The sequence below is a fragment of the Winogradskya humida genome (assembly GCF_016862215.1).
Classification (GTDB): domain Bacteria; phylum Actinomycetota; class Actinomycetes; order Mycobacteriales; family Micromonosporaceae; genus Actinoplanes; species Actinoplanes humidus.
This window is the reverse complement of record NZ_BOMN01000115.1, coordinates 1-115343: the sequence shown is the minus strand read 5'-3', so window position 1 is coordinate 115343 and position 115343 is coordinate 1. Positions and strand designations below refer to the sequence as shown.

General features: G+C 71.2%; 97 protein-coding genes and 4 pseudogenes (1 of these 101 running past the window's edge). 54 read left to right on the top strand and 47 right to left on the bottom strand.

Going from position 1 to position 115343, the window contains the following annotated elements:
- The 5 genes from Ahu01nite_RS40445 to larC form a co-directional block, all read left to right on the top strand.
- Positions 1–486, top strand: the 3' portion of a protein-coding gene (locus Ahu01nite_RS40445) for an endo alpha-1,4 polygalactosaminidase (protein WP_203842052.1). 342 nt of this gene lie to the left of the window's left edge; only the last 486 of its 828 coding nucleotides appear in the window; the start codon falls outside the window, past its left edge; its stop codon occupies positions 484–486.
- Between the two features lie 69 nt (positions 487–555).
- Positions 556–1596: a LacI family DNA-binding transcriptional regulator gene (locus Ahu01nite_RS40440; RefSeq protein WP_203842051.1), complete on the top strand. Its 1041-nt coding sequence runs from the start codon at positions 556–558 to the stop codon at positions 1594–1596.
- Between the two features lie 4 nt (positions 1597–1600).
- Positions 1601–2455, top strand: coding sequence for an ATP-dependent sacrificial sulfur transferase LarE (larE, locus tag Ahu01nite_RS40435; RefSeq protein WP_203842050.1), 855 nt, complete (start codon positions 1601–1603; stop codon positions 2453–2455).
- Positions 2448–3116 carry a nickel pincer cofactor biosynthesis protein LarB gene (gene larB, locus Ahu01nite_RS40430; RefSeq protein WP_203842049.1) on the top strand — a complete coding sequence of 223 codons (669 nt, stop codon included), beginning with the start codon at positions 2448–2450 and terminating at the stop codon, positions 3114–3116. The genes larE and larB overlap by 8 nt, the downstream gene beginning before the upstream one ends.
- A gap of 52 nt (positions 3117–3168) precedes the next feature.
- On the top strand, positions 3169–4374 hold the full coding sequence (larC, locus tag Ahu01nite_RS40425) for a nickel pincer cofactor biosynthesis protein LarC (protein WP_203842048.1): 1206 nt from the start codon (positions 3169–3171) through the stop codon (positions 4372–4374).
- Here larC and Ahu01nite_RS40420 read toward each other — a convergent pair.
- Positions 4343–4660 (bottom strand): hypothetical protein, encoded by a 318-nt coding sequence (locus Ahu01nite_RS40420; protein ID WP_203842047.1) that lies wholly within the window; start codon positions 4658–4660, stop codon positions 4343–4345. The genes larC and Ahu01nite_RS40420 overlap by 32 nt on opposite strands.
- 49 nt (positions 4661–4709) lie before the next feature.
- Here Ahu01nite_RS40420 and Ahu01nite_RS40415 point away from each other — a divergent pair, with 49 nt between their 5' ends.
- Positions 4710–5570 (top strand): MmyB family transcriptional regulator, encoded by an 861-nt coding sequence (locus tag Ahu01nite_RS40415; RefSeq protein WP_203842046.1) that lies wholly within the window; start codon positions 4710–4712, stop codon positions 5568–5570.
- On the opposite strand, the gene Ahu01nite_RS40410 is transcribed toward Ahu01nite_RS40415, so the two are convergent.
- The 5 genes from Ahu01nite_RS40410 to uxaC all read right to left on the bottom strand — a co-directional run bounded on the left by Ahu01nite_RS40410 (position 5548) and on the right by uxaC (position 10208).
- On the bottom strand, positions 5548–6297 hold the full coding sequence (locus tag Ahu01nite_RS40410; protein ID WP_203842045.1) for an SDR family oxidoreductase: 750 nt from the start codon (positions 6295–6297) through the stop codon (positions 5548–5550). The genes Ahu01nite_RS40415 and Ahu01nite_RS40410 overlap by 23 nt on opposite strands.
- 86 nt (positions 6298–6383) lie before the next feature.
- On the bottom strand, positions 6384–7022 hold the full coding sequence (locus Ahu01nite_RS40405; protein WP_239159520.1) for a uridine kinase family protein: 639 nt from the start codon (positions 7020–7022) through the stop codon (positions 6384–6386).
- Between the two features lie 159 nt (positions 7023–7181).
- Positions 7182–7547 carry a hypothetical protein gene (locus Ahu01nite_RS40400; RefSeq protein WP_203842044.1) on the bottom strand — a complete coding sequence of 122 codons (366 nt, stop codon included), beginning with the start codon at positions 7545–7547 and terminating at the stop codon, positions 7182–7184.
- 136 nt (positions 7548–7683) lie between these two features.
- Entirely contained in the window at positions 7684–8826 is a 1143-nt protein-coding gene (locus Ahu01nite_RS40395) for a mannitol dehydrogenase family protein (RefSeq protein ID WP_203842043.1), read from the bottom strand.
- Positions 8823–10208 (bottom strand): glucuronate isomerase, encoded by a 1386-nt coding sequence (gene uxaC, locus Ahu01nite_RS40390; RefSeq protein WP_203842042.1) that lies wholly within the window; start codon positions 10206–10208, stop codon positions 8823–8825. The genes Ahu01nite_RS40395 and uxaC overlap by 4 nt, the downstream gene beginning before the upstream one ends.
- A 189-nt stretch (positions 10209–10397) precedes the next feature.
- Here uxaC and Ahu01nite_RS40385 point away from each other — a divergent pair, with 189 nt between their 5' ends.
- The 8 genes from Ahu01nite_RS40385 to Ahu01nite_RS40350 are packed head-to-tail and all read left to right on the top strand — an operon-like array spanning position 10398 to position 18268.
- A complete protein-coding gene (locus tag Ahu01nite_RS40385) occupies positions 10398–11717 on the top strand; it encodes an ABC transporter substrate-binding protein (RefSeq protein ID WP_203842041.1) in 1320 nt (439 codons plus the stop codon).
- Complete coding sequence (locus Ahu01nite_RS40380) at positions 11717–12583, top strand: carbohydrate ABC transporter permease (protein ID WP_203842040.1); 867 nt, start codon at positions 11717–11719, stop codon at positions 12581–12583. The genes Ahu01nite_RS40385 and Ahu01nite_RS40380 overlap by 1 nt, the downstream gene beginning before the upstream one ends.
- Positions 12580–13443 (top strand): carbohydrate ABC transporter permease, encoded by an 864-nt coding sequence (locus Ahu01nite_RS40375; RefSeq protein ID WP_203842039.1) that lies wholly within the window; start codon positions 12580–12582, stop codon positions 13441–13443. The genes Ahu01nite_RS40380 and Ahu01nite_RS40375 overlap by 4 nt, the downstream gene beginning before the upstream one ends.
- 5 nt (positions 13444–13448) lie before the next feature.
- Entirely contained in the window at positions 13449–14318 is an 870-nt protein-coding gene (locus Ahu01nite_RS40370) for a Gfo/Idh/MocA family protein (protein ID WP_203842038.1), read from the top strand.
- Positions 14318–15145 (top strand): sugar phosphate isomerase/epimerase family protein, encoded by an 828-nt coding sequence (locus tag Ahu01nite_RS40365; RefSeq protein ID WP_203842037.1) that lies wholly within the window; start codon positions 14318–14320, stop codon positions 15143–15145. The genes Ahu01nite_RS40370 and Ahu01nite_RS40365 overlap by 1 nt, the downstream gene beginning before the upstream one ends.
- Positions 15142–16182, top strand: coding sequence for a Gfo/Idh/MocA family protein (locus tag Ahu01nite_RS40360; RefSeq protein WP_203842036.1), 1041 nt, complete (start codon positions 15142–15144; stop codon positions 16180–16182). The genes Ahu01nite_RS40365 and Ahu01nite_RS40360 overlap by 4 nt, the downstream gene beginning before the upstream one ends.
- Positions 16179–17030: a sugar phosphate isomerase/epimerase family protein gene (locus Ahu01nite_RS40355; RefSeq protein ID WP_203842035.1), complete on the top strand. Its 852-nt coding sequence runs from the start codon at positions 16179–16181 to the stop codon at positions 17028–17030. Before Ahu01nite_RS40360 ends, Ahu01nite_RS40355 begins: the two co-directional genes overlap by 4 nt.
- The gene (locus Ahu01nite_RS40350) at positions 17027–18268 is read left to right on the top strand and encodes a lactate racemase domain-containing protein (RefSeq protein ID WP_203842034.1); all 1242 of its coding nucleotides are present in this window, start codon (positions 17027–17029) and stop codon (positions 18266–18268) included. The genes Ahu01nite_RS40355 and Ahu01nite_RS40350 overlap by 4 nt, the downstream gene beginning before the upstream one ends.
- Before the next feature lie 36 nt (positions 18269–18304).
- Here Ahu01nite_RS40350 and Ahu01nite_RS40345 read toward each other — a convergent pair whose 3' ends face one another.
- On the bottom strand, positions 18305–19114 hold the full coding sequence (locus Ahu01nite_RS40345; protein WP_203842033.1) for an SDR family NAD(P)-dependent oxidoreductase: 810 nt from the start codon (positions 19112–19114) through the stop codon (positions 18305–18307).
- A gap of 188 nt (positions 19115–19302) precedes the next feature.
- Between Ahu01nite_RS40345 and Ahu01nite_RS40340 the strand changes: the two genes are divergently transcribed.
- The 4 genes from Ahu01nite_RS40340 (at position 19303) to Ahu01nite_RS40325 (ending at position 22067) form a co-directional block, all read left to right on the top strand.
- Positions 19303–19482 (top strand): hypothetical protein, encoded by a 180-nt coding sequence (locus tag Ahu01nite_RS40340; RefSeq protein ID WP_203842032.1) that lies wholly within the window; start codon positions 19303–19305, stop codon positions 19480–19482.
- Positions 19483–19593: 111 nt separating this feature from the next.
- Positions 19594–20763, top strand: a complete 1170-nt coding sequence (locus Ahu01nite_RS40335; protein ID WP_203842031.1) for an alpha/beta hydrolase family protein — start codon at positions 19594–19596, stop codon at positions 20761–20763.
- Positions 20764–20860: 97 nt separating this feature from the next.
- A complete protein-coding gene (locus Ahu01nite_RS40330; RefSeq protein ID WP_203842030.1) occupies positions 20861–21274 on the top strand; it encodes a DUF6188 family protein in 414 nt (137 codons plus the stop codon).
- A gap of 73 nt (positions 21275–21347) precedes the next feature.
- Positions 21348–22067, top strand: a complete 720-nt coding sequence (locus tag Ahu01nite_RS40325; RefSeq protein WP_203842029.1) for a hypothetical protein — start codon at positions 21348–21350, stop codon at positions 22065–22067.
- A gap of 3 nt (positions 22068–22070) precedes the next feature.
- On the opposite strand, the gene Ahu01nite_RS40320 is transcribed toward Ahu01nite_RS40325, so the two are convergent.
- Together Ahu01nite_RS40320 and Ahu01nite_RS40315 are read right to left on the bottom strand one after the other, a co-directional pair.
- On the bottom strand, positions 22071–22661 hold the full coding sequence (locus tag Ahu01nite_RS40320; RefSeq protein WP_203842028.1) for a GyrI-like domain-containing protein: 591 nt from the start codon (positions 22659–22661) through the stop codon (positions 22071–22073).
- Positions 22662–22706: 45 nt separating this feature from the next.
- Positions 22707–23933, bottom strand: a complete 1227-nt coding sequence (locus Ahu01nite_RS40315) for an IS110 family RNA-guided transposase (RefSeq protein WP_203842027.1) — start codon at positions 23931–23933, stop codon at positions 22707–22709.
- 273 nt (positions 23934–24206) lie between these two features.
- Here Ahu01nite_RS40315 and Ahu01nite_RS40310 point away from each other — a divergent pair, with 273 nt between their 5' ends.
- The 3 genes from Ahu01nite_RS40310 (at position 24207) to Ahu01nite_RS40300 (ending at position 26082) form a co-directional block, all read left to right on the top strand.
- Positions 24207–24599 (top strand): MerR family transcriptional regulator, encoded by a 393-nt coding sequence (locus tag Ahu01nite_RS40310; protein WP_203842026.1) that lies wholly within the window; start codon positions 24207–24209, stop codon positions 24597–24599.
- 84 nt (positions 24600–24683) lie between these two features.
- Entirely contained in the window at positions 24684–25514 is an 831-nt protein-coding gene (locus Ahu01nite_RS40305; protein WP_203842025.1) for an alpha/beta fold hydrolase, read from the top strand.
- A complete protein-coding gene (locus Ahu01nite_RS40300; protein WP_203842024.1) occupies positions 25507–26082 on the top strand; it encodes a TetR/AcrR family transcriptional regulator in 576 nt (191 codons plus the stop codon). The genes Ahu01nite_RS40305 and Ahu01nite_RS40300 overlap by 8 nt, the downstream gene beginning before the upstream one ends.
- Here Ahu01nite_RS40300 and Ahu01nite_RS40295 read toward each other — a convergent pair.
- Entirely contained in the window at positions 26052–26717 is a 666-nt protein-coding gene (locus Ahu01nite_RS40295; protein ID WP_203842023.1) for a hypothetical protein, read from the bottom strand. The two genes, Ahu01nite_RS40300 and Ahu01nite_RS40295, sit on opposite strands and share 31 nt — an antisense overlap.
- A 55-nt stretch (positions 26718–26772) precedes the next feature.
- Here Ahu01nite_RS40295 and Ahu01nite_RS40290 point away from each other — a divergent pair, with 55 nt between their 5' ends.
- The gene (locus tag Ahu01nite_RS40290; protein WP_203842022.1) at positions 26773–27384 is read left to right on the top strand and encodes a glycosyltransferase; all 612 of its coding nucleotides are present in this window, start codon (positions 26773–26775) and stop codon (positions 27382–27384) included.
- Here the strand turns inward: Ahu01nite_RS40290 and Ahu01nite_RS40285 are convergent.
- Complete coding sequence (locus tag Ahu01nite_RS40285) at positions 27377–30655, bottom strand: TIM-barrel domain-containing protein (RefSeq protein ID WP_239159519.1); 3279 nt, start codon at positions 30653–30655, stop codon at positions 27377–27379. The two genes, Ahu01nite_RS40290 and Ahu01nite_RS40285, sit on opposite strands and share 8 nt — an antisense overlap.
- A 167-nt stretch (positions 30656–30822) precedes the next feature.
- On the opposite strand from Ahu01nite_RS40285, the pseudogene Ahu01nite_RS51730 reads away from it, so the two are divergent.
- A pseudogene (locus Ahu01nite_RS51730) lies at positions 30823–32079 on the top strand (GGDEF domain-containing protein); the annotation flags it as partial.
- Between the two features lie 684 nt (positions 32080–32763).
- Here Ahu01nite_RS51730 and Ahu01nite_RS51725 read toward each other — a convergent pair.
- A complete protein-coding gene (locus Ahu01nite_RS51725) occupies positions 32764–33078 on the bottom strand; it encodes an SDR family NAD(P)-dependent oxidoreductase (protein WP_307794707.1) in 315 nt (104 codons plus the stop codon).
- Positions 33079–33430: 352 nt separating this feature from the next.
- Between Ahu01nite_RS51725 and Ahu01nite_RS40270 the strand changes: the two genes are divergently transcribed.
- On the top strand, positions 33431–36124 hold the full coding sequence (locus Ahu01nite_RS40270; RefSeq protein WP_239159517.1) for a transglycosylase domain-containing protein: 2694 nt from the start codon (positions 33431–33433) through the stop codon (positions 36122–36124).
- Here the strand turns inward: Ahu01nite_RS40270 and Ahu01nite_RS40265 are convergent.
- Positions 36109–36567: a YybH family protein gene (locus Ahu01nite_RS40265; RefSeq protein WP_203842020.1), complete on the bottom strand. Its 459-nt coding sequence runs from the start codon at positions 36565–36567 to the stop codon at positions 36109–36111. The genes Ahu01nite_RS40270 and Ahu01nite_RS40265 overlap by 16 nt on opposite strands.
- A 75-nt stretch (positions 36568–36642) precedes the next feature.
- Between Ahu01nite_RS40265 and Ahu01nite_RS40260 the strand changes: the two genes are divergently transcribed.
- On the top strand, positions 36643–37287 hold the full coding sequence (locus tag Ahu01nite_RS40260; RefSeq protein ID WP_203842019.1) for a TetR/AcrR family transcriptional regulator: 645 nt from the start codon (positions 36643–36645) through the stop codon (positions 37285–37287).
- On the opposite strand, the gene Ahu01nite_RS40255 is transcribed toward Ahu01nite_RS40260, so the two are convergent.
- On the bottom strand, positions 37284–38462 hold the full coding sequence (locus Ahu01nite_RS40255) for a DUF4132 domain-containing protein (protein WP_203842018.1): 1179 nt from the start codon (positions 38460–38462) through the stop codon (positions 37284–37286). The two genes, Ahu01nite_RS40260 and Ahu01nite_RS40255, sit on opposite strands and share 4 nt — an antisense overlap.
- A 138-nt stretch (positions 38463–38600) precedes the next feature.
- On the opposite strand from Ahu01nite_RS40255, the gene Ahu01nite_RS40250 reads away from it, so the two are divergent.
- The 5 genes and pseudogenes from Ahu01nite_RS40250 to Ahu01nite_RS51915 form a co-directional block, all read left to right on the top strand.
- Positions 38601–38894, top strand: a complete 294-nt coding sequence (locus tag Ahu01nite_RS40250; RefSeq protein WP_203842017.1) for a transposase — start codon at positions 38601–38603, stop codon at positions 38892–38894.
- A 33-nt stretch (positions 38895–38927) separates the two neighbouring features.
- Positions 38928–39380: pseudogene (locus Ahu01nite_RS50905) on the top strand (ISAzo13-like element transposase-related protein); the annotation flags it as partial.
- A complete protein-coding gene (locus tag Ahu01nite_RS52090) occupies positions 39378–39569 on the top strand; it encodes an IS3 family transposase (RefSeq protein WP_438874858.1) in 192 nt (63 codons plus the stop codon). The pseudogene Ahu01nite_RS50905 and the gene Ahu01nite_RS52090, both read left to right, overlap by 3 nt.
- Positions 39570–39604: 35 nt before the next feature.
- Positions 39605–39922, top strand: coding sequence for a hypothetical protein (locus tag Ahu01nite_RS52085; RefSeq protein WP_203842015.1), 318 nt, complete (start codon positions 39605–39607; stop codon positions 39920–39922).
- Positions 39923–41205: 1283 nt separating this feature from the next.
- A pseudogene (locus Ahu01nite_RS51915) lies at positions 41206–41466 on the top strand (transposase family protein); the annotation flags it as partial.
- A 185-nt stretch (positions 41467–41651) separates the two neighbouring features.
- On the opposite strand, the gene Ahu01nite_RS40235 reads toward Ahu01nite_RS51915, so the two are convergent.
- The gene (locus tag Ahu01nite_RS40235) at positions 41652–43235 is read right to left on the bottom strand and encodes a M1 family metallopeptidase (RefSeq protein WP_239159516.1); all 1584 of its coding nucleotides are present in this window, start codon (positions 43233–43235) and stop codon (positions 41652–41654) included.
- A 57-nt stretch (positions 43236–43292) separates the two neighbouring features.
- Between Ahu01nite_RS40235 and Ahu01nite_RS40230 the strand changes: the two genes are divergently transcribed.
- Positions 43293–44771 (top strand): glycoside hydrolase family 130 protein, encoded by a 1479-nt coding sequence (locus Ahu01nite_RS40230; protein WP_203842013.1) that lies wholly within the window; start codon positions 43293–43295, stop codon positions 44769–44771.
- Positions 44772–44793: 22 nt separating this feature from the next.
- Here the strand turns inward: Ahu01nite_RS40230 and Ahu01nite_RS40225 are convergent, their stop codons facing one another.
- Positions 44794–46011, bottom strand: a complete 1218-nt coding sequence (locus tag Ahu01nite_RS40225; protein ID WP_203842012.1) for an NAD(P)-binding domain-containing protein — start codon at positions 46009–46011, stop codon at positions 44794–44796.
- A 31-nt stretch (positions 46012–46042) separates the two neighbouring features.
- Positions 46043–46591 (bottom strand): OsmC family protein, encoded by a 549-nt coding sequence (locus Ahu01nite_RS40220; RefSeq protein ID WP_203842011.1) that lies wholly within the window; start codon positions 46589–46591, stop codon positions 46043–46045.
- A gap of 111 nt (positions 46592–46702) precedes the next feature.
- Between Ahu01nite_RS40220 and metX the strand changes: the two genes are divergently transcribed.
- From metX to Ahu01nite_RS40200, 4 genes are read left to right on the top strand one after another with little or no spacing between them, the layout of a single operon-like run.
- Complete coding sequence (metX, locus tag Ahu01nite_RS40215; protein WP_203842010.1) at positions 46703–47908, top strand: homoserine O-acetyltransferase MetX; 1206 nt, start codon at positions 46703–46705, stop codon at positions 47906–47908.
- Positions 47905–49209 (top strand): O-acetylhomoserine aminocarboxypropyltransferase/cysteine synthase family protein, encoded by a 1305-nt coding sequence (locus Ahu01nite_RS40210; protein WP_203842009.1) that lies wholly within the window; start codon positions 47905–47907, stop codon positions 49207–49209. The genes metX and Ahu01nite_RS40210 overlap by 4 nt, the downstream gene beginning before the upstream one ends.
- Positions 49206–49688: a CoA-binding protein gene (locus Ahu01nite_RS40205; protein ID WP_203842008.1), complete on the top strand. Its 483-nt coding sequence runs from the start codon at positions 49206–49208 to the stop codon at positions 49686–49688. The genes Ahu01nite_RS40210 and Ahu01nite_RS40205 overlap by 4 nt, the downstream gene beginning before the upstream one ends.
- 8 nt (positions 49689–49696) lie before the next feature.
- Positions 49697–50494 carry an alpha/beta fold hydrolase gene (locus Ahu01nite_RS40200; RefSeq protein ID WP_203842007.1) on the top strand — a complete coding sequence of 266 codons (798 nt, stop codon included), beginning with the start codon at positions 49697–49699 and terminating at the stop codon, positions 50492–50494.
- Here the strand turns inward: Ahu01nite_RS40200 and cpt are convergent.
- The 5 genes from cpt to Ahu01nite_RS40175 all read right to left on the bottom strand — a co-directional run bounded on the left by cpt (position 50453) and on the right by Ahu01nite_RS40175 (position 54742).
- Positions 50453–50986 carry a chloramphenicol phosphotransferase CPT gene (cpt, locus tag Ahu01nite_RS40195; protein ID WP_203842006.1) on the bottom strand — a complete coding sequence of 178 codons (534 nt, stop codon included), beginning with the start codon at positions 50984–50986 and terminating at the stop codon, positions 50453–50455. The genes Ahu01nite_RS40200 and cpt overlap by 42 nt on opposite strands.
- A gap of 17 nt (positions 50987–51003) precedes the next feature.
- Positions 51004–51987, bottom strand: a complete 984-nt coding sequence (locus Ahu01nite_RS40190) for a hypothetical protein (RefSeq protein WP_203842005.1) — start codon at positions 51985–51987, stop codon at positions 51004–51006.
- Positions 51984–52457, bottom strand: coding sequence for an RNA polymerase sigma factor (locus tag Ahu01nite_RS40185; RefSeq protein WP_203842004.1), 474 nt, complete (start codon positions 52455–52457; stop codon positions 51984–51986). The genes Ahu01nite_RS40190 and Ahu01nite_RS40185 overlap by 4 nt, the downstream gene beginning before the upstream one ends.
- A 477-nt stretch (positions 52458–52934) precedes the next feature.
- Positions 52935–54188 (bottom strand): L,D-transpeptidase, encoded by a 1254-nt coding sequence (locus tag Ahu01nite_RS40180; protein ID WP_203842003.1) that lies wholly within the window; start codon positions 54186–54188, stop codon positions 52935–52937.
- A gap of 95 nt (positions 54189–54283) precedes the next feature.
- Positions 54284–54742 carry a hypothetical protein gene (locus Ahu01nite_RS40175; RefSeq protein WP_203842002.1) on the bottom strand — a complete coding sequence of 153 codons (459 nt, stop codon included), beginning with the start codon at positions 54740–54742 and terminating at the stop codon, positions 54284–54286.
- A 171-nt stretch (positions 54743–54913) separates the two neighbouring features.
- Between Ahu01nite_RS40175 and Ahu01nite_RS40170 the strand changes: the two genes are divergently transcribed.
- The 4 genes from Ahu01nite_RS40170 (at position 54914) to Ahu01nite_RS40155 (ending at position 58444) form a co-directional block, all read left to right on the top strand.
- Positions 54914–55945, top strand: a complete 1032-nt coding sequence (locus Ahu01nite_RS40170) for an endo alpha-1,4 polygalactosaminidase (protein WP_239159515.1) — start codon at positions 54914–54916, stop codon at positions 55943–55945.
- Positions 55942–56496 carry a SigE family RNA polymerase sigma factor gene (locus Ahu01nite_RS40165; protein ID WP_239159514.1) on the top strand — a complete coding sequence of 185 codons (555 nt, stop codon included), beginning with the start codon at positions 55942–55944 and terminating at the stop codon, positions 56494–56496. Before Ahu01nite_RS40170 ends, Ahu01nite_RS40165 begins: the two co-directional genes overlap by 4 nt.
- Positions 56489–57535 carry a hypothetical protein gene (locus Ahu01nite_RS40160; protein WP_203842001.1) on the top strand — a complete coding sequence of 349 codons (1047 nt, stop codon included), beginning with the start codon at positions 56489–56491 and terminating at the stop codon, positions 57533–57535. Before Ahu01nite_RS40165 ends, Ahu01nite_RS40160 begins: the two co-directional genes overlap by 8 nt.
- 231 nt (positions 57536–57766) lie before the next feature.
- The gene (locus tag Ahu01nite_RS40155; protein WP_203842000.1) at positions 57767–58444 is read left to right on the top strand and encodes a response regulator transcription factor; all 678 of its coding nucleotides are present in this window, start codon (positions 57767–57769) and stop codon (positions 58442–58444) included.
- A gap of 54 nt (positions 58445–58498) precedes the next feature.
- Here Ahu01nite_RS40155 and Ahu01nite_RS40150 read toward each other — a convergent pair whose 3' ends face one another.
- Positions 58499–61099, bottom strand: a complete 2601-nt coding sequence (locus Ahu01nite_RS40150; protein WP_203841999.1) for a penicillin acylase family protein — start codon at positions 61097–61099, stop codon at positions 58499–58501.
- A gap of 122 nt (positions 61100–61221) precedes the next feature.
- Here Ahu01nite_RS40150 and Ahu01nite_RS40145 point away from each other — a divergent pair, with 122 nt between their 5' ends.
- Positions 61222–61938 carry a sulfotransferase-like domain-containing protein gene (locus Ahu01nite_RS40145; protein ID WP_203841998.1) on the top strand — a complete coding sequence of 239 codons (717 nt, stop codon included), beginning with the start codon at positions 61222–61224 and terminating at the stop codon, positions 61936–61938.
- A 68-nt stretch (positions 61939–62006) separates the two neighbouring features.
- On the opposite strand, the gene Ahu01nite_RS40140 is transcribed toward Ahu01nite_RS40145, so the two are convergent.
- Positions 62007–63752 (bottom strand): condensation domain-containing protein, encoded by a 1746-nt coding sequence (locus tag Ahu01nite_RS40140; protein ID WP_203841997.1) that lies wholly within the window; start codon positions 63750–63752, stop codon positions 62007–62009.
- Positions 63753–63905: 153 nt separating this feature from the next.
- On the opposite strand from Ahu01nite_RS40140, the gene Ahu01nite_RS40135 reads away from it, so the two are divergent.
- The 6 genes from Ahu01nite_RS40135 to Ahu01nite_RS40110 all read left to right on the top strand — a co-directional run bounded on the left by Ahu01nite_RS40135 (position 63906) and on the right by Ahu01nite_RS40110 (position 79970).
- The gene (locus Ahu01nite_RS40135; protein ID WP_203841996.1) at positions 63906–65180 is read left to right on the top strand and encodes an MFS transporter; all 1275 of its coding nucleotides are present in this window, start codon (positions 63906–63908) and stop codon (positions 65178–65180) included.
- A gap of 87 nt (positions 65181–65267) precedes the next feature.
- Complete coding sequence (locus Ahu01nite_RS40130; RefSeq protein WP_203841995.1) at positions 65268–66590, top strand: aspartate/glutamate racemase family protein; 1323 nt, start codon at positions 65268–65270, stop codon at positions 66588–66590.
- Between the two features lie 39 nt (positions 66591–66629).
- Entirely contained in the window at positions 66630–69941 is a 3312-nt protein-coding gene (locus Ahu01nite_RS40125; protein ID WP_203841994.1) for a non-ribosomal peptide synthetase, read from the top strand.
- Positions 69938–71608, top strand: coding sequence for a condensation domain-containing protein (locus Ahu01nite_RS40120; RefSeq protein WP_203841993.1), 1671 nt, complete (start codon positions 69938–69940; stop codon positions 71606–71608). Before Ahu01nite_RS40125 ends, Ahu01nite_RS40120 begins: the two co-directional genes overlap by 4 nt.
- Positions 71608–76746, top strand: coding sequence for a non-ribosomal peptide synthetase (locus tag Ahu01nite_RS40115; protein WP_203841992.1), 5139 nt, complete (start codon positions 71608–71610; stop codon positions 76744–76746). Before Ahu01nite_RS40120 ends, Ahu01nite_RS40115 begins: the two co-directional genes overlap by 1 nt.
- 20 nt (positions 76747–76766) lie before the next feature.
- Complete coding sequence (locus tag Ahu01nite_RS40110) at positions 76767–79970, top strand: non-ribosomal peptide synthetase (RefSeq protein WP_203841991.1); 3204 nt, start codon at positions 76767–76769, stop codon at positions 79968–79970.
- A 121-nt stretch (positions 79971–80091) separates the two neighbouring features.
- Here Ahu01nite_RS40110 and Ahu01nite_RS40105 read toward each other — a convergent pair whose 3' ends face one another.
- From Ahu01nite_RS40105 to Ahu01nite_RS40065, 9 genes are all read right to left on the bottom strand, one after another.
- Positions 80092–81468, bottom strand: a complete 1377-nt coding sequence (locus Ahu01nite_RS40105; protein WP_203841990.1) for a M20/M25/M40 family metallo-hydrolase — start codon at positions 81466–81468, stop codon at positions 80092–80094.
- A gap of 22 nt (positions 81469–81490) precedes the next feature.
- Complete coding sequence (locus Ahu01nite_RS40100) at positions 81491–82591, bottom strand: acyl-CoA dehydrogenase family protein (protein ID WP_203841989.1); 1101 nt, start codon at positions 82589–82591, stop codon at positions 81491–81493.
- The gene (locus tag Ahu01nite_RS40095; RefSeq protein ID WP_203841988.1) at positions 82588–83721 is read right to left on the bottom strand and encodes an acyl-CoA dehydrogenase family protein; all 1134 of its coding nucleotides are present in this window, start codon (positions 83719–83721) and stop codon (positions 82588–82590) included. The genes Ahu01nite_RS40100 and Ahu01nite_RS40095 overlap by 4 nt, the downstream gene beginning before the upstream one ends.
- The gene (locus Ahu01nite_RS40090) at positions 83718–86978 is read right to left on the bottom strand and encodes a non-ribosomal peptide synthetase (protein WP_203841987.1); all 3261 of its coding nucleotides are present in this window, start codon (positions 86976–86978) and stop codon (positions 83718–83720) included. Before Ahu01nite_RS40090 ends, Ahu01nite_RS40095 begins: the two co-directional genes overlap by 4 nt.
- Before the next feature lies 1 nt (position 86979).
- The gene (locus Ahu01nite_RS40085) at positions 86980–87819 is read right to left on the bottom strand and encodes a [LysW]-aminoadipate kinase (RefSeq protein ID WP_203841986.1); all 840 of its coding nucleotides are present in this window, start codon (positions 87817–87819) and stop codon (positions 86980–86982) included.
- 15 nt (positions 87820–87834) lie between these two features.
- Entirely contained in the window at positions 87835–88860 is a 1026-nt protein-coding gene (argC, locus tag Ahu01nite_RS40080) for an N-acetyl-gamma-glutamyl-phosphate reductase (RefSeq protein WP_203841985.1), read from the bottom strand.
- Positions 88861–88890: 30 nt separating this feature from the next.
- Positions 88891–89061 (bottom strand): lysine biosynthesis protein LysW, encoded by a 171-nt coding sequence (lysW, locus tag Ahu01nite_RS40075; RefSeq protein ID WP_203841984.1) that lies wholly within the window; start codon positions 89059–89061, stop codon positions 88891–88893.
- A 96-nt stretch (positions 89062–89157) separates the two neighbouring features.
- The gene (locus Ahu01nite_RS40070; RefSeq protein ID WP_203841983.1) at positions 89158–90168 is read right to left on the bottom strand and encodes a BtrH N-terminal domain-containing protein; all 1011 of its coding nucleotides are present in this window, start codon (positions 90166–90168) and stop codon (positions 89158–89160) included.
- Positions 90158–90730, bottom strand: coding sequence for a beta-sandwich domain-containing protein (locus Ahu01nite_RS40065; protein WP_203841982.1), 573 nt, complete (start codon positions 90728–90730; stop codon positions 90158–90160). The genes Ahu01nite_RS40070 and Ahu01nite_RS40065 overlap by 11 nt, the downstream gene beginning before the upstream one ends.
- Before the next feature lie 31 nt (positions 90731–90761).
- Here Ahu01nite_RS40065 and Ahu01nite_RS40060 point away from each other — a divergent pair, with 31 nt between their 5' ends.
- The gene (locus tag Ahu01nite_RS40060; RefSeq protein WP_203841981.1) at positions 90762–91595 is read left to right on the top strand and encodes a GNAT family N-acetyltransferase; all 834 of its coding nucleotides are present in this window, start codon (positions 90762–90764) and stop codon (positions 91593–91595) included.
- On the opposite strand, the gene Ahu01nite_RS40055 is transcribed toward Ahu01nite_RS40060, so the two are convergent.
- The 7 genes from Ahu01nite_RS40055 to Ahu01nite_RS40025 are packed head-to-tail and all read right to left on the bottom strand — an operon-like array spanning position 91526 to position 97786.
- Entirely contained in the window at positions 91526–92578 is a 1053-nt protein-coding gene (locus Ahu01nite_RS40055; RefSeq protein WP_203841980.1) for a transketolase family protein, read from the bottom strand. The genes Ahu01nite_RS40060 and Ahu01nite_RS40055 overlap by 70 nt on opposite strands.
- On the bottom strand, positions 92575–93390 hold the full coding sequence (locus Ahu01nite_RS40050) for a transketolase (RefSeq protein ID WP_239159513.1): 816 nt from the start codon (positions 93388–93390) through the stop codon (positions 92575–92577). The genes Ahu01nite_RS40055 and Ahu01nite_RS40050 overlap by 4 nt, the downstream gene beginning before the upstream one ends.
- Positions 93387–94703 carry a DegT/DnrJ/EryC1/StrS family aminotransferase gene (locus Ahu01nite_RS40045; protein ID WP_203841979.1) on the bottom strand — a complete coding sequence of 439 codons (1317 nt, stop codon included), beginning with the start codon at positions 94701–94703 and terminating at the stop codon, positions 93387–93389. Before Ahu01nite_RS40045 ends, Ahu01nite_RS40050 begins: the two co-directional genes overlap by 4 nt.
- Complete coding sequence (locus tag Ahu01nite_RS40040; RefSeq protein ID WP_203841978.1) at positions 94700–95065, bottom strand: hypothetical protein; 366 nt, start codon at positions 95063–95065, stop codon at positions 94700–94702. Before Ahu01nite_RS40040 ends, Ahu01nite_RS40045 begins: the two co-directional genes overlap by 4 nt.
- The gene (lysX, locus tag Ahu01nite_RS40035; RefSeq protein ID WP_203841977.1) at positions 95062–95943 is read right to left on the bottom strand and encodes a lysine biosynthesis protein LysX; all 882 of its coding nucleotides are present in this window, start codon (positions 95941–95943) and stop codon (positions 95062–95064) included. Before lysX ends, Ahu01nite_RS40040 begins: the two co-directional genes overlap by 4 nt.
- Positions 95940–97034: a M20/M25/M40 family metallo-hydrolase gene (locus Ahu01nite_RS40030; RefSeq protein ID WP_203841976.1), complete on the bottom strand. Its 1095-nt coding sequence runs from the start codon at positions 97032–97034 to the stop codon at positions 95940–95942. Before Ahu01nite_RS40030 ends, lysX begins: the two co-directional genes overlap by 4 nt.
- A gap of 5 nt (positions 97035–97039) precedes the next feature.
- On the bottom strand, positions 97040–97786 hold the full coding sequence (locus Ahu01nite_RS40025; RefSeq protein WP_203841975.1) for a 2OG-Fe dioxygenase family protein: 747 nt from the start codon (positions 97784–97786) through the stop codon (positions 97040–97042).
- A gap of 186 nt (positions 97787–97972) precedes the next feature.
- Between Ahu01nite_RS40025 and Ahu01nite_RS40020 the strand changes: the two genes are divergently transcribed.
- Together Ahu01nite_RS40020 and Ahu01nite_RS40015 are read left to right on the top strand one after the other, a co-directional pair.
- The gene (locus tag Ahu01nite_RS40020; RefSeq protein ID WP_203841974.1) at positions 97973–102043 is read left to right on the top strand and encodes a non-ribosomal peptide synthetase; all 4071 of its coding nucleotides are present in this window, start codon (positions 97973–97975) and stop codon (positions 102041–102043) included.
- 88 nt (positions 102044–102131) lie between these two features.
- Positions 102132–103169 carry a helix-turn-helix transcriptional regulator gene (locus tag Ahu01nite_RS40015; protein ID WP_203841973.1) on the top strand — a complete coding sequence of 346 codons (1038 nt, stop codon included), beginning with the start codon at positions 102132–102134 and terminating at the stop codon, positions 103167–103169.
- A gap of 79 nt (positions 103170–103248) precedes the next feature.
- On the opposite strand, the gene Ahu01nite_RS40010 is transcribed toward Ahu01nite_RS40015, so the two are convergent.
- Positions 103249–103680 (bottom strand): VOC family protein, encoded by a 432-nt coding sequence (locus tag Ahu01nite_RS40010; protein WP_203841972.1) that lies wholly within the window; start codon positions 103678–103680, stop codon positions 103249–103251.
- Between the two features lie 338 nt (positions 103681–104018).
- Between Ahu01nite_RS40010 and Ahu01nite_RS40005 the strand changes: the two genes are divergently transcribed.
- The 4 genes from Ahu01nite_RS40005 (at position 104019) to Ahu01nite_RS39990 (ending at position 108394) form a co-directional block, all read left to right on the top strand.
- Positions 104019–104303: a hypothetical protein gene (locus tag Ahu01nite_RS40005; protein WP_203841971.1), complete on the top strand. Its 285-nt coding sequence runs from the start codon at positions 104019–104021 to the stop codon at positions 104301–104303.
- A 72-nt stretch (positions 104304–104375) separates the two neighbouring features.
- Positions 104376–105485, top strand: a complete 1110-nt coding sequence (locus Ahu01nite_RS40000; RefSeq protein ID WP_203841970.1) for a hypothetical protein — start codon at positions 104376–104378, stop codon at positions 105483–105485.
- Positions 105486–105516: 31 nt separating this feature from the next.
- Entirely contained in the window at positions 105517–105714 is a 198-nt protein-coding gene (locus Ahu01nite_RS39995; RefSeq protein WP_203841969.1) for an MbtH family protein, read from the top strand.
- A gap of 28 nt (positions 105715–105742) precedes the next feature.
- Entirely contained in the window at positions 105743–108394 is a 2652-nt protein-coding gene (locus Ahu01nite_RS39990; protein WP_203841968.1) for an ATP-binding protein, read from the top strand.
- 3 nt (positions 108395–108397) lie between these two features.
- Here the strand turns inward: Ahu01nite_RS39990 and Ahu01nite_RS39985 are convergent, their stop codons facing one another.
- Genes Ahu01nite_RS39985 through Ahu01nite_RS39975 form a run of 3 tightly spaced genes read right to left on the bottom strand, consistent with a single transcriptional unit; the run spans position 108398 to position 111304 of the window.
- Entirely contained in the window at positions 108398–108832 is a 435-nt protein-coding gene (locus Ahu01nite_RS39985; RefSeq protein ID WP_203841967.1) for a VOC family protein, read from the bottom strand.
- A gap of 23 nt (positions 108833–108855) precedes the next feature.
- Positions 108856–109965, bottom strand: coding sequence for a DNA alkylation repair protein (locus tag Ahu01nite_RS39980; RefSeq protein ID WP_203841966.1), 1110 nt, complete (start codon positions 109963–109965; stop codon positions 108856–108858).
- Positions 109966–109981: 16 nt separating this feature from the next.
- Entirely contained in the window at positions 109982–111304 is a 1323-nt protein-coding gene (locus tag Ahu01nite_RS39975; protein WP_203841965.1) for an aldehyde dehydrogenase family protein, read from the bottom strand.
- A 102-nt stretch (positions 111305–111406) separates the two neighbouring features.
- On the opposite strand from Ahu01nite_RS39975, the gene Ahu01nite_RS39970 reads away from it, so the two are divergent.
- Complete coding sequence (locus tag Ahu01nite_RS39970) at positions 111407–112225, top strand: helix-turn-helix domain-containing protein (protein ID WP_203841964.1); 819 nt, start codon at positions 111407–111409, stop codon at positions 112223–112225.
- A gap of 22 nt (positions 112226–112247) precedes the next feature.
- Here Ahu01nite_RS39970 and Ahu01nite_RS39965 read toward each other — a convergent pair whose 3' ends face one another.
- The 3 genes and pseudogenes from Ahu01nite_RS39965 to Ahu01nite_RS39955 all read right to left on the bottom strand — a co-directional run bounded on the left by Ahu01nite_RS39965 (position 112248) and on the right by Ahu01nite_RS39955 (position 115089).
- Positions 112248–112814 (bottom strand): maleylpyruvate isomerase N-terminal domain-containing protein, encoded by a 567-nt coding sequence (locus Ahu01nite_RS39965; protein ID WP_203841963.1) that lies wholly within the window; start codon positions 112812–112814, stop codon positions 112248–112250.
- Positions 112815–112996: 182 nt separating this feature from the next.
- Complete coding sequence (locus Ahu01nite_RS39960; RefSeq protein WP_203841962.1) at positions 112997–113182, bottom strand: hypothetical protein; 186 nt, start codon at positions 113180–113182, stop codon at positions 112997–112999.
- 1129 nt (positions 113183–114311) lie between these two features.
- Positions 114312–115089 (bottom strand): annotated as a pseudogene (locus Ahu01nite_RS39955) (IS5 family transposase).
- Positions 115090–115343: the final 254 nt, after the last annotated feature.

Sequence of the window (115343 nt, the reverse complement as noted above, 5' to 3'; positions counted from 1 at the left end):
GGCGACTGGAACGAGATCCTGCTCGACACGTCCACCGCCGCCAAGCGGACCGCGCTGACCGGGGTCGTCGGCGGCTGGATCGACGGCTGCGCGACCGCCGGGTTCAAGGCGATCGAGCCCGACAACATCGACTCGTACGACCGCTCCGAGGGCCTGCTGACCAAGGCCGGCGCCGTCTCCTACCTGCAGCTGCTCGCGACCCGGGCGCACGCCAAGAGCCTGGCGATCGGGCAGAAGAACACCACCGATCTGGGTACGGCGGGCAAGTCCGCCGGGCTCGACTTCGCCATCGCCGAGGAGTGCGGCCGCTACACCGAATGTGACGGCTACACCGACGTGTACGGCACCCACGTCATCGACATCGAATACACCAAGTCGGCCTTCACCAAGGCCTGCAGTGCGGTCGGGGCGACAATCTCGGTCGTACGCCGGGACGTGGCGGTCACCGCCCCCGGCAGCAGCACGTACGTGTACGACGCCTGCTGACGCTGTGGCCCGCCGGACCTTCCCGCCCCCACCGCGGACAGGCCCGGCGGGCCCGATCGGAGATCCGCCATGACGACTCCCCCGCGGCCCACCATCTACGACGTCGCGCGGGAGGCGAGCGTCGCCGCGTCCACCGTCTCGCGGGCCTACGCGCGCCCCGGCCGGGTCAACGCCGAGACCGCCCAGCGCATCTTCCGGGCCGCGGAGCTGATCGGTTACCGCCCGAGCCGCGCCGGCGACACCCAGCCCGCGGGCCGCATCGCCCACAGGGCCGTCGGCCTGGTGATCGCGGACGTCACCAACCCGTTCTACGGCGACATCATCAAGGGCGCTTACCAGGCCGCCCGCGAAGCCGATTACCACCTGATCCTCACCCACACCAACGAGTCGCCCGAGGTCGAACGCTCCTCGATCGAACGCGAGCTGGGCCATGTGGACGGGCTCGTCATCGCCAGCTCCCGGATGACGGACTCCGCGCTGCGCATGGTGGCGAAACAGAAGCCGGTCGTCCTGCTCAACCGGATCATCCCCGAGGCCAGCTGCGTCGTGACCGACATCCACCGCGGCGTACGCCTCGCCACGGAACACCTCGCCGCCCTGGGCCACCGCCGCATCCTCTACGTGGCAGGCCCCGAGACCAGCTGGTCCGACGGCATGCGCTGGCGAGCGTTACAGGAGACCACAGCCGGCCTCGAGCTGGACGTCCGGCGCATCGGCCCGTACGAGCCGACGGTCCTCGCCGGTCTCAGCGCGGCCCGCCGGGTCACCCGCACCGGGGCGACGGCGCTGCTCGCGTACAACGATCCCCTGGCCATCGGTGTCATGAAAGGCCTCGGCAAACTGGGCCTGAGCGTCCCCGCCCAGATCAGCGTCGTCGGCTTCGACAACATCATGTTCGACGAACTCGTCGAACCGGCGCTGACCACGATCGCCTCCCCGCTCTACCGGATGGGCTTCACCGGCGTGCAGAACTGCATCGCGATCGCCCAGGGTGCCCACACCAGCGGCGCCCCCCTGGTCCTCCCGGTCCGCCTCGTCCCCCGCCGGTCCACCGCCCGCGCAACATCTGGCAACCACTTGCCATCCGCCGGGGCCCGCGGCGTGCAATGACGTGATGAACCCCTTCGAGCAGGACGAGGCAGGGCGGGCCATCGCCGACATCGAACGCCGGCTGGCCGGCGTCACCCGGCTCGGCGTGGCGTTCTCCGGCGGCGTCGACTCCTCGGTGCTGCTCGCCCTGGCCGCCCGCGCCCTCGGCCCCGACCGTGTCATCGCGATCCTGGGCGTCTCCCCGAGCCTCGCCGCCGACGAACGAGCAGCGGCCCACGCGGTCGCCCGGCACATCGGGGTCGCCGTCACCGAAATCCGGACCTACGAGGGTGACCGTCCCGCGTACCAGGCGAACGGCCCGGACCGCTGCTTCCACTGCAAGGACGAGCTGTTCACCAGGATCGGCGACAAGGTGGTGGTCGCGCACGGACTGGACGCGATCGCCTACGGCGAGAACACCGATGACGTACGCCGGAACGACCGCCCGGGGGCCCGGGCCGCGGTCGCCCACCGGGTGCTGACCCCGCTGGTCGCCGCCGGGCTCGACAAGGCCGCCGTGCGCCGGATCGCGCGCGTATTCGCCCTGCCCTGCGCCGACAAGCCCGCGGCACCCTGCCTCGCCTCCCGGATCCCGCACTTCTCCATCGTCAGCCCGCTCAAGCTCAGCCAGGTGGAGGAGGCCGAGGCTGCCCTGCGCCGGCTCGGATTCCAGGACCTACGGGTACGCCACCACGGCGACATCGCCCGCCTCGAGTTACCCGCCGCCGACGTGGTGCGGGCGGTCGCCGATCCGCTGCGCTCGCAGATCCACGCGGCGGTGACGGGGGCGGGTTTCCGGTTCGTCACGCTCGACCTGGGCGGCATCCAGTCCGGCGCCTTCACCCACGCGGCGATCTCGGGCCCGGTCGTCGGTGAGTGAGCTGGGGGCGTACGCAAAGCTGGATTTTGATCGTGTGCAGCGGCGAGGCTATCCGGAGGCCGTCTACTGCGCCGGGAAGACGCCGGAGCAGGTGGCGGGGATCGCCGAGGCTCTGCGGGACCGGGCTGACGCCGTGGCCCTGTTCACTCGGGCGGGGCCGGAGCATGCCGCGGCGGTGCTGGGGGTGCTGCCGGACGCTTTCCACGACTCGATGGCGGGAATCCTCGCGTGGCCGGCCGACGAACCGAAGCCGACCGGCGGGACGGTCATGGTCGTCGCTGCGGGCACCTCCGACCTGCCGGTGGCGTGGGAGGCGGCGCTGACCGCCCGGTACCTCGGCCGCGCCACCGACCTCGTGGTGGATGTCGGTGTGGCGGGGCTGCACCGGGTGCTGTCGTACGTGGAACCCATGCGCCGCGCCCGGGTCGTCGTCGTGGTCGCCGGCATGGACGGCGCGCTGCCGGGGGTGGTGGCCGGGTTGATCGCCGCTCCCGTGGTCGCCGTGCCGACGTCGGTGGGGTACGGCGCCGCGTTCGAGGGGCTCGCACCGCTGCTGACCATGCTCAACGCGTGCGCACCCGGCGTAGCCGTGGTCAACATCGACAACGGCTACGGCGCGGGCCACCTCGCCGCCCAGATCGCCGCCCCGATGCCGGCATGAGACGCGCACTCTCGCTCCGCGGCCGCGGATCTTCTCGCGTCATGGGGGCGGCATGAGTCGGCACGCCTGGATCGACGCGTCGGCGGGGGTCGCTGGGGACATGCTGCTCGGGGCGTTGCTCGACGCGGGTGCCCGGTTGAGCGTGGTGCAGGAGGCGGTCGACGCGGTGGCCGGCGGGGCTGTGCGGATCAGCGAGCGGGAGGTCCGGCGTGGCGGGCTGCGCGCTTGGAAGGCCGACGTCTCCGCTCTTGACGACCAGCCACCGGCGCGGACCTGGCGGGAGATCCGCACTCTGGTGACGGGGACGGCGCACGCGGTGTTCGAGCGGCTGGCCGAGGCGGAAGCGCGCGTGCACGGCGTCGACGTTGCGGAGGTGCACTTTCATGAGGTCGGGGCGCTGGACGCGATCGCGGACGTGGTCGGGTGCTGTGCGGCGCTGGAGGACCTGGGGATCACGAGCGTGTCGGCAGGGCCTGTGGCGGTCGGGTCGGGCAGTGTGCGTACCCGTCATGGGGTGTTGCCCGTTCCCGCGCCCGCGGTCACGGAACTCGCCAAGGGCTGGCAGGTCCTGGCTGGTGGTGATGGAGAGCTCGCGACGCCGACAGGGATGGCGCTGCTGCGAACATGGGCCGGCGTGTGCGAACCTCTGCCGCCGCTGACGCTGGATCTTGTCGGGGTCGGCGCGGGCGGCCGGGACCCTGCCGGGCGGGCGAACGTCGTCCGCGTCCTGATCGGCACCCGCTCTTCACCGATCGCTTCATCGCTCGCAGAACCGGCGATGCTCCTCGAAGCCAACATCGACGACCTGGATCCACGACTGTGGCCGGGGGTGCTGGCCGGGCTGCTCGACCTCGGCGCGTCGGACGCCTGGCTGGTCCCGATCCTGATGAAAAAGGGCCGCCCGGCCCACACCCTCAGCGTCCTCTGCCCACCCACGCTCGCCGACCCGCTGACCGACCGCATCTTCCGCGACACGAGCACCCTCGGCGTCCGGCGCAGCCCGCGCGACAAGACCGCACTGGACCGAGCGTTCGTACCGGTCAAGGTCGGCACCGGCCAGATCACCGTGAAGATCGGCCACCGCGACGGAGTGCTGGTCCAGGTCATGCCGGAGTTCGAGGACGTCGCCGCCCTCGCCCGGTCGCAGGGCCGGCCGGAACGCGTCGTGCTGCAGGAAGCCGTCACCGCGGCGCGGGAAACGGGACTCGTGGTGGGTGCGCCGATGGTCAGCGTGTGGGCCGGCCGAGCAGAGCGCTGAACTCACCGTCCAGGGCGTGCAGGGAGGGTCGCGTCCGGCCGAAGGTGGTCTCCGCGTCGAGGAGTTGCCCTTCGGCGTCGACGTCCGCGTCCGTCAGCGGAGTCTCGATGTAGGTCCCGGCCGGCGTCATGTGCAGGCCCTGCAGGACCTGGCGGAACTGAGCGGCGCCTCGTGCCCCGCCGGTGATGCTCCACGTCAGAAGGCTCGCAGCTCGGGCCCAGTGGGCGACGTCGAGGCTGATGCGGGCCGGGCGGGTGCTGCCGACGACGACGGCGACGCGGTGCATGGCGTTATCTCCTGGTTCGAAGGGGTCGGTGGTGTGGCACGATGCGGTCATGCACCGCGAGGCACTCGGACAATTTCTGCGGTCGCGGCGGGAGCGCACCAGCCCCGCCGAGCTGGGCCTGCCGCTCAGGAACCGGCGGACACCGGGGCTGCGCCGATCGGAAGTCGCCGAGCTCGCGAACATCTCCGAGATCCACTACACCCAGATCGAGCAGGCCCGCGGTTCCCAGCCCTCACCCGACGTGCTGGGCGCGGTCGCCCGGGTGCTGCGGCTCACCGCGGGCGAGACGCAGCACCTCTTCGACCTCGCCGAGCAGGCACCGCCCCGTCCCGCAGCGCCGGCCATGGAGCTCAGCGGGCGTACGCGTCAGCTGATCGAGAGCCTGCCGGTCCCCGTCCTGGCGTGCAGCGCCCGCCTCGACGTCATCGGCCAGAACAGCGCTTCCATCGACCTTCTCGAGGACTTCGCCGCGGGCCACCCGGCCGATCGCAACCTGGCCCGCCGGCACTTCCTGCCCGCGGACGACGACGACGTCTGGGGTTCACCGGGCCTGAGCGCCCTGTCACGATTCGCGGCGGCCCGGCTGCGCAGCGCCCGCGCCCGCTACCCGGACGACGCCATCACCCGCGACCTCGTCGATGAGCTGCGCGAGCGCAGTGAACGGTTCGAGCAGGTGTGGCAGGAAGCGCCGGTCGGCTTTCTCCGGGACACCGCCGTCGACGTGACCGAGGTACGGATCGGCCGGGCGACACTCGCCTGCGAGGTGACCGATATCCCCGAACGGGACCAGTACCTGGTCTTCCTGCCCGCCGCCCCCGATGCCTCCGCCGCCCCCGATGCCTCCGCCGTCCCCGATGCCTCCGTCGTCCCGGGCGGGCGGGATCCGGTCAGCTCGTCGGGTGAACGATGAGCTCGCGGATGTGCACGTTGCGCCCGCGCGCTACGGCATCGGCGATAGCGTCGGCGATGTCCTCGGCCGCGAGCGTGTTCATCTTTGCCTTGCGCGCGTTGAGCATCTCCCGCCACTCGTCGTGCAGGATCTTCGAGCCGAGTTCGCTGTCGGTGACGCCGGGCTCGACGTTGGTGACCCGCAGCCCCCGCTCGGCGAACTCCGCGCGCAGGCTGGCTGCCAGGGCACTGACCCCGGCTTTCGTCACGGAGTAGACGCCGAACCCCGGGGAGAACTGGCGCGCCCCCAGCGACGAAACGATCACCAGGTCGGCAGCACGGCCGGCGTCGGCGTTCTCGAGCAGGCCGGGCAGGAACGCGCGTACGGTGTCCAGCACCCCCATCACGTTCAGCGACAGCATCTGCTGCCACTCGTCCCGGCGCCCCTCCGCGAACGGCGCGATCAGCATGACCCCGGCGTTGGCAACAACAAGATCCACCGCCCCGAACACCGACGCCACGGTTCGCGCGGCGGCATCCAGCTCCGCGGGATCGGTGACATCGACCGTCAGGGCCAGCGCATTCTCACCGATGGTCGCCGCCAGCGCCTCGATCCGCTCGGTCCGGCGGGCCAGCAGCACCACGCGAGCCCCGTCAGCGGCCAGGCGCACCGCCGTGGCGGCACCGATCCCCGAGGACGCCCCGGTGACAACGGCGACCCGGCCGTCCAGCGGCTTCACTGCATTCATGATCTCAAATACCTTTCTCCGGCAAACCGTCGAGAACCAGTGAATACGGCTCAACGCCGGGCAGGCAGATACAGCCTGTATGCCCTTCAGCGCGCGACCACCAGCTCGGTGCCGGGATCATGGGCGAGCTGCGCGGGGCCTGCGACGATCAGGGTCGCGTGAGCCCAGGGTTGTTCGCGGAGCAGGAACGGCAGCTCTTCTTTCAACCAGTTCGCCACATGCTCACGCTGCTCGGGAGAGTCACCATCGCGGGCGGCCAGCAGGCGCTCCTGCTCGTCGAGGTCACCCTGGATCCACACCGAGGCGTCCAGCCAGGGGGCAAGCTCTTCGCGGATGACCCCGGTGCCCTCGACCCAGACGGTGTCAGCGCCTGCGAGGACGGTGATGGAGCCCGGGCGGTCGTGGGCGGCCCACGCGGGCGGGCGGAAGTCGACGGCCTCGCCGCGGTGCAGGGGCTGCAGGATGTACTCGGCAAGCAGGCCACCCCAGTCGAAGTACGCCTGGTTCCAAGCAACATCATCGGTGTGTACGACAGCCGAGCCCGGTACGGCCTCCCGCAACCGCTCAGCCAGCGTCGTCTTGCCAGCGCCGCCCCGCCCGTCGATGGCGATCACCCGCGGCCGCCCGGTGACGCCGGGTGACGCCTCACGCAGCCGCCGGACAACCTCGGTCACCGGCACCACCCGCCAGTCGGCAACCTCGGGCTCACCGGGATGAAGTCTCATAACGCAGACCCTAAAGCGGTCAGTAGCGAGACGGCTACCAGAGCGGCGGCGGGCAATCAACTGTTGCGCTGGGAGCCTGGATGTCGCAACTTTTCGCGGCGGAGGCTGTCAAGCGCGTGCCAGACATGTCTGGGCACAACACATATGGCCTGCCGCAGGTCACCCTTTGTCACGACGGATCGGGCCGTAGGAGTAGGAGTTGAAGACCGCTACCGAGCGGGCGTTCGTCCGGCGGGAGCAACTCACCACTCGGTGGACCGTCGGGGAGTCCGAGGTCAGGCGGAGGTCCTGGTAGTCGGCCTGGTGATGGCCGCCGCCGCCCTGCACGGTGTCGCCGATCGTGAGTGTGGCACCGTCCGGGAGCGTGATCTTGTTGCCCGTCACGTGCGTGCCATGGGGCCAGATGATGACCTCGCGGTTGGGGCTTTCGCCGAGCAGGAAGCAGCCGTCGACGAGCTGCACCGTGCCCCTGACCAGTGCCTGCAGGCCCTCGTGGCCGCCGGTGACGCCAAGGCGGGTGAACACCGACGATGCAGGCCCGGGCTGTGTAGGCGCGGGAGAGCCCGGTGGGGACAGCATGGCGCTGGCGGCGGCCGCCAGGAGGGAGCCTGTTATTACGCCGCGCACCGGGATCATGCGGCAATTGTCGCATTTGGGGACGCTACGGGAGGGCTTTGAGGAGGTCCTCGTCGTGGGCGAGGTCGGGGGCCAGGAGGGTGAGGATGGCGCGGGAGGAGGAGGCGCGGTCGAGGTAGGGGGCTGCGGCTGTGTCGTTGAGGGGGGCGCCCGTGCCGCGGAGGTGGTTGATCCAGGACGCCAGGATGCGGATGGCTCCGGTGGGGAGGCGGCCGGCGGAGCGTTCGGCACGGAGGACGGGGAGGACTCGGATGGGGAGTTTTTGGGAGCCGTCGGTGGCTATCTGGGCGAGGGTGTGGCGGATGCGGGGGTTGGCGAAGCGGGTGAGCAGGGCTGCGCGGTAGGCCAGGAGTTCGGGGGCGGGGAGGGGGACGTGGCGGGAGGCTTCGTCCCACCATTCGTTGAGCCAGGTTCGGCAGGTGGGGTCGGCCACCGCGGACGCCACTGTGGTGTGGCCGAGGGCGCTTCCGGCGTATGCCAAGAGGGTGTGGGCGCCGTTGAGGAGGAGGAGTTTGCGGGTTTCGTGCGGGACCACGTCGGTCACGAAGCGGGCTCCGGCGGCCTCCCAGGTGGGGCGGCCGGCGGGGAAGTCGCCGCTGAGGATCCATTCGGTGAAGGATTCGGTGATCACGTCGACGCCGGGGGCGGGGTTGCGGGGGGTGATCCGGTCGACCATCGTGGTCACGAACGTGACGTTGTCGGTGATCCAGCGGGCGAGGGCGGGGTCTGCGAGGGCCGTCACTGCGCGCGCGGTTGTGGAGCCGTTGGCGGGGATGTTGTCGCAGGGGACGATGGCGATCGGGCCTGCTCCGGCGGCGCGGCGGGCCGTCAGGCCGGCGATCAGGCGGCGGGGGACGAAGTCCGCGTAGGCCGCTTCGGTGACCGTCAGGGTGAGGACGGCGACCGAGGGGCGGGACATCCAGGAGCACCACGCTGCCAGGTCGGTGCCGGGGAGCGCCGTTTTGATCGCGGTCTGTGGCTCGATGCGGTCTTCCGAGGGGCCGCGGACCACCAGGTTGTAGCGGCAGTTCTGGCGGGTCAGCGCGGCTGCCAGGTCGGGTGAGCGGCCGGTGAAGGCGGTGATGTCCCAGGTGGGGTCCGCGCCGGTGTACCAGGCCTGGTGGGCTCGGAAGAAGTTGCCGAGGCCGAGGTGGAGATGGTGTTTCACAGTTTGAACACCTTCCGGGGCTGGTGGCGGACGAGCGCGGTCAGGGTGTCCAGGGCTTCGTCCTCGTCCAGGCGGTGTGTGGCGACCAGGTTCGCCAGGAAGGCGGCGTCGAGGCGGCGGGACATGTCGTGGCGGGCGGGGATGGAGCAGAAGGCGCGGGTGTCGTCGATGAAGCCGGAGAGGCGGGTGAAGCCGGCGATCTCGGTGATCGCGTGCTGGAAGTGGGCGATCGAGGCGGGGTTGTCGAGGAACCACCAGGGGGCGCCGGCGTAGACGGAGGGGTAGAAGCCGGCGAGCGGGGCGATCTCGCGGGTGTAGACGTCCGGGTCCACGGTGAACAGGACCAGGTGGAAGCCGGGGTGGGTGCCGAAGCGGTCGAGCAGCGGCTGCAGGGACCGGGTGTATTCGACGGCTACGGGGATGTCGTGGCCGGTGTCGGGGCCGAAGCGGTGCAGGGTCGGTGGGTGGTGGCCGCGGTGGACGCCCGGGTGCAGCGTCATGACCAGGCCGTCGTCGCAGGACATCCGGGCCATCTCGAAGGTCATGTGGCGGCGGAACGCGGTGGCCTCGGCGGGGGTGACCGTGCCGGCGAGCGCGGACCGGTAGATGCGCGAGGCCTCGTTCGCGGAGAGCGGTTCGGTGCCGGCGTCCAGGTGGCCGTGGTCGGCGGAGACCGCGCCGTGGTCGGCGAAGTAGCGCCTGCGGTCCTCGAGCCACGCGATGTAATCGGCGTAGTCGCCGAGGTCGCGCACCAGATCGGGCCATCCGGGGCGGCCCACTTCCAGGTAGCGGTCCGGGCGGAACGTCGGCGCCACCGTCACGGTGATCGCGGGGTCGGCGCGCAGGGCGCGGTGGGCGTCGAGGTTGTCGGCCGGGTCGTCGGTGGTGGCCAGGAACTCGATATTGAAGCGGTCCAGCAGGGCCCGGGGGCGGTGGGTGTCCATCGCCAACTGTCCGGCGATCACGTCGTACAGATCATCGGCGTTGGACGCGGACGGCCGTGAGGTGATGCCGAAGATCTCGGCGAGCTCGCTGTCGAACCAGTACCTGACGGGCGTACCTCTCAGCAGGTCCCAGTGTGCACAGAGCAGGCGCCACGCCTCGCGGGCCCGGGCCTCCGGCAGCGGCGGCTCCCCCACCCCCAGAGCGTCCAGTGGTACGCCACCCGCGTGCAACAACCGCGTCACGTAATGGTCGGGCTGGATGAACAGGCTGGCCGGGTTCGCGAACGGCGTGTCGTCGAGCAGCAGGCGCGGGTCGACGTGGCCGTGCGGGCTGATGATCGGCAGGTCGCGTACGCCCTGGTAGAGGCGGCGGGCGAGGGAGCGGACGCCCGGGTCGGCGGGCAGCAGCCGGTCGGGGTGCAGCGTCAGGGCAGCCATCGCCCGAGCGTTCGCGGGTGGCCGGCGCGGCGGCAAGTGGTTGCCACCTGTTGCAGCGACGCCGCTGGCAACAAACGGCAGCTCAGCCCCCGGCAACAAACGGCAACTCAGCCCCCGGCAACAAACGGCAACTCATTGTGCCGCCGGACGCCGTGAGGAAACCATCGCGTAACAAACGAAGGAGACCACATGCGCTCCAGTAAAACTTTGGCCGGCACGGCGATCCTGACCCTCACGCTCGCGATGGCGGCGTGCGGCGGCGGGGACGACAGCGGCGGCGGTAAATCGATCAACGTGCTCATCGCGGCGAACACGCAGTATCCCCAGGAGCAGCAGGCCTGGCAGAAGTCCATCGCCGAGCAGTTCAGGACGCAGACCGGCGCCGACGTGAAGTGGGAGACGTTCGCGAGCGCCAACGACGAGCTCACGAAGATCCAGACGTCGGTGGTGTCCGGCTCCGGCCCCGACGTGTACGCGGTCGGCACGACGTTCACGCCCACGGCGTACTCCACCAAGGCCTTTGTGACCCTGGGCGACGAACAGTGGAAGCAGGTCGGCGGCAAGGAGAAGTTCATCCCGTCGGCGCTGGGCATTTCGGGGCCGGACGAGCAGAACCAGATCGGCATCCCGTGGGTGGGGCGGCCTTTCGTGATGGTCTACAACACCGAGCTGCTCAAGGCCGCGGGCATCGACAAGCCCGCGACGACCTGGGACGAGCTGACCGAGCAGGCGAAGAAGCTGACGACCGGCGACCAGCACGGGCTGGCGGTGGCGTACAAGGACAACTTCGACCCGTGGAAGTTCATCTGGGGCATGTCCGCGCAGGCCGGTAACCCGATTGTGGACGGGAAGACGGCGCGTATCCAGGATCCGGCGGTGCAGAAGGCGTACCAGACGTATTTCGGCTGGCTGGCCACCGACAAGGTGGTCGATCCCGCGGCGGTGGGCTGGACCAACTCGCAGGCGATCGCCGCGTTCGCCGAGGGTAAGACCGGCTACATGGCGCTGACGTCGGCGCTGGCGACCAAGGCGCTCGACGCGGGCGCGGTCAAGGGCAAGTGGCAGTTCGCGCTGCTCCCGACAGTGCCGCCCGGTGCGACGAGCCGCCCGGCGAACGGGGTCGAGGCGGCGAGCATCCTCTCCGGCGACAACCTGCTGGTCGCGGACTACTCCAAGAACAAGGACCTGGCGTTCCAGTTCGTCAGGCTGATCACCGACGAGCCGGCCCAGCTGGAGATCTACAAGCAGCTCGGCCAGTTGCCGTCGAACGCGGCGGCGGCGCAGAGCCTGCAGTCCGACCCGAAGCTCAAAGTCGTCGTCGAGGCGCAGCAGAAGTCGGTGGCGACGCCGTTCTCCGGCGCCTGGGCCGACGTGCAGCTCGCCCTGACCAACGCCGTCGTGCAGTCCATCCCGGACCTGTCGAAGGGCTCGATCAGCACCGCGACGATCGACGGCCGGCTCGCCGACGCGCAGAAGAAGGCGCAATCGGCTCTCGACCGGGCCAAGTAATGCGGCAGCGGCCGCTGTGGCTCCTCGCGCCGGGCGGGGCGCTGATGATCCTGGTCATCCTGCTCCCGCTCGGCCTGGCGGGGTGGATCTCGACGATCGACCTGGACCAGTACACGCTGCGCCGGTGGGTGCAGGCGCCGTTCATCGGGCTCGGCAACTACACGGAGTCGCTGGGGTCGGGGCTGCTGCACTCCATCTGGATCAGCGTGTCGTTCGCGGTGCTGTCCACGCTCGCCACGATCCCGATCGGCATAGCGGCCGCCCTGGTCACCCAGAACGCGTACCGTGGCCGCGCTCTGGTCCGTGCGGTCTTCCTGATCCCGTATGTCCTGCCGTCGTTCGTGGTCGCCACCGTCTGGCGGACCATGTTGCAGCCCGACGGGGTGGTGAACAACTGGCTCGGCGCGGACGGTTCGCTGTGGCTGAGCGGGCCACGGTCGTACTGGGCGCTGATCCTGGTGGAGATCTGGGCGGCGTGGCCGTTCATCTACCTGATGGCGCTCGCCGCGCTGCAGTCGGTCGACCACGAGGTGCACGAGGCGTCGGCGGTCGACGGCGCGACGTGGTGGCCGAAGCTGACCCGGGTGGTGCTGCCGTATCTGCGCGGCCCGGTGCTGCTGGCCTGCCTGCTCGCCACGCTCAACCACATCAACAATTTCACGCTGCCGTTCGTGCTGTTCGGGGCACCCGCGCCGGACGACGTCAACGTGATGCCGATGCTGGTCTACGTCACCAGTTTCCAGAGTCTGCGGTTCGGGCTGAGCGCGGCGATGGCCGTCGTGTCACTGATCATCATCGCGATTCCGCTCTTCGCCTATCTGCGCGCCGTACGCCTGGACGTCCACGAGGAAGGAGGCCGCCGATGAGCGCCTCGGCGGAAGCCACCCGGCTGCTCCCCCGGCCGTTGATCGTCACGCTGACCGCGGTGCTGTGCGCGATCGTGCTGGCGCCGATCCTCTACATCGTGCTGGCCTCGCTCAACAGCGATGTCGGTGTGGCGTCCGGGGAGTTCTGGCCGAGCTCGTTCAGCCTGGACAGCTACACCAGGGTCTGGACGACGGCCGATCTGCTCACCGGCATCGTCAACAGCCTGATCGTGTGCGCGCTGACCGCGGTCGCGTCGGCGCTGCTCGGGACGACCACGGCGTACGTCCTGGTCCGCTACACGTTCACGGGCCGGCTGACGATCCTGCGGGGCCTGGTCGGGTTGCAGAGCATCCCGGGCACGCTGATGCTGCTGCCGGTGTTCGTGATGTTCTCGTCGGCCGGCAACTATCTGGGGCTGACCGTGATCGGCACCCGGTGGGGGCTGTTCGTGGCGTACCTGACGTTCGCGTTGCCGTTCTCCACCTGGGTGATGGTGACCTATCTGCGCGGGCTGCCCCGCGAGCTGGAGGAGGCGGCCCGCACCGACGGCGCGTCCACGCTGGTCATCCTGCGCCGCATCATCTTCCCGCTGAGCCTGCCGGCGATCGTGGTCGCCGGGATCTTCGCGTTCCTGCTCGGCTGGAACGACGTGCTGTTCGCGTCGGTGCTGACCCGGCCCGACACGCACACCGCGGCCGTGGCGCTGCAGGTCTTCGGTTCCTCGCAGGAGGGCGGAGCGGTCCCGGTGTACTCGCAGATGATGGCCGCCGCACTGATCTGCGCGGTCCCGGTGGTCGTGCTCTACCTGGTGTTCCAGCGCTATCTGGTGGGCGGGCTGACCACGGGCGGCGTGAAGTGACCCGGGTGGCGGTGATCGGCCGCGGCGACGTGTCGGTGGTGCATCTCGCGGCGATCTCCCAGTTGGGCGTCGAGCTGGTCGACGCCGGCGACCAACCGGACGTGGTGCATGTGTGTACGCCGCACGACCAGCACGTACCCGTCGCTCTCAAAGCTCTTCGCAGTGGCGCGCACGTTCTGCTCGAAAAGCCGGTCGCGCACACCGTCGCGGAGGCGGAGCAGCTGGTCGGCGCGTACCCCGGCAGGAAGATCGGGGTGTGCCTGCAGAACCGCTACAACCCGACCTCGATGGCGGCTCATGACCTGATCGCCTCGGGGAAGGTCGGCGCGGTCCGGGGTGCGTCGGCGTCCGTGCTGTGGCACCGCGACGAGGCGTACTACCGGGCCCGTCCGTGGCGTGGGCAGCGTAGACGCAGCGGCGGCGGAGTGCTGATCAACCAGGCGATCCACACCCTGGACCTGCTGCTCTGGCTGGTCGGCGACGTCACCCGGGCACGCGGGCGGACCGCCGGCTACCTCGCCATCCCCGGCGTCGACGTGGAGGACACCGCGCACCTGATCCTCGACCACGCCGGCGGCGCCCGCAGCACGTTCTTCGCGACGCTCGCCAACGCCACCGACGCCCCGGTCACGATCGAGATCGTCGCCGAGCGGGCCACCCTGCTGATCCGCGGCGACCTGACCGTCACGTGGGCGGACGGGCGGACCGAGGTCATCGCCGAGCAGGCGGCGAGCGGCGGCGGGCGTAGCTATTGGGGCGCCTCCCACCAGCTGCTCATCGCCGACTTCTACCGCCGCCTGAGCGATCCGGAGCCGTTCTGGATCGGCCCGCAGGAGGCGTTGAAAGCACAACGGCTCATCGAAGGGCTCTACTGATGTGGACGCTGTCCGGTTTCATCGACGAGATCTCCCCCGACTTCACCGAGCAGTGCGAGGTCGCCGCGGGGCTCGGCCTCACGTTCGCCGAGGTGCGCAGCGCCTGGGACATCAACATCCTCGACCTCTCCCCCGAGCAACTCGACACCGTCAAGAAAACCCTCGCACGGTACGGGCTCCAGGTGTCCAGCATCGGCTCGCCGATCGGGAAGATAGGCGTACGCAAGGACTTCGCGCCGCACCTCGACCGCATGCGCCACGCCGCCGAGGTGGCCCACCTGCTCGGCGCGCCGTACATCCGGATCTTCTCGTTCTTCCTGCCACCCGGCGCCGACCCCGCCGAGCACCGCGGTGAGGTGATCGACCGGATGCGCGCCCTGACCCGCGTAGCCGAGGAGTCCGACCTGATCCTGCTGCACGAGAACGAGAAGGAGATCTACGGCGACGTGCCGGAACGCTGCCTCGACCTGGTCCGCTCGGTGGACTCGCCGTACCTGCGGCTGGCCTGGGACCCGGCGAACTTCGTCCAGGTCGGGGTCCGGCCCTACACCGACGGGTACGCGATGCTGCGGCCGCACGTGGAGTACGTACAGATCAAGGACGCCTTCGCCGTCGACGGCACGGTGGTGCCGGCCGGGCAGGGCGACGGTGAGGTGGCCGCGACGATGCGGGCGCTTCACCACGACGGGTTCGACGGATTCTTCTCCCTCGAACCGCACCTGGCCGCCGGCCACACCACCGGCGGTTTCTCCGGACCGGACCTGTTCCGCACCGCCTGGCAGTCGTTCACCGACCTGCTGACAGCCGAGGAGATCGAGTTCCAGTGACCCCGAAGACGAAGTTCGCCCTGGTCGGCGCGGGGGTGATCGGCAAACACCACGGGTCGGTCATTCAGGCGCTCAGCGATCGCATCGAGCTGGTCGCGGTCGCCGACGTCGACTCAGTACGCGCGGAGCGGCTGACCGCCGACCACGGCGGCCGCCCGTACCCGTCCCTGGGCGCGGCCCTGTCCGCCGAGGACGTCGACGTCGTGGTGGTCTGCACGCCGACCGGCAGGCACGGCGAGGTCGCGATCGAGGCGCTGAACGCGGGCAAGCACGTGATCCTGGAGAAGCCGGCGGAGATCACGGTCGCGCGTACCGACGAGATCATCGCGGCCCGGCAGCGGGCCGGCACCCTCGTCACGGTGATCTCGCAGCACCGCTTCGACCCGGCGACGGAGCAGACCCTGGCGGCGATCGAGCGCGGCGAGTTCGGGCGGCTCACGTCGGGCATCGCGGCGATCGACTGGTGGCGCGGGCAGAGCTACTACGACTCCGGGGACTGGCGTGGGACGTGGGACCTCGACGGCGGCGGCGCGCTGATGAACCAGGGGGTGCACACCGTCGACCTGCTCATCGCCGCGCTCGGGCGACCCGTGGAGGTGTTCGCGTACACCGGGACCCTGGCCCACGAACGCATCGAGGTGGAGGACGTCGCGGTCGGGGTGGTGCGGTTCGCGTCGGGGGCGCTCGGGGTGCTGCACGCGACCACGTCGGCGTACCCGGGGCTGAGCGCCCGCCTGCAGGTCCACGGCGATCGAGGCTCCGCGGTGATCGACAACGATCAGATGGCGTTCTTTCACTCGACGCCTGCCGGAACTGTCCCCTCGGAGGTGCTGATGGGCGGCACGCGCATGACCTCATCTGTTTCTGGCAGCGTGGGGCTCGGTGACACCCATCAGCGCCAGTATCTCAACTTCCTCGGGGCGCTGGCGGGCACCGAGAAGCTACGCGTCGACCTGGAGACCAACCGGCAGTCGATCGGGGTCATCGCGGGGGCCTACGAGTCGGCGCGCACCGGCCGCCCGGTGACCCTGTCATGAGACGCATCGCCGCGAACCCCATCCCCTACTGGGCTTCGGCGGGCAAGACCCGCGAGGTCCTCGCCGAGGCGTTCGCCGACTTCCAGGAGATCGGCTTCACGGCGGTCAAGGCGGACGTGCCCGAGGACATGACCGCAGATCAATACCAGAACTGGATCGCAGGGTACGGCCTGAGCCCGGCCCTGAGCCTGTTCAACTCCCCGTTCGACGAGACCGTGGTGCTCGCCGACGAGATCGAGCGGGCCAGACGGTTCGCCGCCGTCCAGGTCGCGCTGGGTCTCGACCGCACGATGGTCTCCTCGATGGGCCGCCCGGAACGCCTCGCCGCACCGGCCGTGGGCACCGGCTTCGACGCGGGCCGGCTCGATCGGGCGATCGACGCCTGCGGGCAGGTCAGCCGGGTGCTCGCCGCCGAGGGGCTGCGACCGCTGCACCACTCGCACGTCGGCGGCGTCTTCGAGACCGAGCACGAGATCACGAAGCTGCTCGACGACCTCGGCCCGGACGTGATCGGCGTCGGACCGGACACCGGGCATCTGCGCTGGGCGGGCATCGACCCGGCGGCGTTCATCACGCGGTACGCCGACCGGCTCGGCGGGATCCACCTCAAGGACTGCTTCGCCGACCTGCTCGATCGGCGCGACCTGTCGTACCGTGAAGCGACCGACAGCAAACGACTCTGGGCCGAACCGGGTCTCGGCGTGGTCGACTTCGACGCCGTGCTGGCCGCGATCCCGGCGGGCTACGACGGCGACTACATGATCGAGGTCGACGAGCCCAGCGTCGCGTCGAAGAAGGAGTCCCACCGCATGTCGTTCGCCTGGGCCCAGCAGTGGACAGCGTCATGAGGCCGGCTTCATCCAAGCGACTGGGCGGCCCTGACCGCATCCTCACCGACGACGAGGTCACCGGCTTCGTCGTCGAGCAGCTGGGCGGGCTGGATCTTGACGGGCGGAGCGTGTGCGTGCTCGTGCCGGACGCCACGCGTACCTGTCCGCTCCCGCTCCTGATCCGGGCCGTGCACCGGGCCCTGCACGGCCGGGTGTCGCGGCTGACGATCCTGATCGCGCTCGGCACCCATCGCCCGATGACCGGCGCAGAGCTCGATGCCCACCTGGGGACACCGCTCCCCGGCACCGAGGTGATCAACCACGAGTGGTGGAAACCGTCGACGTTCGCCAACCTCGGAACCATCCCCGGCGCGCGGATCGAGGAGCTCTCCGAGGGCCGGATGAGCGGCGACGTCGAGGTGCTGCTCAACCGCGCGGTCCTCGACCACGACATCGCCCTGGTCGTCGGCCCGGTCCTGCCGCACGAGGTGGTCGGCATGTCCGGCGGCAACAAGTACTTCTTCCCCGGCGTCGGCGGTCAGACGATCATCGACGTATCGCACTGGCTCGGCGCGCTGATCACCTCCGCCGAGATCATCGGCACGACCGGCCTCACCCCGGTCCGCGCCCTCATCAACGACGGCGCCGCCCTCATCCCCGCCGAGAAGTACGCCCTCAGCGTGGTCACCGCCACCGGAGGAGGCCTGCACTCCGTCTCGTTCGGCGGCTGCCTGTCCTCCTGGGCGAGCGCCGCCGAGGTCAGCGCCGCCACCCACGTCACCTATCTCGACGCCCCCGTACGCCGCGTGCTGTCCCTGATCCCCGCGATGTACGACGAGATCTGGACCGGCGCGAAGGGCTTCTACAAGGTCGAACCGATCGTGGCGGACGGTGGCGAGGTCATCCTCTACGCCCCGCACATCCGCGAGATCGCCACCAGCCACCCCCAGATCCACGAGATCGGCTACCACTGCCGCGACTACTTCGTGAAACAGTGGGACACGTTCAAGCACGTCCACTGGGGAGTGCTCGCCCACTCCACCCACCTGCGCGGCGCCGGCACGTACGACCCGGCCACCGGCGAGGAACACCTCCGAGTCCAGGTCACCCTCGCCACCGCCATCCCTTCAGCGGTCTGCCGAGCAGCCAACCTCGGCTACCGCGACCCCGCCACCATCGACATCGCCGCGTTCACCGCCGACCCGGACACCCTCGTCGTCCCCGACGCCGGCGAAGTCCTCTTCCGCCTGCGCTGATCATCCCGCCTGCCCTTTCTCACCCCGCCTGCCCTTTCACCCCGCCTGTTCGGCCAGCCATCGCCAGTCGTTCCAGGTGGCCAGCCGGTCGCGGTACAACTTCTCCGCGACCGCGTACGGGTACGGGCCGACGAACAACCGCAGCGGCGGCTCCTCGGCGTCGACGAGCTGAAGAATCACCTTCGCGGTCACCTCCGGGCCGGCCGGCGTACGGGCAGCGGCACCGGCCCGGCGTGCCTCACGCACCGGCTCGTAGGCCGCGATCGGCTCGCCGTGCACGGCCGATCCGCCGGACCAGTCGGTGCCGAACGGGCCCGGTTCGACGATCGTCACCTTCGGGCCCAGCGGGGCAAGCTCCGCGGCCACCGCCTCGCTGAGCCCCTCCAGCGCCCACTTCGACGCGTTGTAGAGCCCGAGCGTCGGGAAGGCGCCGATGCCACCGATGCTCGACACCTGCAGGATGTGCCCGCGGCCCTGCCCGCGCAGCACCGGCAGCACGGCCTGGGTCACCCAGAGAGCACCGAAGAAGTTGGTCTCCATCTGCGCGCGGGCCTGCTCCTCGGTCACCTCCTCGACCATGCCGAACAACCCGTAACCCGCGTTGTTGACCACGACGTCCAGCCCGCCGAACGCCGCCACGGCCGACGCCACCGCCGCGAACACCGCCGGGCGGTCCGTCACGTCCAGGGTCAGGGGCAGGACGCGGTCGCCGTACCCATCGCTCAGGTCCTGAAGGTCCCGGGGGTTTCGTGCCGTTGCGGCGACCCGGTCGCCGCGATCGAGGGCCGCCCGGGCCCAGACGTGCCCGAAGCCGCGGGAAGCACCCGTGATGAACCATGTTTTCATGCCCTGACGGTGCCCGGCCGCACCCCGGCCAGCCAGCACCCCGACAGGGCTACGCTGGGCCGTATGAGCGGCGCCGCGCAGACGGCCGCCGCGCTGCGTGCCGAGGCCGATCCGCGGGATCCCGCGACGGCCGCCCTCGTGCGACTCCTCTGAGGTTTACCGATGATCACTCCGGGAACGTCGCAGTGATGTCCATCTGGAGCAAGCTACGCAGCAAGCGACAGGCACGACTCGACGAGGTCCGGCGTGATGCCACGCTGAAGGCCGCGGCCGGCGGCGCGACCCCGGAGCAGGCCCGCCGGGCGGGCGACCGGGCGGTGAGCCGCGGCAACACCAACGCCGCCATCACCAGCGCGATCAGCAGCTGACCCGGCGTATCCACCCCCGGAGAGCTACAGGTCTACCCCCGGAGAGCTACGGGAAAGATGGCTCTCCGGGGGTACGCACCGGGCGGCACCTGACTCTTAGCGTCGCCCGTTATGAGATATCGGAAAACGCTTGCCGCCGTGGTCGTAGCGGCGATGCTGGCCGTGGGCATTCCCGCACAGGCCGAGGCCCTGGTGTCACTGCCGGCACCCACCGGGCCCTATCGCGTGGGTGAGACGACGCTGCACCTGATCGATCGCGGGCGGCAGGACCGCGAGCTCATGGTGAGTCTCTTCTATCCCGCCGCCGTGACGCGGCCCGGACCTGCGGCGCCCTACATGCTCGACGCCGCTGCCGCGCATTTTGATGCCGTGACGGTCAACGACTACCTGGGTCTCGGACTGCCGGTGGGGAAAGTGGACTGGGCGTCGATCGGCACTCACGCGACGCTGAACGCGCCGGTTGACAGGCGGGCCGGGAAGCTGCCCGTGGTGCTCTACTCGCCGGGGCTGGGCGAGCCTCGCACCTGGTCGACGACGCTGGTCGAGCAGCTGGCCGCCGCGGGCTACCTGGTGGTGACCATCGACAACACCGGCGAGTCACCCGAGGTGGAGTTTCCCGACGGGCGGCTGGTGCTGCTCAGTGGTGCCGAGCCGACCGTCGCCTGGGTCAGCGGGATGATGGCGACCCGGGTCGCCGACACGTCGTTCGTGCTCGACCAGCTCGGCGGCGTGACCGCGGCCGGTCTGCGCGGGCGGATCGACCTGGACGCGGTGGGGATGTTCGGGCATTCGGCGGGCGGGTTCGCCACGGCCGCGGCGATGGCGGCCGACCCGCGGATCAGGGCCGGTATCAACCTCGACGGCACGATGGGCCTCGACCCGCTCGACCCGGAGGTCCTGTCGCCGGTGGCGCAGCGCGGGCTGGACCGGCCGTTTCTCCTCGTGGGCAGCGACGGGACGGGCGAGACGATCACCAACGATCCGTCGTGGACGTCGTTCTGGGCGCACAGCACCGGCTGGAAGGCAGCCCTGACGCTGACCGGTTCCCGGCACGCGTCGTTCACGGACGCCGAGGTGGTGCTTCCGCAGGTGGCGGGTCCGCTGCGGCTCGACCCGGCGACCGTACGCGACGACATCGGCACCCTCGATCCGCGGCTGGCCCTGCGCACCCTGGACCGCTACCTGAGCGGCTTCTTCGACCGGTTCCTGCGCCACCGCGGCGGCGGGTTCCTCGACGACCCGGAGCCCGTGTACCCGATCGCCCGGCAGCAGGCCCGCTGACGGAAATTCAACCTGCTTCGAACCTTTAAGGCTCTCTTATGAAAGTCCCGGCTAACGTCCAGCGTGTCAGTGGCCCGACTCGCCGATCGAGGTATTCATGTTGTCAGTCCTGGACGCCGACACGGACGCCGGGCGCCGCCCGCGGCAGGCACAGCGGGTCGAGCTGCTGGACGGGCGCAAGCTGGAGTACGTGCAGCTGGGGCATGCCGTCGAGCTGGGTCTTTCGGGCGGGTTCCGGGTGCTGATCGAGAGCCTCGCCCACCTGAACACGCCTCGCGGCAGGGTTGATGTCGAGCCGGGTGCCGATGCGTCGGACGTCGTGGCGACGCTGCTCGGGGATGTTGTCCGGTCGGCGCGTACGGGGGCGGGCAACGAACTGCGGATCTGCTTCGTCAGCGGCTCAGAGCTGGTGGTCGATGCCGACGCCGACGTCGAGTCGTGGGCGATCACCGGCCCGGACGGGTCGCTGACCGTATGCCTGGCCCGGGGCGAGCTTGCCTGCTGGGGTTGACCACACCATCTCTGAGCAGGTAAAACGCGGGCCGGGGCAGCCCGCCTGGTGGCCGGGGACTAACTTGTCTGGCATGCATCCAGCGGAACCGATGCCGGTCACGCCGCCGGCAACAGTGCGTCTCTCCAGCGCGCTGTTGTTCGGCGTCGCCGGTCTGACCCTGCTCGGGGCCGTCCTCGACCTGGTCTTCACCAACACGGGCCTCAGCGTCTACCGCGACTCCTACACCGGCAAGACCGGCTCCGGGTTCGCGAGCGTGGCCGGTGCGACGTTCGACCTGCTCGTCGCCGCGGGTGTCTGCATCCTCGCCATCCTGAACCGCCACGGCCGCAAGAACGCCCGCATCACCACGCTGGTGCTCGGCGGCATCTTCCTGTTCTGCGGCGGCTTCGCCACGATGACCAACGGGCTGCACCGGCCGGCCGGCTACTTCGTCGAGACCGGCAGCGCCACGCTCGCCCGGACCCTGCCCGCCGCGTACGGCATCAGCGCCGGCGTCCTCGACATCCTGGTCGTCCTCGCGGGGCTGGCGGCCCTGGTCCTGCTCGTGGTGCCACCGTCGAACCGCTACTTCCATGCCCGGCTGCTGATGCGCGCCCAGCAGATCCTCGGACCGGCCTACCCACCGATGCAGCACCAGCAGACCGGCTACAACCCTTACATCACCCCGACCCCGCCGCCGTACGGCACCCCGGCCCCGCCGCCGTTCAGCTTCCCGCCGCAGCCCGAGCCGTCCCCGCACACGGGCAGCATGCCGGCGATCGACCCCTGGGCCGAGCAGAGCGACAAGTAGCCCTCAGACCGGTTCGACCGGCTGCCTGAGGATCGTCCGAAGCTTCTCCGGCGCCACCTTGCGAGCATCGCTGAGGTAGATCTCGTGGTGCTTCCCGGTCATCCGCAGCCCGTTGCCCGGGATGAACTCGTCGTGCATCCGCGCCAGCACGCCGGCCTCGTCGTCGTACGACCCGATGTGCAGGGTCTGCACGCACCGCCCCTCACTCAGCGAGCCCAGCCGGACCGCGCCCCAGTCCCCCGCCCCGGCCAGCAGCTCGTCGCCGATCCACTCCGGGACCAGGATCATCAGCGTCCAGTCCCATCGGGACTTGTCCCGCGCCGCGGTGAACGTCTCCATGTCATCCGCCCACCACAGTCCCTCCAAGGGCATGACGACATAGTCGCGCCCCAGGATCTTCTTACTGGCGAACTTCAGTTTGTACGCCAGGGGGTAGAGCGCCGCCGTCGCGTCCGCGAACGCCGTGCCGGTGTTCGGGTCGCCGTGCCCGTCGATCATGAGGTACCGCAGCTCGGGCACGTCCACGAGCTCGAACCGGCCGCGTGGTGCCCGGTAGGTGCTGATCTCGCGTTTGAGGTCGGCCTTGTCGGTCATCGGCCCACGCTACCCAGTGGTTAGACACCCCAGGTGCTGGGAGTGTCAAGCTGCCGCGGGTTGGGTGTGGTGTGACCAGGCGGTTGTCTGGCTGTAGTGGCTAGTGGTTTTGAGGCAGCCGTGGAGGATGCCGACGAGTCGGTTACCGACCTGGCGCAGGGCGGCGTTGTGGCCGATTTCGCGGCGGCGTAGTTCGTCGTAGTAGGCGCGGACGCCGGGGTCGTGCAGGATCGCGGCGCCGGCTTGCATGTGTAATGCGTCGACGAGGCGGTCGTTGTGGATGAATCGGGCGTGCACGGTCTTGGATTTGCCGGACTGGCGGGTGATCGGTGCGGTGCCGGCGTAGTTCTTGCGGGACTTCGCGTCGGCGTAGCGGCCCGCTGCGTCGCCGAACTCTGCGAGCACCCGGGCGCCGAGAATCACGCCGATGCCGGGCTGGCTGAGGTAGACCTCAGCGTCCGGGTGCTGGCCAAAATAGGCCTCGACCTGCCCTTCAAGGGTGCGGATCTCGGTGTTGAGGGTCTGCAAGACCGCGACGGTGACGCGGACGGTAGCGGCGTAGGCGCCGGCGACGACGTCGGCCTGGCCCAGGTGCTCGGTGCGCAGGGCCTGCTGGATCGCCGTGGCCTTGGCCGCGATATCACGTCGTCGGGCCTTCTTCAACGCAGCGCTGATCTGCGTGACGGTCAGCTTCGCCGCCGCAGCCGGGGTGGGCGCCTTCGCCAGCAGTTCCAGGGCGTCGGCACCAGTGAGCGTCAACACCTGACAGGCCACCAGCGCCGCCGGGAAGTAGTCGCGTAGCGCTGCCCGCAGCCGCAGGGTGTGGCGGGTGCGTTCCCAGATCAGCGTCTGGTGTGCCCGGGCCACGACCTTGACGGCCTCGGCCAGGTCGGAATCCGCGGCGACCTGACGCAGCTGGTGACGGCCAGTCCGGACCATGTCAGCCAGGCTGTACACGTCGGCCTTGTCGCTCTTGGCCCCCGGCAGAGACAACAACTCACGATGCCGGGCGGCCTGCTTCGGGTTCACCCCGTAAACCTGGTAACCGGCCGCGACCAGCGCCCGAACCCACGACCCACGGCCAGTTTCGATACACACCAGCACGTCTGAAGGCTTGGCGTCAACGGGCAGGAACCCGGCGACGAGTTCGTGGAACCGGGTCATCCCGTCCACGCCCTCCAGCAGCCGGGCCGCCCGTATCGCCCGGCCGTGCGCGTCCTGCACCTCCACGTCGTGATGGTCTTCCGCCCAGTCATCACCGACGAACAGCACTACCGTCTCCGCTCTGCCACGCTCTAGGTCAGCAGCCCGCGGAAGACTCCAGCACCCTAATGGACCAGTGCTCTCGCCAACACCCGGCGGGCACGACACCCCCTCAGCCGTTCATCTCCCGACCACAGACAGGGACACGTTCTAACCTCAGGACTCAACATCGGTCCAAGCGGCGGGAGTGCTCACCTGCCTGCGGCTACCAGGCACTGAGTCTGCCAGCGGCTGACCCAGCAGCTCCCATTAGGCTGGTATCGAGGCACCCGGGAGGCGGAAATGCGCATTGGTGAACTCGCCGCGGCGGCCGGCGTGAGCGTGCGGGCCCTGCGGTACTACGAGGAGCAGGGGCTGCTCGCGTCGCAGCGCAGCGCCGGCGGCACCCGGCACTACGCGGACGACGCGGTGGACCAGGTGTGGGTGATCCAGCAGCTCTATGCCGCGGGGCTGCCCAGCAAGTCGATCGTCGCCATCCTGCCGCACATCGAGACCGGTGGGGTGACCCCGGAGATGCTCGATCTGCTGTCGGCCGAGCGGGAGCGCATCGACCGGATGCTCACCGACCTGGCGAGCGTCCGGGACAGGCTCGACACCGGCATCGCCGCGGCCACGCTCGCGCTGGGCTCGGGCCGGTCCTGCCGTCCCGCCCGCGAGGCGTGTGAGGCCTCGTAGGGCGTACCGAAAACGTGATGTTGACAGGTCTGGCTAATGGGCTTAGCTTATAGCTAACGCAATTAGCCGTACCTGGAGGTAGTCATGACCGAGTTCCTGAACGTTGACGGCGGGCGCATCGCTTACGAGGTGTCCGGCGAGGGTCCGCTCGTCGTCCTCGCACCCGGCATGGGCGAGAGCCGCGACGCCTACCGGTTCGTCGTCCCGCAGCTGGTGAGCGCCGGCTACCGGGTCGCGGTGACCGATCTGCGCGGTGCCGGGGAGTCCGACGTGACCTTCACGGGCTTTACGCGTACGGATATCGCCGGTGATCTTGTCGCCCTGATCCGCCACCTGGGCGGGCCGGCCGTGCTGGTCGGGCATTCGATCTCCGGTGGCGCGGTCACCATCGCCGCGGCCACCGCACCCGAGCTGGTCAGCGCGATCGTCGAGCTCGCCCCGTTCACCCGCGCCCAGGCCTTCAGCGTCGCCGCCCTGCGGGTCAAGCGGGTCCGGCAGGGTTCGGTGCACCTCGCCGGCGCCATGTTCGGCAGCGTCAAGCAGTGGCTCGCGTACCTCGAGGTCTCCTACCCCGGTCAGCGGCCCGCCGACTGGACCGGCCAGCTCGCCCGGATCGAGGCCAACCTGCGCGAGCCCGGCCGGATGAAGACCCTGCAGAAGATGACCCAGTCCACCCCGGCCGACGCGGGCGCCCAGCTCGGCTCGGTGCGCTGCCCCGCGCTGATCATCGAGGGCACCCTCGACCCCGACTGGGCCGACCCGAAGGCCGAGGGCGAGGCGATCGTCGCCGCGATGCCCGCCGGCGTGGCCACCCTGGCGCTCGTCGAAGGCGCCGGGCACTACCCGCACACCCAGTTCCCCGACCAGGTGGTGACCCACATGCTCCCGTTCCTGGCCGCGGCCGTCCGTGCCTAGGGCCGGGCTCGACCGGGCCACCGTCGTCGCCGCCGCAGCCGAGCTCGCCGACGAGCGCGGCTTCGGCCAGGTGACGATGCGCCTGGTCGCCGAGCGGCTCGGCGTACGCACCCCCTCGCTCTACAAACACATCGACAGCCTCGCCGAGCTCCACCAGAACCTCGCCACCCTGGCGGCGACCGAGCTCGGCGACGCCCTGCGCGACGCCACCCAGGGGTACGCCGGCCGCGACGCCCTGGCCGCAGCTGCCCGCGCCATGCGCTCCTACCTGACGGGCCACCCCGGCCGCTACGCCGCCACGATCGGCATCTTCACCGGCCCCGAACTCGGCGCCGCGAGTGCCCGGGTGATCGAGTCGCTCGGCGCGGTGCTGCGCGGTTACCGGATCGCGCCGGCCGACCGGACCCACGCCCTGCGGACCCTGCGCAGCACCCTGCACGGCTTCGCCACCATCCAGAACGCCGCGGGCTTCCAATGGAACGCCGACACCGACCAGAGCTTCGAATGGCTGATCGATTTCCTCGACCGCGGCCTGTCTCAGAAATCCCTCTCGCCGAAGCCGATATAGCCCGGCGGAAACAATTTCAAAGCCACCACGACACCGGCGATCAACCCCGCCGGCACCAGCATCCACAGCACGACGTCGCTGGTCACCGTCACCCACAACACGATCGCCACACCGATCAGAGCGGCCGCCCAGCCGGCGTAGAAGGTCCGGGAATGCGACCGCGGAGCCGGGTCACCGCCGGCCACCACCCCGGGATTGCGCTGCACCCACTGCTCTGCGACCTCCACCGGGACATGCCGGATGCGCAGGTCACCGTCCCGGCTGCGGGACAGCGTCTGCGGAGGCAACGCCCCGCCGACGATCGGCAGGGTCCACACGAGGAAAGCGATCCACACGGCGAAGTGCGCCACCACCCCGAGCCGGCCGGGCGGATCGACGACGAGGCCAGCCAGCAAGGCAAGCCAGAGGCCAATCCCGATCACCAGATACCAGGGCCTGCGCCTCACGTAGCGCCGGGCAAGCCTTGCACTACGCGGATCCAGCGGAAGCCGCTGTGCGGGCTGCTTTCTCGAGAACCAGCCCTGCGCCGGCACGTCCACCCATTCGATGTCGGCCACCCCGGTGGTCACCGCCAGCGGTGGAATCTCCAGGCCGGAGATCAGATGCCCAGGCACGATGACATCGGTACGCCGCATGGGCGGAAGTGTAGCGACACTGTCATAGGCGGCTGAGGGTACGGAGTTTGGTGTCGTGGCCGGTGCCGGAGCGGGCGGTGACGAGGAAGAGTTTCTGGTCGCGGCGATCGCCGAATCTCGGGGCTGCGGGCGCGCAGTGCCGGACCGGACCGCGATCCTGACGGTTCCCGGGTTCGAGTGCGGCGACCTGCCGGAGAACGTCCACCTCATCGGGGTCCTGCCCGCCGAGGCGCACGCGGACTGGCAGCCGCCCGCCTGGTGGGCGGAGCTCGACGGTTCACGGCCCGTTGTCGTGGTCACCCAGGGCACGGTGGCCAACCATGACCTCTCCCAGCTGGTCGAGCCCACGCTCGCCGGGCTCGCCGACCTGGACGTCACCGTCGTCGCGGCCCTCGGCGGACAGGATCCCGGCCGCATCTCGATCCCTGTCCCCGGCAACGCCCGGGTGGCCGGCTTCATCCCGTTCCATGCCCTGTTGCCGAAGGCCGCGGTGCTCGTGACCAACGGCGGCGCGAGCGGCACCCAGCAGGCCCTGGCGGCGGGCGTACCCGTCGTGGTCGCCGGCGCCACCGAGGACAAGCCGATCAGGGCGAACGTGGACCGGCTCGCGCGGGTGTACGCCGGGCACGACCCGGTTCTCGAGATCGAGCGCCTGGTTCTCAGCTGACCGTGAACGTGGTGGTGTAGGGCTTCTGGATCGGGACGCCGGCGGCGCCCGTGCTGCTCACGCCGGTCACGGTGAGTGTGTAGGAGCCCGGTGGGAGCGGCGTCGCGGGTGTCCAGACCAGCGTTCCCGGGCCGGTCTCCGCGACCGTGACCGGGACCGCGCCGCCGGGGCCGGTGACCGTTACCGTGCCGGTGTAGTCCGCGCCCGTGGGCTGGATGTCGCGCTGGAAGGTGATGGTCGTCCCCGTGGTCGTGACGACGAGGGGGTCGCGCCAGTAGTGGACGGCGAGGTGGGTGTCCGGGATGCCGGGGGTGTCCCAGGTGGTGGCGGTGTCGTCGACCAGCATGGTGTGGGTGATGCCGCCGTCGATGGTGACGCTGCGGTTGTTGGTGCCGGTGATCGTGCCCCATTCCTCGACGGTCTCCCAGGTGCCGCGGGTGTACTTGTATTGAATATCCGTGCCGTCGAGGACCGTGATCGTGGCTTCCCAGATGCCGTCGCCGCGGTTGGTCATCGCGAGTTTGGCGGGGTCCCACGGGCCAAGTTCGGCGATGTTGCCGGGGACGTAGAGGGTCGCGTCGGCCGGGGTGCCCGGCGGCGCGAGCACGCGGAACGTGACAGCAACCGGACGGGCGGGGACGGTCAGGGCCGCGGGCAGGCTCACGCTGCTGCCATCAGGATTCCGGTACGCGAGCCGCGCCGTCACATTCGCTGTGCGCGGCGATGCCCCGGCGGGCGTGACGTCGTACGTGACCGTGAAGGTGGCTCCGGGCGCGAGGGAAGCCGCCGTCGTCGGCGTGCGCGGGGTGATGACCCAGCCCTCCGGCGTGGCCACGCTCACCGACAACGCGCTGATGGCCCCCGGCCCGTCGTTCCGTGCCTCCGCCACGAGGCTGCTGGTGGCCCCGGACTGCAGCCCGTCCGGCGCCGTGAACGTGAAGTCCACGGCCGGCTTCTGCGTCACCGTCAGCGGAGCACCGTCGTGGGTGACGGCGACTGCCCGCGAGCGCGCCACCGCCGGCACCTCGACCGTGAGCAGATGCTTCACCGCGTCGTACGTGAACGCCGCGGGACGCCCGCCGACAGTGACGACGTGCGGCCGGGAGACACCGGCGAACTCCACTGTGTACCGGCGAGCGTTGGGCGCACCGGGATACGTCCCGGCGACCGGGCCGACGGTCAGCGTGGAACGGCGGCCGGCGTCGTAGCGTACGGGGATCCGGGCGTACTGGCCGTTGCGGTAGCCGAGCCCGTCACCGGCGTCGTCGTACACCGAGGTGCTGCCGGAGGCATGCGGGTAGACCGTGAGCCTGAGCCGATCGCGTTCCTGCTTGGCGACGTTGGCGGCCGGGTGCGATCCGGCGATGATCGCGCCGCTCCGGGCGTACACGGGAATGTGATCGGGGGTGGCAGCGACCGTTCGTGTCGCGGGGCCCTGGAACGTCTCGCCCGTGAAGAAATCCGTCCAGGTGCCCGGCGGGAACCAGACCGGGGTGGTCGTGCTCAGCCCCGGCTTGGTCACCGGAGCGACGAGCAGCGAATCGCCGAGCAGGTACTGGGTGTCGTGCTCGTAGGCCTCGTCGAGCTCCGGCCACTGCAGATAGAGCGCCCGCGCCATCGGCATGCCGGTGTCGTAGGTCTGCCGCGCGGCCGTGTAGAGGTACGGCACGAGCGACTCCCGCAGGCGCAGGAAGTCCGCGGCCGGACCGCCGACCGTGTCCGAGTATTCCCACGGCAGCCGGTCGCCGTGGTCGGAGTGCAGCCGCAGGATCGGCTGGAATGCTCCGAGCTGCACCCAGCGCAGGTAGAGGTCGTCGCTGAGGTGGGTGCCCGCGAAGCTGCCGATGTCGTGGCTGACATAGGACTGGCCGATGCTCGCCTCGGCCGGCGTCATGGCGGCCGCGAACTTCAACGTCTCCCAGTCCGGGCGGGTGTCACCCGTGAAGTGGACCGTGCTGCGATGTTCGGCCCAGGGTCCCGAAGAGCCGATCTCGTTGTACGCCGGGAAGCTCGCGCCGATCCTGGCCAGCGAGAAACCGCGCAGTCCGCGCTGCTCGCCGTCACGCTTGTAGAGCTCGTTGACCCAGCTGTCCGCAGTGACGCCGGGCGTGCTGACGCCGCTGTCATCGCAGCAGTAGTCCAGCCACCACTGGCGTACACCCTGGTCCTCGAACGGTTTGTGCAGTTGCTCGTAGGCCGCGGCCTGGTCCGGATCGCTCCAGTCGAAGCGGTACGGGTTTGGCGCGAAACTGCTCGCCGCCGGGGTCAGCTTGCCCTTCGCGGTCGCCTGTGCGGCGGCGAACTGCGGATCGTCACCGGAGATCGCGGCGTGCACGTTGAGCGTCGGGTTGATGCCCTGGGCGTTGAGGCGGCTCAGGAAGCCCTGCGGGTCGGGGAACAGCTCGTTGTTCCAGTTCCAGCCCGCCCACTGGTTCGGCGCCTTCCAGTCGGTGTCCATCACCAGCGAGTCGAGCGGCACGTTGTGCTCCCGGAACGCGGGCAGCAGCTCGTTCTCGTAGTCCGCGACGCTGTACGCCTGGTACTTCGAGAACCAGGTGCCGAACGTCCACTTTGCCGGGAGCAGGGACGGGCCGGTCAGCGTCCGCAGATCCGCGAGCCCGCGCCGGTAGTCGTGGCCGTAGCCGAACAGATAGCCGTCCTGGTAGGCGCCGGTGCGTTGCGGGCGGGCGGTGACCCAGTCATCGCCGGTGCGCAGCGCGGTGGCGGTGTCGTCGAGCAGGTACCAGCCGCCGCGGTTGAGCATGCCGGGGTGCAGCGTGATCTGGTCGACCGGCCCGGCCTGTCCCGCGTAGTAGTCCAGGCCGCGGTACCAGCCGCCGAGCGTGTCGTCCCGGGCCGGCGAGCCGAATGCCGGGTGCACGCTGGTCGTCCGGCCGCCGACGCGCAGCTCGAGGGTGGTGTTGGCGGGGGTCACCGGGCCGCTGCCGAGCTGGTAGCGCAGGGTGGCCGCGCTCGTGCGTACGCTCAGCTCCCCGCCGCGGGTCGAGGCGGTGAACCAGGTACGCCCCGGAGCCCGGTCGACCGCGGTGAACGTGGGCCTGTTCTCGAACGAGTCGTCGGCGGCGTACTCCAGGCGCAGCAGCGTCGGGCTGAGCACCTGCACCCGCAGATGACCCGCGCGCACGCTCTGCCCGCGCACGTCCGGCGGGCGCGGGGCGGCGATCGCCGAACCCGGCGTGCCCAGCAGAAGCAGCAGGAAGGCGAGCAGCCCTGCCATCCGCGCTACGGCTCTGCGGCGATCCCCCGACATGACGCCCCCTGACGCACGCAACACAGGCGTAACACAACGTCGTGAGCCTCGCCGCCCGCAGTCAGGATTGTCAATAGCCGATCATCTATCTCTATGCCGGCGCCCCACCCCGCCGCGGGTGAGTTGCAACCAAGCTGCACCGTAGTTTCCCGCCCTTGTCACCACAGATGCGGTGTGATCGGTACGTGGCGGGACGCGGCTGGCGAATATACGCGATCGCGCTGGTCGCTGCGGTGGCGATTTTCGTTCCCGGGCCCCGGAGCCCGTGGTGGGAGATACTGTTCCAGGTCCCCATCGGGCTCTCGTGCGCGGCGGCCATCCTGGTCGGCATCCGCGGGCTGCCCCGCGCCGAGCGGGTGCCGTGGTGGTTCCTGACGGCCGCCGTCCTCTGCACGTGCACCGCTCCCCTGCCCGACCAGCTCGGCACCGACTGGTTCGCCGGCGACGGCCCCGACATCGCCGACTACCTCTTCCTCGCGTTCTATCCCGCGATGGCCATAGGTCTGACGTTGATGCTGCGGACACTGCACCGACGCACCGACTGGGCCGCGCTCGTCGACGCACTCACCGTGACCGTCGGGATCGGGTTGCTGGCCTGGGTGTACGCGATCGAGCCCGCGTGGCGCGACTCCGCGGGCGGGTCCCCGCTGTCCCGGCTGGTCACCGTGGCGTACCCGATCGCGGATCTCGCCCTGCTGGCGCTGACCATCCTCCTGCTGCGCAGCAGCAGCGGCCGGCGGGCGCCGTTCTGGATCGGGGTCTCCATCGGCGGATACCTGGCCGGCGACTGCGCCTGGGTGCTGCTGTTCAATCTGAACAGCGACTGGGGTCAGCTCTGGTGGACCGGCCGGCTGATCAACGCGCTGTACATGCTGTCCCTGCTCGTGATGGCGCTCGCCGCCGGACGACCGGACTTCCGCGACCACGGCACGGGAGCGGCCGCCGTGTCCCGGCTGAGCCTTCCCCAACTGGCCCTGCTCACGGGCGCGGTGCTGATCTCACCGGTGCTGCTGGTCGCCCAGGACATCGCGGGCCGGGTCGAGAACGGCATCGCCATCGCCATCGGCTCCGCCATCATGTTCCTGCTGGTGGTAACGCGCATGGCCCAGCTGCTGAAACAGGCCGAACGGCAGTCCCGGGCGGTGCACGAGCTGTCCCGCCGCGACGAGCTGACCGGCCTGCCGAACCGCCGCGCCTGGACGGACGAGCTCCCCCGGGTCCTGGAACAGGCCCGGGCCGAGCACACCCCCGTCGCCATCGCCATGATCGACCTCGACCGCTTCAAACTCTTCAACGACCGGTACGGCCACCCCGCCGGCGACCGCCTGCTCAAGGAGGCCACCGCCGCCTGGCACAGCGCACTACGCCGCTCGGACGTCCTGGCCCGCTACGGCGGCGAGGAGTTCATCGCGGTCCTGCCCGGCGTGGACATCTCCCAGGCCATCGTCGTGCTGGAACGCCTGCGCCTGGTCACCCCGCAGGACCAGACCTTCTCCGCCGGCGTCGCCACCTGGGACGGCATCGAGACCTCCGACCAGCTCATCGCCGCGCCGACATCGCGCTCTACGCGGCGAAGAACGCGGGCCGGGACCGCATCTGCGACGCCGCCGCCCTGCCCGCCGCCAGCCTGTAGCCGGTCAGGCTGCGGGCTGCGGAAGCGGATACCGTACGCCGGTGAGCTCCTCGGAGACCACCCACAGGCGGCGGGCGGCTTCCGGGTCGGTCGCGACCGGGGCGGGCCGGATCACGCCGGGGGCGCCCCGCATCCCACCGAGACCGGACGGGCCGATGAACTCGCCGCTGTGCGCGTCCGGGCTGGTCGCCGCGTACACCATCGGGCGGGCACCCTGCTCGGCGCTGACCACGAGCAACGGATTGCCGATTCTGGTCAGCACGGTGCGGTAGAGACCGGGTTGCACGGCGGCTTGCAGGCCCGTACGGGCGTACCCGGGATGGGCGAGCAGGCTGCGGACCGGCGAGGCCGCGGCAGACAACCGGCGGTGCAGCTCCAGGCCGAAGACCGCATTGGCCAGCTTCGACTGGTTGTACGCACCGGTCGCGCTGTAGTGGCGCGCGCCGTCCAGGTCGTCGAAGTCCAGGCGCCCGTTCTAGTGCAGCACCGAACTGACGGTGACCACTCGCAGGTCCGTTCCCGTGGCCAGCCGGTCGAGCAGCAGCCCGGTGAGCGCGAAGTGCGCCAGGTGGTTGACCGCGGACTGCATCTCCTGACCCTGCTCACTGAGCGTGCGGGGCAGGGCCATCACCCCGGTGTTGTTGATCAGTACGTCCACCCGGTCCAGACCGTCCGCGAAGGCCCGCACCGAGTCGAGGTCGGCCAGGTCGACAAGCCGCACCTCGCTCGACCCGCCGCTCAGCTCCGCCTGCGCAGCCCGCCCCCTGCGCTCGTCCCGCACGGCGAGCACCACGTGCACGCCGGGGCCGCTGAGCGCGCGGGCCGTGGCGAGCCCGAGGCCGCCACACGCATGGCGCTGACCGCCTTCGACACCGCGATGGAGCGCTGGGCCCTCAGCGACGGTGTGGCGGATCCGGTCGAGCTGACCGAGCGTGCTTTCACGATGCTCGAACCATCACTCAACATCTATTTCCGTTAAATTTGGGGTTCGTGCCACCCAAAACGACCCCCGGAACGTCTCTCTGGGGGGCGCACTCCGCGCCGCCACGGAGCGTTAAGGGGCGTACACGATGCCAGCGGTGGCGGATGCGGCAACGACCCGGAATCGTCGGCAATGGAAGGCACCGCGGTGGTGGCTGTGGATGCCGAAGTGGCTACGCAGGGTAGTTGCGGGGCTCGTGGTAGCGGTGCTGATGCTCATCGGGGCCGCAGGCGGTTATGTCGCGAGCGTGGAGCTGCCACCGGATCCGGCGCCGCCGCAGGCTTCGGTGCTGTATTACCGCGATGGGCGTACGGTCCTCACGCGGGTCGGGCTGACCGATCGCACCGACGTGAGCCTGGACAAGGTTCCCGTACCCGTCAGGCAGGCTTTTCTGGCCGCCGAGGACCGCGGGTTCTACGACCACTTCGGCGTCTCGGCGAAGGGGTTGCTGCGTGCGCTGTGGGCCAACATCTTCCACAACGACGGGCAGGGCGCGTCCACGATCACGCAGCAGTACGTCCGCAACGCGTACCTCACGCAGGACCGGACGGTGAGCCGCAAGGCCCGGGAGGCGGCGCTCGCCTTGCAGGTCGAGCATCGGTTCAGCAAGGACGAGATTCTCGAGCGCTATCTCAACACCATCTACTTCGGCCGCGACGCGTACGGCATCGAGGCCGCCTCCCGCGCCTATTTCGGTACGGGTGTCGATCAGCTGACGGCGTTCCAGGGTGCGGTGCTCGCCGCCATGGTCAAGGATCCGACCCAGGGCGACCCGGCGGCGAACCCGGCGTGGGCGCAGGCGCGGTGGAAGTGGATCCTGCGGGCCATGGCCGAGCAGGGCTGGCTGGAGCGGAGCGCGGCCGGCAGTACGCCGTACCCGACGGTCGCCGTGGAGTCCGTCACCTCGAGCACCGTCAGCGGTCCCGCCGGGCTGATCGTGGACCGGGTGGAGGACGAGCTCGTCGGGGCGGGCATCAGCAGGCAGCAGTTCCGCACCGCCGGGTTGCACATCACCACCACGATCGACGCCACCGCCCAGACCGCGGCCACCGGCCGGATCAGCGACGCCCTCGACGGCCAGCCGAAGGAGCTGCGCGCCGCCCTCGTGGCCGTCGACCCGCAGAGCGGCGCGGTGCGCGCCTACTACGGCGGTGACCGGGGCCGCGGCTACTTCGACGACGCGCTGGCCGCCCGGCCGCCCGCGTCGACGTTCAAACCGGTGGTCCTCGCCGCCGCCGAGCAGCGTGGCATCGGCTTCCAGTCGCTGTTCAACGGCACCTCGCCGCGGCTGTTCACCGACCGGGGCGGCGCGCCGCTCTACAACCAGGGCAACCTGCAGTGCCCGATCTGCCCGCTCGACACCGCGATGGTCTACTCGCTGAACACGCCGTACTACGCGCTGGCCGAGCAGATCGGGCCGGACGCCGTCCGCGATCTCGCGCACCGGCTGGGGGTTCCCGAGCGGTACGGCAAGCAGGACACCCTGGTCGACCTCAAGGGCGAGCCGGCACCCGGCCGTACTCGGTCCGACATCGCCCTGGGCCGTTACCCGGTCGCACCGGCCGACATCGCCACCCTCTATGCCACCCTGGCCAGCGGGCGGCGCGCGGAGCGGCACTTCGTCGAGTCGGTGACCGCGGCCAACGGCGACTTCCTGCACCGCCACCTCACGAAGAGCGAGGAGGTCCTCGACCCCGGCGTGGTCGCGGACATCGGAGCCGTCCTGGCGAAGGTCGTGGCGCACGACGGCACCGTCCCCGGCATCCACGCCGCCGCGAAGACCGGCTCGCAGCAATGGAGCGACACCGGCGACTCGTCCGACGCGTGGACCGCCGGCTGGGCACCGGAACTGGCTGCGGCGGTGTGGGTGGGCCGTGACAAGCCGGGGCCTATCAGGGAGAAGGACGGCAAGGCGATCAACGGCGACGGCATGCCGTACGACATCTGGCGCAATTTTCTCGGCGACGCCCTGCAGGGCCGGCAGTCCCCCGCCCTGCCCGAGCCGACGTCGGTGGGCCGCCGGGAGTCGACGGACCTGAAGACCCTCGGATCCGAGTTCAAGAAGCGCGCGGAGGTCGTCTACCCGGGACCGCAGCGGGGTGACCTCGTCGACAAGTCCAAGGCGACCGGCCCCTGGCAGCAGCGAGTCGGCAAGCTGACGGCGGCGCTGGACGAATACGCGGCCACCGTCCCGGACTTCGCCGTCGCGGTCGACGACCGCAGGACCGGGCGGCACTACGACTACCAGGGCGATCGCCCCTACGAGGCTGCCAGCGTCATCAAGGTCGAGCTGATGGCGGCTCTGCTGCTGCGGACCCAGGACCAGGACCGTACGCTCACCGCCGCCGAACGCACCAGGCTCGACAAAATGATCATGGCTAGCGACAACGCCGCGGCCACCCGCGTCTACGACGACATCGGCGGCGCCGAGGGCCTGCGCGAGGCCTGTCACCGCCTCGGCCTCGACGACACCGACCCGGACACCTCGTTCGGTCTCAGCCTGACCACCGCGAAGGACCAGATCCGGATGATGCAGGCCCTCGCCGACCCCGCCGGCCCGTTGACCCAGGGCTCCAGGGACCTGATGACGCAGCTCATGTCGACGGTCAACGCGGACCAGAGCTGGGGGGTCAGCGCCGCCTCGTTCGCCGGCGAGAGCACCGCCCTCAAGAACGGCTGGCTCTCCCGCTCCACCGAGGATGGGCACTGGATCATCAACAGCACCGGCCGGATCACCGGCGACAAGACGGACGTGTCGATCTCGGTGCTGTCCCACGGCCACCCGAGCCAGAAGGACGGCATCGCGGTGGTCGAACAGGTGGCCGCGCTCACCCGCAGCTATCTGGGCTGGTGATTTTTGGCGGCTTCCCACAGCGGCAGGCGGAACGTCGCGTAAGTGAATTTGCCCGAGATGCGCCCGTCGGTGTCGAAGTGGAAGACGTCTAGGCCATGCCACTGCACCCGCCCGCCGTAGCGTGCGCGGGCGAACCAGCGCAGCAGTGGCATGGCGCGCCGCCCGTTGTCGCCGGTGAGGTCCAGCCGGCACGCCCACCGGATCGTGGCCCGGCGGCGGGTCTCGTCGATCACCGTGTCGTAGACGTCGAAGGTCATCGCGCCGAAACGCCCGGCGAACTGCGGCGCGAACTCCGCCCGGATGGCCGCGAGGCCGTGCAGCTCGGGCTTCTTGCCCGGCAGGTAGACGGCGTCCTCGGCGAAGAACGACATGACCTTGTCGAGGTCCGGATTGTTGAACGACCCCACGAAGGCATCGATGGTCTGAGCAAGAGTCTCGTTCACCCGCGAGACGTTAACAGAACAGCGTATCCTTAACAAGGAAACGCTGTTCTCTTACAGGTCGGTTAGATTCTTGCCATGCAGGCGCCATTCCAGCGGGCCCGGCGCCCGGACCAGAAGGACCAGCGGCGCGAGGCGATCCTCGACGCCGCCCGGGAGCTCGCGCTGCGCTCGGGCGTCGCCTGGGTCAGCCTGGGCGACATCGCCACGGCGGTCGGGCTGGCGAAGTCGAACGTGCTGCGCTACTTCGGCACCCGCGAGGAGATCTACCTGCGCCTCACGATGCAGGCGGGCTCGGACTGGGCAGCCGCCGCGACCGCCGCGCTGCGGGACGCGAGCGGGGCCGGCGCGACGGCGGCCGCGCTCGCGGACGCGTACGTCGACCGGCCCCTGTACTGCGACCTCACCACGCACGCGGAGACGATGTTCGAGCACAACGTGACCGCGGAGGTGCTGCGGGACTACAAGCTGTGGGCCATCGACACGTACATGCGGGTCGGCCTGAGCATCGCCGCGGCCTGCCCGCCCATGGCGAACAAGGACGGCGCCGCCCTGGTCATGGCGTCCAGCGCGTTCGTCGCGAAACTGTTCCCGCTGACCCGCCCCCCGCAGGCCCTGCGCGAGCTGTACGAACGCGAACCGGAGATCGCCCAGGTCTTCCCACCCTTCCGCCCCACCCTCACCCGGATGATCGCCGCCACCGCGGCGGGCCTGACCCCCTAGGATGCGTCGAGGTAGCTGGGTGCCGATGCCAGGTCGAGGCAGTCGAACGTGCGGGAGAGCTGCGGGAACGGCTGGATGATCTCGTAGTCGGTGAAGATGCCCGCCCAGATCGCGCTCTTCTTCTCGGCGAACGCCTGATGAAACAGCCGGACCCGGGCGTCGGGCGACAGGGTCACCGTCTCGTCGCGGATGTCGGCATACGAGTGGTCCTCGGCCACCCGGAACGACGGGCCGCCCATCACCTGCCAGACCAGTGCCCGGCCCGCACTACGCACCACCGGGTGATCGAGGACAAGCGCCCGCAGGTCGGTCAGCGTCCAGATGCGACCACCGAGCATCGCGTCCTCCAGCGCCCGCAGCCGCTCGACGGCGAAGACCCGCGCTTCCTTCTTGAACGCGGCGAATTCCTCCCTGGCCACCGCAGCCGCCGCGGCCTCCGCGACCCTGGGCCGGGGCAGGCCGGGCAGCCGCCTCCCGGTGGTGTCGCTGACGACGGGCCGCAGGAACTGGTCGAGGGTGACCACGAACTGCCGCGGGCCGTAGTCGAAGACCCGGCGCCCCCGGGCATCGAGGCCCAGATCGGGAACGAGCCGGTCGGCCAGCTCAGCGTCGCTCAGCTCGCGACGCCGGGCGATCTCGTGCAGCTTCTCCCTGGCCTGCCTGCGAAGGCCCTTGTGCTCCGCCGTCCGCGCGAAGTGCTGCAGGCGGCTCAGGGCCACGTCGGTGCCGATCGCGCCGAGCATCTCAACCTCGGTGCTCACCCGCGCAGCAGTGCCGTAGGACCACTCGGGGAACAACGCCGCCACCGCCGACACCGCCGACTCGTCGCCGAGCAGGGTCAGCGCGAGCATGGCATGCTTGTCATCGGGCGGTGAGCCCGCCGCCCGCCACTGCTCATAGAGCGCCCAGGAGAAAGCCGCCAGGCTCGCCGGATCACACGCGGCACGCGCCGGCGGAAGAGCGGGATGCTGATCGACGAACGTGGACAGCGTCAACAACCCCAGCAGCCGCCGCACGGCGATCTCAGGCAACCCCCGCCCGCCGCCATCATCATCGCCGCCGTGGCCGCCGCCGTCGCCGTCACGCAGCAGGATCGCCGGCAGGGCGGGAAGCACGACCCAGCTGGGCAGCGTCTTCGTCGCCGCCGGGAATTCCAACGCCTCCGGAAGCAGCATCCCCAGACCATAGAACCGGGGTACGACAACTTTGGCTCCCGCCGTGGCGGGCCGACCAGGTTGGGGCGTTGCCCCCTGATCTTGGACACTTGAAACTGGGATCGTGAGGTCCTGGTAGATCAGGAGTCCGGGAACACCATGGCGAACAAGCATTACCCGCAGCAGTTCAAGGCCGACGCGGGCGCGCTGTACCGGTCCCGGCCCGGTGCGGCGATCGCGGATGACCTGAGCGTGAACCGGGAGACGTTACGTAGCTGGGTTCGTGCCGATTACCAGCGGCGCGGGACCACACCCGGTATGACACGGCCACCCGCGGCGGCGGGCTCGGTCGAGGACGAGAACACCGCATTGCGCCGGCGGGTCCGTAAGCTGAAAGAACGCGACATCCTGCGGAAGGCGGCCCGGTATTTCGCCGGGGAGACGCGCTGGTGAGGACGCGTAAGGAATTAACTGCCAGATTCTTCGATGCGCCAGTATCCACTGTGGCATTTGGCGTGGGTGACGATCTCGGAGGCGGTCATAGCGGTTCTCGATGCAAAGATCGCCGCCTTGTTGCCGCACCTGAACGAGCGGCAGCGCCGGTTGTTCCTGGCGGGCGAGGCAGGTGCGCTCGGACACGGCGGGATCGCCGCGGTGGCCCGGCTGGCAGAGGTGTCGGCGCCGACGATCGCGCGGGGACGTGCTGAACTTGCTGGTGGCGCGCCGGTGCTGGGACGGGTGCGCCGCGCCGGTGGCGGACGCAAGCCAGCGACCGAGCGTGATCCTGGCCTGCGGCCGGCGCTGCAGGCGCTGATCGAGCCGCGGGAGGCCGGTTGTCCGGTCTCTGCGCTGCGCTGGACCACGGCGTCGCTGCGGGATCTTGCTCGGGAGTTGAACGCGGCGGGGCATCCGGTCAGTGCTCCGGTCGTAGGAGCACTGTCGGACGACACCTACGGCGCACCACGGGTCACCGCCGAGCTCCACGACGCCGGCCAGCCGGTGAACCACAAGCGAGTCGCCCGGGTCATGCGCCGCTTCGGCGTGCAAGGACTGCGCTTACGCCGCCGGGGTCACGACCACCATTCCGGACCCGGCCGCGAGCAAGGCACCGGATCTGATCGGCCGTGACTTCACCGCCGACGCGGTCAACCAGCGTTACGTCGGTGACATCACCTACCTACCGGTCGGTGAACGCGGATTCCTTCAACCTGGCAACGGTTATCGACCTGCACTCGCGGCGTCTGGCCGGCTGGGCGATCGCCGGCAACATGCCCACCGATCTGATCATCGACGCTCTCACCGCCGCCCGGCGGACGTGTGGCAGCCTCGACGGGGCGATCTTTCATTCCGACCACAACGAGAAGCCCTGCAAGGCCGGCGCGCGTTCACCGACGAACGCGAAGCCCGGCTCACCAGTTTGCGCTGGCTACACCGCTACGACACCATCCGCCGCCACTCCCGGCCCGGACAACGATCACTGATCACTGATCACTGATCACTGATCACCTACGAACGCACCACCACGACGCGAGCTACGCTCGCAGCGGTCGCATAAACCCCGTGTCCAAGATCCGGGGGGCAAGCCCCGATCCCCTGTTGTGAAGTGTTCTGTGGACAGTTTGTTTCCTACCGGGGTTCTGCTCTCTACCGCTACACCACACACGGTTCCGCTGCGTCCACAAAGGACGGTGTGCCCCAGACCCTGAGCACTCGAGTCGCTACTCGGAAGTCTCACACCTCTGGGTGCCCAGGATCGCCGCTCTCACCAGCATAACGGCCATCCGGATACTCACCATCCGCCATTAAAATCGGTGTGATCCCTATCAACCCTGCAATGGCACGCTCAGCCCTTCCGATCATGAAACCGTCTGCGAAGAATGAGGGAATGAGATTTGCTCAGCTGGAGATTTTTACGTCCGTCGAATTGGCGTGGATGCGTGACCCGACGCGACATCGGAACTACTCCGCGGCGACAGAAGGGTTCCGGCGTGGGCACCGGGTCCGGCGGGCTTTCGGGAAAGCTCTCGGCCATACCGCCCGGCTACGGCGTGACTCTCCTGAGGCCCGGACGCCGGATGGCAAGCTCGTGTGGATCGAGGCCGCACGTGCGTTGTTCCAGGAGGCGAACGCCAGGCGGGCGCAGGCTGATGCTGAATACGAACGTGACCGCAGGCGTGCCGCCGGTGAACTTTTCGGCTGGGCTCGGTTCACCGACCGCTGGCGAATGAAGTACGCGGCTGCCTGCTAGCCAGCACCGGACCGCCCTGGCTATGACGCGACACCCGTTCACCTCCGATCCTTTCCTGGAACCTTCCTGGAGCCATTCCTGCACCAGTTCCTTGCCATGGCCACGGAAACGGAACTCGCCGCCGGTTGGGACCTTCTCGCACCAAACGAGCCGCAATCCTCACCGACGGCTACCGGTAGACTCCTACACAACGGACACACCTATAGGAGGGATCAATGGCGTGGTCCTCTGCCGCGAAAAGACGCGCCGGCAGCCGCGCTACGAGCCATGGCTTTGACTCTGCTGCCGGCGACTCGGGACCAGGGTCGGAGCCTGGTCGCTGGGCTGCTACCGGTAGGCCGTCCTGGTCCTGCCCCGGCTGGTCGATGGCACCCGGATCACTGAGCGGGCCGTCGACAATCAGGCCAGCCGCTCTACCGGCTATGCCTACCTGTACGAAGGCCTCACCCTGATCGGTGGTCGGGCTCCCGGCCTCAACTCTGCCGGCGCTACGACTGCGGCTACTCCCACGGCACCATCGACGGCACCCTGATCGACATTGACCGGTGCCGCACGTCGGGCCCGGCACCTGGAGTCGATCTTCAGTGGTCGGGAGAGCACGACAACCACGGCGGGAACGTGCAGGTCGTCACCGCACCGGATGGCTGGCCGCTCGGGATCTCGCCCGTGCGTCCTGGCCGGGGACACGACGCCACCGCCCGGCGCCATCATGGCATCCCGCCGCTGCTCACCGCGTGGACCGGCGACCAGCTGCGCGTCCTCGGCGAGCTGGGCTACGAAGGCGAACAGGGCCACCATCACCGTCGCGTTCAGAAATCCGACGAGCCGATCATGGACCGATGTCCAGTAGCAGCTCAACCGCGCCCACAACACGGTCCACGCCATCGGCCGGGTCGCTGCGGCGCCGGCCCGCCGGCCCGACGACTGCGCGGACCGGCGGACCGGCGGACCCGGAGGATCGGTCAGTGGCCTGCGGGGATGAGTCTGCGCAGGCGGGCGGTGACCGCGTCCTCGGCGGCCTGCGCCTTGGCCGCCGCAGCTGGGGAGGCGGCGGTGGCCGGTGTTACGGTCCAGTCGGGGTGACCGGGCATGGCCGGGGTGGTGGTGCCGTACAGCCAGTCGTTGAGGAAGCCGCGCAGGTTCTGGCCGGACACCTTGGACGCGAGGGCGGCGAAGTCGGCGGTCGAGGCGGATCGGCCGCGGTACTTGCTCACCCAGGCGCGTTCGATTCGCTGGAACGTGGCGTTGCCGACCTTCTGCCGCAGGGCGTAGAGGGCGAGGGCGCCGCCGTCGTACACGTTGGGGTTGAAGACGTCCCAGATGGAGTCGGCCTTCAGCGGGTGGGCAACCGGGCCGTAGCGGGCGCGGTAGCGGTCGCCGGCGGTGTAGACATCCTTGAAGTACGAGTCCAGGTCGGCCGCACCGGTGTACTGCTCGAGGGTGCCGGTCTCGTCGGCGTAGGTGAGTTCGTACCAGGTGGCGTGGCCCTCGTTCTGCCAGACGTCGCTCCAGGCGGAGGGGGCGACGCTGTCTCCGAACCACTGGTGGGCGAGCTCGTGGGTCATGATCGGATTCAGGATGTACGCGGGCAGCCCGAACAGGCCCGTGTCGTACAGCGAAAGGGTCTGGGTCTCGAGCGCGAAGCCGAGGTTGGCGTCGATGACCAGCGAGCCGTAGTTCTCCAGCGGGTACCGGCCGACCTTCGACTCCATCCAGGTCAGCTGGGACCGCTCCGCCTCGATCTTGGGGAGCAGGGAGGCCGCGAGCCGGGTGGGTACGACGTCGCGGATCGGGGTGCCGTTGACCGCGGGCTGGGTGTGGACGGCGAAGTCACCGGCGACGACCTGGACCAGTTCGCTGGCCATCGGCTGCGACTCGCGGAAGCTGGACGAGACGTAACCGCCGCGGGCCCGGTCGCGCAGGTGCCGTCCGTTGGCGACCGCCGTCCAGCCCTTCGGGACGGTGAGGGTGATGGTGTACGTCGCCTTGTCGCGGGGGTGGTCGTTGCCGGGGAACAGCAGGTGGGAGGTGTCCGGTTGACCGGCGAGGACGGTGCCGTCCGCCGTGCTCACGAAGCCGACCGGCGAGTCGGCGTTCGCCGGGATCGGGGTCGCGGCGAACCCGCTGACGGTGACCCGGAACGTGCTGCCCTTGCGCAGCGCGCGGCGGGGCGTGACGACCAGTTCGTCGCCGGAGCGGGAGAATGCGGCCCGGTGTCCGTTGACCGACACCGCCCGCACCGATTCGCCGCCGAAGTCCAGGTCGAACCGGGAGAGCCCCTGGGTCGCGACCGCGGTGAGGGTGACGTCACCCGTCACGGTCTGTTTCGGATCCTTCGCCTTGTATGTCAGGCTCAGGTCATAGTTCTGAACGTCGTAACCCCCGTTGCCGAGCAACGGATAGAGCCGGTCCCCGAGACCGGGCGCTCCGGGTGAGGGAGCGCTGCCTGCCGCGTACGCCGGAGAGACGGACCCGGCGACCGTAACGAGCACGGTGGCGCCGGCCACTAGGGCAACGCGGAGACGTTTACCTATCAACGCTGTCATGGTCGTGGACGTTACGCCCGGCATTCAAATATCGACACCCGTAATCGAAAGGCATTCATGACATTCAGGACGGAAACGGTGAACCGGCAACACGTGGGGCTGAGCCCCGATCCGCAACGCGTCATTGTCAAGCTGTTCGTGCCGGGTGAGGACGCCGCGGTGGTGCGGAGCCGGGCACACGCGCTCATCGACCGGATCGCCGACCTGCCCGCCGATGCTGTCGACCAATTGCTCGAGGAGACGATCGAACGGTTCGAGCACCGGCACCAGGATCTGCGGGGCACCTTTCTACACCATTTCGACCTCGTACGCCACCGCGCGGAACGCGCCGAGCACCTGTCGCGCGCCCAGCGGTTGCTCGTCGGCGCCTATTTCACCCATGAGTACGCCGTGGAGGCGGCCGCGCTGTGCAATCCGTCCGTCGTCGCCCATCCCGACCAGTCCGGGCTCGCCGCAGGCCAATTGCGCGCGGCGATCAGCCTGCGTCAGATCGGCGAGGGACACCTGTCGTCCATCGGCTTCGCCACCGCCGTCCTGGGACCGGGCACCCGGCTCGAGGTCGCCGAGCGGTCCGGGCCCCTGATCACCGGTCTGCGCGCACCCGCGTGGTACCGCCGGGATCTGCTCGCCGCGGGAATGGCGGATGACGGCTGGGACAACGAGGTGTCCGGCACGCTGCTGGAGGCCCTGCCCGCGCAGTTCGACGAGGCCACTTTCGAGCAGGTGCTGGGCAGTCTGCCGGCGGACCTGCACACGCGGGAGAATTCGCAGCGGACACTCGAGCAGTTACGGCGTACCAATGCGGCGAGCTATGCGGCTGAATTCCCGGAGGATTCCGCGCTGCATCAGCGGGTGTTGTGGCCGGCCACGCCGATGGAGAGCAACGGCATGGAGGACGCCCGTTTCGTACGCTTCGTCGATGACAACGGTGTGGCGAGCTACCGGGCGACGTACACAGCCTACGACGGCCATTCCATCGCCGCTCGAACGCTCAGCAGCCCCGATCTGCGGCATTTCGAGATAGACCCGATGCGCGGGCCGGGTGTGCGCAACAAGGGCATCGCGTTGTTCCCGCGGACCGTCGGTGGCCGCCGGCTCGCCCTGTGCCGCACCGACGGCGAGACCACCGGCCTGACCGAGCTCGACGACCGGGCCCGCTGGCAGCCGCCGACCCCGTTGCACGGGCCGGCCCGCAGCTGGGAGCTGATCCAGACCGGCAACTGCGGCTCGCCGTTGGAGACCGACGCGGGCTGGCTGGTCATCACCCACGGTGTCGGGCCGATGCGCCGGTACGTGATCAGCGCGCTGCTGCTGGACCTGGAGCGGCCGGAGCGGGTCATCGCCGAGCTGCCCGACGCCCTCCTCGCCCCCGACGAGAGCGAACGTGAGGGATACGTACCCAACGTCGTGTACTCCTGCGGTTCGCTGATCCACGACGGACTGCTCTGGATGCCCTACGGCGCGAGCGATGCCCGCGTCGGTTTCGCCACCACCCCGGTCGAGGCCCTGCTCGCGGCCATGGTCCCCGCCGGGTAAAGGAAACCCCGGGTGAACGAGGTCAGCGCACGGGTAGCCACCGCGCCAGGTGATCGGTCACGGCGCGGGCGTCGTCCTCGATGCCGTTGAGGAACGACGATCGGCGCCGTCGCAGCAGGGGCAGGCCGAGTGCGTACAGTCCGGGTGGATCGAGAATTCCGCCCTCGTGCCGCAGCCGGCCCTTGTCGTCGAGCACCGGGACGTCCAGCCAGCCGTATTCGGGGCGGAACCCGGTCGCCCAGATGATCGAGCCGATCTCGCCGCCGGTCAGGTCGAGCCGCAGCCGGGTCGCCGCCGGCACCGCGGTCGGCGCGAACTCCTCGGGCGGGCCTGCCTCGCCCTCGCGGCCGGTCGTGCGCGCCCACTCGTCGAACGTCGCGAGCAAGCGTCTCATCTTGAGGTCGGCGAGGGAGCACACGTTGCGCAGGCCGCCGGAGAACAGCGCGTCGCCGTCCCGCACCGCCGCCCACCGGCCGACCAGTTCGACGCCCTGGGCGGTCAGCGCGTTGAGGTCGAGGGTGGCACGCTCCGGGGTGCCGGCCAGCTGCGGCGACGGCAGCCGGCGGGCCCGGGTGAGGTCGTCGACCTCGTCGTAGCGCTGGTCCCACACGCCTGACCCGTGCATCCACCAGAGCACGTCGCGTTTGCGGTAGACGCGGGGCAGCCGGACGTGCTCCCCGACCGCGAGGGTGACCTGCCGGCCGGATCGTTGCAGCTCGGCGGCGAGCTGGACCCCGGTGGCCGACGCGCCGACGACGAGCACCCCACCGGCCGGGAGCTGGGCGGGCCCGCGGTAGTCGAGGGGCGTCAGCTGGGCGACGGAGGCCGGCACGGCGGCGGCGAACGCGGGGACCGTCGCCACGTTGCAGGCACCTCCCGCGAGCACCACCGACCGGCACCGCAGCTCGCCCTGGTTCGTCGTGACCTGGTATCCGTCGCCGGCGAGGCGCACCGACGTGACGTCGGTGCGCGTCCGCACCGGAGCGCGTGCGGCGACGGCGAAGTCCTCGATGAACTCGACGACCTCGCCCATCGTCATGTATCCGTCGGGGTCCGGGCCGGCGTAGTGATGGCCCGGCAGGCTGCTCAGCCAGTTGGGCGTGAGCAGCCGCAGGGAGTCCCACCGCTCGCGCCGCCACGAGTTGGCCACCTCGCCCCGTTCGAGGACGACGTGGTCGATCGACCGGTCGCTGAGGAAGCGGCTCGCGGCCAGGCCGGCGTGGCCCGCACCGACGACCACCGTGGTGACGCGTTCGATGGCTCGGCCCGCCTCAGGCGACCTCGACGGTGACGTTCGTCGGATTGGTGAGCGCGTCGTAGACCGCCGAGCGCTTCTGCGACTGCGCGACCAGGGCCTCGATCTCCTCCTTGGAGGCGTCGGCGTCGATGGTGAACGTCACCTTGATGTCGTTGAAGCCGTTGCGGACGTCGCTGTCGGCGCCGAGGATGCCCCGGATGTCGTGGTTGCCCTCGACCGTGGACTCGACCGAGCGCAGCTGGATGCCCCGGTTCTGCGCGACGGACGCCACCCCTGCGGTCAGGCAGCCGGCCAGGCCGACGAGCAGGAACTCGATGGGGGTGATGCCGTTGTCCGGCGCGGCGAACACTTCCGGGTGATCGGCGGAGAACACCGACTCGCTCTTGTGGGACTGCTCCTGGCCGAGACCGAAGAACTTCTCGACGGTCACGGTGCTGCGGACACCCTCCGCCCACTTCGACGACGCCCGCCAGGTGAACCGGGCCGCCTCGGGCGCGCCCTTCAGCACCTCCCGCGCGTCGAGCAGGGCCTGCACGTTGACTCCGTTGTCCACCGTCGTCATATCCGTTTTCTCCCTTTGATGCCGCGTGGTGATCAAGTTCCTACTATCCCCATGGGTGATCAAGGCAAATATACTGGCCTGCGCAGACGCCGCATAGCTATCATCACCCGCATGGCGTCGTCTTCGACCGTTCCGGCCGGTTCGATCGGCGGTGTCGAGACCCGGTTCCTCGATCTCCCGGCGCCGCTGCGACTCGACTGCGGACGCGAGCTGCGCTCGGTCCGGGTGGCCTACGAGACCTACGGGACGCTGTCCCCCACCCGCGACAACGTCATCCTGGTCTGCCACGCGCTCAGCGGCGACGCCCACGCGGCCGGCCACTCGGCGAGCACTCCGGACACCGGCACCCGCGACGGGTTCGCCGCGGAGCGCCGCGACGGCGCCGGCGGCAGGACCCTCGGCTGGTGGGACGGCATGATCGGGCCCGGCAAGGCGTTCGACACCGACCGCTTCTTCGTCGTCTCCACCAACCTGCTCGGGGGCTGCCGGGGCACGACCGGCCCGTCCTCGGCCGACCCCGGCACCGGCAGGCCCTACGGATCGGACTTCCCGGTCGTCACCGTGGCCGACATGGTGCGGTGCGAGCGGGCCTTCCTCGACGAGCTCGGCATCGAGCGGCTCGCCGCCGTGGCCGGTGGCTCGCTGGGCGGGATGCAGGCACTGCAGTGGGCCGTGCTGTACCCCGATCAGGTGGACACGATCGTGGTGATCGCCTCCACCCACGCCCTGCACCCGCAGGGCATCGCGTGGAACGCCATCGCCCGGGAAGCGATCATGCGGGACCCCGCCTGGCAGGGTGGCGACTACTACGGCACGGGCAGCGCACCGGACGCCGGCATGGGCGTGGCCCGGATGGTCGGCCACATCACCTACCTGTCGGCGCCGGCGCTCACCGACCGGTTCGGGCGGCGGCTCCAGTCCGCCGGCGACCTCCGGTACACGCTCGACGAGCCGGAATTCGAGATCGAGAGCTACCTCGACCACCAGGCGGCATCGTTCGTGCGGCGCTTCGACGCCAACACCTATCTGCGGCTGTCCCGGGCGCTGACCTACTTCGACCTGGCCCGCGAGCACGGCGGCGGCTCCCTGACCCGGGCGCTGGCGGGCGTCCGCGCACGGACGCTGCTGATCGCCTTCAGCTCCGACTGGCTGTACCCGCCATCCGCCTCGGAGGAGATCGAGACGGCACTGCGTGACCTCGGTAAACCGGTCGACTACCACGTGATCGACGCGCCGTACGGACACGACTGTTTCCTGCTGGAGGAGGGCCGGCAGACCCCGCTGGTCCGGACGTTCCTTGACGAGAGCCGAGCATGAGCACACCACGCACCGAGGAATCGCACGATTTCGGGTTCGAGACCCGGCAGCTGCACGCCGGCCAGCGCCCCGAGCCGAACACCGGCGCCCGGGCGGTGCCGATCTTCCAGACCACCAGCTACGTGTTCGAGGACCCGGAGTCGGCTGCGGCCTACTTCAACCTCCAGGAGTACGGCAACACGTACTCGCGCATCATGAACCCGACGGTGGCCGTCTTCGAGGAGCGGGTCGCGAACCTCGAGGGCGGCTCCGGCGCGGTGGCGTTCGCCAGCGGCATCGCCGCGCAGGCCGCCGCGCTGTTCACGCTGCTCGAGCCCGGTGATCACATGGTCGCCTCGTCCGCGCTCTACGGCGGCACGGTCAACCAGTTCAAACACCTGCTGCGCAAGATGAGCGTGGACCTGACCTGGGTCGATCCCGACGACCCGGACGCCTGGCGCGCGGCGGTGCGGCCGGGGACAAAAGCCTTCTTCGCGGAGACGATCGGCAACCCTGCCGGGAACGTGCTGGACATCGAGACCGTGGCGGGCATCGCGCACGAGCACGACGTGCCGCTGATCGTGGACAACACGTTCGCCACGCCGTACCTGTGCCGGCCGATCGAGTGGGGCGCCGACATCGTCGTCCACTCGGCGACGAAGTTCATCGGCGGGCACGGCACCAGCATCGGCGGAGTCGTGGTCGAGGCCGGCACGTTCAACTGGTCCAACGGTCGCTTCCCGGTGATCGCCGACCCCTCCCCCGCGTACCACGGCCTGCAGTTCCACGAGACTTTCGGGGCGTACGGCTATCTGATGAAGTTGCGGGCCGAGACCCTGCGCGACCTCGGCGGCACCCTGGCCCCGCTGAACGCGTTCCTGTTCCTGCAGGGCCTGGAGACGCTGTCGCTGCGGATGGACCGCCACGTCGCGAACGCCCTGCGGGTCGCGGCGTTCCTCGAGTCGCACCCGCTGGCGTCCCGGGTGAGTTATCCCGGCCTGCCGTCCAGCCCCTACCGGCCGCTGGTCGAGAAATACCTGCCGGGTGGAGCGGGTGCGGTGTTCTCCTTCGAGTGCGCAGGCGGCCGAGACGGCGGGCAGGACCTCATCCGCGGCGTCACACTCTGGTCGCACCTCGCGAACGTCGGCGACGCGAAGAGCCTGATCATCCATCCGGCGAGCACCACCCACCGCCAGCTCAGCGACGAGGAGCTGCGGGCCGCGGGGGTCGGGCCCGGCACCGTACGGCTGTCGGTCGGCATCGAGTCCGTCCAGGATCTCATCTGGGACCTGGAGCAGGCGTTCAAGGGAGTGACCGGATGACCGACGTCGCGCACTACCAGAACCCGTCGGACATCCAGCGCATCCTGCACACGGCGAAGACCGTCGCGATCGTCGGGCTGTCCAACAACCCGTTGCGGGCGAGCTACTTCGTCGGCTTCTACCTGAAACGCCACGGCTACCGGGTGATCCCCGTGAACCCACGCGAGCCCGAGATCCTCGGCGAGACCAGCTTTCCGAGCCTTCGCGACGTGCCGGAGCGGGTCGACGTGGTCAACGTCTTCCGGGCACCGGGCGCGCTGCCCCCGATCGCCGAGGAGGCGGTCGCGATCGGAGCCACTTCGCTCTGGACCCAGTTCGGTGTGGTCAACGCCGACGGCGCGAGGATCGCCGAGCAGGGCGGGCTCACGGTGGTCATGGACCGCTGCATCAAGATCGAACACGCACGGTACGCGGGCCGCATGCACTGGCTCGGCTTCAACACCCAGCGCATCACGTCGGTCCGCACCGGCCTGCAATAGTAGAAATCATGATCTACCTGACCGCGACACCCGCCGGCGCATCGGTCGCCGTCCTCGACCTCGGCGCCGGCGACCCGGTGCGCGTCTACGTCGGTGGCCTCGGCTCGTCCACCGGCGTCGGCTTCGGCCAGGTCGCCGGGCACCCGCTGCTCGCGGGCACCGGGCGGCACATCCTGATCGACCTGATCGGCAGCGGCTGGAGCGACCACGACGACACGTTCGGGCACACCATCGACGAGCACGCCGGCACGGTGATCGCCGTGCTGGACGAGCTCGGCCTGAAGGACGTCACGCTGGTCGGCCACTCACTGGGTGGGTCCGTGGTCATCAGCGCCGCGGCCCAACGCCCCGACCTGGTCGGCGAGCTCATCGTGGCCGAACCCAACCTCGACCCCGGCATCGGCTCGTTCTCCGCCGAGGTCGCCGCGTTCGACGAGGACACCTTCGCCGCGACCGAGCACGAACGCATGATCGCCGAGCTCCGCACGGCCACCGACACCGATTCCATCCAGTTCAGCCGCACGCTGCCCCGGTGGTCCGCCCGCGGACTCCACCGCACCTCCGTCTCGCTGATCGCCGACCGGCCCGAGACGTTCCGCGAGCAGTTCTACGCCTTCCCCGGCCCCCGCATCTACATCAGCGGCGAACTCTCCGCCGAGGACCTCGACCCGCTGCGCGCCGCCGGGGCCGACGTCCGCGTCGTCCCGGATTCAGGTCACGCCCTGATGCTCGACAACCTCGACGGCTTCGCCGCCGCGATCGCCTCAGCTCACCTGCCGGGCGATGATGCGGGCACAATCGACTGACTCGGCGTGGGTGGTGTCGACCTCGACGTCATACACCACCCCTTTGTGTACGGACCCGGCCTGCAGGGCCGCCATTCCGGGCACCCGGTCACCCCGGGCCAGCTCGCGGGCCTCGGCCACCTCCGGTGCACAGTGCACGCCCACCCACAGCACCTCCAGGCCTTCAAGGTGACCACGCAGCCGCTCCTGGGAGGTCTGGCCGCTGAGAAAGACGTCGTCGATGATCACCCGCGCGCCGGCCCGGGCCATCGCGGCGACGCCCGTCGTCCAGGCGGTCTCGAGCACGCGCCAGGCCTCGCCGAGGACGACCTCACCGTCCTGGCCGAAGGAGATGCCCGAACCGGAGTCGAGGAGCGCGGGCGGAAGCCGGTCAACCAGATCATCCACCCCCATGTTGATCCACGGCTGCGGCAGGATCGCCTTGAGACAGTGGACGATGCCGGATTTCCCGGAACTCGATCCGCCGTTCAGCACGATGACTTGCGTACCCACCGAAGTGCCTCCATGGGTTATGGGCTTTTCCTGATCGGGCGGAGCCACGGTTCCGGGACGAGCGACGTGAAGCCGATGTCCGCGAACTTGGCGTAGAGCTGGGGAGTGAGGATGACCAGCTCCGGGCGTACGGTATCGCCTGTCGCTGCGGCGTAGATGCCGTTGGTGTGGTCTTCCATCAGGTCTCCGACCGCCTCGCCGACGGTTTCGGTCAGTTTTCGCTGGTCGGCGATGCTAGGACGGCCGGGGGTGGCGACGACGCAGAGGTTGCCGGTGTAGTGCTTCTCCAGCTCGCGCCGGGCCTGGGCGGCGTTGCCCGTAACCACCTCGACGACCAGGACCTCCGCGCCGCCGGGATGGGCGACCCAGAGCGGGCGGAACTGGTCGGGGTGCTGCTCGTCGACGTAGTTGTACAGTTCCGTCCGGTCCCCCGGGTCGGCTTTCCACCCGCCCGCCGGCGCCGGGCACGGCGGTTCGTCCGGTGTCATGGGCACGGCGGGTGTCTCGGGTGTCGACGGGCCCTGCTCGGTGACGGTGAGGGTGCCCGCGCGCCACACGCCGACCAGATGCGCGGAGCCGGGTAACTTGGCTTTCCGGGCGAGTGGCGTATATGTGAGCGCATCGAGGTCGACCCCGGTGACCGGCACGTAGAACGGGCAACCGGCCTCGGGACCCCCACCCCCGCCCAGTGCCACCGGTGCCGGTGCGCAGAAGCGGACGGGTTCGCCCGGGAGGCTGAGCACGGTGCCGGATGCTTCCACGATGTCGCCGTCGTGGACCACAAGAGCATCGGCCACGACCGGACCGGCATTGTCAGGGCGGTTCACCAGCAGCACCACGGAGCCGGCCGCGATCAGGGTCGCCGCTGCCGCGGCCAGGACCGGCAGCCAGCGCCGGTTGTGCTGCGTCCACCGTGCGGTGTCGGGTTCGGGTGGGTCCGGCTGGGCGGCCCGCCACTGCCGGCCCGCATCCGTCAGCAGGTCGTCGATCGGATCGTTCATCCGGCCACCTCCAGCAGGGTACGCAGTTTGGTGCGGGCGTCGGCGAGCGTCGACTTCACGGTCCCCACGGCACAGCCCATGACGGCCGCGGTCTCCACCGTGGTCAGCCCGGCGAAGTAGACACAGTCGACGGCGAGCCGTTGCCGGTCGGTGAGGCGGTCCAGGGCGCGCTGCAGGTCGACGCGTTCGTCCGGGATGCCCGCCGCACCCGCACCATCGGGCACGCCGACCAGCGGGCGGGACCGTCGTGCCGCCTTGCGGGCCTGGTCGGCGGCGATCGCGAGCAGCCATGCTGACGGGGCTCCGCGCGCCGGGTCGTACTGGCCGCGTTTGAGCCAGGCACGGGTCAGCGCTTCCTGCACGACGTCGTCGCGGTCCGCCGCCGGTGCGAGCCTTGCCGCGAGCCGGGCCATCGCACCCAGATGGGGACGCACCCACTCGGCGAACCCCGGCCCCGTTGCGATGCTCACACCTGTACTACCCGCGCCGGGTGCCATCCGGTTGGGTCACCGGACGGCTTTCTTCCAAGAAACCTAGAGCCAGTCTGATGGGTCATTACGGCGGTCATGATTGCTCCTTGGTGTGTCGTGGCTGGTGACCCGACAGGTCTGGAGCGGGAACGCCTCGAGGTGCTGCTGAGCCCGGCCCCTTCGCGGCCAGGTGGCGAGGGCCACAGAATTTCCCGGCGTTCCACCATGGACTGCGGCACCGTCCGCAGGCCGGCCCGGACGTGACTGGTCCACGCTTGACACATGACACCGCAGAAGGTTGCGGCATCGCCTGCTTCAAGGCAACTTCGTGCCCCGCGATTGGAGCGCATCTGACGGATCGTGCAACATCCCCGACGGTGGCGCAGGAAGGCCCTACCGGCCTTCCTGCATCATTACCACCATCACCGGCGGCCTACCACCGATCACCAGGTTGACCAACGTCCCTGGACAGCACACCTAGGCGCCGTACTTGTCGTACGAGACGGTCCAGTCGCCGAGGCCGTTCCAGACGGCGAGGGACTTCGGGGTGTGGCGGACGTCGACGACGTCGCCGAGGATGAAGTTGTCGTAGACCCATTGGGCGTCGGCGACGCTGAGGTTGACGCAGCCGTGGGAGAGGTTGGCGCGGCCGAGGGACTTGTTCCACGGGGCGGCGTGCAGGAACTCACCGGAGTAGCTGATCCGGGTGCACAGCTTGACGATCTCGGGGGCGTAGTAGTTGGGGTCCTTCGGGTCGGTCAGCCCGTAGCTGGCCGAGCTCATGGAGTGCGACTTCTCCTTGGAGAGGACGACGTGCGGGCCCGAGTTGGTCCAGAAGTGCAGCTGCGAGCCGTCGGCGGCCTTGGAGTAGCCGCCGCGGCCGGTGCTGGAGGCCATGTCGCGGACCATCTTGCCGTCGATGTAGACCTTGGTGCGGTGGGTGTTGTTGTCCGTGATCGCCAGCAGCTGACGGCCGATCGTGAAGTCGGTCTTCTTGGCGGCGGCGCCGTACACACCGTTGCCGAGGTTGACGCCGAACGCGTCGACCTTGACCTTGATCGTGGTGCCCTTTTTCCAGTACTTCGCGGGGCGCCAGTGGACGATCGAGTCACTCACCCAGAAGAACTTGCCCTCGACGGCGGGCGAGGTCTCCACGGTGATCGCCTTCTCCGCCGCGGACTTCTTGGAGACGGACTTGCTGAAGGCGACGATGACCGGCTGGCCCATGCCGTACGTGCCGCCGGTGCGCAGGACGTTCAGCCCGTTGGCCTGGAACGTGACGCTCGCGACCTTGCCCGGTTTGAGCGTCGTGAACGTCGACGTCTTCTTCACCTCGGCGCCCAGGCTGTCGACAACGGACGCGTTGACCTTGTACGTCTTGCCGTAGGCGAGGGTCCCCGTCGAGCGCCAGGTCGCGCCGTCGGCCTGCAGTTCGCCGCTGATCTTCTTCGAGCCCGCGACGACGGAGACCGATTTCAGGGTGCCGCCCTCGACGGCGACGCTGATGTTTTCGGTCGGTGACACCTTCGCGGCGCCCGCCTTGGGGCTCACGGTCAGGCTGATCGGCTTCGCGGTGGGCGGGGCGCTCCAGGCGCCGACTTCCGCCGCGTTGCTCGCCGCCTGCGGGGTGCCACCGGCGGCCTTGCCCGAGGAGGAGCACCCGGCGGCCGCAAGACCCGCAGCCGCGCCGACACCGACCGCGCCAAGGATTACTCCACGTCGCCTGACCATGACTCTCTCTCCGCCGAGGGGCACTCCGCCCGGCGCAGTCTAGAGATCTTCGGCGCTCCCGTCGATGGCAGTCTCATAACGGTCGATCGGAGCTTTCAGGCCCGCTTCACCGCAACCGTGACGCGGTGGGTGGTGGCGTAGATCGCGCCGGCCCAGCCCTCGGCGTTGCGGAAGGCCAGGCTCGTGGCGCCGCTCTCGGCGCGGTCCGCGACGACGGTGAACGCGCCGGCGGGGAGCTCGCGGCGGTAGAACGCCATCACGCTCTGCGGATCCAGCTCGGTGAGCGTGAACGAGGCGCCTGACTCCCGGTCGCTCAGTCCGGTCACGCGGCTGCCCGGTGGGATGCGGAAGGCTGCGGGCACGTTGCGTACGCCGGACTGGGCCCGAGTGACAGCGGACACGTCCCGGGCGACCGTCCGGGTGCGGGTAGCCGCCGCCGGGGCGAACGCGGCGGGCTCGGCACGCCGCGACTCGACGGGCGCACCGCCGCAGGCGCCGAGGCCGGTGACGGCCAGCAGGGTGGCTACCACGGTGGCGATCCGCCTGGCGATCATCGCGCTGCCCTCTTTCGTACGTAAATCGGCCTTGACTCCCCATCTTCGCCCATCGGTCAAGGCAGTGAGCGCTCGGTAACGGAAAGAAATCTCGAACCAGCGGCAGCGGGGGCGGCGGCCCACCGCGTTCAAGGGGTGGAGTTGCACCCCGAAACGCAAGGAGTTCCCCCGATGGCAGTTCACCGCAGGCGCAGCCGGCTCAAGGTAGGGATGGCTGTCGCGGCCGTCGCAGTGGTCGCCGCCGGTATCGGTATCGGCACCGCCGACGCGGGTACGCACAAGCCGTGGCAGGGCGGCGGACGGCACACGCCCAAGCCCACGGCCAGCACGACCTCGGCAGCGCCCTCACCCACGGTGAAGCCGTCACCGACGACCGCCTCTCCGACTCCGACAAAAGCCACATCCGCCCCGACGAAGACACCCACGCAAGCACCCACGGCCACGCCTTCGGCGACACCGGCAAAGCCCGCGAGCACGGGTACGTGGACCCCGCCGCCGGCCAACGGAACGTTCGACTACCAGATCGGCGGGGCGTACACGCCGCCCGCGGGCGTCAGCGTCGTGAGCCGTGACCGCACCTCGAACGTGGCCGCCGGGCTCTACAACATCTGCTACGTCAACGCGTTCCAGGCGCAGCCCGACGACAACTCGTGGTGGAAGGCGAACCACCCGGAGCTGCTGCTGAAGGACGCGAGCGGGAACCTGGTCATCGACAAGGACTGGAACGAGATCCTGCTGGACTTCTCGACCGCGGCGAAGCGGGCGGCGCTGACCACGGTCGTCGGCGAGTGGATCGACGGCTGCGCCACGAAGGGCTTCCAGGCCGTGGAGCCGGACAACCTGGACTCGTACACCCGGTCCAAGGGGCTGCTGACCGAGTCGCAGGCGATCGCGTACGCCGCGTCGCTGACCGCCTACGCCCACGGCAAGGGTCTCGCCGTCGGGCAGAAGAACACCGCCGACCTGAGCACGGCGAACGCCAAGCAGGCCGGGTTCGACTTCGCGGTCGCCGAGGAATGCGCCGACTTCGACGAGTGCGAGAACTACACGGCTACGTACGGCAACAATGTGATCGTGATCGAGTACACGCAGAGTGAGTTCACCAAGGCCTGCTCGGCGTTCGGCAGTAAGCTCTCGATCGTGCTGCGCGACGTCGATGTGACGACCCCGGGATCGGGTTCGTACGTGTTCAAGAGCTGTTGAGCCGTCCCACCGAGACGGGCTTCCTCCGTGACACCGGCAGCATGTCCGCCGGCGTCACGGAGGGCTTCGACGACTTCGTGCACGGCCGGGGACGGGCGCTGCTGCGCTTCGCGTACGTCCTGTCCGGGGACGCGCATCTGGCCGAGGACCTCGTCCAGGAGGTCCTCGCCCGGATGCACCGCCGCTGGGACAAGATCACCGCGATGCACCACGCCGAGGCCTATGTCCGGACGGCGATCGTGCGGCAGTACCTGTCCTGGCGCCGGCGCCGCTCGGCGGGTGAGGCGATCCTCGCCGAGGTCCCCGATCGGGCCGGGCCCGACGACCCGCAGCAACGGGTCCTGGCCCGCGACCAGATGTGGCAGCTGATGACCGGGCTGCCCCGCGCGCAACGGGCCGTACTCGTGCTGCGCTTCTACTGCGACCTGCCGGACAACGAGATCGCGGCCCTGCTGGGCTGCGGCGAGTCGACGGTACGGTCGCAGGCTGCCCGGGCACTGGCCCGGATGCGGAAACTCTTGGGTGAGGAGGGGGTGTACGGCGATGGATGACCTGGACCGGTTGCTCGCGGATTCGATGCGGAGCGCCGCCGACCACGCACCCTCCGACGGCGGGCTGCTCAGCTCGGTGCACCAGAAGTCCCGCCGCCACCACCGGCGCCGGGTCGCCACCGGGCTGTCCACGGCCGCCGCCGTGCTGGCCCTCGGCGTACCCTTCGGCGTGGTCCTCGCCACCCGCGACCGGCCGGTGGTCGCACCCACCCAGGCCCCGGCGCCGGCCGCCCCCGCCCCGACGGCCACCTCGCCGTCGGCATCCCCCTCCTCGTCCCCGCGCACCTCCTCACGACCCCCGTCTTCGCCGCCACCCCCGTCCTCAAAAGCGGTCCGCCTGGTCGACGGCTGGACCGCGCCGACGTTCCCCTACACACTCCCGGCCACCGACGGCATGAGCGCTCCCGTCGCATCGATGCGCGACGGCAACCCGATCGCGTTCTTCGAGGCCACCGATCTGCAGGACCACGCCGACATCACGATCACGGTGTCGAGCCGGAAACCGTCGTTCACCACATCCGCCACGGAGTCGGACAAGCAGGTCCGCGGCCACACCGGAACCCTGCGGACGGTCGACGTGCAGCCCGCGAAGCAGCTCACCCTCTCCTGGCAGGAATCCGCCGGCCGGTGGATCCAGCTGGCCACCGACGACACGTACACCCCGAAACAGGTCGTCGCCCTCGCCGATTCGCTGACGGCCGCCTCGATCGCCGTGCTGCCGCCGTTCACGCTCGACCTCACCCCGTCGGGGCTGGCGGCGGACACGGTCACCGCGTCGAGGATGACCTTCCGCAACAGCTCCGGCACGATCGCCGTGGTGCTGCGGAAACGGCAGCAGCTCAGCAACACCACGGGCAAGGTCGGCAAGTACAAGGCCCGGCTCACCCACGACGCGGACGGCGCGACGCTGGCCGTCGACGTCACCGACTGGGACGCCACGCTGGAGATCACGGTCAGCGCCGGGCTCACCGTGTCCGACGCGGAGCTGACCCGGTTCGCTTCGGGCGTACACATCCTGAACCGTTCCGACCCCGAATGAACCTTTCATCGTGACGTCGCCGGTCACGGCAATGACTGAGCCCGGCATCCGTCTGCTTCGTGCCCGTGGCCGGATCCTGCCGCCCTCGCCACCCACTGCCGACGGACCCTGGAGAAGGTCTTCGCCGCGCTTCCTCACGTCGGGGATTTGCCCGACCTGTCAGCGGGGGCGCGCCGGAGTGTGATGGGTCCGGCCGGAGAAGTCGGCCGTTCGGCGTGCGAAGGGGACGGTATGAGGGTTCTGCTCATCGAAGCCAATGACATCCTGGCCGCTCGTCTCGTGGCCGCCCTGCGCGCCGCCGGCCTCGCGGTGGACCGGTCCCACGACGCTGCGGACGGCGAGTTCAAGCAGACCTGCACGCGGTACGACTGCCTGGTCGTCGATCGCCGGCTGCCCGACGGTGACGGCGCCGCGATGACGCGCGCGCTGCGCGGTGCCGGCGTGCGGACCCCGATCCTGCTCCTGAGCCATCGTGACGACCCGGCCGAACGGATCGAGGGTTTCGCGGCCGGCGCGGACGACTGCGTGAGCGCGCCGTTCGCCCTGGCCGAGCTGGCGGTCCGGGTCCGGGCGCTGTGCCGGCGTACCGGTGAGACCCGGCCCGCTTTCGTCCGGTCCGGCGATCTGAGCCTCGACCTGTCGCGCCGGGCCGTCACCCTCTGCGGGGCGCCGGTTTCGTTGTCGGCGAAGGAGTTCGCGGTGCTGGAACTGCTCGCCACCCGCGCCGGCCAGGTCATCACCCGCACCGAACTGATCGAATGCTGCTGGGACGAGATGGCCGACCCGCGCTCCAACGTGGTCGACGCCGTGGTGGCCCGGTTACGCCGGCGACTGGGCCGGCCCGAGCTCGTCCAGTCGGTGCACGGCGTCGGTTTCCGGTTGAGCGTGGCTGAGGAGCAAGCCGCCTGACCGCCGCTCCCCACGGAACAGCCCGAGCCCAGCGGCTCGGGCTGTTCCGTGTGCTCAGCTCTCCGGGGTCAGTGTCAGCTCGTCCTCGGTGGCGGTGTCCACAGCGGAGCGGGTGAAGGCCCACGGCGCGGTGCGGCCGGTGCGCCACAGTTCCTGCTGGTCGTCGTAGTGCTCGTCGGTGGCGTGCCCTGAGACGCCGGTGAGGTTCACCCAGGTGGAGGCGTCGAGGTTGCCGAGGTCGACGATCATGCGCATCGAGGGGACCCAGTTGACCTCATAACCCTCCCGGGCGTCCCAGCCGGTCGCATTGACCGCTGCCGTACCACCCGGGACCTCGAACGGGCCGCTGTTGAGCAGCCACTGCACGGGTGCCGGGCCGCCGGTGCCGAGTGTCTGGTTGCGCAGGGTGAGCTTGTGCAGGTCACCCCAGCGCCACTGCGCCGGGTCGGTGCCGAGCTTTCCGGACAGTGTCGCGGCCGCATCGTCCATGGCGGCGATCAAGACATCGTCACGGGTACGCAACCCGCGCGGATCGGTCGTGTTCTGCCACCACATCGAATCGGGCTGCGCCAGCATCTTGCGGACGATCTCGTACCAGAGGCCGCCGCCGTCGGGGCCCTTGCCGTAGGGCGTACCGGCGAAGCGGGCCTCGAACGTGAGCTCGAGCATCCGGTCCCAGACCGCGTTGAAGTACGCGGCCGCCGCCGAGTCCACCGGCTGGTCGAAGTTCCAGTCGCGCAGCAGTGCCTGTGCCTTGCGGGCCCCCTCGCCCGGGGTCACGGCGAGCAGCCGCGGCACGAGGTCCTCGGCGTTGCCGTTGTGGGTGTCCAGCTGGATGCGCCGCATCGCCGCGGCGTCGAGCTTCCCGGCGTCCTCGATCAGTTTCGTGATCCGGGCGGCGCGGTAGCCGTCCCCCCACACCGACGTGATGTGGTGCGGGTATTCCGGCCCGACGACGGCGTTGTTGGCGCTGACGATGTAGCCCGACGGCGGGTCGAGCTGGGTGGGCATGTCGTCGAAGGGCAGGTAACCGGTCCAGTCGTACTCACCGGTCCAGCCCGGCACCGGGGCGGTGCCGTCGCCCTTCGCGCGGACCGGGATCAGGCCCGGCGCCTGGTATCCGATGTGGCCCGCGGTGTCGGCGTAGACCAGGTTCTGCGACGGCACGGAGAACTTCGCCGCGGCGGCCCTGAACGACGTCCAGTCGGTGGCGGTGTCGAGGGCGAAGACGGCGTCGAGGGTGGGGTGCGGGTCCAGCGCCGTCCACTGCAACGCCACCGCGTAGCCGCCGGGGGCCGGGGCGATACCGGGTTCGCGGCCGGCGTCACCGGCCTGTTTCACCCGGTCGTAGACGTCGGAGATGATCGGGCCGTGCCGGGTGGCGCGGACGGTGACGGTCCGCGGCTCACCGCCGGCGATCTTGATGATCTCGGTACGGGTGGTCAGCGGAACCTGCGCGCCGCGGTACTCGTACGTGCCGCCGGTGATCTTCTCGAGGAACAGGTCGGTGTCGGCGGGCCCCAGGTTGGTGAAGCCCCACGTGACGTTCGCGTTGTGGCCGATGACGATGCCCGGCAGACCGGCGAACCCGAAACCGGCGACGTCGTACGGGCACCCGGCCGTCACCTTCTCGCAGTGCAGCCCCGACTGGTACCAGACGCCGGGCTGCGACGCCGCGAGGTGCGGATCGTTGGCCAGCAGCGGCTTACCGGTCGTCGTGCGCGACCCGGCGACGGCCCACGCGTTGGAGCCGATACTGCGGCCCCGCTCCCCCAGCACCCCGTCGATCGCCGTCGCCCCCTGGGCGGAACTGCCCACGGCGCCCAGCTGCTCGTCGGTGAGGGCCTGCCCGCTGCCCCCGCCGGCGCCCCCGGTGGACGCGCCCGCCGCGATCGTGGTCGGCCAGCGCTGGTAGTCGTAGTCCGGGAACAGCTCGTCGACCTGCTCCTGGGTCAGCGTCGCGGACATCAGCGAGCGGCGGATCTGGTCGGACATGCTGCCGTTGAGGTCCCACGCCATCGCCTTGAGCCACGAGACGGAGTCGGCCGGCGTCCAGGGCTCCGGGGCGGGGACCTCGGTGGTCAGGCCCAGCAGGCCGTACTCGGCGCTGAGGCTCCAGCTGCTGTGGTCCTTCAGGTAGGCGTTGACGCCGGCGGCGTACGCGTCGAGGTGTGCCCTTGACTGCGGTGACAGCAACGTGACCTCCTGCTCGGCCACCCGCCGCCAGCCCATGGTCCGGATCATCGCGTCCGTCTCGACCTGGCCCTCACCGAACAGCTCGGCCAGCCGCCCGGCGGTGATGTGCCGGCGGATGTCCATCTCCCAGAACCGGTCCTGGGCGGCCACGTAGCCCTGGGCGAGGAACAGGTCGTGCGGGGTGCTCGCGTAGATCTGCGGGACGCCGAGCCCGTCGCGGGCCACCCGGACCGGCTCGCTCAGCCCCGGCACGGTCAGGTTGCCCGTGTACTGCGGCAGCGAGCGGCGCACCAGCCAGGTGGCGGTCAGGCCGGCGCCGGCCACCACGACAACGAGGGTGGCGACGGTGAACCAGGCGGCGAGGCGCCAGCGGCGCAGGATGCGGTGACGCCGGGACGGCGCCACGGCCGGGGCGGCGGGTGGTGAGCCCTGGACGGGCTCGGCGATCACGTCGGTCATACCCCCACCGTTCTCGCGCGCGACCGGCACGGACAGCCGGGAACATCCCTGACATGTGCCGCGGGGGCCTCCCGGGGGACGGTGGCGAGGATGGCTGAACCGTCTTTCTAGGGAGCTACGACATGACTGGAATCATCGCGCTGTGGGCGGCGCCGCGGTCCCGATCCACCGCGTTCTTCCGCTCGATGGTGGAGCACGGTGACGTGGTCGCGCTGCACGAGCCGCTGTGCAACCTGGTCGACTTCGGGGAGACGACGGTGCTGGACCGCGTCGTGCGGACCCCCGCCGAGCTGATCGAGGTCGTCACGGGGATCGCGCGGACCCGTACGGTGTTCTTCAAGGACACCACCGACCAGCGTTACCCGGAGATCCTCGCGGACACGGCGTTCCTGCGCGAGGCGCGGCACACGTTCCTGATCCGCACACCCGCGGAGGTCGCGTCGTCGTTCTACGCGTTGAAGCCCGACATGCAGGTCTCCGACATCGGCATCGAGAACCAGCACGAGATCCTCGAGGCGGTCCGCGTGGCCGGGGGTGCTCCGGCGGTCGTGATCGACTCGGCCGACCTGGTCACCGCGCCGGAGGCCACGATGGCGAACTACTGCGCCGAGGTCGGGCTCCCGTTCCGCCCGGAGGCGCTGAACTGGCAGGCCGGTGCCCGCCCCGAGTGGGAGCGCAGCGACCGGTGGCACCAGGACGTGGCCGCCAGCACCGGGTTCAGCGCCCGGACCTCGCAGTACGCCAACACGGTGGAGAACGACCCGCGGCTCGCAGCGTTCAGCGCCCACCACGAGCCGTTCTACCAGCTGCTGCGGGCCCAGCGCCTCGTCACCGCCTGAGCGATGCCGGAAGGGCCGCTCCCCGGTGGGGAGCGGCCCTCGTCGTTCTACAGCGACGTCATCGAGGGTCAGGACGGTGGGTGCGGCCCGGGCGGTAGCCGCCCGATCTGGCGGTCCGCGTCCTCGCAGACCGCGGTGAGCAGGGTGCGGAACTGCCCGGAGAGGCGTTCGGCGGTGGCCGCGTCGAACAGCTCGGCGTCGTACTGGAGCAGCCCGCCCAGCACGCCGCCGACCTCGGCGACGGTGAGCTGCAGGTCGAGCCGGGTCCCACCGTCCGGCAACGGGACCGGCAGCAGGTCGAGCCCGCCGACGTCCAGCCGCGACTCGCGGTGCCCGAGGAGGAAACCGGCGAGGGCGTCGCCCGGCGGCCCGGTGGGGCGCTGCAACGTGAACAGCGCCTGGACCAGCGGGGGCCGGCCCGGGTCACGGGGTACGCGCAGCTCGTCCACCAGCCGGGACAGCGGGAGCAGAGCCTGGTCGAGGGCGCGCGGTACGCGTACCGCGGCGCGCCGGACGAGGTCGGCGAAGCTCTCCCCCGGGTCGATCCGCGCACGCAGCACGGCGGTGGTTGTGAACGGCCCGATCGTGCCGGCGGTCTCGGCGCGGGAGCGGCCGTGCACCGGCGACCCGACCAGCAGGTCCCGCTGCCCGGTGGTGCGTGAGAGCAGCACCTGGAACGCGCAGAGCAGGACCACGTAGAGGGTGGTGCCCAGGGAGTGGGCGAGCGCGGCGAGACGCGCGGAGGTCGTGGCGTCGAGGTGGAACCGGCTCACCCCGCCGGTGAAGCGCTGCCGGGGACCGCGTGGCCGGTCGGTGCGCAGGTCGAGCATGGTGGGCGCGCCGTCGAGCTCGGTGCGCCAGAAGTCCTCGGCACCGGCGACGGTGGCTGCGTCCAGCCGGCTGTCGATCCAAGGCTGCACAGCGGCGAAGCCCGGGACCGCGACGGGTTGCACGGCGGCGAAGCCCGGGACCGCGACGGGTTGGCGGGTGGGTCCGGCGCCGATCTCGTGGCGGTACGCGGCGTCGAGCTCGCGGAGCAGGATCTCCAGGGACCACAGATCGGCGACGAGGTGGTGGACGGCGAGCACGAGGCGGTAATCGGCGGGGCCGCGGTGGAACAGCTCCAGCCGTACCAGGGGCCCCGGGGCAAGCTCGAACGGCCGATGCGCCGTGGCGCGCAGCCGGGCTGCCAGCTCCTCATCGGTCCACGTCGTCGCGTCGTGCCCGGCGTACGCGGGGGCGAGAACGGCGTGGACCCGCTGCACCGGTTCGCCGTCGATGACGGGGAAGCTGGTGCGCAGAGCGGCATGGCGGTGCGCGACCCGGGTCAGCGCGCGACGCAGGGCTTCGGCGTTCAGGTCCCCGGTGACCTCGGCGGCGGTGCTGAGGTGAAAGGCGGAGCTGTCCGGGGCCAGCTGAGCGAGGAACCACGTGGCACGCTGCCCCGCGGTCGGCGGGAAGTCGCCCACGGTCTCACCGGAGTCGGTCATCGGCACGGTCCGGGGCCGCCCGGCGATCTCCGCGGCGAGCGCCGCGATCCCCCGTCCGGAGTTCCGGCCCTCCCCGAGGTCGACGTGCAACCGGCTCTGGACGTGGTGCTGCAGGCGCAGCAGGTCGAGTGAGTCAAGGCCGAGCTCGCTGAACGGCCGGTCGAGCGGGACGGCCCGGGGGTCGCCACCGGTGCGTTCGGCGACGCAGACACTCAGGAACTCCGCGATGCTCTCGGTCCGGTCGCAACCGGCGCCGATCCGGTGCTCCGGGGGCTTGTCCGAGTGCCTCACCGCGGCCCCGGCGAGCACCTCACGCCATCTCATCACGCGCCTCATCCCCATCGGAGTCCGTCGAGTACCCATCGTGCGGCCCCGGTGGCTCCGGGTGTGATCGGGAGAATCCCGGACTCCTGCGCGGCCGGTTCCGATGGGACGGTGCCCGTACCCGGACCGTTCGGCCGACCCGCGGGAGGCACGATGACCAGCACCATCACCAGGACGGCACCGCCGCACGACCCGCCACCACCGCGATCGCCGTGGCGCGGCAACCATGACTTCCGGGCGTTGTGGACCGGCGATGCCGTCTCGCAGGTCGGGTCGCAGATCACCGGCGTGGTGCTGCCGCTGCTCGTGCTCACCACGATGAACGGCAGCGGCACCGACGTCGGGTTGCTGCAGGCCTGCTACACCGCGCCGTTCGTGGTGCTGCCGCTGCTCGCCGGGGTGTGGCTGGAGCGGCGGGCCCGGCTGCCCGTGCTGGTGTCGACCGACCTGATCCGGCTGGTGCTGGTGCTGGCTGTGCCGCTGCTGGCCCTGACCGGGGCGCTCGATCTGTGGCACGTCTTCCTGGTCGCGGCGCTAGGCGGGGCGGCGACGGTGCTGCACGACATCGCCGCGGCGGCGTACCTGCCGCGGGTCGTCGCCGCGGACCAGCTGCCCGCGGCGAACAGCATGCTCGCCACCAACCAGGCGGTCGGTAACACGGCGGGCCCGGGGGTGGCCGGCTGGGCGGCGGGTGCGTTCGGGCCGGCGGGCGCGCTGGTGTTCGACGCACTGTCCTATCTGGTCTCGGCGAGCGCACTGCTGCTGGTCCGGCGGCGCGAGGAGCCACCGGCGCCCGAGCCGCGCGCGTCCCTGCGGCGGCAGATCACCGACGGGCTGGGCGCGGTGCTGGGCCAGCCGGTGATCCGCCGGGTGGTGATCCACGCGGGCATCTACAACGCGGGGTACGCGCTGCTCGGCGTGGCGTTCCTGATCCACTTCGTCCGCGAGCTGGGCCAGGGCAGCACCCGGTACGGCCTGGTGATGGTCGTCGGCGGGCTGGGTGCGGCGACCGGTGCGCTCCTCACGCCGGCGGTGCTGCGCCGCCTCGGTTTCGGGCGGACGTTCACGCTGGTGCTGCCGTTCTCGACGCTGTCCTACCTGCTGCTCCCGGGCGCCGGCGGCGGCACCGCGGGGCTGGTGCGGTGCGCGGTGGCGTTCTTCCTGGGCTCCGCGGGAGCGGCCGGCGGGAGCGTCATCGCCATGACCCTGCGCCAGCGGCTCACCCCCGACCGGCTGCTCGCGCGGATGACCGCCAGCTACCGGCTGATCGCCTTCGGGTCGCTGTCCGTGGGGTCGACGGCCGCGGGTCTGCTCGTCGACCGGTTCGGTGCCCGGGCGGTGCTCTGGTGTGCGCCGGTCGTCCTGGCCGGGTCGGCGGTGCCGGTGCTCACGCGTACGGTGCGCCGCCTTGATCGCCCTTCGCAGTAAGGGGTTTCACCGACTCCATCCCCCACGCGCATTCCCGCACGATCGATGCCGATGGTGCCGGAGCCTCGGCACGAAAGGAGCTGTCAGATGAGCGTGCAAACGCGCGCGGAACGCCCAGCGGACGTCACGTTCGCGGAGAACGCGATTCCTCCCGAGGTCGCCGCCAATCTGGACGTCCTCACCGCCGGCGACGTGTGGCACCTGGTCTCCCGCAATCCCCCGGTGCGCAGCTGCGCGGACGCCGCGAGCCGCCGCAAGCGCCTGGGCGGTGTAGGCATCCCGCTGCGGGACGAGCTCAAGTCCGCGCTCGGTCGCATCGATGCCCCCGGCCCGGCCCGGTACGTCGCGTTCCACATCCGCGGCCATCAGAAGCTGGACGAGGAGAAGGTCGCCGCGATCCTGCGGGCACCGTTCCTGCGGATCGACGAGCAGGAGGTCCGGGAGCGGTTCGGGATGGGCTACGGCACGGTGACACCGTTCGCGCTCGCCCGGCACCCCGAGGTCACCCAGATCTTCGACGCCGGTGTGATCGACCGCAGCTTCCCGCCGTACACGATGATGACAAATCTCGGGCACCTGGAGTGGGCCGTCGAGTTCGTCCCCGAGCAGTTCCTCGCGGTGCAGGCGAACACCCGGGTCGAGGACGTCGCCGCCGGTGCGCGGGTCACTCGGGCGCGCGGTCAGGCGATCGGCATCCTGACCGGCAACTCCCCCGAGGCGGGGATGCTGCTGTGGGAGAAGCTCAACCGCGGAATCCGGGAGAGCCGGCAGATCAAGTTCCGAGGCGACGTCAGCTTTCCCCGGGTGCTGGTCGAGTCCGTGCCCGACATGGGGCTGTCGATGGAGCTGCTCGACCGGGTCGACGAGGTCCGCGCCACCGTGACCAGCGCGATCGAGCGGCTGTGCGCCAACGGCGCCACCGTGGTCAGCGTCGCGTGCAACACCACCCAGTATTTCGAGGCGGAGATCAGGAAGATCTGCGCGCAGCACGGCGTCACGTACGTCTCCACGGCCGAGGAGACCGCCCGCTACCTGCGGCAGGAGGACGTCCGCAGCTTCGACCTCTTCGCGACCGCTTCCGTGGCCGACTTCACGACGTTCCGCGACCTCGCCGCGGAGTTCGAGGTGAACGTGCCGTCACCGCGGCACCTGGACGCCATCCAGCAGCTGGCCTTCTCGGTCAAGATCGAGGGCGTCGCCGGCCCCACCCTCAACAGGATGCGCGACCTGGTCAATCAGGCGGCGCGGACCGACACGGTGGTCCTGGCGCTGACCGAGCTGTCCATCCTGTTCGCCGCGCAGAAGCAGCGGCAGAAGTCGTCGAAACGGTTCATCGACACGCTCGACCTGGTGGCCCGCCGGCTCGCGGCCATCTATGAGGACGACCGCAGCGCCCACGGCGTGAACTGACAGCCAGACCCCAATCCGAGCACCCGGAGGTTGATCCACGTGGGAAGAGCAACACTGACCCCGGAACGCAGGGCGCTGATGCGCCGGCTGCGCGCCGAGAACGACACCGGCTCGCCGCGGGCCGGTGAGATCACCCGGCGTACCGGCGACGGTCCGGTGCCGCTGTCGCCGGGCCAGCGCCGGCTCTGGTTCCTCGACCAGTTCAAGCCGGGCGACCCGGTCTACATCATCGCGGCCGGTGCGTGGCTGCGCGGCCCGCTGGACCACGAGCGGCTCGCGGACGCGCTGGGCCGGGTGGTCGAGCGGCACGAGGCACTGCGTACGGTGCTGCGCTCCGACGGGGACGGCGACGGCATCGGGATCGTCCAGCCGTGGGCGCCCGTGCCGATGCCCGTCATCGACGTCGACGGCGAGCAGGCCGCGCTGGCCCGCGCCGAGCAGATCGTCGCCGAGCCCATCGACGTGGCCAACGGGCCGATGCTGCGGGTCGCCTGCCTGCGCGCCGCCCCGGAGACCCACCTGCTCGTGCTCGCCGTGCACCACGCCGTCGCCGACGGATGGTCGGTGGAGCTGATCCTGGGCGAGGGCATCCAGCTGTACGCGGGCGCGGACCTGCCCCCGCTGGACGTCCAGTACGGCGACTACGCCGTCTGGCAGCGCGAATGGCTCGAGTCCCCGGCCGCCAAGGCCCAGGAGGAATTCTGGCGTACGCAGCTGACCGGCGCGCCCCTGCTCGACCTGCCCACCGACCGCCCGCACCCCGCCCAGGCCGGATTCGCCGGGGCGACCCTCGACTTCGCCGTCCCGGCCGGCACCGCCGCCCGGATCACCCGGCTCGCCGAACGTGAGCACACCACCCCGTTCGCCGTCGGCCTCGCCGCGTTCGGCGCGGTCCTGCACCGGTGGAGCGGCCAGGACGACCTGGTCGTCGGCACCCCCGTGGCCGGTCGCGGCCGGGCCGAGATCGCCGCGCTCGCCGGCTTCTTCGTCAACACGCTCCCCCTGCGCCTCGACCTGACCGGCGACCCCGACCTGCCCGCCCTCGTACGCCGCACCCGGGGCACCGTCCTGGACGCGCAGAGCCACGCCGACCTGCCCTTCGACCGCCTCGTCGAGGTGCTCAAGCCGGACCGTGACGCGACCGGGCGTTCCCCGCTGCTGCGTCACCTCTTCCAGTTCTACGAGAACCCGCGGCCGAGCGTGGCGATGGGCGACGTCGAGTTGACCCCGGTCCGGCTCGGGCGCACCACCGCGAAGTTCGACCTGACCGTGGATCTCGTGCCCCGCGTCGACGGTGGCATCGACGGGTGCGTGGAGTACAACACCGACGTCTACGACGCTGCCTCGGTCCGGCGGCTCGCGGCGGCGCTGGTCGAGGTGCTGGACCAGGTCGAGTCGGGTACGCCGCTCTCCGCGCTGACCGTGCTCGGCGCGGATGACCGTACCCGCCTGGTCGAGCAGTTCAGCGGTGCCGCGGCACCGGCGCTGAACCGCGGACCGGCCACCGTGCACGGCCACATCGAGGAGCAGGTGGCCCGCACTCCCGGCGCGGTGGCCGTGAAGTTCGGCGCGGCCGAGCTGACCTACGCCGAGCTCGACGTGCGCGCCAACCGGCTGGCGAACGTGCTGCGCAAGCGCGGTGCGGGACCGGGCCGGGTCGTCGGTGTCGCGTTGCCGCGCAGCATCGAGCTGATGGTGACGCTGGTGGCCGTGCTCAAGTCAGGTGCGGCCTACCTGCCATTGGAGACCGAGTACCCGTCGGCACGCATCGCCATGATGCTGGAGGACTCGGGCGCGGACGTGGTCGTCACCGACACCACATCGGTCTCCGCCGAGCTGCTGCAGACCATGCGCGCGGCGGGCCCGGCCATCATCTGCCCGCACCGGGACGCCTTCGTCATCGCGGCCTCGCCGGGCACCGCGCCGCAGGTCGAGCTGACCGGGCGGGATCTCGCGTACATGATCTTCACGTCCGGGTCGACCGGGCGGCCCAAGGGCGCGATGAACGAGCACCGGGCCGTCGTCAACCGGCTGCTCTGGCACCACGAGACCCTCGGCCTCGAGGTCGGCGAACGGGTCCTGCAGAAGACCCCGATCGGCTTCGACGTGTCGGTGTGGGAGCTGTTCTGGCCGCTCATGGTCGGTGGCACGGTCACGCTGGTCAACCCCGGCGTGCACCGGGACCCGGACCGGCTGGTGGAGGCGATCGTCGACTCCGGTGCCACGATCCTGCACTTCGTACCGTCGATGCTGGCCCTGTTCCTGGCCTCCCGCGACGTCGCGAAGTGCACGTCCCTGACCCGCATCGTGTGCAGTGGCGAGGAGTTGCCCGCCGCGCTGGTCCGCGAGGCCGAGCGGCTCCTGCCGGGCGTGCCGGTGCACAACCTGTACGGCCCCACCGAGGCGGCCGTGGACGTGTCCTGGTTCCCGAGCACCGAGGGTGTCGGAACCCGGGTGCCGATCGGCCGTCCGATCGCCGGTGCGCGGCTCTACGTCGTCGACCGCACCGGAGCGCTGGCGCCGTACGGGCTCCCGGGCGAACTGCTCATCGGCGGTGTCCCCGTGGCGCGTGGCTACTGGAACCGCCCCGGGCTGACCGCCGACCGGTTCGTGCCCGACCCGTTCGGTTCCGGCGAGCGGCTCTACCGCACCGGCGACCTGGCCCGCTGGCGTGACGACGGCTGCCTGGAATACCTGGGCCGGATCGACAACCAGGTCAAGCTGAACGGCGTCCGGATGGAGCTGGGCGAGATCGAAGCGGTGCTCGCCGGGCATCCCGCGGTGGACTCGGCCGTGGTGGGTGTGCGGACCGGCCCCGCCGGCTCGTCGCTGACCGCGTGGGTGCTCCCCACGTCGGACGCCGGGCAGGCCGACGAGCTGTCCCCGGTGCTGCGCGAGCACCTTCGCGAGCGGCTGCCGGCGCCGATGGTTCCCGGCGTCTTCGTCGCGGTGACCGAGTGGCCGCTGAGCCCCAACGGCAAGCTGGACCGCAAACGGCTGCCCGAACCGGGAACCTCCGGCGCCACGCACGAGGCACCCGCCACCGACCTGGAGATCGCGGTCGCCCGCGTCTGGGGCCAGGTCCTCGAGCGCGAGAACATCGGCGCCACCGACAACTTCTTCGAGCTCGGCGGTCACTCGCTGCTCGCCATCCGGATCCTGACGCGGCTGCGCACGGAGCACGGCGTCGAGCTGTCCCTGAGCGAGCTCTTCGCCGCGCCCACTCCGCGCGGTGTGGCCACGGCGATCACGAAGGCCGCGCGCCGGGCCCCGGCCCCCGCACTGCGCCGCACCGACCGCAGCAGGTACCGCATCACCCCGACCAACCAGGCAGGAGCGGAAGAGAAATGAGCGAGGAGTTGTACCAGCTGCCGGCGTCCTACGGCCAGCAGCGGCTGTGGCTGCTCGAGCAGACGGACACGGACAGCACGATCTACAGCATGAACGTGGCGGTGCGGATGCGCGGACCGATCCGCCCGGAGCTGCTCGCCGAGGCGCTGACCCGGGTCGTCGAGCGCCACGAGGTGCTGCGCACCGTGATCCGGCTGCACGGCGCGGAGGTCGTCCAGGTGGTCCGCGCGCCGGAGCCGGTGCCGCTGCCGGTGATCGACGTGGACGGTGGCCTGACCGGCGCCCGCGCCCGTGCCGACGAGCTGCGCGCCGCGCCGTTCGACCTGGCCCAGGGTCCGCTGCTGCGGTGCTTCCTGCTGCGGCTCGGGCCCGGGGATCACATCCTGCTCACCTCGATGCACCACAGCATCAGCGACGGGTTGTCGCTGACCGTGATGCTCAAGGACATCACCACCAGCTACGCCCAGCTGGTCGAGGGTGGCGACGGCGTCCTGCCCGAGCTGCCGCTGCAGTACGCGGACTACGCCCTGTGGCAGCAGGAACAGCTCTCCTCCGGCGCCCTCGAACCCCAGATCGACTTCTGGGCCGAGCGCCTCGCCGGGCTGCCGCCGCTGCGGTTGCCGCGCGACCACGCCGCCCCGGACCGCCCGACCTTCGACGCGGTGATCGCGCCGGTCGAGCTCAAGGCGCCGCTGCTGGCCGCGTTGCTCGACGCGACCCCCGGCGGCGGGGGCACACCGTTCATGGTGGCGCTGGCCGCGTACTCCGCGGTGCTGTCCCGGTGGAGCCGGCAGCAGGACCTGGTGGTGGCGATCCCCATGGCCGGGCGCTCCGAGGCGGACCTGGAGGAGCTGATCGGCTTCTTCGTCAACTCCCTGCCGATCCGCCTCGAGGTCCGCCCGGAGATGACCTTCAAGGAACTCCTCGGCCACGTACGCGACCGGTGCATCGCCGCGTACTCGAACCCGGACGTGCCGTTCGAGCTGCTGGTGGAGCGGCTGCGCCCCGCCCGCCGGGTCGGCCGCACGCCGCTGGTGCAGGCGTGGATGGCGGTCGTGCCGGCCGAGGTGCGCCTGAGGCTCGGCGAGATTCCCGGTGTCACCCTGGAGCCGGTGCTGCTGGCCCACGCCAAGGCACCGTTCGACCTGGTCGCGGATCTGCTCGAGGACGGCGACGTGGTCCGCGGCAACCTGTTCGGCCGCTCCGACCTGTTCACCGCGGAGACCGTCGAACTGGTGTCCCGCTCGCTGGACGAGGTCGTATCCGCGGCCGCGGCCGACCCGGACGTCGCGATCGCCGGCCTGCCGGTCCTGGTCGCCGACGAGCGACCGCCTTCACCGGACGACGAGGATCCGTACGACGTGGAACCGGTCGCCGCGGTGACGCCGTTGTCCACCGGCACGGTGGCCGAAGGCGCCACCGAGATGCTGCTGCGCACCCTGTGGTGCGAGGTCCTGGGCCGCCCGTCGGTGGGCGTCGACGAGGAGTTCTACGCGCTGGGCGGCACGTCGCTCAGCGCTGTCCGGGTGGTGATGCAGGGCCGCCGGCACGGGCTCGAGCTGCCGCTGGACGTGATGCTCGGCGAGCACACCGTCCGGCAGCTCGCGGCTGCCCTGCCCGCGAAGGCTCTGCCGGCGGCGGAATCAAATCGAGGCGAGGTGTCGTGATGAACTGGCGTGAGGTGCTCTCCACCGCTGCGCAGCAGCAACCCGGGAAGCGGGCGTTCAGCTTCCACACCGAGCGCCCGGGTGAGGCGCCGGCGCTGGACTACGCGGCGCTCGACCGCCGGGCCCGCGCGATCGGCACCGAGCTGCTCCGGCAGGGGCTCCGCGGGCGTACCGCCCTGCTGCTGTTCCCGGCCGGGCTGGACTACGTCGCCACGTTCTTCGGCTGCCTCTACGCCGGGGTGATCGCCGTCCCCGCGTACCCGCCCACCCGCCACCCGCGCAGCGTCGAACGGCTGTTCGCGATCCTGCAGGACTGCGGCGCGGAGGTGGCCCTGACCACGGCGGCGCTGAAGGACCGGATGACCGGGCGGCTCGCCGGCGTACCGGCCGCGGACGCCCTGCGGGTGTGCTCCACCGACGACGTGCCGGACTCCGCCGCCGACGACTTCCGGGAGCCGGGGCTGCGTGGCGACGACATCGCGTTCCTGCAGTACACCTCGGGCTCCACCGCCACCCCGCGCGGCGTCGTGCTCAGCCACGACAACCTGCTCGCGAACACCGCGATGATCCAGCGGGTGTTCGGCCTGGGCCCCGACATGCGCGGCGTGTCCTGGCTGCCCGTCTATCACGACATGGGGCTGATCGGCTCGGTGCTCACGACCGTGCACCGGGGCGGCTCGATGTCGCTGATGGCACCGGCCACGTTCGCCCAGGACCCGTACCGCTGGCTCGACGTGGTCTCCCGCGAGCGGGCCACGGTCACCGGCGGGCCCAACTTCGCGTACGACCTCGCCGTCGAGCGGATCACCGACGAGCAGCTGCGGACGCTGGACCTCAGCTCCTGGGAGGTCGCCTACAACGGCGCCGAGCCGGTGCGGGCCCGCTCCCTGGCGGCGTTCGCCGACCGGTTCGCGGCAACCGGTTTCCGGCCCAGCGCGTTCCTCCCCTGCTACGGCCTCGCCGAGGCGTCCCTGATGGTCACCGCCGGCCCGACCGGCGCGGGCATCCTGACCACGCCCGCCCCGGCCGGCAGCGGCGCCACCGGCGAACTGGTCGGCTCCGGCGAGCTGCCGGACGAGCAGACGCTGCGGATCGTCGACCCGGAGACCGCGGAGCTGTGCGAGCCGGGAGAGGTCGGGGAGATCTGGGTCAACGGGCCCAGCGTCGCGCGCGGCTACTGGAAACGGGCCGACGCGGTCTCCGACACGTTCGGCGCCACGCTCGCCGGAGACGACGGCACGCGCTTCCTGCGTACGGGCGACCTCGGTTTCGTTCGTGAAGGGCAGTTGTTCGTCACCGGGCGCCGCAAGGACCTGATCGTCGTCCGCGGCCGCAACCACTACCCGCAGGACATCGAGCAGTCCGTCGAGACCGTGTCACCGATACTCAAGGGCAACGGCGGCGCCGCCTTCTCCGTCGAGCAGGACGACGAGGAACGGCTCGTGATCGTGCACGAGCTCGTCCGCGGCCACGAGGACGAGGACCTGGTCGCGCTCGCCGAGCAGATCCGGCAGACCGTCGCGCAGCGTCACGAGGTCCGCCCCGCCGCGGTGGTGCTGATCCGCGCCTCGACGCTGCCGCGCACCTCGAGCGGCAAGGTCGCCCGGCACGCCTGCCGCCGCGACTACCTGGACGGCACCCTCACGGTGGTCGGCGCGCGCGCCGCGGCGAAGACAGCCGCAGCGGGCGGGGACGACGTCGCAGGATTTCTGCGGACCGCCGTCGCCAAGCTGCTCGGCGACAAGCCCGCCGAAGTCCCGCTCGACCGGCCGCTCGGTGACCTCGGGCTGGACTCGCTGGACCTGCTGCGCCTGCGCCACAGCGTCCAGACCGAGCTGCACGTCGACCTCGACGAGGACGACGCCGACCTCACCATCACCGCGCTGACCGAGTCGATCGGCAAGCGCCCCCGCTCGGCGGACGGGCAGCCGGATGACGAGGCCACCGGCGACCAGCCGCCGTCTGCCGGGCAGCGGGCGATGTGGTTCATGGCCGAACTCGCCCCGCACAGCACCGCGTACCACATCAGCGTCGCCGCCGCGGTTACCGGCGAGCTGGACGCGGGCGCGCTGCACCGGGCCCTGAACCGGGTGGTGGAGCGGCATGCCGCACTGCGCACCACGTTCCCGGCCGTCGCCGGGGAGCCCGTGCAGCGGATCCACCCCACCCTGCCGCCGCAGTTCGCGACGCACGACGCCACCGGATGGACCGGGGACGAACTCACCGCGCGGATGAACGAGGCCGCGCACCGCCCGTTCGACCTGACCACCGGGCCGCTGGTCCGCGCCGAGTTGTTCGCGACCGGCCCCGGCGAGCACCACCTCGTTCTCGTCCTGCACCACCTGGTCAGCGACATGTGGTCGATGCAGCTCGTCCTCAGCGAGCTGGACACCGGCTACCGCGACGAGCTCGCGGGCCGGCCGGCCGGGGCGACGCCGGTCCCGCCCGGGTTCGCGACCCTCGACCGCCGCATCACCGCGGACCTCGGCACGGCCGAGACCGAGCGGCTGTGGGATTTCTGGCGCGCCGAGCTGGACGGGGCACCGACCGACCTCGAACTGCGTACCGACCGGCCGTCCGGGTCGCATCGGGCGTACCGGGGTGGCGCGCACCGGTTCCACCTCGACGCGGGCACGTCGGAGCGGCTGCGTACGCTCGCCCGCGAGTACGGCACCACGCCGTACGTCGTGCTGCTCAGCGCGTACCAGATCTTCCTGTCCCGGCACTCCGGCAAGCGTGACCTGCTGATCGGCTCCCCCACCCACGGGCGTGGCCGGGCCGAGACGGCCGGCACGGTGGGCCTGTTCGTCAACACCGTCGCGCTGCGCGGCCGGATCGACACCGGGGAGAGCTTCGCGGCGATGGTCCGGCGCAACGCCGGGCTGGTGTCCCGCGCCCTCGACCACGCCGCCCTGCCGCTCGCCGAGGTGGTCGAGCGGCTGCGGGTCCGGCGTGAACCGGGCCGCCCCCCGCTGGTGCAGGCGCTGTTCTCGTGGCAGCAGCCGCACGGCACCCAGGGCGCGGCCACGGCCGGCTTCCTGCTCGGCCATCGCGACGCCCGCCTCGACCTCGGCGGCCTCACCCTGCGGCCGGTGGTGCTCGAGCCGGTCAGCGCGCAGGCCGACATCCAGCTCACCGTCGCCGAGGTGGACGGTGTCCTCGGCGGCATGCTGCAGCACGACGCCGACCTGTTCGACGCCGCGTCGGCCGAGCGGTTCGCGGTGCAGCTGCGCACGCTGCTGACGGCCGCCGCCGACGCCCCGGAGACCCCGGTGGGCCGGCTTCGGCTGCTCACCCCGGAGCAGCGGACGGAGTTGCTGCTGCTGGGCAACGACACGCGGACGGCGTACGACGTGGACCGGCACGCGCACCTGCGGGTCGCCGACCAGGCCGCCGCGACACCGGACGCCCCGGCGGTCGTGTTCGACGACGGCGGGCCGGTGCGGACCATCACGTACGCACAGCTGGACCGGTCGGCGAACCGGCTGGCCCACGAGCTGATCAACCGTGGGGTACGCCCCGGCGACCTGGTCGGGCTGCGCCTGCCCCGGTCCGTGGAGGCCGTCGTCGCGATGCTCGCCGTCCTCAAGGCGGGCGCGGCGTTCCTGCCGCTGGACCCGGACCTGCCCACGGCCCGGCTGGACTACATCGTCGCCGACGCGAACGCCGCGCTGGTCCTGACCCTCGACGACGTCAGCCTCGACGACGCTGAACCGGTCGGCCCGCCCGAGGTGACCGTCAGCCCCGCCCACAGCGTGTACGTGCTCTACACCTCCGGCTCCACCGGGCGGCCCAAGGGCGTACGCATCCCGCACCGCGCCCTCACGAACTTCCTGGTCTCCATGCGAGCCTCCCTCGACCCCGCCCCCGGCGAACGCTGGCTGGCCGTGACCACCTTCTCGTTCGACATCTCCATCCTGGAGATCTTCCTGCCCCTGATCACCGGCGGCATCACCCACATCGCGTCCCGGGCGATCGCGCAGAGCGGCTCGGAGCTGCGGGAACGGCTGGACACCGGCGCGTACGCGACCATGCAGGCCACCCCGGCCACCTGGCAGCTGTTGCTCGACCACGGCTGGACCAACCCGGCCGGAACGACCGTCATCAGCGGCGGTGAGGCGCTCCCCCCGGCGATGGCCCGGCGTCTGCTGGAACACGGCGGAGCGTTGTGGAACTGCTACGGCCCCACCGAGACGACGATCTGGTCGACCGGGACCCGGGTCACCGAGCTGCCCGAGCGCTACACGCCGCTCGGCCCGCCGTTCACCAACACCACGGTGCACGTGCTCGACGAGAACCTCGAGCCGGTGCCGGCCGGGGTGGCCGGCGAGGTGCTCATCGGCGGGGACGGGCTGGCGGACGGCTACCACGGCCGGCCGGCGCTGACCGCTGACCGGTTCGTGCCCGACCCGTACTCCGAGCGGCCCGGCGCCCGGCTCTACCGCACCGGTGACCTCGGGCAGCGCAGCGCGGACGGCGACATCGAGCTGCTCGGCCGGGTCGACGACCAGGTGAAGGTCAACGGCTTCCGGATCGAGCTGGGCGAGATCGACGCGCAGCTCGGCCGGCATCCCCTGCTGAGCCGCGCGGTCACCACCGTGCACACGATCGCCGGTGCCCCCACGCTGGTCGCTCACGTGCAGGCCCGGCACCGGACGGCGAACGCCGCCTTCGACCGCGGCGCCGCGGAGCAGGAACTACGCGAGTCGCTGCGGAAGGTCCTTCCCACGTACATGGTGCCGGCCCGGTTCGTCTGGGTGGCCGACTATCCGCTGAACGCGAACGACAAGGTGGACCGGGCAGCGCTGCGGGCACCGGAGGCCGGGGCTGCAGGCCGGGGCGAGGCTCCGCGTACGCCCACCGAGCACCGCATCGCCGCGATCCTCACCGACCTGCTCGGCCTGCCCGAGCTGGGCCGCGACGACAACCTGTTCGACCTCGGCGCGCATTCGCTGATGCTGTCCCGGTTCCAGGCCCGCGTCAGCGAGACGTTCGGGACGCAGATCGCGCTCGGCGCCGTCTTCGAGGGACCGACGGTGGCCGCGCTGGCCACCCTGATCGACAGCTCCACCACCCCGGCGGCGGCCCCGGCTCCCCTGATCACCCGGATCGACCGCAAGCAGTACGCGCGCCGATGAGCGAGCACGGAGGAGAAGTGATGGAGGAATTGTTCCCGGTCACCAGCTCGCAGGAGCGGCTGGTGGTCACCGAGCGGTTGTTCCCGGGCAGCGCCGCGTACCACCTGCCGTTCGCCCTGCGCCTGCGCGGCCGGCTCGACACCGGCGCCCTGATCGGGGCGGTGCACGAGGTGGTCCGGCGGCACGAGTCGCTGCGCACGGTTATCCGTACCGTCCGCGGTGAGGTCCTGCAGGCCGTCCGGGACGACCACCGGATCGACGTGCCGGTGCGCGACATCCGTGGCCTGGAGGAGGCCGCGGTGCTGCACGACGGTGCCCGCGAGCCGTTCGACCTCGGCGCCGGGCTGCTGCGGGCGAGCCTGCTGCGCACCGGCGACGACGAGTACGTGCTGGCCGTGACCATCCACCACCTGGTCGCCGACATGTGGTCCTGCGGGATCTTCGTGGGCGAGCTCGCCGAGGCCTACCGGGCGCTGACGTCCGGCGAGCAGCCCCGTCTGCCCGAGCTGCCCCTGCAGTACGTCGACTACACCGTGTGGCAGCGCGACCGGCTGACCCCCGAGGTCCTCGACCGGGAGACGGCGTACTGGCGGGAGCGGCTGCTCGGCGCTCCCCCGCTGCTGGAACTGCCGGCCGACCGGCCGCGCCCCGCGACGCAGACGTTCCGCGGCTCGACCGTGCCGATCGTCCTGACCCCGGAGGTGTCACGCCGGGTCAAGGAGCTCAGCCGGCGGCTCGGGGCCACCCCGTTCATGACGCTGCTGGCCGCGTTCCAGGCGGTGCTCGGGCGGTGGAGCGGCGGCGACGACATCGTGGTCTCCAGCGGGCCGGCTTCGCGTACGCCGCAGGTGGAGAACCTGATCGGCTACTTCGCGAGCCTGGTGCTGCTGCGCACCTCGCTGGCCGGCGACCCCACCTTCGCCGAGCTGGTGGGCCGGGTACGCCAGACCGTGCTGGACGTCTTCGAGCATCAGGACCTGCCGTTCGAGCGGCTGGTCGAGGAGCTGGCCCCGCAGCGCGACCTCAGCCACAACCCGCTGACCCAGGTCATGTTCCTGGTGCAGAACGCGCCGATGCCGGTCCCCGCGCTCGACGGGCTCGAGGTCTCCACGGTGCCGGTCGACCGGGGCGCCGCACAGGTCGACGTCAGCATGCAGCTGTGGGAGGCGCCGGACCGCTTCGAGGGCCACATCGAGTACAGCACCGACCTGTTCGACGCCGCCACGATCGAGCGCCTGATCGACGGGTTCGGGACCCTGCTGGCCGCGGCCACGAGCGACCCCGCCGGCCGCCTCTCCGAGCTGCCGGTGCTGAGCGACGACCAGCTCCGTACCGCGGTCGAGGTGTGGAACCGGACCGGGGCGCCGATCGTCGGGGAGACGTTCCCCGAGCTCTTCCGGCGGCAGACGCGGGCCACGCCGGGCGCGGTCGCCGTGGTGCACCCGGGTGGCGAGCTCACCTACGCGGAGCTGGCGGACGCGGTGGACGCGCTGTCCCGGCGGCTGCGCGCGAGTGGCGCGGGGCCGGGAACGGTCGTCGGCAGCTGCCTGGCCCCGTCGGCGGAGCGGCTGGTGTCGTTCCTCGCCGTCATGGACGCCGGGGCCGCGTACCTGCCGCTGGACCCGGACTTCCCCGCCGACCGGCTGGCGTTCATGCTCGACGACGCGGCGCCGGTCCTGGTAGTGGCGCAGCCGGGCACCGAGCTGCCCGGCGGTGTCACGGTGCTGCCACCGGCCGGGCCCGATGTGGCCGACCCCGGCAGGCTCCGGGAACCCACCTCGACGGACCTGGCCTATCTGATGTTCACCTCCGGGTCGACCGGACGGCCCAAGGGCATCTCGATCACGCACCGGGGCGCGGTGAACAACGTGCTCGACACCAACCGGCGGGCGGGTTTCGAGCCGGGCGACCGGGTGCTGTCCGCGTCGGCGGTGACGTTCGACATGTCGGTCTACGAGATGCTCGGCCCGCTGGTCGCCGGTGGTGCCGTGGTGGTGCCCGACGCCGCCCGGGCCAAGGACCCGCGGCACTGGGCCGAGCTGGTCCGCGCGCACCGGGTCACCGTCTGGAACTCGGCGCCCTCGCTGCTCGAGGCGCTCGTCGAGCACGCCGCGCCGGGCGCACTCGCCGGTCTGCGGGTGGCCATGGTCGGCGGTGACTGGGTGTCCGTGACGCTGCCCGAGCGGGCCCGCGCGCAGACGCCCGGCCTGCGGTTCCTCGTCAACAGCGGAGTGACCGAGGTGTCCATCCAGTCGGTCAGCTTCGAGGTGGGCGACGTGGATCCCGGGTGGGCGAGCATCCCGTACGGGCGCCCGATGGACAACCAGACGGTCCTGATCCTGGATCCGCTGGGCCGGGTCGTGCCACCCGGCGTGGTCGGTGAGATCCACTTCGGTGGCATCGGTCTCGCGTGGGGCTATCACCGCCGGCCCGGCCTGACCGCGGCGAGCTTCGTGCCGCACCCGTTCGCCGGGATCACCCCCGGTGTCCCGCCCGGCGACCGGCTCTACCGCACGGGCGACCTCGGCCGGTGCGGGCCGGACGGGCTGATCGAGATCCTCGGCAGGGCCGACAACCAGGTCAAGGTCCGCGGGTTCCGGATCGAGCTCGGCGAGGTCGAGACCGCCCTGCGCGGCTGCCCGGGCGTGGCCGAGGGCGTGGTGACCGTCCACCGCGACGGAACCGATCAGCACCTGGCGGCGTACTTCGTGGCCGCAGGGGAAGCACCGACCGTGACCGAACTGCGGACGCAGCTCAAGCGGACGCTCCCGGAATACATGATTCCCGCGAGCTTCACCCTGCTGCCCGGGCTGCCGCTGTCGGCGGCGGGCAAGGTGGACCGCAAGGCGCTGCCGGCGCCGGGCGCGAAGAACCGGGAGGCCGCGGCGGCCGAGTTCGTGGCGCCGCGTGACCCGGTCGAGTCCGCGCTGGCCGACCTCTGGTCCGAGGTGCTCAAGGTGGACCGGGTCGGCGTGCACGACGACTTCTTCGAGCTCGGCGGCTACTCGCTGGCCGCGACCCGGATCGCCGCGCTGGTCGGCGAGGTGTTCGGGGTGGACATCCCGCTGCGGGCGGTGTTCGACGCGCCGACGGTGGCCGCGCAGACGCAGGTGCTGCGTGAGCAGGGCTGGGCGCAGGGCGTCGATCTCGACGAGGTGCTGACGCTGCTGGCCGAGCTGGACGAGCTCACCGACGACGAGGTGGTCGCCCAGCTGGCCGGCTGACCACGACCCGGGGATGCCGGGATCTCCTGCGGGAGGTCCCGGCATTCTTCTGTGCCCCGGACATACAGCGATGGGCCGCTCGATATCGAACGGCCCATCGCTGTGGGGGAAGGGTGGAACGTCAGCAGCCGGTGAACCCGGTGTTCGGAGCCTTCGCGACCCGCGGCCCGGTCCCCGCCGGGAAGGTGCGCAGTAGCTCCGCCAGGCACTCGGTGCCGAAGTGCAGCGACTCGACGGGGATCCGCTCGTCGGCGCAGTGCAGCAGCCGGCGGTACCCGCTGCCCGCCGGAACCTTCATCGGCAGCCAGCCGTAGCAGCGGATGCCGAGCTGGGCGAAGAGCCGGGCGTCCGTCGAGGCGGGGCTGACCATCGGCACCGGGACGGCGTCGGGGTCGGCCTTGAGCAGGATGGCGGCCATCGTGTCGTAGAACGCGCCGAACTCGGGCTCGGCGATCGTGGCCGGGTCGACGCCGGCGCCCTCGAGCAGCAGCTCGATGACGGGCTCCGGGCCGATCAGCTCGCGGATCTCGGCGACGAAGTCGTCGACCGTGAAGCCGCCCGGCAGGATCCGGCCGTCGAGGTCGACGGTCACCTCGGCCGGGATGACGTTGATCTTCTCGGTGGTCCGCACGATCGTCGGGTTCACCGTGTGCCGCAGCAGCGAGTCCAGGTAGAGACCCTCCTCGAGCGGCAGCGCGGTGGGGATGACGTCGTACGAGCGGCCGACCCGCATCCGGGCGAGGTCCTGCGCCAGCGGCTCGGGCAGGGCGGCGGCCAGCGCGGTGAGCATCCGGTCCACGGCCGGCGTCAGGTGCCGGGGCAGGCGTACCTCGGTGAGCGCGGTGAGCAGCCGGGCGAGCTGGGCGATCGGGGTGCCGGGCGGGCTGAGCCGCGAGCCGTGGCCGCCGGGCCCGCGCAGGGTCACGCGCAGCCAGCCGGCCCGCTTCTCCCCCACGACGATCGGGTGCATGCGGATGCCGCCGAGCTCCATCCCGGCCCCGCCCTCCTCGCCGATCGCGTAGCGGACCCCCTCGAACAGCTCGGGGTGCTCACGGACCAGGTATCCGGCTCCGGCCTTGCTGCCGTCCTCCTCGTCGGCGACGACGGCGAGGATCACGTCGCCGGCCGGGCACTCCCCCGCGGCGTGCAGACCGAGCAGGGCGGCCAGCATCATCGCCAGGCCGCCCTTCATGTCGATGGCACCGCGGCCCCAGAGGTGACCGTCGACGATCCGGCCCTCGAACGGCGGATGCGTCCATCGCTGACCCGTGACGGGTACGACGTCGCTGTGGGCGTGCAGCAGCAACGGCGGTGCCTCGCCCCGGCCGGGGAAACGCGCGACCAGGTTGGGGCGGTTCGGGTCGGAGCCCAACAGCTGGCTCTCCACACCCGCGGCGGCGAGCAGGTCACGCACGTACTCGACGCATGCCTTCTCGTTGCCGGGCGGGTTGGTGGTGTCGAACCTGATCAGGTCCTGGGCCAGGGCCACCGGGTCCATGCAGGGCCGTCCTCTCTGGGGATCATCGTGGGGGGAAACGGGTGTGAGCGAGCAGGCGGCCGGCCTCGCGGCGCAGCGACGGGGTGCGGCCGAGCCAGGCGGCGTCGACCACGGCGCGGCGGTAGAACAGTTGCGCGTCGCCGGCCTCGGTCATGCCGTGGGCGCCGTGCACGTGGACGCACTCGGCGGCGGCCTCCTGGGCCAGCACACCCGCGAGCAGCAGGACCTGGGCGCCGGTGAGCCGGACGTCGGCACCCTCGTCCGCGGCGAGCGCCCCGGCGCGGACCGAGCTCAGGACCGCCGCCGTGCGCGCGGCCAGCGCGGCGAAGCGGTAGGCGAGCGCCTGCATCCGGGCGAGCGGCTGCCCGAACGCGGTGCGCTCCCGCAGTCGCTGGGCGGCGACCTCGATCGCGCCGCGGGCGGAGCCGGCGAGGTATGCGGCGTGCCGGATCCGTGCCCCGGCGAGCGCGGCAGGGTACTGATCGGTGATGTCGTGCACGGCTCCGACGATCTCGCCGTGCGTGACGGTGACCGTGTAGAGGTCACCGCGTGCGATGTCATCGTGGCGCCGCAGCGTGACGCCGGGGCCGGTGGCGGGGACTACGGCCAGTAGCGTCCGGCCCCCGTCCGTGCCGACGAGCAGCAGGTGGCCGGCGTCCGGGGCGAACGCGACGACGCTGCGGGTGGCGTCGACGGTGCCGTCCTCGTGGCGGTGCAGCGGGCCCGGTTCGGTGGGTTCGTCCCCGGGCCGCTCGCGCATGGCGACCGCCAAGGCGGTGGCGCCTCCGGCGAGATCACGCAGGATCGGGGCGTACGCGGGATCACCGGTCGCCGTGAGCAACTCGGCGGCGAACCACGAGTCGGTGAGCGGGCTCTGGTACAGCGCCCACCCGGCGAGCTCGGCCAGGTCGACGAGGTCCCGCTGGCGCTGGTCGCCGAACGCGCCCAGGTCGGCGAGCGCGGCCCACACCCCCTCGCGGGTCGCCGCGTCGTCGGGGTGCAGCACCGCCCCGGCGCCGGCGCCCTTGTCGCGGGCACCGAGGCGGCGCAGCATCGGCGCGAGATCGGCGCAGAAAAGCTCGGCGCAGCGCTCACGGAGGTCGACCGGGAAGGTGGTGGTCACAGCAGCCCCAAACCGTTGGTCGCGATGAGGAAGAGCATGACTTCGGAGGTACCGGAGGCGAGCCGGTGCGACGGGCCCATCCGCAGCGCGGCCTCCCACGTGCCGTCGTCGCCGGTGGTGCCGTCCCACGCGCTCAGCGCCGCGCCGAGACCGGCCAGCTCCGTGCCGGCGGTGAGGATCGGGCGGATCTGCTCGGACGTGTACCACTTGGCCATCGCGGAGGTGACCGGGTCCGGGCGGCCGCCGGCAAGCGCGTGGACCTGCTCCCAGGCGAGGGCGTGCCCGGCCCGCAGCGTCGCGTCGAGCTCGGCGAGCCGGCCGGCCCATTCGGGATCGTCCAGCAGGCCCTGCCCGGCGGCGCGGTCGATGGTCTGGTCGAGCAGCCGGCGCGCCTTGGCGTGGAAGTCGATGCCGGTCCGTTCGAGCTGCAGCATGTCGTTGAGCAGCTGCCAGCCGTTGTCCGGTTCACCCACCACGTCGGCGTCGTCCAGCCGGACGTCGTCGATGACCACGAGGTTGAACCGGTCGTTGGCCATGCCGGGCACCGGTTCGATGTGGACACCCGGGGCACGCAACGGCAGCAGGAACAGGGTGATCCCGTGCATGGCGACCGGGCTGTCGGTCGTGCGGGCGGCGCAGAGGGCGAAGTCGCCGTACTGCGACTTCAGGTTGTAGATCTTGCTTCCGCGCAGCCGCCAGCCGGTGCCGTCCCGGCGTGCGGTGGTGCGCAGCGCGGCCAGGTCGGAGCCGGCTTCGGGCTCACTGAACAGTACGGTGGCCAGGCGCTCGCCGCGGGCCAGCGCGGGCAGGTGCCGGGCCTTCTGCTCCGCGGTGCCGGCATGCAGCAGGAACATCCCGACGAGGTCGACGCAGAGCACGTGGACGTCGTCCGGGATCCCCGCGCGGGTCAGCTCCTCGGTGACGATGGCGTTCTCGACGGCGCCGAGGCCCAGGCCGCCGTACTCGACGGGCCAGCCGGGGGCCAGCCAGCCGCGTTCGCCGAGCCGGCGGTAGACGTCGAGCAGGGCGACCTCGGTACCCGGTGGGTAGGCCGCGATGTCGGCGACGGTGCTGCGTACCGAATCCTCTTCCAGCAGGGTACGCACGTCGTCGCGGAAGCCGGTCGTCATCGCGCGTCCTCCTCCTCGGCGAGCAGGGCGGCCAGCTCGTCGTCGTCGATGGCGGACAGCTCGCGGGTCTCGATCACATCGGCGAGCTGGGCGATCGTCGTGTTGACGAACAGCTCGCGCAGCTCCAGCTCCACGCCGAAGCCCTCCCGGATCCGCGAGCCGAGCTGCGTGATCTTGAGGGAGTTGCCGCCCGCAGCGAAGAAGCTGTCGTGCACGCCCGGGTCAGCGACGCCGAGCAGCTCGGTCCAGATGGCGGCGAGCCGGCGCTGCGTGTCGGTCGCCGGGGGCTCGTGCGCGGCCAGGACCGGGGTGCTGTCCGGCGCGGGGAGACGCTTGCGGTCGAGCTTGCCGCTCGCTGCCCGGGGCAGCTCAGGCAGGACAGAGAGGACGGCGGGCACGAGGTACGCGGGCAGCCGCTCCCCCAGATGCGACCGCAGCCGGACCACGTCGACCTCCCCGGCGGCCACGACGTAGCCGATCAGCCGGGCGTGCACGCCGTGCCCGTGCGCCACGACGACGGCCTCGGTGATGCCGGCGTACGACGTCAGGGCCTGCTCGATCTCGCCCGGTTCGATCCGCAGCCCGCGCAGCGTGAGCTGGTTGTCGACCCGGCCGAGGAAGTCGAGGTCGCCGTTCTCACGCCGGCGGACCAGGTCCCCGGTGCGGTAGAGCCGCCCGTCGTCGCCGAGGTGGTCGGGGATGAACTTGCGTGACGTGGTGTCCGGGTCGTTGAGGTAGCCGCGGGCCAGGTTGCCGCCGATGAGCAGCTCGCCGGGCACGCCGACCGGGGCGAGGTTGCCGAACCGGTCGACCACGTGGGCCCGGTAGTTCGGCAGCGGTTTCCCGATCGGCGGCATGCTGTCGTGGTGGACCGGGGCGCAGCGATGGTCGACGCAGGCGACGGTGGCTTCGGTGGGGCCGTACCCGTTGTGGAACTCGCGGCCACCGGCCATCCAGCGGTTGACCAGCTCACCCGGGAACGCCTCGAGCCCGACGAACAACGCGCGCAGATCGGGCAGCTCCTGCGGGTCGAGCAGGCCGAGGACGGCGGGCGGCAGGTCGGTGACGGTGACCCGCTCGTCGCGGAGCAGGCCCTTGAGCTCGTCGGGGTCCAGCAGCACCCGCCGCGGCGCCTGCACGAGCGTCGCACCGCTGCCGAGGCTCGCGAAGAAGTCGAACAGGCTGACGTCGAAGCACGGGTTGGCGTACTGCAGCACCCGGTCGCCGGGGCCGAGCCCGAAGACGTCGACGATGCCGCTGACGAAGTTCACGATGCTGCGGTGCTCGACGGGTACGCCCTTGGGCTTCCCGGTCGTGCCGGAGGTGAAGACGATGTACGCCAGGTCGCCCGGCCCGGAGACCGGCTCGGGGCGGTGCGACGGCGTGTCCTGCGGGGCATCGTCGAGCAGGATCGCGGTGATGTGGGCGGGCAGACCGGTGGCGAGCTCCGCGGTGGTGACGACCACGGTCGCCGCGGCCTCGCCGAGCACCAGCTCACGACGCGCCGGCGGGTGCTCGGGGTCGAGCGCCAGGTAGGCGCCGCCGGCCTTGAGCACGCCGAGGAACGCCTCGGGCAGCGCGGGTCCCCGCTCGAAGAGCACGCCGACGATGCTGTCCGGACCGACGCCGGCCGCGCGCAGCCGGTGGGCCAGGCGGTTGGCGCGCGTGTCGAGCTCGCCATAGGTGACCGTGCTTCCGGCGAACCGCAACGCCGGGGCGTCCGGGTCGCGGTCCGCGGCGGCCTCGACGACCTGGTGCAGGGTCAGCTCGGCGGTGCCGAAGTCACGGCTCGTGTCGTTCCAGGTGTGCAGCAGCTGCTCACGTTCGGCGTCGCTGATCAGCGGCAGCTCGCTCAGCCGCAGCCCGGGGTCCGCGAGGGCCGCGGTGAGCAGGCGCTGGTAGTGGTCGAGCAGGCGCTCGATGCGGGCCGCGTCGAACAGCTCGGTCGAATACTCGGTCCACAGCCGCAGCCCCTCACCGGGCACGTCGACGATCTCGACGGCGAGGTCGAAGCGGGCCGTCCCGGCGTCGACGGAGTACGGCGTGATGTTCAGGCCGCCGGCCGTGCCCGAGGTCGCACCGCCGTTCTGGTAGGTGAAGCAGACCTGGAACAGCGGGTTACGGCTGGGATCGCGCTCCGGGCTGAGCTCGTCCACGAGGTGCCCGAACGGCAGGTCCTGGTGGAAGTGCGCGCCGACCACCGTGTCCTTCGCGCGATTCAGCAGCTCCCGGAACGTCGGGTCGCCCGCCGTGTCGGTACGCAGCACGACGGTGTTCGCGAAGAAGCCGATCAGCGGCTCGGTCTCGGGACGGGTACGCCCGGACAGCACCGAGCCGAGCACGATGTCGTCCTGCCCGGTGTAGCGCGAGACGAGCACCGTGAACGCGGCCAGCGCAACCGCGAGCGGCGTGACCCGCTCGGCGCGCGCCATCGTGTGCACGTCGCGCTGCAGCTCCGGGGAGAGCATGCGCTCGGTGGTGGCCCCGGCGCGGGTCGGGTCGGCGGGCCGGGAGCGGTCGGCGGGCAGGTCCAGGGTGGGCAGGTCGGCCAGCCGCTCGCGCCAGTAGGCGAGCTGCGTGTCGAGGACCTCGCCGGTGAGGTGGCCACGCTGCCAGACGGCGTAGTCGGCGTACTGGACCGGCAGGGCGGGCAGGGCGGCGGGCGTACCCGCGGCCCTGGCCTGATAGGACCCGACCAGCTCGCGCAGCAGGATCGAGCCGGACCAGCCGTCGGTGACGATGTGGTGCATGGCGAGCACGAGCAGGTGCTCGGCCGGGCCGAGGGCCACGAGGGTCGGCCGCAGACCGGGTTCGGCGGCGAGGTCGAAGGGCCGGCGGACCGCGGCGGCGACAGCCTCGGCAGCCGCGGTCTCGGGGTCGGCCGAGCCGGACACGTCGATGACGGGCAGGTCCACGTCGCCGGCGGGGGCGACGAGCTGATGGGCGACACCGTTGGCGGACGGGAACGTGGTCCGCAGGATCTCGTGCCGCGCGACGACATCGTTCACCGCGTGGCGCAGCACGGCCCGGTCCAGCTCGCCGTCGAGCCGCAGCACGATCGGCGCGTTGTAGACGGGCTGGTCACGCATCCACTCGGCGAGGAACCAGAGCCGCTGCTGGGTGAACGACAGCGGCAGCGGCCGGTCGCGGTCGGCGGGCACGATCGTGTCGCCGGTGCCGCGCGTGGCGGTGCGCTGCCTCTCCCGCAGTGCGAGCAGGGCTTTACGGGTGTCAGCAAGACTACGGGGCTGGGTCATCTCAGATCTCCACCAACTGGTTTTCGACTACGGCGGTTCCCTTGCCGGACAAGGCTCCGGTGAGCGGGGCAGCGGACCGGCCGTCGGCGATGCGGACCTCGCGGACGCCACCGGTCAGGGCGGCGTGCGCGGCGGCGAGCTTCACGGTCATGCCGCCACCGACGCCGGGCACGCCGCTGGTGCCGTCCGCCGCCAGGGCCAGCTCGCCCAGCAGCGACGTCTCGTCGGCGGGGTCGGTCAGCACGCCGGGGGCGCCGGTGAGCAGCACGAGCCGGGTGGCGCCGAGCGCGACCGCGATCGCCGCGGCGGCCCGGTCGGCGTCGACGTTGACCGCCAGGCCGTCGAGGCCGAGTGCCGGCGGGGACACCACCGGCACCATGTCGTGGGCCAGCAGGATCCGCAGCAGACCGGCGTCGACGTTCTCGATCCGGCCGCTGCGGTCGTCGCGGACCACGACCTTGCGCCCGTCGACCACGGCCCGGTGCGCGGCGGGGCGCCGGGCCGTGATCAGCGAGCCGTCGAGCCCGGTCAGCCCGACCGCCCGGACCCCACCGGCGGCGAGCGCGCCGACGAGCTCCGGTTTGATCCGGCCGGCCAGCGCCATCATCAGCACGTCGAGCGTGGCCGGATCGGTGTAGCGGCTGGACGTCCCGCCGGGGGTGGTCAGCCGGCGCTGGGGTACGCCGAGCTGTGCGGCGAGCCCGTCGACTTCGGCGGCACCGCCGTGCACCAGCACCACCCGGCCGCCCGCGCGGGTCAGGCCGGCGATGTCGGCACAGAGCGCCGCGCGGTCGATCAGGGGGCTGCCGCCGCACTTCACGACGGTGATCTCGGAAGTCATGGGGTGTCGCTCCTTCTACATCGGGTGCAGGCCGGTGAAGTTGAGTCCGGTGTCCTCGGCCCAGCCCATGCGGATGTTCAGGCTCTGCACGGCGTTGCCCGCGCCGCCCTTGACGAGGTTGTCGAGGGCACCGACCGCGAGCAGCTGGCCGCTGTCCGGGTCGAACGCGAAGCCGACCTCGCAGTAGTTCGAGCCGAGCAGGATCTTCGGCTCGGGCAGCCGGTAGTTGCCGCGCTTCTGCGCCACCACCCGGACGAACGGCTCATCGGCGTACGCCTTGCGGTACGCCGCCCGGATCGCCGCCTCGGTGGTGCCGGGCTTCGCCGTCGTCCGTGCCACGGCCTGCACGCCGCGGACGGCGTCCACCCCGGTGGCGGTCATCTCGACCTTGAGCCCGGTGAAGGCGGAGATCTCCGCCTGGTGCCGGTGGTTCAGGGGTGCGAACAGCCGCAGGACGCCGCTGCGCTCGGCATGCAGGTTCATCTCGCCCGCCGAGGCGCCGGAGCCGCTGGAGCCGACCCGGCCGTCCACGGTGACCGCGGGCTCGATCAGCCCGGCGCGGGCCAGCGGCATCAGCGCCAGCGTCGCCGCCGTGGCCATGCAGCCGGGCACGCTGACCAGCTCGGCGACGCGCAGCTGCTCGCGGTGCAGCTCCGGCAGGCCCGGCGTCGCGGTGCCGAGCAGCTCCGGCGTGGGGTGCTCGCGGCCGTAGTGGAACCGGAACAGCTCCGGGTCCCCAAGCCGCAGGTCCGAGCTCAGGTCGAAGACGATCTTCGCCCGCTGTCGCAGCTCGGCGCGGCCCTCGACGTCGTCGAGCCCTGAGCCGGTGAAGAACATGACGTCGACCTCGGGCACGGCGCCCGGCTCGACGTAGGTCAGGGGCGTACGGCCCCGCAGGTTGGGGTGGTCACCGTCGACCCGCCGCCCGGCGAGCCGGGTCGAGCTGACGGCGACCACCTCGGCCTCGGGGTGCCCGAGCAGGAGCCGCAGGAGCTCGCCACCGATGTAGCCCGCCCCGCCGATAATCGCGATGCTGATCATGTCAACCTCTCCGCGGTCCGCCGGCTCCGCCTATTCGCCCCAGTCCTCCTCGACCTCGGGGGCCACTGCGATGATCAGCGGCTCGACGGAGACGACCTCCAGCTCTCCCATGCATTCGCCGCACTCGAGGATCGAGTTCATCTCCGGCTCCGCCGCGAACGTCACGTCCGCCGCGCATTCCGGGCACGCCTGAACGCTCATGCCGATGCTCCTTCGTGGGTTGTGCCCCGGGCCGTGCGGCCCGGTCGCTAACGATGATGTTCGGTAGGGCCTGCGGTGCGGAGTCGGTGATAACCCCTACGCGGCGACCAGGCTCATCCGCTGCAGGACGGCCTCCTGGTCGCCCAGCAGGGCCGCCGTGCGCTGCCGCAGCCCCGGCACGGCCGCCACCCGGTCCTCGCGGGCGGTCGCGGCGGCGATCCGCAGCGCCGACCAGTGGTGGGCGACGCGGTCCACGGCCCGGCCCAGCTCGCGCAGCCGCACGTCACCGAAGCGGACACCGGCCCGGTCGAGGAAGTCGGCGTGCAGCCCGGCGACGGCGAGCATCGGGCCGCCGACGACGAACACCTCGTCGACGCTCTCCGGGTGCTCGGCGAACCCCTCGACCGCCGCGTCCAGGAAGTGCCGCAGCCCCGCGAGCCCGGTCAGCACCGGGCCCGTGGTGCCGTCCAGCCAGCCGGCGGCGTTGCTCCCGACGACCCGGGCCACGAACGCCTCGTCGACCTCGGGCACGTCCGCGCCGATGGTCACCTCGAGCCAGCGGTTGCCGATCGGGTTGGCGGTGAAGAACAGGTCGCGGTCGTGGGCGATCGGGTTGCCGGAGTCCCGGGCCGCCATCAGCGCTGTCAGGGGGATCGTGCCCCGGAACGACGGCGGCACCGGGTCGTTGACGAACACCTCGCCCGTCTCGTCGTCGAAGCCCTCGATCGCCATCAGGTGGTTCGTGTGCACGTCGCGATAGGCCGGGCGGAACGGCAGGTGGAAGTTGTCCGCCGCCACGGCGACGCTGACCCCGTTCGCGAGGGCGTCGCGGACCTGCTGCCAGCCCTGGTCGGCGTCGGCCGGGCGGTGCCAGCGCGACGAGACCGGGTGGTACGGCGCGAGCCCCGCGAAGAGGTCCTCGTCGTGACCGGGGAAGTAGTACTCCTCACGGCGTACCTCGCCGGGGACGAACCGGAACCCCCATCCGGCGCCGAGCGTCTCCAGCGGATCCAGGCCGCGGGCGGCGAGCAGCGCGCCCGCCGTCGTGTGCAGGCAGTGGGTGAGGTCGTGCCGCCAGAACGGGGCGGGGGCGGGTTCAACGCGCACAGCGGGCCTCCTCGTCGGCGACCAGGGTCAGGGCGAACACGTGCATGGCGGGGTTGTCGGGCAGGCGTACGGCGGACAGGTTCCCGGGCTCCGCGATGCCGATCCGCTGCTGCCACAGGGCCGGGGCGTGGTTCTGGTGGGTGTGCCGCGGGTAGCGCATCGACCGGGTACGGAAGGCCAGGGGCTCGCCGAACCGCACCGGCGTCTCGGGCCAGAAGTCCGACATCCGCAGCCAGGCCGGGCGTACGCTCCCGTCGCGGTAACGCAGTTCCACCTGGTCCTCGGTCCGCCGCTCCGCCGCGCCGATCAGGTAGATCCAGTCCCAGTCGCCCGCCGGCAGCGCGATCACCTGACCCCGGCAGCGGATGTTGTCCCCGGTAGCCGCATCGGGTGGGAACGAGAACGGCACCCCGGCGACGTCGGCCACCGTCCCCGCCGGCGGCAGCTCCTCGGCGGGGAACGTGTTGCTCCAGATGTTGAAGCCGTAGTCACCGGTCGTCCCCGGCGGCTGCAGCCCCCGGTTGGTGAAGAAACCGGAGAGATCTATCCGGACCTTTCTCACGTTTCAGCCCTTCTTCCATTACCTTCTCGGTGTGCAGACGTTTGGATCCACAACGGACGCGATCCGGGTACGCCGGATCGAGGAACCCGATGCCGGGCTCGCGGACGGGATCGCGCGGGTCATCGCCGCGGCGTACGACGCCGGTGACCTGGTCCCCGGCCTGCCGGTGGCCGACGGTGCCCGCGAGACGCCCGGCGCCGTGGTCGCGTCGGTGGCCGGCGGGCGGCTGTTGTGGGTCGCGGAGGTCGCCGGGCAGGTCGCCGGTTCGGTCCGCGCCCAGGTGCTGCCGGGTGGCGACTGGGAGGTGCAGCGCCTGGCCGTCGATCCGGGCGTACGCCGCGGCGGCATCGGCCGCGCCCTGCTGCTCGCCCTCGTCACCGCCGCGGGCGACGCGGGCGCGGACCGGGTGGTCCTCGACGCGGTGGTGGAGCGGGGCAACCCGTCGTTCTATGCCCGCGTCGGCTTCCGTACCGTGCGCCATTTCCCCGCCGGGGACAAGCTCCTGTCCGAGGTACACATGGAGCGCGACCCCCGCCAACCGGAATCAGCGGTGGCTGATCCGGATCCGGGGGACGTGCCACCGGCGGGTGCGGTGGTGCAGTGGTGGGACGCCGACGGCGGGACGTGCTGCAGGGTCACCGCGACCTTGGATACGCCGGATTCGCTGCTAGGCGTGGACGTGCTGCCCGGCGGCGACCCGGAGGCCCTGTACAAAGTGCTGGCCGCCGATGCCGATGACGACACCGACGGCCTGCTTCGCTTCGACCGGCCCGCGGGACGGGTGACGGCGTTCGCTCAGCCCCGGCTGCTCGACCCCGCCCTGCTCGCGTGGTGGCGCTCCGCCAAGGCACGGTCGTTGCGCTGAGCCTCCGCGAGTGCCAGGCCCTGCGCGACGATCCGCTCGGTGCTGACCCCGGCGGCGACGAGCAGGTCCCGCTCGTCGCCGACCCGGTCGATGAACCGGTCCGGCACGCCGATCCGCCGCACCCGCACCGGCGCGTCCTGGGTCACCACCTCGCACACCGCCGCGCCGAGCCCGCCGACGACGAGGTGGTCCTCGACGGTGACGATGCCGGCGGTCTCCCGGGCCGCGCGCAGCAGCGCCGCGGTGTCCAGCGGCTTGATCGTGTGCATGTTGAGCACCCGGGCGGAGATGCCGAGCGTGGCGAGCTCGTCGTGCGCCCGCAACGCCATCAGCACCGGGTGCGGGCCGGTCGCCACGATGGTCACGTCGTCACCGTCGCGCAGCTGGGCCGCCCGGCCGGGGACGAACTCCGGCACCGTGTCATGGACCAGCGGCGTCGCGGCCCGGCCGAGGCGGATCAGCACCGGCCCGGGCAGGTCGGCGGTGGCGAGCACGGCCTGCTCGGTCTCGGCGGCGTCGGCCGGCACCACGATCGTCAGGTTCGGCATCGTCCGCAGGATCGCGAGGTCGTCGACGGCGTGGTGGGTGGGTCCGTAGTGGCCGGAGGAGAGGCCGCCGTGCGTGACGACCACGCGTACGGGCAGGTTGTTGCCCGCGATGTCGACCTTGAGCTGCTCGCAGGCGCGGGCGGCCGCGAAGCCGGAGAGGGTGTGCGCATACGGGCGCAGACCGGTCGCGGCCAGCCCCGCGGAGACGCCCATCAGATTCGCCTCGGCGATGCCGACGTTGATGTAGCGCCCGGGCAGCTCGGTGCCGAACGTGGTCTCGAGGCCCCCGGTGTCGGTGTCGACGCAGAAGACGAGCGGGTCGCGGCGGGCCAGATCGAGCAGCGTACGCCGGTAGACGTCGCGGGTCGCCCCGGCGTACCGGTCGGCGAAGCTGTCCTCGGTGCCGGGCAGCTGCTCGGCGACGGTGACGGTCACGTGGTCCTCCCCGCGTTGAGCGATGCGAGCGCCCGCTGGTGCAGGCGCGGGGTCAGCTGGACGGCGTGCGACTTCTTCTGGTCCTCGAAGAGCCGCACCCCCTTGCCCTTGACGGTGTTCGCGATGACCACGGTCGGCCTGCCGGGTGTCGCCGGGACGGCCGCGAACGTCGCCCGCAGCGCGTCGATGTCGTGCCCGTCGACCTCGGCCACCGCCCAGCCGAAGCTGCGCCAGCGGTCCGGGAGCGGCTCCAGGCTCACGCACTGCTCGGTGCCGCCGGTGATCTGCAGCCGGTTGCGGTCGACGATCGCGACGAGGTTGTCCAGGCCCTCGTGCCCGGCGCTCATCGCCGCCTCCCACACCGATCCCTCCTGCAGCTCGCCGTCGCCGAGGACCACGAACGCCCGGCTCGTGCCGCCGGTGCGGCGGGCGGCCAGCGCCACGCCGAGTCCCAGCGACAGGCCGTGCCCGAGCGAGCCGGTGGGGAATTCGACCCCGGGCAGCTTGCGCAGGGGGTGACCGGCGAGCCGGCTGCCCGCCTGCGCGTACGTGTCGAGCTCGGCGGGGTCGAGGAAACCGTGTTCGGCGAGGACGGCGTAGAGCGCTGCGCTGGCGTGGCCCTTGCTGAGCACGAACCAGTCGCGGTCCGGCCGGTCGGGCTGCTCGGGCGAGACCCGCAGCACCTCGCCGTAGAGGACGGTGAGGATCTCGGCCAGCGACAGGCTGCCGCCGACGTGTACGCCGTGCGGGTTGGTGCCCATCTTCAGCACCCGCTCGCGCACCCGGCGCGCGCGCTCTTCGAGGCTCGTCACGCGTTCACCTCCGCCCGGCTGCCGGCCGCGATGCCGAGCACCACGTCCAGGTTGTTCCACACCTTGTCGAAGGCGTCGGCGCAGCGCTGCAGCACCGGGCCGGCGGCGGGGTTGAGGTGCCAGCGCTGCAGGGTCAGCGAGTCCTCGATGACCGCCAGGGTCACCGGGTAGTCCTCGACCCGGTAGTCGGCCGGCGACGCGCCGGGGATCCGCCACGGGTAGCCGTGATAGCCGGTGAGCTCCTGGAACGCGGGCTGGCCGGGCAGCGGGAGGACCTGGTACTGCTGCATCGGCACGCCCTCGGCCCGCAACGCCCGGCGCAGCGCCGAACGCAACGCCCCCGGGCTGATGTCGGGGCGGCCCAGCGCCTCCGGGCTGAACCGCAGCCGCAGGATGTGCCAGGCGTGCGTACGGTCCGGCGGGCACTGCGGCACCGTGATGCCGGGCAGCGCCCTGAGCCGCGCCAGGAACGCCGTCACGTTCGCCTCGCGCGCGGCCGTGTACTCGTCGAGCCTGGTCAGCTGCGCGCGGGTGAACGCGGCCTGCACCCCGCTCAGCTTCTCGTTGCCGGCCAGCACGCGGGACAGGTAGTCGCGCTCGGTACCGGCCCGCAGGTCCTCACCGAACTGGCGGCCGAGCACGATCCGCTCGTACAGATCAGGGTCGTCGGTGGTGATCAGGCCGCCCTCGCCGCAGGTCGGCAGGTTCTTCACCACGTTGAGGCTGGTGGTGCCGATGTCCGCGAGCGCACCGGCCCGCGTGCCCCGATAGGTGGCACCCTGCGCCTGGGCGGCGTCCTCGATCAGGGCGAGGCCGTGCCGGTCGGCGACCGCCCGGAGCGCCGCCATGTCGGCCGGCAAGCCGTGCAGGTGAACCACGATGATGGCCCTGGTCCGGGGGGTGATCGCGGCCTCCGCCAGCGCCGGGTCCATCGTGTAGGTCACCGGGTCCACGTCCACGAAGACTGGGACGAGCATCCGCTGCACGACGGGGATGGCGGTGCCGATGAAGGTCAGCGCCGGGACCAGCACCTCGCTGCCGGGCTCGAGGTCCAGCGCGGCCAGCGACAGGGCGAGGGCGGCGGTGCCGTTGGAGACCGCGGCGCAGTGCCGGGTGCCGACGTACTGCGCCCACTCCTCCTGCAGCCGCGACACCGCGCCCTTGCCGCCGTCGTTCGAGGTGAACAGGCCGCCGTCGAGCACCCCGGCGACCGCGTCACGCTCGGCGTCGGTGACGACGGGCCAGGCCACGGAGGTACGCACTGCCCGGGCATCCACCGTGCGCGAGCCACCGAGCATCGCGAGCCTGCTCATACCAGCACCAGCTCCCCTGCGGGCGCCACGAGCGCCAGCGACACGAGCTCCGCTGACTGATAGTCCAGGCTTGGGTAGCGGCTTGCACCGATGAACACGGGCAGCCGGACGGCGTCCAGCTCGGTGCGGCGGGCGACGGGGACGCGTACGGCGACGCGCTCCCCGGCGGCCCAGGACAGCGGCTCCGGATCGAGGGCGTCCACGTAGTAGAGCCAGCAGTCCGCCGTGCCCGCCAGCGTGGCGCGCAGCTCCAGGTGCAGCCAGTCGTACTGGCCGGTGGGCAGCTGCACGAGCTGCCCGCGCAACGGCACAGGGTTGTCGAGGCGGATGCCACGTATCCGCGGTGTGAGGTCCGGGGTCATACCGGCTCCCCCACCCGGTCCAGGCGGCCGAGCACGTAGTCGACGTACGCGCCGACCAGGTCCGAGCCGAGCACCTCGACGGCGCCGTGGAACTCCGGCGTGTGGTTGACCTCGTTGACGAACATCCGCCCGTCCTTGTGCTCGATGACGTCGATGCCGAGGATCCCGTCGCCGATCGCCGCGGACGTGCTGGTGAGCAGCTTGACGAGGTCGTCGGTCAGCGGGCACTCCTCGGCGCGGCCACCGCGGGCGGTGTTGGTACGCCAGTGGTCGGCGACCTTGTAGATGGCGCCGACGACCTCACCACCGAAGACGTACGCCTTGATGTCGCGCCCCGGCTTGTCGACGTACTCCTGCACGAACGTGATCCGGTGCTGCGGCCCGGTGAACGCCGACCGGTGCTCCAGCACGCTCTCGGCCTGCTCCCGGTCGCGCAGCCGGGCGGCGAGCCGGCCCCACGAACCGGTCAGCGGCTTGACCACGGCGGGGTAGCCGAAGTCGTCCATGGCGTCGAGCGCCGACTCGGGCACCAGGCCCACCATCGCGCGGATCGTGGGCAGGTTCGCGTCGCGCAGCGCCAGGGTGGTGAGCAGCTTGTCGCCGCACAGGTCGACCACGCGGGAGCTGTTGACGACGGGGATGCCGGCGTGTTCGAACAGCTTGCAGGCGTACGAGTTGCGGGTGTGGGAGATCTCCCGGCTCATGGCGCCGCGGTAGGGAAGTTCGAGCGGGCCGTCGAGCGGCAGCACAAGGCGCCGCGTGTCGACCTGCTCGAAATTCACGTCCCGGCGGGTCAGCTCGCGCAGGATCAGCCGCTCCTCGAGACGGATCCGGGAAGTGAGTACGGCCAGCGGCCGCTTGTCGTCGATCTGGGTCACGACGTGCCTCCAGTTCTGCTCGGGCCGCCGGCGAGGGCGGGCTGGCGTAGCGACGCGGCGAGCCGCGGCAGCGCCGAGGCCAGCACGTCGATGGCGGCCCAGTATTCGGTCAGAGCGATGTGCTCCTGGTCGGTGTGGCACAGCCGGGAATCCCCCGGCCCGTAGGCGGCGACCGGAACGCCCCAGGCGGGGCCGACCACGTTCCAGTCGGCGGTGCCCAGCTTGAGCTTGGGCACCGGCCGCGAGCCGTTCTCCCGGATCCCGGCGCTCAGCGCCCGGACCACCGGGTCGGTGCGCGCCGACCGCACGGCAGGCACGTGCTCGAACACCGTCACCCGGTGCTCGCCGGTGGGCAGGTCGCGCAGGAAGGCGTCGGCGTCGAACCCGACCGGCAGCCGGCACGACACCTCGGCGACGGCCTCGTGGATGTCGCCGACCACGCGGACCAGCGAGGGCAGCGCCCGGTCGAACAGCGCCGGGCCCCCGTGCAGGGTGTTCCAGCGGTCGAAGCGCTCGCGGGCGGTGGCCCACAGCCCGGCGGCGACCTCGACCGCGCCGGCGGCGGGCGAGCTGGTGTGCGCCGCCGGCACGCTCACGCCGATGCTGAAGCGCAGGTTGCCCTTGTAGCCGACGCCCACGCTGGACGCCCCGCTGGGTTCCCCGATCACCACGGCATCCGGTCGCATCCGGTCCACCAGGTAGCGGGCACCCGCCGAGTAACGTTCCTCGTCGACGGCGCCGATCACTACGATCCGGGCCGGGAGGTCGGACCGGGCGAACCGGGCTGCCGCGCAGATCATGGCCGCGAGCGGGCCCTTCGCGTCGACCGCGCCCCGGCCGTGCAGGACACCGTCGGCGAGCCGCACGGCGGGGCCGCCCGGCACCGTGTCGGCATGCCCGAGCAGCAGGATCTCGGGGCCGTCCGGGCCGCCGACCTCACCGCGTACGTTGCCGGCCCCGTCGATCGTGGTCCGGAAGCCGAGTGCGGAGAGCCGCTCGGCGAGGAACCCGGCGAGGGCGTTCTCGGAGCCTGATACGGACGGGATGCGCACCATGGCGTGCAGCAGCTCCGCCTCGTTCGCCCGGTCCATGGGGCTCAGACCGCCGGGTTCACGTCGACGAGCAGCATGTCGCGGACGCCCGAGACGCCCTCGGGGACGGTCGGCGAGACCTCGTGGGTGACCATCGCGTCGTCGACGAACATGGAATCGAGCGGCTCGAGCAGCGTGGTCCGCACGACCTGCCCGCCGTCGTTGGGGTACACGGTGGACAGGCCGCCGGTGACACCGTCGCGGCGCAGCATGTGCATGCCGACGTACGCGTGCCCATCGCGGTGCCGGCCCTCCGGCGTGGGCAGGCCCTCGACGCCGGAACGCGCGATGATGCGGACCAGGTGCACGCCGATCTCCCAGGACGTGTTCCCCGACAGGGCGGTCGCCATCCGGGCGTCAAAGCCGACCAGGGCACGCATCCCGGCCGAGAGCAGGACGTCCTCGGCGACCGCCTCGAAGACGCGGTTCTTGCCCTTCCAGAGCGGGATGACGTCCTGGCGGAACGTGGCGTTCGGCAGCGCCTCGAAGGTGACGTCGTCGCCGTCGACCTCGACGCGCAGCCGGCCGTAGCGGCGCTGCCGATAGGTGCCGCCGCCGTCGATCTGGGTGTCCACGGCGAGGTTCTCCCAGGCACCCCGGAAGGCTTCCAGGTCAGCGTCGCCGAGCAACCCGGCGAGCTCGTCCTTGCGCAGCACGATGAAGCCGGCGCGCCCGACGGTGGCGGAGAAGGTGGGCACGCCGTCACGGAGCTGCTGTCCGGTGATCGGCGCGATGCTGGTGCTGGCCGTCATTGTCTGGCCCCTCTGTACGGGATGGTCGGAAAGAGGCGCCGGCCGGTGGGTCCGGACGCGCCCTGTACCGAAGATGGCAAGCGCGGGCGGGCCGGGAGCAGTCCGGCATTCTCCTGACTCCTCGGCGTCCGGCGGCGCGCGGAAGCTCGGTAGGCCACCACCGGCACGCGGAGCAGGGAGTCGACGATGCCGCAAGGAACCGAGCACCTGGCCCATCTCACGGGCGATCAGCGCGAGCGGCTGCTGCGCAAGTTACGGGCGGCGCGCGCCGGCACCACCCAGGACCGGGTCGTGCCGGTGGGCAGGGACGCCGCACTGCCGTTGTCCGCGGCGCAGCAGGGCCTGTGGTTGCTGGCTCAGGTGGACGAGCAGGCCACCACGTACAACACCCCGCTGGCGATGCGCGTGAGCGGTGCGCTGGACGCCGGGCTGCTCGGTGCGGCGCTGCGGCAGGTGGTCGAGCGGCACGAGGTACTCCGCACGACCTATCAGGACACCCCCGACGGGCCACGGCAGCGGGTACGCCCGCAGCCCGCACCCGGCCTGCTGACCGTACGCGAGGAGCCGGGGCTGACCGGCGCCGGACGCGACGCGGCGGCCACCCGGATCGCCGGTGAGCAGGCCCGCCGCACCTTCGACCTCAGCCGGGATCCCGTGCTGCGCGCCACCCTGGTCCGGTTCGCGCCGGACGATCACCTGCTCGTGCTGGCGCTGCACCACATCGCCACCGATGCCTGGTCGACCGGCCGGCTGATCGGTGAGCTGACCGAGTGCTACACCGCCGCGGCGCAGGGGCGTGCACCGCGGCTGGCCGAGCTCGCCGTCCAGTACGCGGACTTCGCCGTCTGGCAGCAACGGCGCTTCGCCTCCGGCGCGACGAAGGCCTCGCTGGCGTACTGGCAGGAGCAGCTGGCCGGGATCGGCGAACTCGACTTCCCCGCCGACCGCCCGGTCCCGGCCGAGCCGAGCGGCGCGGGCGCGGTCGTCAGCACCCTGCTCCCCGCCGAGCTGCACCGCGGGGCGCACGCGCTGGCGGCGCAGACCGGCACCCGGGTCCTGTCCGTGGTGACGGCGGCCTACGCGGCGGTGCTCGCCGCGGTGACCGGCAAGGACGACATCGCGCTGGGCACGGTCTTCTCCGGGCGGCTGCGCACCGAGATCGAACCCCTGATCGGCATGTTCGCCGGCACGGCCGTGCTGCGGATCTCCACCGACGGCGACCCGTCGTTCCGGGAGCTGCTGGCACGCACCGGCACCGTGCTGTCCCAGGCGCACGCCCACCAGGAGGTGCCGTTCGAGCAGGTCGTCGCGGAGCTGGCGCCCCAGCGGCGGCCGGGACGCAATCCGCTGTTCCAGTTCGCGGTGCACGCCGGGGACCCCGCACCCGCGCCGATCACCATGGGCGAGGTCGTGCTGACACCCGTCCCGGCGCACGCGGGCGCGGCACGGTTCGACTGCACCGTCGCGGTGGCCGAGCGGCCGGAGCAGGGCGGGATCGAGCTGGCCGCGGAGTACGCCACGGAGCTGTTCGACGCCGGCCGGATCCAGCGCCTGCTGGAGCACACCCACCTGCTGCTGGCGGCCGCGCTCGCCGACCCGGACGCCCCGGTCAGCACGCTGCCACTGCTCACCCCCGGCGAGCTGGCCTTTCTCGACACGGTCAACAACACCGCCGTGGACGTTCCCGCGCCCGGTGCGGTCGAACTGTTCGCCGCCCAGGTGGCGAGGACCCCGGACGCCCCCGCCGTCACCCACCGCGGCACCACGCTCAGTTTCGCCGAGCTGGACCGGCGGGCCAACCGCGTCGCGCACCGGCTCCGGGAGCTCGGGGTCGGCGCGGGTGCGCTCGTCGGTGTCTGCGTGCACCGCTCGACGGACCTGGTCGCCGCGATGCTCGGCGTGCACAAGGCGGGTGCCGCCTACGTGCCGCTGGACCCCGACTACCCCGCGGCGCGGATCGAGCTCGTCCTCAGCGCGTCCGCGGCCGCCGCCGTGCTGGTCGACGAGCGTGGCCGCGAGAGCCTGCCCGCCACCTCCGCCGCGGTCGTGGACGTCTCGGACCTGCCGGGCGGCGCGGCGGACGGCGAGCCCGGGGTGGTTCCGGCGGAGCGCGACCTGGCGTACGTCATCTTCACCTCCGGCTCGACGGGCACCCCCAAGGGCGTCATGGTCGAGCACGCCCAACTGCGCAACCTGCTCGTGGCGGCCGACCCGATGGCCGGCGGACGAACCCCCGGCACCTGGCTGGCCGTCACCAGTGTCTCCTTCGACATCTCCGTCGTCGAGGTCTTCTGGGCGCTGGTCCGCGGCTTCCACGTGGTCGTCGCCGAGGGCCGGGTCGACCAGCTGCTCGGCGCGGGCGGGGACGGCTCGGCCGACGAGCCCGCCACCCTGCGCGAGCTGATCACCCGGCATGCCGTGACCCACCTGCAGTGCACGCCGGCCCTGGCCGAGCTGCTGGTGGACGATGACGCGAGCCGGGCCGCCCTGGGCGGGGTGACCCGCATGATCGTCGGCGGCGAGGCGCTGCCCGCACCGCTCGCCCGGCGGCTGCGGGACGCCCTGGCCGGTGAGCTGGTCAACGGGTACGGCCCGACCGAAGCGGCCGTCTACGCCACCGCGGCCGAGGTGAGCGCCACGGACGCCGACGGCACCGGAACAGTGTCGATCGGCGGGCCGCTGGCGAACACGACGGCGTACGTGCTGGACCGCTGGGGACGTCCGCAGCCCGTCGGCGTACCCGGTGAGCTCTACATCGGCGGTGCCGGCGTGAGCCGCGGTTACCACGCGCAGCCCGCCCTGACCGCCGAGCGTTTCGTCCCGGACCCGTTCGGCGGGCCCGGCGGGCGCCTCTACCGGACCGGTGACCTGGTGCGGCTCACCCACGACGGCGTCCTGGACTTCCTCGGCCGCACCGACCACCAGGTCAAGGTGCGCGGGTTCCGGATCGAGCTGGGTGAGGTCGAGACGGTGCTCCGCGCCCACCCGGCCGTGCTGTCCGCCGTGGTGGTGGCCGGTGGCGCACCCGCGTCGCGGTTCCTCGCCGCCTATGTCGCCGGCGTCGACGGAGCCCGGACGGACGCGACCGAGCTGCGGGAATTCTGCCGGCGCAAGCTGCCCGAGCACATGGTCCCGGCCCGCTGGCAGTGGCTGGAGGCGTTCCCGCTGACCCCCAACGGCAAGGTCGACCGGTCGGCGCTGCCGGAGCTCGACGCGCCGGTGAGCAGCGCCGACTCGGAGCCGCGGACCGGCCGTGAGCGTGAACTGGCCGCGGTGTGGGCGACGGCGCTCGGGCTGCCGGTCGAGATCATCGGCGTACACGACAACTTCTTCGCCCTCGGCGGGCACTCGGTCACGGTCACCCGCGCCGTGTCGATCGCGGCCGCGCGGGGGGTGCCGCTGACCGTCCGCGAGCTGTTCACCCACCAGAGCATCGCCGAGCTGGCCCGGGCCGGCGCACCCGCCGGGCCCGTGCTGCCCGCCGGGGTGGTCGCGATCAGCCCGGCCGGCTCGCTGGCACCGCTGTTCTGCCTGCACTCGAGCACCGGCACCGCCCTGCCCTACCTGCCGCTGGACGGCACCCTGCACCCGGACCGCCCCTGCTACGCCATCGAGGCGGACCCGGTGGTGGCCACGATCGACGAGCTGACCGACCGGGCCGTCACCCTGATCACGACGGTCCGCCCGGCCGGCCCCTACCACCTGGCAGGCTGGTCCCTCGGCGGCGGACTCGCCTGGTCCGTCGCCGCCCGGCTGCAGGCACTCGGGCACGACGTCGCCTCGCTGACCCTGCTCGACACCCATCCCCCGGTCGTGCAGGAACAGCCGCCGTCACACGCGGACGGGGTGCGCTCCTTCGCCCACACGGTCGCCCGCTCCCCCATGCCGCTGGACCTGCCCGCGGACGCCTCCGACGAGGACCAGCTGGCCGTCGCGGTGACCGCCCTGCAGGACGCGGGACTCGTCCGGCCCGGCGACCGCGCCGACGTCCTCGGCCGCGGACGACTGTTCATCGCCCTGATGGCCGCGGCGTCGACCTGGCGCCCCGAGCCCTACAAGGGCGCCGTGGATCTGGTGGTCGCCGCCGACCCCGGCAACGTGCGGGAGCTCGTGGACGGCTGGACCGGGTGGACCGACGGGCCACTTCGGACCCGCGTGGTGCCGGGCGACCACTTCTCCATGGTGGACGAAGTGCACGCCGCCGGGCTCGGGCGCGTACTTGAAGGCATCATGACCTTCCCCGACGTACACAAATAACTTCCCGTAAATGCGTAGTCGCAGGTAGCTCACGTACTCAGCTGAACGTTGCGGCCATTGTTTGATCTCAGCGCCTAGGATTTCGCAGGTGAGCATCGGACAGTGGCGCGACGTCCCGAAGGTCCAGCTCGATCAGGAAGACGTACGCCTCTACCGGCTCGCCGTGAGCAATCCCGGCTGGACCCGGGCCGAAGCCATGAGCACCCTGCAGATGGCCGAGGACAGCATCAGCGGGCACATCGCCAACCTGCGCCGGATGACGCTGCTGCGCGACTCGCTCGATCCCAGCCGGGAGTTCGACGCGGTCAGCCCGGATCTGGCCCTGGCGGCGCTGCTCGTCGAGGACGAGAACGAGATCCGGCTCTGGCAGGCCCAGCTCGCCATGGTCCGCCAGGAGGTGCAGGCGCTCCTGCCGACCTACTACGAGGCACGGCAGGAACGCCGGGCGGCCGAGGCGATCGATGTGATCGACGACGTCGACATGGTGCGTCACCTGCTGGCCGACCAGTCCCGGCGGGCCCGGGTCGAGCTGCACATCGCCCACCCGGGCAGCGGCATGTCCGACGACGGGCTCGCCCGCAGCCTGGCGCTGGACATGCTGCTGCTCGAACGGGGGGTCACGATGCGCACGGTGCTGCAGCACTCGACCCGCAACCACCAGGCGACCCAGCGGTACGCCGCGACCGTCGTGCCGCGCGGAGCCCTGCTGCGCACCGTGCCCGTGGTGCCGCGCCGGTTGATCGTCTTCGACCGCGAGGTCGCGTTCCTCCCGCCGGCCAGCGGCGACCCGAACGAGGGCGCGGTCATGGTCCGCGAGCCCGGCGTCGTGCAGCACCTCATCTCCAGCTTCGACGCCCTCTTCGACGCGGGCCTGCCCTTCCCCGTGGACAGCACCGACGACAACGAGGAGATGAGCTCGGAGATCTACCAGGCCATTCTCCAGCAGATGTCCGCCGGGGAGAAGGACGAGGGCATCGCCCGCCGGCTGGGGATGTCCGTGCGCACCTGCCGGCGGCACATCGCCGCGATCCTGGCGAGCCTGGGAGCGCAGAGCCGGTTCCAGGCCGGGGTGCTGGCTCATCAGCGCGGCCTGCTGGGCAGTGCCCCGCCGGAGCCGGCGCGCTGAGCTCCCAGCCCCTCTCTCACTCCCAGGCGGCCCTCTCTCACTCCCAGGCGGCCCTCTCTCACTCCCAGGCGGCCCTCTCTCACTCCCAGGCAGCCGGCGCCGACGCCGTGCGGCGGTCGTAGTCGTCCCTCTCGTCCCGGCTGCGCGGGACGGTGAACTCGTTGCCGACCGGGTCGGCCAGCACCACCCGGCCGCGGCCGCCGGGCCGGCGCTCGTCGGCCACCAGGACGGCGCCCAGGTCGAGCAGCCGGCGGATCTCGTCGGCCTGCGACGCCGGCGGTTCCACCTCGAGGGTCACCCGGTTGTGGGCCACGCCCTTGACGTCGGGCACCCGCACGAACAACAGCCCGGGGCCGCCCGGCACGGCCGGCACCAGGCCCACCTCGTCGTCGCCGGACCGGTCCTGCGGGCGCACCGGGGTGCCGAGGACCCGGCTCCAGAACAGGGCCAGGTCGTAGGGCTCGCACGGGGGCGCGCACCGGAAGGTGATGTAGCTGAGTGCGGCGGACATTCCGTGCTCCCTCGGTATCGATCTCCTTATCCGCAGCCGCGGACTTTACCCGGTCCATCCGGGACGGACAGCGCGGGGCGACGACTGTCCCACCAGGACACCCCACAGTTCCCGATCAACGTTTGCTGGTAAACGTTTCCCGAAAAATGCGGACAGAACAGGTCACCGGACGCCGGTAACTTACTGCCAGACAGGTTGCTGAAGGCCGCGTGATCTATCCCGGCCCCGCTCGTTCGGCCAATGTTGTGGTTACCGCCGGGGCGGCCGGAACACCGGTCACCCGGGCTCACCACTTCGAGGGGAAACCATTCCTCTCAGCACCGAAAGGGCTTGCGCAAATGAGCATCCAGAAGACCACCGCGACGTTCTTCGTCATCCTCGCCGGCGCCCTGCCGACGGTCGGCGCGGTGACCGCTGGGATCACTGCAGAGCTCGCCCGGCCCGCGGCCGCGGTCCTGTCGGACGGCGGAGTCGACTGGGAGCCGGCTCCCCTCGACGGCGACGTGGTGCTCGCGGACGGCGTCAGCGGGGACACCGAGGGCGGCGTCGACTGGCGGCACGCCACGGTCGCCGCCCTCGCGGACACCGACGGCAACGACGGTGACGGCGGCGTCGACTGGTGAGCCCGCGGCCGGTCAGCCCACAGCCGGTTACCTGCCGCACCCAGCGCGGCCTTCTTCGAGGAGTTCCCGAGCATGACCACAGCAGAGTTCACCGGTACGACCACCGCGAGGCCCGATCCCCGATCCCCGGCCGGTGACCACCACGCCCTTCTCGACCTCACGCCGAACGCGAGCCTGCTCCCGGCCGTCCCGGCGGATTCGCTGCGGGGAACCACGACGGAGCTCGCCGAGGAACGTGCCCGGCAGGCCTTCGGCGCCCGGTACGCCGAACTCAGCCCGCACTCCCCCGCCGAGGCTCTCACCCACGTCCTCGCCGCGCTGGTCGAACCCGACGACGTGGTGTTCGACATCCGGATGACCCGCGGCCCGTCCCCCGACAGCGGCACCGCCGTCCGCGACTACGCCTCCGGCTGGCTCGGGTTCGGGCTGGACGGCCGGGACCGGGTGGACCTCGCCGCCGCGGCGGACCTCGCGGCCGAGCACCGTCCCGCCGTCATTCTCTGCGGCTCACCGTCCGACTCCCGGCTGCTCGACACCGCGGCCATGCGGGAGATCGCCGACTCGGTCGACGCCCTGCTCATCGCGGACGTCGCCGGGCTCACCGGCCTGATCGCCACCGGTCTGCACCCCAGCCCGGTCGACGACGCCCACGTCACCATCGCCTCGAGCGCCCCGCTCGGCGGGCCCCGCAGCGGCCTCGTGCTCAGCGGACGCGACGCCGCGATGCCCCTCGACGGCGGCCCGCGTACCCTGCGGCACCGCCTGCGCCGCGCCACCGCTCCCCTGCCCCGACTCGGTTCCCGGGAGCTCGCCGCCCACGCCTTCGCCCTCACCGCCGCCGGCAGCGACGCGGCCCGCGCCACCGCGGAGCGCAGCGTCCGGCTCGCCCGTGCCCTCGCGAAGGAGCTCATCGGCCACGGCCTCCGGGTCGTCTCCGGCGGCACCGACACCCACCTGGTGCCGATCGACCTCGAACCGCTGGGTCTGGACGCCGGGGAGGCCGAGAACCTGCTGCGTCGCGCGGCGATCCTGGCCGCCGGCTGCCGGGTCCCGTCCGTCACGCTGCCCGGTGCCACCGCACCCGGCCTGCTGCTCTCGACCGCCGCGGCCGCCCGCTGGGGCCTCGACGCCGATTCCGCAGCCCGCCTCGCCCGCCTGGTCGACCAGGCTCTGCGCCGCTGACTCCCGCAACCATCTCACCCAGGAGGTTCCTGTGCACGACACGACCGACGACCGCCCGCACGCCGTGGTGGTCAACCTCGAGGAGCAGTACTCGGTCTGGCCGGCCACGCGCGATGTCCCCGCCGGATGGCGGGCCACCGGGTTCACCGGCTCACGGGCCGAATGCCTGGCGCACATCGACGAGGTCTGGACCGACATGCGGCCGCTCAGCCTGCGTCACGCGAGCTGAGCGAGCCCGGACAAGAGGGGAGACCACAGTGACTGCCGGCACGCACAGCCGTGAGTTCGTCGGACGGCCCACGCAACGAGCGCTGCTGGAGGAATGCCTGCGGCGGAGCGCGGATCAGGCGACCCTGATCGACGTGGCCGGGGAGCCCGGGATCGGCAAGACCCGGTTGCTCGAGGAATGGGCGCAGGCAGCCCGTGCGGCCGGCGTCACCGTGGACACCGAAGCGACCACTCCCGCCGGGCAGGTGGTCATCATCGACGACCTGCACCTGGCCGGCGCGGCCACCGCGGCCCGGGTCCTGGAGCTGCTCCGGCGGCCACCGGCCACCGGCGGCGTCCTGATCCTCGCGTACCGGCCCCGGCAGACCGACCCGGGGCTGCTGGCGGCCATCGCGAGCGCCGCGGCCCGCTGGTCCGCGCACCACCTGCCGCTCGGTCCGCTGACCCGCGGCGAGTCCGCCGCCCTCATCGGCGGGCAGCTCTGCGGCCACCACCGCGCCACCTGTTACGAGGAGAGCGGCGGCATCCCCCGCTACCTGGAGATCCTGGCCGCCACCTGCGGCGAGGGCGGCTGCCAGCCGACCGACTCCACCGACGCCCTGGTGCCGCAGCTGGCCGCGGCCCCGCTGCTGGCAGAGCTCGGCCGGTTGCCGGAATCCACCCGGCTGGTCGCGCACGCCGCCGCCGTCCTCGGCGACCCGTTGTCCCCGGGGCTGCTGCCGGAGGTCGCGCAGCTCGACCTCACCGATGTCCTCGACGCCATGGACGAGCTGCTCGCCCAGGACGTGCTGCGCCCCGGGCCCGCCACCGGATCGTTCGTCTTCCGGCACCCGGTGCTGCGCCGCGTCTGTTACAGCGCCGCCCGCGGTGGCTGGCGGCTCGGCGCCCACCAGCGCGCCGCGACCGCCCTGCACCGCTCCGGCGCCGCCGCCACCGAGTACGCGGACCACGTGCAACGCGCCGTGACCGCCACGGACGGGTCCGGCCTGACCGTCCTGACCGAGGCGGCCGAGGCGGCGAGCGCAGCCGCCCCCGGGACCGCGGCGAACTGGTACGACGCCGCCCTGCGCCTGCTCCCCCCGGACCACGCCAACCGCCGCCGGCGCGCCGGCCTGCTCCTCGGCCTGATCACCACCACCGGGTCCACCGGCCGCTACGCCGAGTGCCGCGCCGCCCTGGAGCAGCACGCCACGCTGGCCGCCGGCACCGAGTACGGCACGCAGTCCACCACCGCGACGCTCTGGCACGCCCGGATGACCATGCTGGACGGCCGGCGCGAGGCGGCCCGCGACCACCTGCGCGCGGCCCTGGCCACCGATCCCGGTCACCGCGAGGCCGCCCGGCTGATGGTGGAGCTGGCCGCGCAGGCGGTGCAGGGTGGCGTGCTCGCGTTCGACGACCCCGCGCACGCCGACCTCGACGCGTGGTGCGACGACGCGGTCATGGCGACCGCGAGCGGGGAGGACGAGCTGCTGCGGGCGTACGCGCTGACCGTCAAGGCGACCGTCCGGCTGGCACACGGCGGAGTCACCGCCGCTCAGCGTGGCAGCCACGCCGCCGCGCAGATCGTGGACTCCCGCGCCGACACCCAGGTCGCGTCGCACCTGGAGGCGCTGGTAGCGCTGGGCTGGCTGGAGGTGCACCTCGAGCGGTACGCCGCCGCGGTACGCCACTTCGGCCGGGCCCGCGCCGTCGCGGTCGCCACCGGCCGCCGTCCGGTCGTCCTGGCCGCCGCCATCGGTCTCGGCCGGGTCCAGCTGCTCCGCGGCGACCTCACCGCGGCGAGCCTGCACGCCGAGGAGGCTCTGCGCCTGACCGACATAACCCCGGCCGCCGAGCCCCTCGCCGCCGCCCGGTGCCTGAGTGCCGCCGTATCAGCGGAGACCGGTGACGCCACCGGCGCGGTCGACCAGGCCAGGGCCGCTCTCGCCGCCCTGGCCGGAGCGACCGGCAGCCCCTGGTACGCGCAGGCCCGGACCACCCTTACCAGCACGCAGATCGCCGCCGGAGCCGCCGCGTCCTGCGGTTCCGCTCCGGAGCACCCGGCACCGAGCTGGGACACCGTGGCCGGGCCGGTGCTCGCGGGCCGGATCGCGGCCGCCACCGGTGACGACGACCGGGCCCGCGAGCTCGCCGCCCGGGCCCAGCAGGCCGCCGCTGATTCCGGGCTGGCCGGGCAGATCGCCGAAGCCGCACTGTTCGCGGCCGAGGTCGCCGCGCGCCCCTCGGACGCGCTGACGCTGGCCGCCATGGCCGGAACCGCCGCGGCCACGGCCGACCGGCAGCTACTCACGGGCCGGGCGCGGCTGGCAGCCGGTCGCGCGCTGACGGCGCTCGGCGATCCGGCCCGGGCCACCGAGCACCTCACCGCGGCGGCGGAGGTCGCCACCCGGACGGGCTCCGGCTCCCTCGCCGCGGCGGTCACGGCCGCCGCGCCGGTGCAGGAGGAGCAGCTGGTGCTGAGCAAGCGGGAATTCGAGATTGCCCAGCTGGTCAGCCTGGGCCGGACGAACCGGCAGATCGCCCGGACCCTGGAGGTCAGTCACAAGACGATCGAGACCCACCTCGGGCGCATCTTCGTCAAGCTGGACGTCTCGTCCCGCGCCGAGATCGCCAACATGGTGGGGCGGGCCGTCGTCGCAGCCCGGCCCGCCCGTGCCACGAGCCGGCCCGCCCCCTGAGAATCAGCCTTTCCGGCGGCGGGGCTGGTCGTACTGGACCAGTTCCATCAGGGAATTGACGGGCTCCGGCAGGTAGAGGAACTGAACCCGCATTCCGGGGCGCGCGCCGGGATGCGGATCCTCGTCGATGCGCACGAACCCCGCCGCCACCAGCTCCTCGGCGTCGGCGTCCAGATCGTCGACCTCGAAAGCCACGTGGTAGAGCCCGGGGCCGCGGGTGCTCAGCGGCACCGCGATCGCCGAGTCGTCCCGCGTCGGCGCGACCAGCTCCACCGCGGTCTCGCGGGCGTCGTCCGAGAACTGCCAGAAGTCACACGACACGCCGTACGCGTCGGCGGCCCCCTGGTCGGTGAGCGACATGCCCAGCAGCTTCATGAAGGTGCCGGCGCGAGCGGGGTCGTCGGTCATAAGTCCAACATGGTCAATACCTAGGAACATGGCGGCCAGCGTACCGGCCCGGATCACCCGGTCACGAGGTCGAACCCGGCGCTCTCCGTGACGATGCCGTTGACCTGCAACGCGATCGCGTGGGGACCCGGGTGGTACCGGCGGGTGGTGATGACGCGGAACGAGTGCTCACGGCGTACCTCAAGAGTCTGGCCCGGCTTGAGGGTTGTGGTCGTGAGTTTGAAGGTCTTCGCCGTCTGGGTGCCGTTGGCCTTGTGGTGGAACACGACATAGTCGACGGCGAGGCGAGCATCCGTGGCGCCGGTGTTGCGGACCGTCGCGCGGAACTCGACCGCCTCGCCGATCGGCACGACGTCGCGGTTCACCGCCGGGCCGTCCACCTCGAGCGACGACGCCTCGGCCGAGAAACCCAGCAAAGCCAGGGCAGGTGCATCACCCCTCTTGATCAGCGTACGCAGACCGTGCCGCACCACCCGCCCGGTGTTCTCGTCCGGCGCGTCCAGCCACCGCCCGGCCACCTCGACGACCAGCCCCGCGTGGTCCCGGCTGAGATCGTTGAGGTGGTTCGCGACCGAGCGCCGCACGTACTCGCTGGGATCGCGGTAGAGCGCGTCGAGGATCGCCACCGTCGCCCCGGGCCGGGCGATGATCCCGGGCACCCGCACCGACCAGGGCAGATACGGCCGGGTGCCCTCCGAGGCGAGCCGGCGCACGTCGACGTCGTCCGAGGTCGTCCACCCCAGTGCCGTGGCCAGCGCCCGGTCGAGGTCGTGGCGCAGCAGCGCCCGGATCGCGAACTCGGCGGTGAGCAGCCCGGTCAGCTCGGCCATCATCGCCATCGCGTCGTCGAACGCCGCCTCACCCCCGTCGGCCACGGCCCTTGCCGCGACCGCAGCCGTGACCGGCCAGATCATCCAGCCGCCGAACCCCGGGAAATCAGTGCGGGCTGCCCGCACGACGCGCGCGAGGTCGGCGTAGCTGCCCGGAACGTCGGTGAGGATCGCGTCACGCAACAGGTCCGCGCGCTCCCGCAACGAGAGGCCGTCGAGGGCGGCGGCCGCCGTACGCAGGGCATTCAGCGGATTCCCCGGTACGGCCGCGTGGACCGCGCGGGTGAGGTTGTCGGCTGTCGACTTGCTGATGAGCTGATCGGCGAAAGGCACGGCTACATTCTCCTGATCAGCGCTTGACGGTGATGGTCCGGCGCTCCGTGAACTCGAGCAGCCCGGCCACGCCGCTCTCGACGCCGATGCCGGACTGCTTCAAGCCGCCGAACGGCACGAGCGGTGACAGGTGCATGACCTCGTTCACCCACACGGTGCCGGCCTCCAGTCGTCGCGCCACGGCGAGCGCGGCGTCCGGGTCGGCGGACCAGACCGAGGCGCCCAGGCCGTACTCCACAGCATTGGCCCGTTGAATGGCGTCCTCGACGTCGTCGAACTTCAGCAGCGGCAGGATGGGGCCGAACTGCTCCTCCTGGACGATCCGCGCGTCCTCCGGCGGGTTGCCGATCAGAATGGGCCGGACGAACAATCCCTCGGCCGGCCCGCCGGTGAGGATGTCGTAACCATTGTCGCGGCAGTCCCGCAGCAGGTCGATGACGGTGTCGTACTGGCGGTGGTTCGACACCGGCCCAAGCTTCGTTTTCCCGGCGAGCTCCACGAGCCGGGCGGCGATCCGGTCGTACACATCGGTGTGCAGGTAGAGGCGCTTGGTCGCCAGGCAGATCTGCCCGGCGTTGCTGAACGCCGCCCAGAACAGCTTCCCGGCGACCTCGTCGACGTCGACGTCCGGCAGCACGATCGCCGCGTCGTTGCCCCCGAGCTCCAGCGTGACCCGCGACAGCGAAGCCCCCGCACCGGCCATGACGTCGCGCCCGGTCCGCGTGGATCCGGTGAAACTGATCTTGTCGATACCCGGGTGCCGGCTCACCCACGGCCCCAGATCGTCACCGCCGGTGACGACGGTGACCACCCCGGCGGGCAGCACATCGCGCAGCAGCTCCCCCAGGCGCAGCGACGACAGCGGGGTGAACGTCGACGGCTTCACGATCACGGTGTTCCCGGCCAGCAGCGCCGGCCCGAGCTTGAACGACAACTGCCCCAGCGGATAGTTCCACGGCGTGATCGCCGCCACGACTCCCATGGGAACATGCTCGGTGACCGACCGTCGCTCGTCGTCGTCCTGGTTGACGGTCACCGGCAGGTCCAGCTTCGCGGTCTCCCGCAGCCAGTAGCTCAGCCCCGCGACCTCCTCGGTGGCCACACTCTCGGGTTTGCCCTGTTCAAGGGTTACCAGCCGGGCAAGTTCCGCGACGTTCGCGTCGATCACGTCGGCGATCGCGTGCAGGTATTTCCGGCGCTCGTCCACCGGGAGGGCCGCCCACCCCGGCTGAGCGCCCCGGGCGGCTGCGACCATTGCGTCCAGCTCTGCCCGGGTGCAGTCCGGGGCCTCGCCGGCGATCTCGGAAGTGGCGGGATTGATGACGGAGAAAGTCGACATGCCAGAGATCCTGCGGGCCCCGGCCCGGTCGCGGGAGGCACGATCTTCCAGGGAGTACGGCACCCTGGTAGCCCTCCCGGCGATGTTCCTAAACTCGTGGTCATGGCACATGCGAACCCGCTCGGGCAGTTCCTCCGCGCCCGCCGCGCGCAGGTCAACCCGGCCGACAGCGGCCTGATCTCCGGCGGCGACCGCCGAGTGCCGGGCCTGCGCCGCGAAGAGGTCGCGGTCCTGGCCGGGGTCAGCGTCGACTACTACGCCCGCCTCGAACAGGGCCGCGAACGCAACCCCTCGGCACAGATCCTCGACGCGATCGCCCGGGTCTTCCGCCTCGACGCCGACGCCCGGGGCCACCTCTACCGGCTAGCGGGCCTCAACCCTGCCGTCTCCCCGGCCGCGTCCGCCGACTACGTGCACCCGACGCTGCTCACCCTGATGAACGGATTTCCCCAGGCCGCCGCGTACGTCTTCGGCCCGGCCTTCGACGTCCTGGCCGCCAACCCCCTCGGCGCGGCCCTGCTCGCCCCGTTCGGCCCCCGCCCCAGCATGATGCGCGTGGTCTTCACCGACCCGCAGGCCACCACGTTCTTCGGCGACTGGCCCGCGATGGCCGACGCCATCGTGGATGCCTTACGGCTCAACGCGGGCCTGTTCCCCGCCGACCCGGACATCCTCACGGTGCTGGAGGACCTCGCGGACACCCCAGAGTTCACCCGGCGCTGGACCAGGCAGGGCGTCGGCGCCCTCCCCCGCACCGACAAAACCTTCCACCACCCCCAAGCCGGCCGCATAGACCTCACCTACCAGACTTTTGATGTACGCGACGCCCCCGGCCAGCAACTCCAGGTAGGCACGGCGGAGCCGGGCAGCCGCAGCGAACAGGCCCTCACCTACCTCGCCGCCGTCCACACCACGCCGTAACACCTCGTGCGGGTCGGGCTTCTCAGTCGACGGCGGCCTTGAGAATCCATGTGGTGCGTCGAGGCCGATCATTCAGTGGTGCCCGCCCGGTGCACCAGAGAAGAACCTCGACGGGATTTCCGGCTGGTGCGTCGGGAAAAAGCCGCTGCAGCACGGCGGCGCAGAGTGCTGACGGTGGCTGCCAGGTGACTTCCAAGCCCTCGGCGATGTCATGGGTGTGCATGAGGATCTCATTGACGCCCAGAGCGGCGAATCCAGCCGGGTCGGTGGGACCCCAGTGCCAGCCTCGGGCTTGCGGATCGGCGGTCCTGACAGCGCTGCTGAGTAAACCGCCGGAAGCGGCGACCACCTCGAGGACGTCCCGGGGTGGGGTGCCCTGGCGGACGGTGAGATCAAACGGCAGATAAGCGTTGGCAGGACGAGCCGTGAGCTGCCCCGCGTAGGCCATCAGGTCATGGGCCACGTGGGCTGCGGTCTGCCAGCAACTCCACTCCAAGCGACCGGCCGGGACGTTCCAGTCCCGTATGAGGTGAGGGGTGAGCGCCCGCATCATCGCGGCCATGGCCTGATCGACGTCTTGCGAACCCATCGACTGCACCGGCGAAGGATGCCACAGATACTTTCGTCCGCGAGATCGCCGTCTCGATGACCGGTAAGGCCCATCGCGCAAGGCCACGCCGCGCGCTGCTCTGCAGTCAGTCACCGCGGCGGCCCGATGCGAAGCGCGGTGCGCGGCATGAGGACGTCACGGCGGCCGTCGGAGTGGCCAGGTCAGAGACATACGTAGCAGTAGATTTGGTCGTTGTTGACGACGGCTCGTCGCGCCAGATCTGTGAGCGCGGCCAGGAACACCGTCAGGCTGTCCTTCGCCGTTGCGCTGAACTCCGCGTTCGCCCACTGCCGCGCCGCCTGCGACTGTCCCGAGAGTTCCAGCGAGGCCACAGCGTCGCGGAGCATCCGTCGATGTCTTCCTCTGCCGGCGCGATTAGCGCTGCTTGCCGGGGATCGGCGTTTACCTCGTCATATGAGCGGCCCGTGAGAATCTCTTCCAGTCGTGCCAGGCAGGTGGGGTCGACACCCTTGCTCTGCACAACGAGTGTCCCCGATTGTGCAATCTTCACCCGAGGCCGCGATGCCTCGCCCGGAGATAGCCTGTCGAGCGCCTTGCCGGCCGCGACATCTTCGGCTGCGAGATCGAGCAAACGTGGCTGCCCGTCGACGTATTCGACGGCGGTCCCTGCCACGCTGTCAGAGTCAGCGGCGAATCCGGATGCCGACCGGCCGTCGTCAGTCGCCAGCACCCGGAAAGCCAGCCGCGAAGCCGAGCAACGCCACCACGTACCCGAAAAAGAGCCAGACCGCACGGGGATGTCGTGGCCAGATCCAGCACCCGATCACGGCAATAGCCAGACCGATCGACGTCCCCCAGACCGGCGCCCACTCGCTGATTCGCAGCCGGTCGGGCGCACACTCGGGCCGATAATCGTCGGGATAACAGTCCCCCAGAGTAAGCAGCCCGCGCCATAGCGTCGCAGAGCAACAGAGCAGCAACACGAGACCAAAGGTCGCCGCGATCGCCCCGACAATGGGCCAGAATCGTCCTTCCTCTGACGGAGTCTCGAGTGGTCCTATCACCGTCCCGACGCTAGCCGGTTGATCGGCCCGCATCAGGCAGGTTTCACGAATCCCTTCGGCACGCCACGACACTAGCCCTGCGCAGGGTCTGATAACCGAGCGTGACAACTAACCGCTAACCGATGCGCACCAACGGCGGCATGAGAGCGTGCCGCCGGAATAGTGGCCGAAGACCGGTTTGTTGCTCGATCGCGGCAGGCTTGCTGCCATTGCCGAGGCGAAGTACGGCATGGCGGGCTCGCGAAGAAGACGCGCAGGATTTCCTCCGTTACGCAGGAATGCCTGCTTGCGTCCGGCTCGTACGCGTAGAGCCACCACGTCGCCCATGTCGCGTCCATTCCCGCCGGACTCGCCACCGGTTGTGGACTGTGGTTGAGTGCTTTCACGTGCGCGCGTTGCTTGTCGTATCAGACCCTGCGTGACGGAGAGTTCGGCTCGAGGGTTAAAGCTCCTAACACGATCTCTGGTTGGTCCAGTTGATCAAACGGCGCCGGCAGATGAGGGCGCAGGCGAGGCTGACGAGACCGTCGTGGATGTCGAGGTAGCGTTCCCAGCGCACGGCGAGACGGCGGAATTGGTGGAGTAGGGCGAAGGTCTGTTCGACGACGTAGCGCAGCTTGCCCAGGCCTCTCATCCCGCTGGTCTTACGTTTGGCGATGATCGGTTCGGTACCACGTTCACGGCAGGCCTGGCGGAAGGCTTCACTGTCGTAGCCCTTGTCCGCCAGCAACACCTCGAAGCGCCGCCGTGGCCGGCCCCGGCGTCCTGCGACGGGCGGGAAAAGGTCGAGCAGGTCGACGGCACGGCTGATGTCGGGCACGTTCGCGCCGCTGGTCAGCACGAGCAGCGGGGTGCCGTTCCCGTCACAGATCAGGTGATGCTTGGAGCCGGGCTTGCCGCGGTTGACCGGCGACGGACCTGTTCCGGAACCCCTTTTTGGGCGTCGGTGTGACTACCGTCCACCGCCGCCCTCGACCAGTCGATCAGGTTCGCCGCGTTCAACCTCGCCAGCAACAGCTGATGCAGTTGATCGAACACTCCGGCGTCGGTCCACCGCTTGAGCCGGCGCCAGCACGTCATCCCAGAGCCGAACCCCAAGTTCTTGCGGGAGATCTTCCCAGCCGATCCCGGTGTGCAACACGTACAAGATTCCTTGCAGGCACTGCCGGTCCGGCACCGGCCGTGGTCCCGGGCGCCTTGTCCGGCCACGGCGGCAGCAGCGGCTCCATCGATTCCCACAACTCGTCCTCGACGATCTATGCCTTGCTCATGCATGACCGAACGAGATTGGTCTTCACATCGTGGCGCTGATCAACATCGATTCACTAGATCGTTTTAGGAGCTTTTAGTAGGCGGCGGCGTACTTCACACGCCAGCGGTTGGTGAACCGGGCCCAGTCGAACAGGTCACCGGTGGAACGCCTGCGGTCACGTTCATGGTCAGCGATGGCCTGTGCCCGGTGGGTGTTCGCCTCGCGGAACAA

Coding starts and splice junctions, on each gene's coding strand:
- Ahu01nite_RS40150 (WP_203841999.1), bottom strand. CDS start 61,099: ATGACCGACGTGATCGCCGAGCCCGTCCAGGGCTCACCACCCGCCGCC.
- Ahu01nite_RS40005 (WP_203841971.1), top strand. CDS start 104,019: ATGAGCATCCAGAAGACCACCGCGACGTTCTTCGTCATCCTCGCCGGC.
- Ahu01nite_RS40090 (WP_203841987.1), bottom strand. CDS start 86,978: ATGACCCAGCCCCGTAGTCTTGCTGACACCCGTAAAGCCCTGCTCGCA.
- argC (WP_203841985.1), bottom strand. CDS start 88,860: ATGATCAGCATCGCGATTATCGGCGGGGCGGGCTACATCGGTGGCGAG.
- Ahu01nite_RS40205 (WP_203842008.1), top strand. CDS start 49,206: ATGACCGACGTCGCGCACTACCAGAACCCGTCGGACATCCAGCGCATC.
- Ahu01nite_RS40140 (WP_203841997.1), bottom strand. CDS start 63,752: ATGAGATGGCGTGAGGTGCTCGCCGGGGCCGCGGTGAGGCACTCGGAC.
- Ahu01nite_RS40285 (WP_239159519.1), bottom strand. CDS start 30,655: ATGTCGGGGGATCGCCGCAGAGCCGTAGCGCGGATGGCAGGGCTGCTC.
- Ahu01nite_RS40115 (WP_203841992.1), top strand. CDS start 71,608: ATGAACTGGCGTGAGGTGCTCTCCACCGCTGCGCAGCAGCAACCCGGG.
- Ahu01nite_RS40345 (WP_203842033.1), bottom strand. CDS start 19,114: ATGAAAACATGGTTCATCACGGGTGCTTCCCGCGGCTTCGGGCACGTC.
- Ahu01nite_RS40350 (WP_203842034.1), top strand. CDS start 17,027: ATGAGGCCGGCTTCATCCAAGCGACTGGGCGGCCCTGACCGCATCCTC.
- Ahu01nite_RS40040 (WP_203841978.1), bottom strand. CDS start 95,065: ATGACCCCGGACCTCACACCGCGGATACGTGGCATCCGCCTCGACAAC.
- Ahu01nite_RS40325 (WP_203842029.1), top strand. CDS start 21,348: ATGCATCCAGCGGAACCGATGCCGGTCACGCCGCCGGCAACAGTGCGT.
- Ahu01nite_RS40130 (WP_203841995.1), top strand. CDS start 65,268: ATGAGCGTGCAAACGCGCGCGGAACGCCCAGCGGACGTCACGTTCGCG.
- Ahu01nite_RS40120 (WP_203841993.1), top strand. CDS start 69,938: ATGAGCGAGGAGTTGTACCAGCTGCCGGCGTCCTACGGCCAGCAGCGG.
- Ahu01nite_RS40235 (WP_239159516.1), bottom strand. CDS start 43,235: ATGACAGCGTTGATAGGTAAACGTCTCCGCGTTGCCCTAGTGGCCGGC.
- Ahu01nite_RS40440 (WP_203842051.1), top strand. CDS start 556: ATGACGACTCCCCCGCGGCCCACCATCTACGACGTCGCGCGGGAGGCG.
- Ahu01nite_RS40405 (WP_239159520.1), bottom strand. CDS start 7,022: ATGAGACTTCATCCCGGTGAGCCCGAGGTTGCCGACTGGCGGGTGGTG.
- Ahu01nite_RS40110 (WP_203841991.1), top strand. CDS start 76,767: ATGGAGGAATTGTTCCCGGTCACCAGCTCGCAGGAGCGGCTGGTGGTC.
- larE (WP_203842050.1), top strand. CDS start 1,601: ATGAACCCCTTCGAGCAGGACGAGGCAGGGCGGGCCATCGCCGACATC.
- larC (WP_203842048.1), top strand. CDS start 3,169: ATGAGTCGGCACGCCTGGATCGACGCGTCGGCGGGGGTCGCTGGGGAC.
- Ahu01nite_RS40375 (WP_203842039.1), top strand. CDS start 12,580: ATGAGCGCCTCGGCGGAAGCCACCCGGCTGCTCCCCCGGCCGTTGATC.
- Ahu01nite_RS40250 (WP_203842017.1), top strand. CDS start 38,601: ATGGCGAACAAGCATTACCCGCAGCAGTTCAAGGCCGACGCGGGCGCG.
- Ahu01nite_RS40175 (WP_203842002.1), bottom strand. CDS start 54,742: ATGATCGCCAGGCGGATCGCCACCGTGGTAGCCACCCTGCTGGCCGTC.
- Ahu01nite_RS40210 (WP_203842009.1), top strand. CDS start 47,905: ATGAGCACACCACGCACCGAGGAATCGCACGATTTCGGGTTCGAGACC.
- Ahu01nite_RS40170 (WP_239159515.1), top strand. CDS start 54,914: ATGGCAGTTCACCGCAGGCGCAGCCGGCTCAAGGTAGGGATGGCTGTC.
- Ahu01nite_RS39965 (WP_203841963.1), bottom strand. CDS start 112,814: ATGGGTTCGCAAGACGTCGATCAGGCCATGGCCGCGATGATGCGGGCG.
- metX (WP_203842010.1), top strand. CDS start 46,703: ATGGCGTCGTCTTCGACCGTTCCGGCCGGTTCGATCGGCGGTGTCGAG.
- uxaC (WP_203842042.1), bottom strand. CDS start 10,208: ATGGCTGCCCTGACGCTGCACCCCGACCGGCTGCTGCCCGCCGACCCG.
- Ahu01nite_RS40160 (WP_203842001.1), top strand. CDS start 56,489: ATGGATGACCTGGACCGGTTGCTCGCGGATTCGATGCGGAGCGCCGCC.
- Ahu01nite_RS40305 (WP_203842025.1), top strand. CDS start 24,684: ATGACCGAGTTCCTGAACGTTGACGGCGGGCGCATCGCTTACGAGGTG.
- Ahu01nite_RS40200 (WP_203842007.1), top strand. CDS start 49,697: ATGATCTACCTGACCGCGACACCCGCCGGCGCATCGGTCGCCGTCCTC.
- Ahu01nite_RS40415 (WP_203842046.1), top strand. CDS start 4,710: ATGCACCGCGAGGCACTCGGACAATTTCTGCGGTCGCGGCGGGAGCGC.
- lysW (WP_203841984.1), bottom strand. CDS start 89,061: ATGAGCGTTCAGGCGTGCCCGGAATGCGCGGCGGACGTGACGTTCGCG.
- Ahu01nite_RS40220 (WP_203842011.1), bottom strand. CDS start 46,591: ATGACGACGGTGGACAACGGAGTCAACGTGCAGGCCCTGCTCGACGCG.
- Ahu01nite_RS40320 (WP_203842028.1), bottom strand. CDS start 22,661: ATGACCGACAAGGCCGACCTCAAACGCGAGATCAGCACCTACCGGGCA.
- Ahu01nite_RS40355 (WP_203842035.1), top strand. CDS start 16,179: ATGAGACGCATCGCCGCGAACCCCATCCCCTACTGGGCTTCGGCGGGC.
- Ahu01nite_RS40260 (WP_203842019.1), top strand. CDS start 36,643: ATGCAGGCGCCATTCCAGCGGGCCCGGCGCCCGGACCAGAAGGACCAG.
- Ahu01nite_RS40180 (WP_203842003.1), bottom strand. CDS start 54,188: ATGGTCAGGCGACGTGGAGTAATCCTTGGCGCGGTCGGTGTCGGCGCG.
- Ahu01nite_RS40155 (WP_203842000.1), top strand. CDS start 57,767: ATGAGGGTTCTGCTCATCGAAGCCAATGACATCCTGGCCGCTCGTCTC.
- Ahu01nite_RS40420 (WP_203842047.1), bottom strand. CDS start 4,660: ATGCACCGCGTCGCCGTCGTCGTCGGCAGCACCCGCCCGGCCCGCATC.
- Ahu01nite_RS40295 (WP_203842023.1), bottom strand. CDS start 26,717: ATGCGGCGTACCGATGTCATCGTGCCTGGGCATCTGATCTCCGGCCTG.
- Ahu01nite_RS40330 (WP_203842030.1), top strand. CDS start 20,861: ATGTTGTCAGTCCTGGACGCCGACACGGACGCCGGGCGCCGCCCGCGG.
- Ahu01nite_RS40025 (WP_203841975.1), bottom strand. CDS start 97,786: ATGACGGCCAGCACCAGCATCGCGCCGATCACCGGACAGCAGCTCCGT.
- Ahu01nite_RS40030 (WP_203841976.1), bottom strand. CDS start 97,034: ATGGACCGGGCGAACGAGGCGGAGCTGCTGCACGCCATGGTGCGCATC.
- Ahu01nite_RS40095 (WP_203841988.1), bottom strand. CDS start 83,721: ATGACGACCGGCTTCCGCGACGACGTGCGTACCCTGCTGGAAGAGGAT.
- Ahu01nite_RS39970 (WP_203841964.1), top strand. CDS start 111,407: ATGGCACATGCGAACCCGCTCGGGCAGTTCCTCCGCGCCCGCCGCGCG.
- Ahu01nite_RS39985 (WP_203841967.1), bottom strand. CDS start 108,832: ATGTTCCTAGGTATTGACCATGTTGGACTTATGACCGACGACCCCGCT.
- Ahu01nite_RS40145 (WP_203841998.1), top strand. CDS start 61,222: ATGACTGGAATCATCGCGCTGTGGGCGGCGCCGCGGTCCCGATCCACC.
- Ahu01nite_RS40365 (WP_203842037.1), top strand. CDS start 14,318: ATGTGGACGCTGTCCGGTTTCATCGACGAGATCTCCCCCGACTTCACC.
- Ahu01nite_RS40255 (WP_203842018.1), bottom strand. CDS start 38,462: ATGCTGCTTCCGGAGGCGTTGGAATTCCCGGCGGCGACGAAGACGCTG.
- Ahu01nite_RS40380 (WP_203842040.1), top strand. CDS start 11,717: ATGCGGCAGCGGCCGCTGTGGCTCCTCGCGCCGGGCGGGGCGCTGATG.
- Ahu01nite_RS40000 (WP_203841970.1), top strand. CDS start 104,376: ATGACCACAGCAGAGTTCACCGGTACGACCACCGCGAGGCCCGATCCC.
- Ahu01nite_RS40410 (WP_203842045.1), bottom strand. CDS start 6,297: ATGAATGCAGTGAAGCCGCTGGACGGCCGGGTCGCCGTTGTCACCGGG.
- Ahu01nite_RS40105 (WP_203841990.1), bottom strand. CDS start 81,468: ATGGACCCGGTGGCCCTGGCCCAGGACCTGATCAGGTTCGACACCACC.
- Ahu01nite_RS40270 (WP_239159517.1), top strand. CDS start 33,431: ATGCCGAAGTGGCTACGCAGGGTAGTTGCGGGGCTCGTGGTAGCGGTG.
- Ahu01nite_RS40190 (WP_203842005.1), bottom strand. CDS start 51,987: ATGAACGATCCGATCGACGACCTGCTGACGGATGCGGGCCGGCAGTGG.
- Ahu01nite_RS39960 (WP_203841962.1), bottom strand. CDS start 113,182: ATGCTCCGCGACGCTGTGGCCTCGCTGGAACTCTCGGGACAGTCGCAG.
- Ahu01nite_RS40020 (WP_203841974.1), top strand. CDS start 97,973: ATGCCGCAAGGAACCGAGCACCTGGCCCATCTCACGGGCGATCAGCGC.
- Ahu01nite_RS40230 (WP_203842013.1), top strand. CDS start 43,293: ATGACATTCAGGACGGAAACGGTGAACCGGCAACACGTGGGGCTGAGC.
- Ahu01nite_RS39975 (WP_203841965.1), bottom strand. CDS start 111,304: ATGTCGACTTTCTCCGTCATCAATCCCGCCACTTCCGAGATCGCCGGC.
- Ahu01nite_RS40340 (WP_203842032.1), top strand. CDS start 19,303: ATGTCCATCTGGAGCAAGCTACGCAGCAAGCGACAGGCACGACTCGAC.
- Ahu01nite_RS40335 (WP_203842031.1), top strand. CDS start 19,594: ATGAGATATCGGAAAACGCTTGCCGCCGTGGTCGTAGCGGCGATGCTG.
- Ahu01nite_RS40010 (WP_203841972.1), bottom strand. CDS start 103,680: ATGTCCGCCGCACTCAGCTACATCACCTTCCGGTGCGCGCCCCCGTGC.
- Ahu01nite_RS40085 (WP_203841986.1), bottom strand. CDS start 87,819: ATGACTTCCGAGATCACCGTCGTGAAGTGCGGCGGCAGCCCCCTGATC.
- Ahu01nite_RS40385 (WP_203842041.1), top strand. CDS start 10,398: ATGCGCTCCAGTAAAACTTTGGCCGGCACGGCGATCCTGACCCTCACG.
- Ahu01nite_RS40310 (WP_203842026.1), top strand. CDS start 24,207: ATGCGCATTGGTGAACTCGCCGCGGCGGCCGGCGTGAGCGTGCGGGCC.
- Ahu01nite_RS40045 (WP_203841979.1), bottom strand. CDS start 94,703: ATGAGCAGGCTCGCGATGCTCGGTGGCTCGCGCACGGTGGATGCCCGG.
- Ahu01nite_RS40135 (WP_203841996.1), top strand. CDS start 63,906: ATGACCAGCACCATCACCAGGACGGCACCGCCGCACGACCCGCCACCA.